At 31.3% G+C, this 115,343-nt stretch carries 119 protein-coding genes and 1 tRNA gene (1 of these 120 running past the window's edge); 44 read left to right on the top strand and 76 right to left on the bottom strand.

Going from position 1 to position 115,343, the window contains the following annotated elements:
- Window positions 1–850 carry the 5' portion of a M28 family peptidase gene (locus tag KO494_RS06060; protein WP_215966708.1) on the bottom strand. The gene continues 524 nt to the left of window position 1, outside the view, so the window shows 850 of its 1,374 coding nt (coding positions 1–850); its start codon is at window positions 848–850; its stop codon lies beyond the left edge, outside the window.
- Between the two features lie 119 nt (window positions 851–969).
- Here KO494_RS06060 and KO494_RS06055 point away from each other — a divergent pair, with 119 nt between their 5' ends.
- The 3 genes from KO494_RS06055 (at window position 970) to KO494_RS06045 (ending at window position 4,369) form a co-directional block, all read left to right on the top strand.
- Window positions 970–1,335 (top strand): BlaI/MecI/CopY family transcriptional regulator, encoded by a 366-nt coding sequence (locus tag KO494_RS06055; RefSeq protein WP_215966707.1) that lies wholly within the window; start codon window positions 970–972, stop codon window positions 1,333–1,335.
- A gap of 2 nt (window positions 1,336–1,337) precedes the next feature.
- Window positions 1,338–3,143, top strand: a complete 1,806-nt coding sequence (locus tag KO494_RS06050) for a M56 family metallopeptidase (protein WP_215966706.1) — start codon at window positions 1,338–1,340, stop codon at window positions 3,141–3,143.
- Between the two features lie 125 nt (window positions 3,144–3,268).
- Entirely contained in the window at window positions 3,269–4,369 is a 1,101-nt protein-coding gene (locus tag KO494_RS06045) for a DUF4407 domain-containing protein (RefSeq protein WP_215966705.1), read from the top strand.
- 59 nt (window positions 4,370–4,428) lie between these two features.
- Here the strand turns inward: KO494_RS06045 and KO494_RS06040 are convergent, their stop codons facing one another.
- The 11 genes from KO494_RS06040 to KO494_RS05990 all read right to left on the bottom strand — a co-directional run bounded on the left by KO494_RS06040 (window position 4,429) and on the right by KO494_RS05990 (window position 13,246).
- Window positions 4,429–5,646, bottom strand: a complete 1,218-nt coding sequence (locus KO494_RS06040) for a Xaa-Pro peptidase family protein (protein ID WP_215966704.1) — start codon at window positions 5,644–5,646, stop codon at window positions 4,429–4,431.
- Window position 5,647: 1 nt separating this feature from the next.
- Window positions 5,648–6,946 (bottom strand): aminopeptidase P family protein, encoded by a 1,299-nt coding sequence (locus KO494_RS06035; RefSeq protein WP_215966703.1) that lies wholly within the window; start codon window positions 6,944–6,946, stop codon window positions 5,648–5,650.
- Between the two features lie 426 nt (window positions 6,947–7,372).
- Window positions 7,373–7,951 (bottom strand): alkylphosphonate utilization protein, encoded by a 579-nt coding sequence (locus tag KO494_RS06030; RefSeq protein WP_215966702.1) that lies wholly within the window; start codon window positions 7,949–7,951, stop codon window positions 7,373–7,375.
- A 65-nt stretch (window positions 7,952–8,016) separates the two neighbouring features.
- Complete coding sequence (locus tag KO494_RS06025) at window positions 8,017–8,295, bottom strand: STAS domain-containing protein (RefSeq protein ID WP_215966701.1); 279 nt, start codon at window positions 8,293–8,295, stop codon at window positions 8,017–8,019.
- Window positions 8,296–8,346: 51 nt separating this feature from the next.
- Window positions 8,347–8,625 carry an STAS domain-containing protein gene (locus KO494_RS06020; protein WP_215966700.1) on the bottom strand — a complete coding sequence of 93 codons (279 nt, stop codon included), beginning with the start codon at window positions 8,623–8,625 and terminating at the stop codon, window positions 8,347–8,349.
- 141 nt (window positions 8,626–8,766) lie between these two features.
- Window positions 8,767–9,129 carry an MmcQ/YjbR family DNA-binding protein gene (locus KO494_RS06015; RefSeq protein ID WP_215966699.1) on the bottom strand — a complete coding sequence of 121 codons (363 nt, stop codon included), beginning with the start codon at window positions 9,127–9,129 and terminating at the stop codon, window positions 8,767–8,769.
- A 25-nt stretch (window positions 9,130–9,154) separates the two neighbouring features.
- The gene (locus KO494_RS06010) at window positions 9,155–9,766 is read right to left on the bottom strand and encodes a DUF4230 domain-containing protein (RefSeq protein WP_215966698.1); all 612 of its coding nucleotides are present in this window, start codon (window positions 9,764–9,766) and stop codon (window positions 9,155–9,157) included.
- Between the two features lie 46 nt (window positions 9,767–9,812).
- A complete protein-coding gene (locus tag KO494_RS06005; RefSeq protein WP_215966697.1) occupies window positions 9,813–10,571 on the bottom strand; it encodes a cyclase family protein in 759 nt (252 codons plus the stop codon).
- 132 nt (window positions 10,572–10,703) lie between these two features.
- On the bottom strand, window positions 10,704–11,852 hold the full coding sequence (hemW, locus tag KO494_RS06000) for a radical SAM family heme chaperone HemW (RefSeq protein WP_215967020.1): 1,149 nt from the start codon (window positions 11,850–11,852) through the stop codon (window positions 10,704–10,706).
- A gap of 204 nt (window positions 11,853–12,056) precedes the next feature.
- Window positions 12,057–12,611, bottom strand: coding sequence for a crossover junction endodeoxyribonuclease RuvC (gene ruvC / locus KO494_RS05995; RefSeq protein WP_215966696.1), 555 nt, complete (start codon window positions 12,609–12,611; stop codon window positions 12,057–12,059).
- Window positions 12,611–13,246, bottom strand: coding sequence for an outer membrane protein (locus KO494_RS05990; protein WP_215966695.1), 636 nt, complete (start codon window positions 13,244–13,246; stop codon window positions 12,611–12,613). The genes ruvC and KO494_RS05990 overlap by 1 nt, the downstream gene beginning before the upstream one ends.
- A 44-nt stretch (window positions 13,247–13,290) precedes the next feature.
- Between KO494_RS05990 and KO494_RS05985 the strand changes: the two genes are divergently transcribed.
- Genes KO494_RS05985 through KO494_RS05970 form a run of 4 tightly spaced genes read left to right on the top strand, consistent with a single transcriptional unit; the run spans window position 13,291 to window position 17,021 of the window.
- Complete coding sequence (locus tag KO494_RS05985; RefSeq protein WP_215966694.1) at window positions 13,291–14,262, top strand: lysylphosphatidylglycerol synthase domain-containing protein; 972 nt, start codon at window positions 13,291–13,293, stop codon at window positions 14,260–14,262.
- Window positions 14,259–15,401 (top strand): glycosyltransferase, encoded by a 1,143-nt coding sequence (locus tag KO494_RS05980; protein WP_215966693.1) that lies wholly within the window; start codon window positions 14,259–14,261, stop codon window positions 15,399–15,401. Before KO494_RS05985 ends, KO494_RS05980 begins: the two co-directional genes overlap by 4 nt.
- 55 nt (window positions 15,402–15,456) lie before the next feature.
- Window positions 15,457–16,293, top strand: coding sequence for a hypothetical protein (locus tag KO494_RS05975; protein ID WP_215966692.1), 837 nt, complete (start codon window positions 15,457–15,459; stop codon window positions 16,291–16,293).
- On the top strand, window positions 16,293–17,021 hold the full coding sequence (locus KO494_RS05970) for a Bax inhibitor-1/YccA family protein (protein ID WP_215966691.1): 729 nt from the start codon (window positions 16,293–16,295) through the stop codon (window positions 17,019–17,021). Before KO494_RS05975 ends, KO494_RS05970 begins: the two co-directional genes overlap by 1 nt.
- Window positions 17,022–17,064: 43 nt before the next feature.
- On the opposite strand, the gene KO494_RS05965 is transcribed toward KO494_RS05970, so the two are convergent.
- Window positions 17,065–17,481 carry a hypothetical protein gene (locus tag KO494_RS05965; protein ID WP_303427105.1) on the bottom strand — a complete coding sequence of 139 codons (417 nt, stop codon included), beginning with the start codon at window positions 17,479–17,481 and terminating at the stop codon, window positions 17,065–17,067.
- Window positions 17,482–18,002: 521 nt separating this feature from the next.
- Here KO494_RS05965 and KO494_RS05960 point away from each other — a divergent pair.
- Entirely contained in the window at window positions 18,003–18,512 is a 510-nt protein-coding gene (locus KO494_RS05960) for a DUF456 domain-containing protein (protein ID WP_215966689.1), read from the top strand.
- Between the two features lie 281 nt (window positions 18,513–18,793).
- Here the strand turns inward: KO494_RS05960 and KO494_RS05955 are convergent, their stop codons facing one another.
- The 8 genes from KO494_RS05955 to KO494_RS05920 all read right to left on the bottom strand — a co-directional run bounded on the left by KO494_RS05955 (window position 18,794) and on the right by KO494_RS05920 (window position 29,374).
- Window positions 18,794–19,468, bottom strand: coding sequence for a response regulator (locus tag KO494_RS05955; RefSeq protein WP_215966688.1), 675 nt, complete (start codon window positions 19,466–19,468; stop codon window positions 18,794–18,796).
- Window positions 19,469–19,485: 17 nt separating this feature from the next.
- Entirely contained in the window at window positions 19,486–21,507 is a 2,022-nt protein-coding gene (locus KO494_RS05950) for a tetratricopeptide repeat-containing sensor histidine kinase (RefSeq protein WP_215966687.1), read from the bottom strand.
- Window positions 21,508–21,623: 116 nt separating this feature from the next.
- Entirely contained in the window at window positions 21,624–21,791 is a 168-nt protein-coding gene (locus KO494_RS05945) for a hypothetical protein (RefSeq protein WP_215966686.1), read from the bottom strand.
- 465 nt (window positions 21,792–22,256) lie between these two features.
- Window positions 22,257–22,330, bottom strand: a tRNA-Asp gene (locus KO494_RS05940).
- A gap of 81 nt (window positions 22,331–22,411) precedes the next feature.
- Window positions 22,412–23,341: a DUF58 domain-containing protein gene (locus KO494_RS05935; protein ID WP_215966685.1), complete on the bottom strand. Its 930-nt coding sequence runs from the start codon at window positions 23,339–23,341 to the stop codon at window positions 22,412–22,414.
- 196 nt (window positions 23,342–23,537) lie between these two features.
- Window positions 23,538–23,855, bottom strand: coding sequence for a thioredoxin (gene trxA / locus KO494_RS05930; protein WP_215966684.1), 318 nt, complete (start codon window positions 23,853–23,855; stop codon window positions 23,538–23,540).
- Between the two features lie 121 nt (window positions 23,856–23,976).
- Window positions 23,977–28,362: a DNA polymerase III subunit alpha gene (gene dnaE / locus KO494_RS05925; RefSeq protein ID WP_215966683.1), complete on the bottom strand. Its 4,386-nt coding sequence runs from the start codon at window positions 28,360–28,362 to the stop codon at window positions 23,977–23,979.
- Window positions 28,363–28,501: 139 nt separating this feature from the next.
- Complete coding sequence (locus tag KO494_RS05920; protein WP_215966682.1) at window positions 28,502–29,374, bottom strand: DUF6252 family protein; 873 nt, start codon at window positions 29,372–29,374, stop codon at window positions 28,502–28,504.
- 136 nt (window positions 29,375–29,510) lie between these two features.
- On the opposite strand from KO494_RS05920, the gene KO494_RS05915 reads away from it, so the two are divergent.
- From KO494_RS05915 to KO494_RS05895, 5 genes are all read left to right on the top strand, one after another.
- Window positions 29,511–30,017: a 30S ribosomal protein S16 gene (locus tag KO494_RS05915; protein WP_215966681.1), complete on the top strand. Its 507-nt coding sequence runs from the start codon at window positions 29,511–29,513 to the stop codon at window positions 30,015–30,017.
- 142 nt (window positions 30,018–30,159) lie between these two features.
- Window positions 30,160–30,690: a ribosome maturation factor RimM gene (gene rimM / locus KO494_RS05910; RefSeq protein WP_215966680.1), complete on the top strand. Its 531-nt coding sequence runs from the start codon at window positions 30,160–30,162 to the stop codon at window positions 30,688–30,690.
- A 41-nt stretch (window positions 30,691–30,731) separates the two neighbouring features.
- Window positions 30,732–31,445: a tRNA1(Val) (adenine(37)-N6)-methyltransferase gene (locus tag KO494_RS05905; protein ID WP_215966679.1), complete on the top strand. Its 714-nt coding sequence runs from the start codon at window positions 30,732–30,734 to the stop codon at window positions 31,443–31,445.
- A gap of 112 nt (window positions 31,446–31,557) precedes the next feature.
- Window positions 31,558–32,736 carry an acyl-CoA dehydrogenase family protein gene (locus KO494_RS05900; protein WP_215967019.1) on the top strand — a complete coding sequence of 393 codons (1,179 nt, stop codon included), beginning with the start codon at window positions 31,558–31,560 and terminating at the stop codon, window positions 32,734–32,736.
- Window positions 32,737–32,864: 128 nt separating this feature from the next.
- The gene (locus tag KO494_RS05895) at window positions 32,865–33,764 is read left to right on the top strand and encodes a metallophosphoesterase family protein (protein ID WP_215966678.1); all 900 of its coding nucleotides are present in this window, start codon (window positions 32,865–32,867) and stop codon (window positions 33,762–33,764) included.
- A gap of 2 nt (window positions 33,765–33,766) precedes the next feature.
- On the opposite strand, the gene KO494_RS05890 is transcribed toward KO494_RS05895, so the two are convergent.
- From KO494_RS05890 to trmB, 10 genes are all read right to left on the bottom strand, one after another.
- Window positions 33,767–35,146, bottom strand: a complete 1,380-nt coding sequence (locus KO494_RS05890; RefSeq protein ID WP_215967018.1) for a di-heme oxidoredictase family protein — start codon at window positions 35,144–35,146, stop codon at window positions 33,767–33,769.
- 74 nt (window positions 35,147–35,220) lie between these two features.
- Window positions 35,221–36,300: an imelysin family protein gene (locus KO494_RS05885; RefSeq protein WP_215966677.1), complete on the bottom strand. Its 1,080-nt coding sequence runs from the start codon at window positions 36,298–36,300 to the stop codon at window positions 35,221–35,223.
- Between the two features lie 20 nt (window positions 36,301–36,320).
- A complete protein-coding gene (locus KO494_RS05880) occupies window positions 36,321–37,664 on the bottom strand; it encodes an autotransporter outer membrane beta-barrel domain-containing protein (protein WP_215966676.1) in 1,344 nt (447 codons plus the stop codon).
- Window positions 37,665–37,806: 142 nt separating this feature from the next.
- On the bottom strand, window positions 37,807–38,139 hold the full coding sequence (locus KO494_RS05875) for a 2Fe-2S iron-sulfur cluster-binding protein (RefSeq protein WP_215966675.1): 333 nt from the start codon (window positions 38,137–38,139) through the stop codon (window positions 37,807–37,809).
- A gap of 119 nt (window positions 38,140–38,258) precedes the next feature.
- On the bottom strand, window positions 38,259–39,320 hold the full coding sequence (locus KO494_RS05870) for an NAD(P)/FAD-dependent oxidoreductase (RefSeq protein WP_215966674.1): 1,062 nt from the start codon (window positions 39,318–39,320) through the stop codon (window positions 38,259–38,261).
- A gap of 216 nt (window positions 39,321–39,536) precedes the next feature.
- A complete protein-coding gene (locus KO494_RS05865; protein ID WP_215966673.1) occupies window positions 39,537–39,779 on the bottom strand; it encodes a NifU family protein in 243 nt (80 codons plus the stop codon).
- Window positions 39,780–39,782: 3 nt separating this feature from the next.
- Window positions 39,783–40,919 carry an Mrp/NBP35 family ATP-binding protein gene (locus tag KO494_RS05860; protein ID WP_215966672.1) on the bottom strand — a complete coding sequence of 379 codons (1,137 nt, stop codon included), beginning with the start codon at window positions 40,917–40,919 and terminating at the stop codon, window positions 39,783–39,785.
- A gap of 223 nt (window positions 40,920–41,142) precedes the next feature.
- On the bottom strand, window positions 41,143–41,472 hold the full coding sequence (locus tag KO494_RS05855; protein WP_215966671.1) for an MGMT family protein: 330 nt from the start codon (window positions 41,470–41,472) through the stop codon (window positions 41,143–41,145).
- The gene (locus KO494_RS05850) at window positions 41,472–42,101 is read right to left on the bottom strand and encodes a LysE family transporter (RefSeq protein WP_215966670.1); all 630 of its coding nucleotides are present in this window, start codon (window positions 42,099–42,101) and stop codon (window positions 41,472–41,474) included. Before KO494_RS05850 ends, KO494_RS05855 begins: the two co-directional genes overlap by 1 nt.
- Window positions 42,102–42,103: 2 nt before the next feature.
- A complete protein-coding gene (gene trmB, locus KO494_RS05845) occupies window positions 42,104–42,778 on the bottom strand; it encodes a tRNA (guanosine(46)-N7)-methyltransferase TrmB (protein WP_215966669.1) in 675 nt (224 codons plus the stop codon).
- Between the two features lie 68 nt (window positions 42,779–42,846).
- On the opposite strand from trmB, the gene KO494_RS05840 reads away from it, so the two are divergent.
- Window positions 42,847–43,899: a glycosyltransferase gene (locus KO494_RS05840; RefSeq protein ID WP_215966668.1), complete on the top strand. Its 1,053-nt coding sequence runs from the start codon at window positions 42,847–42,849 to the stop codon at window positions 43,897–43,899.
- Here KO494_RS05840 and KO494_RS05835 read toward each other — a convergent pair.
- Together KO494_RS05835 and KO494_RS05830 are read right to left on the bottom strand one after the other, a co-directional pair.
- Window positions 43,882–44,925 (bottom strand): cell wall metabolism sensor histidine kinase WalK, encoded by a 1,044-nt coding sequence (locus tag KO494_RS05835; RefSeq protein ID WP_215966667.1) that lies wholly within the window; start codon window positions 44,923–44,925, stop codon window positions 43,882–43,884. The genes KO494_RS05840 and KO494_RS05835 overlap by 18 nt on opposite strands.
- Window positions 44,925–45,608 carry a response regulator transcription factor gene (locus KO494_RS05830; RefSeq protein WP_215966666.1) on the bottom strand — a complete coding sequence of 228 codons (684 nt, stop codon included), beginning with the start codon at window positions 45,606–45,608 and terminating at the stop codon, window positions 44,925–44,927. Before KO494_RS05830 ends, KO494_RS05835 begins: the two co-directional genes overlap by 1 nt.
- Before the next feature lie 251 nt (window positions 45,609–45,859).
- On the opposite strand from KO494_RS05830, the gene KO494_RS05825 reads away from it, so the two are divergent.
- The 5 genes from KO494_RS05825 (at window position 45,860) to KO494_RS05805 (ending at window position 51,777) form a co-directional block, all read left to right on the top strand.
- Window positions 45,860–47,533: a T9SS type A sorting domain-containing protein gene (locus KO494_RS05825; protein WP_215966665.1), complete on the top strand. Its 1,674-nt coding sequence runs from the start codon at window positions 45,860–45,862 to the stop codon at window positions 47,531–47,533.
- Between the two features lie 198 nt (window positions 47,534–47,731).
- Window positions 47,732–49,297: a T9SS type A sorting domain-containing protein gene (locus KO494_RS05820; RefSeq protein WP_215966664.1), complete on the top strand. Its 1,566-nt coding sequence runs from the start codon at window positions 47,732–47,734 to the stop codon at window positions 49,295–49,297.
- Between the two features lie 142 nt (window positions 49,298–49,439).
- On the top strand, window positions 49,440–50,231 hold the full coding sequence (locus tag KO494_RS05815) for a T9SS type A sorting domain-containing protein (protein ID WP_215966663.1): 792 nt from the start codon (window positions 49,440–49,442) through the stop codon (window positions 50,229–50,231).
- 85 nt (window positions 50,232–50,316) lie between these two features.
- Complete coding sequence (locus KO494_RS05810) at window positions 50,317–51,297, top strand: acyl transferase (protein WP_215966662.1); 981 nt, start codon at window positions 50,317–50,319, stop codon at window positions 51,295–51,297.
- A 39-nt stretch (window positions 51,298–51,336) separates the two neighbouring features.
- On the top strand, window positions 51,337–51,777 hold the full coding sequence (locus KO494_RS05805) for a YHS domain-containing (seleno)protein (RefSeq protein ID WP_215966661.1): 441 nt from the start codon (window positions 51,337–51,339) through the stop codon (window positions 51,775–51,777).
- A gap of 204 nt (window positions 51,778–51,981) precedes the next feature.
- On the opposite strand, the gene tyrS is transcribed toward KO494_RS05805, so the two are convergent.
- Window positions 51,982–53,289, bottom strand: coding sequence for a tyrosine--tRNA ligase (tyrS, locus tag KO494_RS05800; RefSeq protein WP_215966660.1), 1,308 nt, complete (start codon window positions 53,287–53,289; stop codon window positions 51,982–51,984).
- 87 nt (window positions 53,290–53,376) lie between these two features.
- On the opposite strand from tyrS, the gene KO494_RS05795 reads away from it, so the two are divergent.
- A complete protein-coding gene (locus KO494_RS05795) occupies window positions 53,377–54,384 on the top strand; it encodes an NAD-dependent epimerase/dehydratase family protein (protein ID WP_215966659.1) in 1,008 nt (335 codons plus the stop codon).
- A 25-nt stretch (window positions 54,385–54,409) separates the two neighbouring features.
- On the opposite strand, the gene KO494_RS05790 is transcribed toward KO494_RS05795, so the two are convergent.
- From KO494_RS05790 to KO494_RS05780, 3 genes are read right to left on the bottom strand one after another with little or no spacing between them, the layout of a single operon-like run.
- Window positions 54,410–54,868, bottom strand: a complete 459-nt coding sequence (locus KO494_RS05790; protein ID WP_215966658.1) for a DUF4296 domain-containing protein — start codon at window positions 54,866–54,868, stop codon at window positions 54,410–54,412.
- Window positions 54,868–56,214 carry a dihydroorotase gene (locus KO494_RS05785; RefSeq protein WP_215966657.1) on the bottom strand — a complete coding sequence of 449 codons (1,347 nt, stop codon included), beginning with the start codon at window positions 56,212–56,214 and terminating at the stop codon, window positions 54,868–54,870. Before KO494_RS05785 ends, KO494_RS05790 begins: the two co-directional genes overlap by 1 nt.
- On the bottom strand, window positions 56,189–56,956 hold the full coding sequence (locus KO494_RS05780) for a polyprenol monophosphomannose synthase (protein WP_215966656.1): 768 nt from the start codon (window positions 56,954–56,956) through the stop codon (window positions 56,189–56,191). Before KO494_RS05780 ends, KO494_RS05785 begins: the two co-directional genes overlap by 26 nt.
- A 107-nt stretch (window positions 56,957–57,063) precedes the next feature.
- Here KO494_RS05780 and KO494_RS05775 point away from each other — a divergent pair, with 107 nt between their 5' ends.
- Together KO494_RS05775 and KO494_RS05770 are read left to right on the top strand one after the other, a co-directional pair.
- Window positions 57,064–57,714, top strand: coding sequence for a DUF4271 domain-containing protein (locus tag KO494_RS05775; protein WP_215966655.1), 651 nt, complete (start codon window positions 57,064–57,066; stop codon window positions 57,712–57,714).
- 21 nt (window positions 57,715–57,735) lie between these two features.
- A complete protein-coding gene (locus tag KO494_RS05770; RefSeq protein ID WP_215966654.1) occupies window positions 57,736–58,485 on the top strand; it encodes a uroporphyrinogen-III synthase in 750 nt (249 codons plus the stop codon).
- Window positions 58,486–58,554: 69 nt separating this feature from the next.
- On the opposite strand, the gene KO494_RS05765 is transcribed toward KO494_RS05770, so the two are convergent.
- From KO494_RS05765 to KO494_RS05755, 3 genes are all read right to left on the bottom strand, one after another.
- Complete coding sequence (locus tag KO494_RS05765) at window positions 58,555–59,448, bottom strand: T9SS type A sorting domain-containing protein (RefSeq protein WP_215966653.1); 894 nt, start codon at window positions 59,446–59,448, stop codon at window positions 58,555–58,557.
- A 93-nt stretch (window positions 59,449–59,541) separates the two neighbouring features.
- Entirely contained in the window at window positions 59,542–61,155 is a 1,614-nt protein-coding gene (gene pckA, locus KO494_RS05760; RefSeq protein WP_215966652.1) for a phosphoenolpyruvate carboxykinase (ATP), read from the bottom strand.
- A gap of 62 nt (window positions 61,156–61,217) precedes the next feature.
- Window positions 61,218–61,610 carry a DUF423 domain-containing protein gene (locus KO494_RS05755; protein ID WP_215966651.1) on the bottom strand — a complete coding sequence of 131 codons (393 nt, stop codon included), beginning with the start codon at window positions 61,608–61,610 and terminating at the stop codon, window positions 61,218–61,220.
- Between the two features lie 77 nt (window positions 61,611–61,687).
- Between KO494_RS05755 and KO494_RS05750 the strand changes: the two genes are divergently transcribed.
- A complete protein-coding gene (locus KO494_RS05750) occupies window positions 61,688–63,052 on the top strand; it encodes a saccharopine dehydrogenase family protein (RefSeq protein ID WP_215966650.1) in 1,365 nt (454 codons plus the stop codon).
- 220 nt (window positions 63,053–63,272) lie between these two features.
- Entirely contained in the window at window positions 63,273–63,743 is a 471-nt protein-coding gene (locus KO494_RS05745; protein ID WP_215966649.1) for an Lrp/AsnC ligand binding domain-containing protein, read from the top strand.
- Between the two features lie 54 nt (window positions 63,744–63,797).
- Here KO494_RS05745 and KO494_RS05740 read toward each other — a convergent pair whose 3' ends face one another.
- Genes KO494_RS05740 through KO494_RS05730 form a run of 3 tightly spaced genes read right to left on the bottom strand, consistent with a single transcriptional unit; the run spans window position 63,798 to window position 64,517 of the window.
- Window positions 63,798–63,953, bottom strand: coding sequence for a T9SS type A sorting domain-containing protein (locus KO494_RS05740; protein ID WP_256447829.1), 156 nt, complete (start codon window positions 63,951–63,953; stop codon window positions 63,798–63,800).
- Window positions 63,954–63,968: 15 nt separating this feature from the next.
- On the bottom strand, window positions 63,969–64,319 hold the full coding sequence (locus KO494_RS05735) for a hypothetical protein (RefSeq protein ID WP_215966647.1): 351 nt from the start codon (window positions 64,317–64,319) through the stop codon (window positions 63,969–63,971).
- Window positions 64,320–64,355: 36 nt separating this feature from the next.
- A complete protein-coding gene (locus KO494_RS05730) occupies window positions 64,356–64,517 on the bottom strand; it encodes a hypothetical protein (RefSeq protein ID WP_215966646.1) in 162 nt (53 codons plus the stop codon).
- Window positions 64,518–64,667: 150 nt separating this feature from the next.
- On the opposite strand from KO494_RS05730, the gene KO494_RS05725 reads away from it, so the two are divergent.
- The 4 genes from KO494_RS05725 to KO494_RS05710 are packed head-to-tail and all read left to right on the top strand — an operon-like array spanning window position 64,668 to window position 67,225.
- Window positions 64,668–65,123: a hypothetical protein gene (locus KO494_RS05725; protein WP_215966645.1), complete on the top strand. Its 456-nt coding sequence runs from the start codon at window positions 64,668–64,670 to the stop codon at window positions 65,121–65,123.
- Between the two features lie 8 nt (window positions 65,124–65,131).
- On the top strand, window positions 65,132–65,785 hold the full coding sequence (locus KO494_RS05720; RefSeq protein WP_215966644.1) for a hypothetical protein: 654 nt from the start codon (window positions 65,132–65,134) through the stop codon (window positions 65,783–65,785).
- The gene (locus tag KO494_RS05715) at window positions 65,752–66,561 is read left to right on the top strand and encodes a sensor histidine kinase (RefSeq protein ID WP_252730332.1); all 810 of its coding nucleotides are present in this window, start codon (window positions 65,752–65,754) and stop codon (window positions 66,559–66,561) included. The genes KO494_RS05720 and KO494_RS05715 overlap by 34 nt, the downstream gene beginning before the upstream one ends.
- Window positions 66,548–67,225, top strand: a complete 678-nt coding sequence (locus KO494_RS05710) for a response regulator transcription factor (RefSeq protein WP_252730331.1) — start codon at window positions 66,548–66,550, stop codon at window positions 67,223–67,225. Before KO494_RS05715 ends, KO494_RS05710 begins: the two co-directional genes overlap by 14 nt.
- Before the next feature lie 48 nt (window positions 67,226–67,273).
- Here KO494_RS05710 and KO494_RS05705 read toward each other — a convergent pair whose 3' ends face one another.
- The 4 genes from KO494_RS05705 to leuS form a co-directional block, all read right to left on the bottom strand.
- Window positions 67,274–67,999 carry a Bax inhibitor-1 family protein gene (locus KO494_RS05705; RefSeq protein ID WP_215966643.1) on the bottom strand — a complete coding sequence of 242 codons (726 nt, stop codon included), beginning with the start codon at window positions 67,997–67,999 and terminating at the stop codon, window positions 67,274–67,276.
- Between the two features lie 91 nt (window positions 68,000–68,090).
- A complete protein-coding gene (locus KO494_RS05700; RefSeq protein ID WP_215966642.1) occupies window positions 68,091–68,786 on the bottom strand; it encodes a zinc metallopeptidase in 696 nt (231 codons plus the stop codon).
- 114 nt (window positions 68,787–68,900) lie between these two features.
- Window positions 68,901–69,260 carry a hypothetical protein gene (locus KO494_RS05695; protein WP_215966641.1) on the bottom strand — a complete coding sequence of 120 codons (360 nt, stop codon included), beginning with the start codon at window positions 69,258–69,260 and terminating at the stop codon, window positions 68,901–68,903.
- A 4-nt stretch (window positions 69,261–69,264) separates the two neighbouring features.
- Window positions 69,265–72,093, bottom strand: coding sequence for a leucine--tRNA ligase (gene leuS, locus KO494_RS05690; RefSeq protein ID WP_215966640.1), 2,829 nt, complete (start codon window positions 72,091–72,093; stop codon window positions 69,265–69,267).
- 218 nt (window positions 72,094–72,311) lie between these two features.
- Here leuS and KO494_RS05685 point away from each other — a divergent pair, with 218 nt between their 5' ends.
- The 5 genes from KO494_RS05685 (at window position 72,312) to KO494_RS05665 (ending at window position 75,941) form a co-directional block, all read left to right on the top strand.
- Window positions 72,312–73,187: an ABC transporter permease gene (locus KO494_RS05685; RefSeq protein ID WP_215966639.1), complete on the top strand. Its 876-nt coding sequence runs from the start codon at window positions 72,312–72,314 to the stop codon at window positions 73,185–73,187.
- Between the two features lie 168 nt (window positions 73,188–73,355).
- Entirely contained in the window at window positions 73,356–73,625 is a 270-nt protein-coding gene (locus KO494_RS05680) for a DUF3098 domain-containing protein (protein ID WP_215966638.1), read from the top strand.
- A 59-nt stretch (window positions 73,626–73,684) separates the two neighbouring features.
- Window positions 73,685–74,479, top strand: coding sequence for an undecaprenyl-diphosphate phosphatase (locus KO494_RS05675; RefSeq protein WP_215966637.1), 795 nt, complete (start codon window positions 73,685–73,687; stop codon window positions 74,477–74,479).
- Window position 74,480: 1 nt separating this feature from the next.
- Window positions 74,481–75,173 carry a tRNA pseudouridine(55) synthase TruB gene (truB, locus tag KO494_RS05670; protein ID WP_215966636.1) on the top strand — a complete coding sequence of 231 codons (693 nt, stop codon included), beginning with the start codon at window positions 74,481–74,483 and terminating at the stop codon, window positions 75,171–75,173.
- Window positions 75,174–75,269: 96 nt separating this feature from the next.
- Window positions 75,270–75,941 (top strand): hypothetical protein, encoded by a 672-nt coding sequence (locus KO494_RS05665; RefSeq protein WP_252730330.1) that lies wholly within the window; start codon window positions 75,270–75,272, stop codon window positions 75,939–75,941.
- On the opposite strand, the gene KO494_RS05660 is transcribed toward KO494_RS05665, so the two are convergent.
- Window positions 75,938–76,621: a thioredoxin family protein gene (locus KO494_RS05660; protein WP_368496053.1), complete on the bottom strand. Its 684-nt coding sequence runs from the start codon at window positions 76,619–76,621 to the stop codon at window positions 75,938–75,940. The two genes, KO494_RS05665 and KO494_RS05660, sit on opposite strands and share 4 nt — an antisense overlap.
- 20 nt (window positions 76,622–76,641) lie before the next feature.
- Between KO494_RS05660 and KO494_RS05655 the strand changes: the two genes are divergently transcribed.
- Window positions 76,642–77,205 (top strand): DNA-3-methyladenine glycosylase I, encoded by a 564-nt coding sequence (locus KO494_RS05655; RefSeq protein WP_215966635.1) that lies wholly within the window; start codon window positions 76,642–76,644, stop codon window positions 77,203–77,205.
- A 149-nt stretch (window positions 77,206–77,354) separates the two neighbouring features.
- Here the strand turns inward: KO494_RS05655 and aat are convergent, their stop codons facing one another.
- The 3 genes from aat to KO494_RS05640 form a co-directional block, all read right to left on the bottom strand.
- Window positions 77,355–77,981, bottom strand: a complete 627-nt coding sequence (aat, locus tag KO494_RS05650; protein WP_215966634.1) for a leucyl/phenylalanyl-tRNA--protein transferase — start codon at window positions 77,979–77,981, stop codon at window positions 77,355–77,357.
- 95 nt (window positions 77,982–78,076) lie between these two features.
- Window positions 78,077–78,454: a DUF3127 domain-containing protein gene (locus tag KO494_RS05645; protein ID WP_215966633.1), complete on the bottom strand. Its 378-nt coding sequence runs from the start codon at window positions 78,452–78,454 to the stop codon at window positions 78,077–78,079.
- 43 nt (window positions 78,455–78,497) lie between these two features.
- Complete coding sequence (locus tag KO494_RS05640; protein ID WP_215966632.1) at window positions 78,498–79,367, bottom strand: flavin reductase family protein; 870 nt, start codon at window positions 79,365–79,367, stop codon at window positions 78,498–78,500.
- 161 nt (window positions 79,368–79,528) lie between these two features.
- On the opposite strand from KO494_RS05640, the gene KO494_RS05635 reads away from it, so the two are divergent.
- Both KO494_RS05635 and KO494_RS05630 read left to right on the top strand, forming a co-directional pair.
- Window positions 79,529–80,704, top strand: coding sequence for a PAS domain-containing sensor histidine kinase (locus KO494_RS05635; RefSeq protein ID WP_215966631.1), 1,176 nt, complete (start codon window positions 79,529–79,531; stop codon window positions 80,702–80,704).
- 2 nt (window positions 80,705–80,706) lie between these two features.
- Window positions 80,707–81,063, top strand: coding sequence for a hypothetical protein (locus tag KO494_RS05630; protein WP_215966630.1), 357 nt, complete (start codon window positions 80,707–80,709; stop codon window positions 81,061–81,063).
- Here the strand turns inward: KO494_RS05630 and KO494_RS05625 are convergent.
- Window positions 81,044–81,433 (bottom strand): HIT family protein, encoded by a 390-nt coding sequence (locus tag KO494_RS05625; protein WP_215966629.1) that lies wholly within the window; start codon window positions 81,431–81,433, stop codon window positions 81,044–81,046. The two genes, KO494_RS05630 and KO494_RS05625, sit on opposite strands and share 20 nt — an antisense overlap.
- A 124-nt stretch (window positions 81,434–81,557) precedes the next feature.
- Window positions 81,558–82,031 (bottom strand): transcription elongation factor GreA, encoded by a 474-nt coding sequence (gene greA, locus KO494_RS05620; protein WP_215966628.1) that lies wholly within the window; start codon window positions 82,029–82,031, stop codon window positions 81,558–81,560.
- Window positions 82,032–82,198: 167 nt separating this feature from the next.
- Here greA and KO494_RS05615 point away from each other — a divergent pair, with 167 nt between their 5' ends.
- The gene (locus KO494_RS05615; protein ID WP_215966627.1) at window positions 82,199–82,636 is read left to right on the top strand and encodes a hypothetical protein; all 438 of its coding nucleotides are present in this window, start codon (window positions 82,199–82,201) and stop codon (window positions 82,634–82,636) included.
- Window positions 82,637–82,764: 128 nt separating this feature from the next.
- Here the strand turns inward: KO494_RS05615 and KO494_RS05610 are convergent, their stop codons facing one another.
- From KO494_RS05610 to KO494_RS05575, 8 genes are all read right to left on the bottom strand, one after another.
- A complete protein-coding gene (locus tag KO494_RS05610; RefSeq protein WP_215966626.1) occupies window positions 82,765–84,978 on the bottom strand; it encodes a TonB-dependent receptor in 2,214 nt (737 codons plus the stop codon).
- Between the two features lie 382 nt (window positions 84,979–85,360).
- Window positions 85,361–85,768, bottom strand: a complete 408-nt coding sequence (gene arfB / locus KO494_RS05605; protein ID WP_215966625.1) for an alternative ribosome rescue aminoacyl-tRNA hydrolase ArfB — start codon at window positions 85,766–85,768, stop codon at window positions 85,361–85,363.
- Entirely contained in the window at window positions 85,768–87,324 is a 1,557-nt protein-coding gene (locus KO494_RS05600; protein ID WP_215966624.1) for a DUF4301 family protein, read from the bottom strand. The genes arfB and KO494_RS05600 overlap by 1 nt, the downstream gene beginning before the upstream one ends.
- Entirely contained in the window at window positions 87,321–87,890 is a 570-nt protein-coding gene (locus tag KO494_RS05595; RefSeq protein ID WP_215966623.1) for an AAA family ATPase, read from the bottom strand. The genes KO494_RS05600 and KO494_RS05595 overlap by 4 nt, the downstream gene beginning before the upstream one ends.
- The gene (pnuC, locus tag KO494_RS05590) at window positions 87,851–88,483 is read right to left on the bottom strand and encodes a nicotinamide riboside transporter PnuC (RefSeq protein WP_215966622.1); all 633 of its coding nucleotides are present in this window, start codon (window positions 88,481–88,483) and stop codon (window positions 87,851–87,853) included. The genes KO494_RS05595 and pnuC overlap by 40 nt, the downstream gene beginning before the upstream one ends.
- The gene (locus tag KO494_RS05585; protein ID WP_215966621.1) at window positions 88,467–88,727 is read right to left on the bottom strand and encodes a hypothetical protein; all 261 of its coding nucleotides are present in this window, start codon (window positions 88,725–88,727) and stop codon (window positions 88,467–88,469) included. Before KO494_RS05585 ends, pnuC begins: the two co-directional genes overlap by 17 nt.
- Window positions 88,728–88,811: 84 nt before the next feature.
- The gene (locus KO494_RS05580) at window positions 88,812–89,549 is read right to left on the bottom strand and encodes a geranylgeranylglyceryl/heptaprenylglyceryl phosphate synthase (protein ID WP_252730329.1); all 738 of its coding nucleotides are present in this window, start codon (window positions 89,547–89,549) and stop codon (window positions 88,812–88,814) included.
- Between the two features lie 60 nt (window positions 89,550–89,609).
- Window positions 89,610–90,239 (bottom strand): 4'-phosphopantetheinyl transferase superfamily protein, encoded by a 630-nt coding sequence (locus KO494_RS05575; protein ID WP_215966620.1) that lies wholly within the window; start codon window positions 90,237–90,239, stop codon window positions 89,610–89,612.
- Window positions 90,240–90,371: 132 nt separating this feature from the next.
- Here KO494_RS05575 and ahcY point away from each other — a divergent pair, with 132 nt between their 5' ends.
- Both ahcY and KO494_RS05565 read left to right on the top strand, forming a co-directional pair.
- On the top strand, window positions 90,372–91,688 hold the full coding sequence (gene ahcY / locus KO494_RS05570; RefSeq protein WP_215966619.1) for an adenosylhomocysteinase: 1,317 nt from the start codon (window positions 90,372–90,374) through the stop codon (window positions 91,686–91,688).
- Window positions 91,689–92,062: 374 nt separating this feature from the next.
- Entirely contained in the window at window positions 92,063–92,527 is a 465-nt protein-coding gene (locus KO494_RS05565) for a DinB family protein (protein ID WP_215966618.1), read from the top strand.
- Between the two features lie 215 nt (window positions 92,528–92,742).
- On the opposite strand, the gene KO494_RS05560 is transcribed toward KO494_RS05565, so the two are convergent.
- The 10 genes from KO494_RS05560 to KO494_RS05515 all read right to left on the bottom strand — a co-directional run bounded on the left by KO494_RS05560 (window position 92,743) and on the right by KO494_RS05515 (window position 104,073).
- Window positions 92,743–93,513 carry a 3-hydroxybutyrate dehydrogenase gene (locus KO494_RS05560; protein WP_215966617.1) on the bottom strand — a complete coding sequence of 257 codons (771 nt, stop codon included), beginning with the start codon at window positions 93,511–93,513 and terminating at the stop codon, window positions 92,743–92,745.
- Window positions 93,506–94,288, bottom strand: a complete 783-nt coding sequence (locus tag KO494_RS05555) for an alpha/beta fold hydrolase (RefSeq protein ID WP_215966616.1) — start codon at window positions 94,286–94,288, stop codon at window positions 93,506–93,508. Before KO494_RS05555 ends, KO494_RS05560 begins: the two co-directional genes overlap by 8 nt.
- Window positions 94,289–94,300: 12 nt before the next feature.
- The gene (locus KO494_RS05550; protein ID WP_215966615.1) at window positions 94,301–96,796 is read right to left on the bottom strand and encodes a TonB-dependent receptor; all 2,496 of its coding nucleotides are present in this window, start codon (window positions 96,794–96,796) and stop codon (window positions 94,301–94,303) included.
- A 159-nt stretch (window positions 96,797–96,955) separates the two neighbouring features.
- Entirely contained in the window at window positions 96,956–98,371 is a 1,416-nt protein-coding gene (locus KO494_RS05545; protein ID WP_215966614.1) for a hypothetical protein, read from the bottom strand.
- Between the two features lie 42 nt (window positions 98,372–98,413).
- On the bottom strand, window positions 98,414–99,358 hold the full coding sequence (locus KO494_RS05540) for an alpha/beta fold hydrolase (RefSeq protein WP_215966613.1): 945 nt from the start codon (window positions 99,356–99,358) through the stop codon (window positions 98,414–98,416).
- Window positions 99,355–100,860 (bottom strand): class I adenylate-forming enzyme family protein, encoded by a 1,506-nt coding sequence (locus KO494_RS05535; RefSeq protein ID WP_215966612.1) that lies wholly within the window; start codon window positions 100,858–100,860, stop codon window positions 99,355–99,357. The genes KO494_RS05540 and KO494_RS05535 overlap by 4 nt, the downstream gene beginning before the upstream one ends.
- On the bottom strand, window positions 100,835–102,346 hold the full coding sequence (locus KO494_RS05530; protein WP_215966611.1) for a sodium:solute symporter: 1,512 nt from the start codon (window positions 102,344–102,346) through the stop codon (window positions 100,835–100,837). Before KO494_RS05530 ends, KO494_RS05535 begins: the two co-directional genes overlap by 26 nt.
- 238 nt (window positions 102,347–102,584) lie before the next feature.
- Window positions 102,585–102,845, bottom strand: coding sequence for a 50S ribosomal protein L27 (gene rpmA, locus KO494_RS05525; protein ID WP_013869859.1), 261 nt, complete (start codon window positions 102,843–102,845; stop codon window positions 102,585–102,587).
- A 42-nt stretch (window positions 102,846–102,887) separates the two neighbouring features.
- A complete protein-coding gene (gene rplU, locus KO494_RS05520) occupies window positions 102,888–103,523 on the bottom strand; it encodes a 50S ribosomal protein L21 (RefSeq protein WP_215966610.1) in 636 nt (211 codons plus the stop codon).
- Window positions 103,524–103,620: 97 nt separating this feature from the next.
- Entirely contained in the window at window positions 103,621–104,073 is a 453-nt protein-coding gene (locus KO494_RS05515) for a DUF4199 domain-containing protein (RefSeq protein ID WP_215966609.1), read from the bottom strand.
- A gap of 183 nt (window positions 104,074–104,256) precedes the next feature.
- On the opposite strand from KO494_RS05515, the gene KO494_RS05510 reads away from it, so the two are divergent.
- Both KO494_RS05510 and KO494_RS05505 read left to right on the top strand, forming a co-directional pair.
- Window positions 104,257–105,576 (top strand): pitrilysin family protein, encoded by a 1,320-nt coding sequence (locus tag KO494_RS05510; RefSeq protein WP_215966608.1) that lies wholly within the window; start codon window positions 104,257–104,259, stop codon window positions 105,574–105,576.
- A 19-nt stretch (window positions 105,577–105,595) separates the two neighbouring features.
- Window positions 105,596–107,659 (top strand): pitrilysin family protein, encoded by a 2,064-nt coding sequence (locus KO494_RS05505; RefSeq protein WP_215966607.1) that lies wholly within the window; start codon window positions 105,596–105,598, stop codon window positions 107,657–107,659.
- A 47-nt stretch (window positions 107,660–107,706) separates the two neighbouring features.
- On the opposite strand, the gene KO494_RS05500 is transcribed toward KO494_RS05505, so the two are convergent.
- On the bottom strand, window positions 107,707–108,582 hold the full coding sequence (locus KO494_RS05500) for a DMT family transporter (RefSeq protein ID WP_215966606.1): 876 nt from the start codon (window positions 108,580–108,582) through the stop codon (window positions 107,707–107,709).
- A 98-nt stretch (window positions 108,583–108,680) separates the two neighbouring features.
- Here KO494_RS05500 and KO494_RS05495 point away from each other — a divergent pair, with 98 nt between their 5' ends.
- Window positions 108,681–109,190, top strand: a complete 510-nt coding sequence (locus KO494_RS05495; protein ID WP_215966605.1) for a cation transporter — start codon at window positions 108,681–108,683, stop codon at window positions 109,188–109,190.
- Between the two features lie 49 nt (window positions 109,191–109,239).
- On the opposite strand, the gene gldD is transcribed toward KO494_RS05495, so the two are convergent.
- The 4 genes from gldD to mutY form a co-directional block, all read right to left on the bottom strand.
- On the bottom strand, window positions 109,240–109,821 hold the full coding sequence (gene gldD / locus KO494_RS05490) for a gliding motility lipoprotein GldD (protein ID WP_215966604.1): 582 nt from the start codon (window positions 109,819–109,821) through the stop codon (window positions 109,240–109,242).
- A 72-nt stretch (window positions 109,822–109,893) separates the two neighbouring features.
- On the bottom strand, window positions 109,894–111,198 hold the full coding sequence (locus tag KO494_RS05485) for a gliding motility-associated protein GldE (RefSeq protein ID WP_215966603.1): 1,305 nt from the start codon (window positions 111,196–111,198) through the stop codon (window positions 109,894–109,896).
- Window positions 111,199–111,220: 22 nt separating this feature from the next.
- Window positions 111,221–111,670, bottom strand: a complete 450-nt coding sequence (locus KO494_RS05480) for a single-stranded DNA-binding protein (protein WP_215966602.1) — start codon at window positions 111,668–111,670, stop codon at window positions 111,221–111,223.
- 88 nt (window positions 111,671–111,758) lie between these two features.
- Window positions 111,759–112,799 (bottom strand): A/G-specific adenine glycosylase, encoded by a 1,041-nt coding sequence (gene mutY, locus KO494_RS05475; RefSeq protein ID WP_215966601.1) that lies wholly within the window; start codon window positions 112,797–112,799, stop codon window positions 111,759–111,761.
- Window positions 112,800–112,934: 135 nt separating this feature from the next.
- Between mutY and KO494_RS05470 the strand changes: the two genes are divergently transcribed.
- Both KO494_RS05470 and KO494_RS05465 read left to right on the top strand, forming a co-directional pair.
- Complete coding sequence (locus KO494_RS05470) at window positions 112,935–113,225, top strand: HU family DNA-binding protein (RefSeq protein ID WP_019386001.1); 291 nt, start codon at window positions 112,935–112,937, stop codon at window positions 113,223–113,225.
- Window positions 113,226–113,659: 434 nt separating this feature from the next.
- A complete protein-coding gene (locus KO494_RS05465; protein ID WP_215966600.1) occupies window positions 113,660–115,207 on the top strand; it encodes a ribonuclease E/G in 1,548 nt (515 codons plus the stop codon).
- Window positions 115,208–115,343: the final 136 nt, after the last annotated feature.

Here is a 115,343-nt window from a genome sequence, read left to right as displayed (position 1 = left end):
ACGGAAAATTTAGTGTATTATAGGTATCACTTGAGCTATGGTAAAAAGGTGTTTGGTCATTTGTTTCCCAAGACTCACCAACCAATACCGCAGAATAATCTTGATTCCAAAAGCGAGAATGATCACTAGCAGTAGTACCAGGATTTACAACGTTAACCTCTAAAGTAAAACCGTATTCGGGAGTATTTAAAATAGAGATAATATCATCTTTCATGGTTAAAGAATTAGCAACATCTCTAACATCAATATCAAAGTTATTATCATTATTTCCATCATAACCCATCATGTCAATATTTAAAACACCTAAAATATTGTCATTATTTGTAGCAGCTTGATTGGCATAGTATCCAGCACCTACTAAACCTATTTCCTCTTCATCCCAAAGAGCATAAACAATAGTATTATCTAAACATTGTGTAGATAAAATTCTTGCTATCTCTAAAACAGTAGCTGTTCCTGATGCGTTATCATCTGCGCAATAATCTGCAACAGTATCATAATGTGCACAAATTATGTAAATGTTATCCGGATTTGTTTTCCCTAACTGTGTAGCAATAATGTTTCTTCTTCCTGTTTCCCCATTAATTAATTGGTTGGTAACAGTTATATTATTTAAGTTATTTAATTTCTGATATAAATAATCTGCAGCAAGTTCATTATTAGAATACACCCTATTGGTTATTGTAACCTCGTCTCCATTAATTGTAGTAGGTTGCTCTCCAGAAAACTCTCTTAAGGTAAGTTGCAAAGAATCTAAATCCATTTTATTTATAATTTCTGAAATAGATTGCGCCTGCACCAAAGAGCTTGCAAACAATAAGAATACCAAAATAAACGATAACTTTTTCATAAAATAAATAGCATAATTTAAGTGTAAAGGTAATACAATTATACTGTTTTATCTCCTCTACATTTGTAGAATTGATATTTTTATTCTACATTTGTAGAGAACAATCTAAATATGTAGAGATGCAATTATCAAAAACAGAAGAAGATTTAATGAACCATCTTTGGAAACTAGAAAAAGCTTTTATGAAAGATTTACTAGAAGCCTACCCAGAGCCAAAACCAGCTAACACAACCGTTGCAACGCTATTAAAACGTATGACAGATAAAGGTTTTATTGCCTACACCTTGTTTGGCAATTCTCGTGAATATTATCCTTTAGTAAAGAAAAAAGATTATTTCTCTAAACATGTTAACGGATTAATAAAGAATTTTTTTGACAATAGCAGTTCACAATTCGCTTCCTTTTTTACCAAAGAAACCAATCTATCTAAAAAAGAATTAGAAGATTTAAGAAGTATTATAGACCAAGAAATAAAAAATAAATAGTCATGGAAATCGCTCTATTAAAATCCAGTCTATGTTTACTTGCCTTTCTTACTTTTTATAAAGTATTTTTAGAAAGAACCAGTAACCATATATTTAAACGTTTCTACCTATTAGCAGTTATTGTAATTTCTATAGGCATTCCGTTTATAACAGTTATAGAGTATATAGAGCCTCAAAATACCATAGCCAATTTTCAAGAACTAACAGATTTTTCTAAAACCAAAAAACCAACCATTAAAGAAACAACAAACTATACACCTATGGTTTTATGGAGTATTTATGGTATAGGAGTACTTTTATTTTTAACACGATTTATTTACAATCTTACTTCTATTCTATTAAAAATAAAAAGAAACCCAAAACAAAAATCTACCAATTACACACATGTATTATTAAAAGAACTTGTAATTCCGCATACTTTTTTTAGTTATATTTTTTTAAATAAAACAACATTTAAAAATAAGAAAATACCTGAAGAAGTTTTGCTTCATGAACAAACACATGCACAACAAAAGCACAGTGCAGATATACTATTTATAGAGTTACTACAAATTATATTTTGGTTTCATCCTCTGGTTTACCTCTTAAAAAAACACATAAAATTAAACCATGAATTTTTAGCAGATCAAGCCGTTTTAAATCATGGTATAGAAAGTACAAATTATCTAAAAACCTTGCTATCGTTCTCATCAAACCAGCAAGAACTCACTTTAGAACACGCAATCAATTATTCATCCATCAAAAAACGATTTACAATTATGAAAACACAAACATCTAAACAAACATTTTGGCTTCGTAGTTTACTACTACTGCCTCTTTTAGGAATCCTTATTTTTAGTTTTAGCACTAAAAAACAGGTTGAGAAAGAAAAAGAACCTCTATTTTCAGAAATAACCAAGAAAACATTACCAACCATTAATGATCATAAAATTGGTTGTAATAACTGTAAGATAGAACTTTCTGAAAAAGATTTTACACAGTTAAAACTTAACACAACTACTGAAGATGAAGTTATTTATTTTGAAGTAAAATTTCCTGGCCAGCCAACACTATCGGTTCATAGTAATTTTTTAAACAAAAAAGCGATTACTTTTCTTAATGAAAACAAGTCAAATGAAGACATTCAAATCTTGAATATCAAAACAAAAAAAGAAACTTTAGATGCTTACATTTTAATACAATTAAAAAAGGGAGATATAAAGCAAGAAACATTGCCAACTATTAACGGTATTACATGTGATGGTAGTACATTAAACCTATCTAAAAAAGGAATTGAAAATCTAATATTAGGAACAACTACCAATCAAAAAATAGAAAGCTTTCTTTTTAAAATAGCAGGTAAATCAACTGTAAAAATAATAGGAAACAGTTTAAATGAAGAAGCTAAAAACCAATTAAATAATTTAAAAATTGGAACGATGGTTCAGTTATTCAATTTAAAAACGGAAACCGATAAATTACCACCAATTCTAATTAATTTAGTAGCTAAAAACGATAAGAATTATTCACAATCCCCTATGGTTAAAAAAGGTGAGGTAAGTGATATTCCTCCTCCTCCTGCAGCACCTAAAGTATTACAAGGCGAAATTTCTAATATTCCGCCACCACCACCTCCAAAATCTCCTCTAGATCATGTTATTGATATGGAAAAAAAAGGCGCTATTTTTTATTTTGAAGGAAAAAAAATAACTTCAGATGAAGCAATAGCAATTTTAAAAGCGAATAAAGAATTAAACATTTCAACCAAAACAAACAATGATATTTCTGTAGTTAATATAACAACAAAAGGAATAACTATAGATGATTAAAATTTGTAAAAACTATAATTAAAAATTAAAGCCTCGAAATTCGGAGGCTTTTTTTTTATTAAAACTGTAACAAAAAACCGCTTTTCGCGTTCTAATAGTCTAATCATCAATCAAATCAATCAATCATGTTAAAACAATTTTTCATTATCTGCTCTGGGGCAGACACCAACATTCTCAAAGACTGCTCTAATGGCGAGCAAAACAAATATGCAGGAATTGGTGCTACCGTTTTCTTCACAGCTGTTATGGCTTTTATAGCCTCAAGCTATGCTCTTTTTACCGTTTTTGACTCCTTGTATTCGGCACTGTTTTTTGGTGTTATTTGGGGATTACTTATTTTTAATTTAGATAGGTTTATTGTTTCTACCATAAAGAAAAGAGAGCGTTTTAAAGATGAATTTATCCAAGCATCACCAAGAATCATATTGGCAATTATTATTGCAATAGTGATTTCTAAACCATTAGAATTAAAGCTTTTTGAAAAGGAAATAAACCAGGTACTCTTAGAACAAAAAAACGAACTTACACTAGCAAATCAAGATCAAATTGCATTACAGTTTACTCCAAAAATGGAAGCACTTGAAAACAACATTACAGCCTTACAAACCGAAATAGAAACCAAAGAAACCGAAGTGAATGCTTTGTACGCTATTTACATTAATGAAGCCGAAGGAACTGCTGGAACAAAACTTTTAGGCAAAGGACCTGTTTACAAAGAAAAACGCGATAAGCACGATGCTGCTTTAGCAGAATTGCAAGAACTAAAAAACACGAATAAAGAAAAAATTACTGCAACCGAAAAAGAAATTGTACAACTTAAATTAGATTACCAAACAGAAGTTGCAAGCACACAACCTATTATTGATGGATTTGATGGCTTAATGGCAAGAATAAATGCCTTAAATAAACTACCTTGGTTACCTAGTCTGTTTATCTTTTTATTGTTTTTAGCTATTGAAACTTCGCCAATTATAGCAAAGCTATTAGCAAGTAAAGGAGAGTACGATTTTAAGTATGAAAACCAAGAACACAAAGTAAAAACCTGGACTACACAACAAATATATCAGGAAAAAAGGATGCTTGAAGCAGATAATGCTCTTAATGATAAAGTGTATAAAGACCTTGCTCAAGAAGAAGCTCTTTATGCATATAAAAAGAAAATGGCTCGCGAGTTAATACAAAAACAACAAGAAGCTTTTTATGCAAAACAGACTAAAATATTGTAAGTTACAATAGCTTAGTCTGTTTATATATAAGTTATAAAAAATTGTAAAAAGCAAACACTTTATACATCTGTATATCCAAAAGGATTGTCTATACTATGCATAGGCTCTGTAAACCATTTAGGACCCTCTTTAGTCATATAAATATGATCTTCTAATCGAATTCCAAATTGATCTGGAACACAAATCATAGGTTCATTACTAAAGGTCATACCTTCTTTTAAAACGGTCTTATCATTGCTTACAATATATGGCCACTCATGAATACCTAAGCCAATACCATGTCCTGTTCTGTGTGGTAATCCTGGTAATGTATAATCTGGTCCTAATCCATGAGATTCAAGAACCACTCTAGAAGCATTATCTATATCTGCACAAGTGTTTCCTAATTGCGCTGCATCAAAAGCTGCTTGTTGGGTTTCTTTTTCTATATTCCAAAAACGTTTTTGTTCTTCATTTGCTTCCCCAAAAACATAAGTTCTAGTAATATCTGAAATATAATCGTGTACCATACAACCAGTATCTACCAATACCACATCGTTTTCTTCTAAATTTTTAGGCGATTTTACACCATGTGGAAAAGAAGAATCTACACCAAACAGTACAATACAGAAATACGACCCAGCGGTTGCTCCGTATTTTTTATGTGCTTCATGAATAAAATTGGTTACTTCTTGTGCAGAAATACCTACGTATAATATTCTTGCTACTGCCTTATGTACCTCTAAAGTAATATTCATAGCATGTTGCATGATAGCAATTTCTGCTTCCGACTTTATCATTCTACATCCTGCAGAAATGGGCTTGGCATTTACTAACTCATAATTGTTTTGACAGTTTTTAATACCATCTATAATAAAAAAAGGAGTTGCTTCATCCATTGCTACATTACCAGAAGTTACACCATTTTCTTTTAAAATAGATACGAATAATTGGTGTGGAGACTCATGCTCTTCCCAGCCTTTAATATCGCCATCTATAAGCATAAATTCATAAATAGTTCCTTTTTCAAATTCTGGAGCGATATAAATTAGTGTTCCGTTAGCAAATAACACAGCACCAACCATACGTTCGCTAGCACTCCATTTCATTCCTGTAAAGTAAAACAAATTGGTGCCTGCATTTAAATACATTGCTGGTATGTTTTGCTCTTGCATAAGTTTACATGCCTTATCCATTCTTTGCTGAAACTCTTCTTTTTGTATTGGTGGCACTAAATGTGCTATTGGTTTAATTGCCGCTAATTCGGCTTCTATTGTTGACCCTCCTATTCCTATCATATTATTTTTTATTTTGTATTAAAGCTTCAATGTCTTCTATTTCAATAGGCATTGCTGCTGTTAAATTAATATTTCCGTTTTCTGTGATTAGATAATCATTTTCTAATCTGCAACCTATACCTTCTTCTGGAATATAAATTCCAGGCTCGCAGGTAAGCACCATTCCTATTTCAAAAGGACGAGAATAAAGCCCTACATCATGCACATCTAAGCCCATATGGTGTGCTGTACCATGCATAAAGTATTTTTTGTATAATGGTTTTTCTGGGTCTTGATTTTTTACTGCCTCCGCATCTAATAAACCTAATTTTATTAATTCGGCTTCTACTAAACTTGCTATACTTTTTTCGTAATCTGCAGGAAACACACCAGGTTGTATTAGTTTGCTTCCTTCTTTTAAACAATGCAAAACAGCATTATAGACTTCTTTTTGTCTTGGGCTAAATGTACCGTTTACAGGAAAACAACGCGTGGTATCACTATTATAGTTTGCATAACAAACACCAAAATCCATAAGAACCATTTCGCCATCTTTGCAAACAGCATCATTAGCGTTATAATGTAATGCACAGGCATTTTTACCGGAAGCTACAATAGGTTTAAACGCATGTCTTGTTGCACCAGACTTTATTAAATTATAGGTTAATTCTGCTTCTAGCGCATACTCTTTAATATTTGGTGCTACTGTTTGCAGAACCCTTTTAAAACCAGCAACACTTATGTCTGCTGCTTTTTGTATAAGCGCAACTTCTTCTTTAGCTTTTATTGGCCTTAAATCTCTGGTTATTTTTGCCGCTCTATAATATTGATGTAAGGGATATTTTTGTTTACACCATTGTATCATTCTGTCTTGTTGTGTTTCTTGGTCTTTTGTAACCCGTTTAAGGTGTTCATTATGCCCAAGATAAAAGCCATCTGCTTCAAAAGCCATGTATTGTAGCAGCATTTCAAAATCTGAAGTTGAAGCTACACGTTCTATTCCTGAAATTTGTGTTGCTTGTTGTTTACTTAATTTTTCGCCATCATAAATTTTTTCTTGCTCGGTGCTTTCTTTTATAAATAAAATGGCTTTATTTTCTTTTTTATATGCATCTGGATATAATACCAAAATGGTTTCTTCTTGGTCTATTCCTGATAGGTAAAACAAATCATTGTTTTGTGTAAATGCCATAATATCATCGGCATTGTTATGCTTGACATCATTTGAGGTAAGAATAGCAATGGTATTGGGTTTCATTTTTGAAGTAAAGCGACTTCTGTTTTCTTGAAATAAAGTATTGGGAATTGTTTGGTATCTCATATTAGATGCTTCTGTATAGATAAAAAAATTAAGTAGTTTTTGTATTGATACGTCTTTTAAGTCTTATTTGGTAAGACTAAATATAGTGTGCGTATGTTTAAATGTGTTGTTGGTTTTTAAGTAAAACTAACAACATCATGTAGACCTGTTTTTTTTGAACCTTTTAATAAATATGTAGTGTAAAGGCTAAAACGAAAGAACGAATTATAATTTCATTGACCTAATGGTCAACGCATAGTTAGGCTACTATGTTTACAAGTGTGTTGGTTTTGCAATTGCTTGTTTACTATGATACAGCTGCGTTAAGGATAGCAACGGCATCCTTTTTTATTTTTCTTAAAAAAGATATAGTGAATAGCCTGACCTTTTATAATTTTTTAAGGTTTTTTTATTCCTTAAAAAATTACAAAAGGAAACGCCAAAATATTATATTTTCTTTACGTATTCTGTAATAATAACTATTTGTGTTGGGCCAACTTTACCTTCAATATAGGTTTCGTTATCACGGTCTAAACGAATGTTTCTTACTGCTGTACCTTGTTTAGCAACCATACTAGACCCTTTTACTTTAAGGTCTTTTATAAGCACTACAGAATCTCCGGTTTCTAGCACCACACCATTTACATCTCTATGTACTAATTTATCTGCCTCGTCTTCACCTTCACCTGTAGCTTTTGCCCACTCTAAGGTATCTTCTTCAAGGTACATCATGTCTAAAAGATCTTGTGGCCAGCCTTCTGCTCGTAAACGAGAAAGCATACGCCAAGCTACAACCTTTACAGCGTCATGCTCACTCCACATACTATCATTTAAACACCTCCAATGATTTGCGTCTGTAGTATCTGGATTTTCTATTTGGTCAATACAGGTTTTACAAGCCATAAGGCTTTCTTCTAACCCTCCTTTTTTTGTAGGAAGTACTGTATAAACGCTAATATTTTCTGGATTAGCACACAACTCACATTGTGAGCCACTACGTTTTTGTAAATCTCTTTCTAAACTCATTATAAATATATTTTTGAAAAAACAAAAATACATTTATTATAACAGTGCAACAAGAAGAAACAGTATTAAGCTACTTGATTAGAATTAAAATGGTTAGATAATTGACCATTACCTAAACCTATAATAGATAATTTTTTGTTTTTTGTGAGTGCCTCGTTATGTAATTGTACAATAGCAACAACTCCCTGGTTATCTATATTACCAAGTTCTTGCAGGTTTAGCACAACATCATCTGCTTTACTAAAAGCATCTTTTAATTGTTTTTTAAAAAGAGACACGTTAGTCTTAACCAGACTTCCTTTTACTTTGTATGTATTATTATTTTTTGTAACAATGAGTTTCATAATTTTTCTTTTATTAATAAATGAATTGGTGCTATAGCCAATTATTTACTTTTAAGCTGCGTCAATAGTCCTTAAGTGGTCAAACATTTCTTTACTTCCTATTCCTGTAATAAAAAAAGCTTTGTGTGTTTTTAAAGATTGTTTGTATAACATTTCAAAAGCACATACACCTTCTTGATCTATACTTTTTAATTCGTCAATATTTATAACCAACTCATTGGTTTGATTAAAAATATTTTTAAAATGGGATTGAAATTTTTCTACGTTTGTTTTATTAAGTATTCCTTTTACTTGAAACGTGTTTAGTGAATTTGTGATTTCTAGTGCCATATTTTATTAGTATTAAAATTATAAAATGGAATGCGCTATTAATCACTATAAAGATGTGACTTATTATTAAACAAGCCTAATATGTTCGATAAAATGCTTTATAAATTGTTGAATGCAAGAAAACGTAATACTATTCATTCATTAAATTAAAGAGTCTCGCTGTTTCTTGGTTAACCCTCTTACTACCAAATCATAAGAATGATCAATAAGTTGAAAAATAAATTTTGAAGACAAGTCTCTTTGATATAATTGTACGGTGTTCCAGTGTTTTTTATTCATGTGGTAGCCTGGCGCTATACTTTTATATGTTGCACGAAGTTCTTGTGCATAATCGGGATTGCATTTTAAATTAATAGAAGGCGTACCTGATTCCCAATTTTTTAAGGAAGTTAAGGCGTACATTTTACCAAGTACTTTAAATACTAGCGTGTTTTCATCAAAAGGAAAATGCTCTGTAACTCCTTTTTTATGTAAACAATATTCGCGAAGCTGTTCTATATCCATATTCAATTGCAACAAAAATGAAAACCTACTCTTTAATTAGCTTGACTTTTTTTTCTTCTAATTTTAAAGCCGAATAATCTAATTTCCAACCAATGGTTTCTACAATATTTTCCATAAGTAAAATTGTTTCTAGGGCTTCTTTTTGTGCTACTTCTATTAAACCACTTTCTGGAACTTTGTCTAAAATATGTTGTTTGGCTTCTTGGTTTAATCCTGTTAAATCTGAAGCTTCAAATTTATTAAAATACCCATCTTTTTTATCGTAATAATTTAAGTTGGTTTCTACGGTAAGGACTTCTGGTTGCGGAAAATATTTGATTATAATTTTCTTGTTTTCTTTATCTGACTCTAGTTCTATTTTACTTAAGTCATAACCTACATGTGCTTTGGCATTAATTACTACCAAGGCCTTTTTTTTGCTGGTAACTAGTTTTAAAAAACGTTCTTTTACATCTTCATAATGGTAAATTTCTGCAAAATCTCCTTCTACAGTTATAAATTTACAAACGGTTTTAATTTTATCTAAAAGCAATAAAGATTGTGTGTTTACTAATTGCTTTTTTTTAATTGATTTAACATAAGTAACTACTCCTAAACTAGCTAAAACTCCTATGATAATTCCTAAAAATGCTTCCATTTATTTACTTGGTTTATTTTTTATTGAGCAAATTATATACCAAAACTTAATCGCTTAATAGCGCATATAAAATAGGCTTACTTGGCGAAGCATCATTTTCAAAAGGTGCTATTTGTAAATTTAGAAAATAGGTACCATCTTCCACCGTATTTGGCACAAAAATAAGTTCTGTAATGGTTGCATTAAGGCGTGTTTTTCCTTTTCCTTTTGTGTTCCAAAAAGCATTGTGTGCTAAAAGCGCTCCTTCATCTTTTTCTTTATCAACACTTGGTAAATCTATTAATAAGTGGTCTACGCCTTTTGTTTTTAAATACGTAGCAGCTTCTTCTAACAAATAAGGAGGGTTGGTATGTGAATATTGCCTAGATAATTTTTCATTTGTATTTGGCAAAGTTCTTATAACTACTGCTTTTCTTTTTTTGTTTCCTAAAGCAAATTGTATTTGTTTTTTAGAAATCACAAAATCTTCTCCTAGCTTTTCTGGAGCAACCGTTATTACCTCTGCTAAAAAGAAAAACTTTTTTAAATTTTTATTTAAAGAGTGTACTTTTTCTGTAATATGACCAACACATTCTGTATGTGTACCATGTGCATGCGGATTAAAAAAGATATTATTAAAATTGATACATGCTCCTTCTTTTACACTTGCTGTCCAGCCCTGATCTTGAAATGGTTCTATCGTTGGTTCTTTTAAATACCAAGCATTTACGTTGTTTTTTGATGCTATTAAAGGAATAGAAATATCTAAAGGTTTAGATAAATCTATTTTATATTTTTGAGAATTGGTTTCTATAGTTGCTATCATTAATACTGAATTTTTTCAGAGATTTTCTAAAATTCTATTATTTCAAATATAAGTAAAAGAAGTTGTTTATATAAGGCCTTAAAGCTTCAATTGCATGTAAAGACTCTTTATACACTAAAAAAACCAAGTGTTTTAAACAATAAACATTTCGGAAGCTATTCCGTCTACCAAAAATTTTCCTTTTTGGGTTGCTATTATAAAAGTTTCTTCAATAAGACCAGAAGTACAACTAGTGGTTTTTAATAAACCGCTTTCTATATATTTTTGAGATACTTTTAATATATGAGATTTATAATCTATACCAAAATTTGTTTCTATTTTTTGTAATGAAACTCCCCAAATGGTTCGTAAGCCTGTCATTACATACTCGTTATATTGATCTTGCGGGCTTAAAGTTTCTATAGTATTTGGCAACAGCTTATTTTGTATACTTTGTATGTATTTGGTATTGTTAGCTACATTCCAACTACGTTGTGTTTTACTAAACGAATGTGCCGAAGGACCAATACCAATATAGCTTTTACCTTGCCAGTAGCTTGTATTGTGTTTAGAGAAAAAGTTAGGTTTACCAAAATTTGAAATTTCATAATGTACAAAACCTTGCTTTTGGGTTTCTGCTACCAAATGATTAAAATGTTGCAATGCCAAATCTTCATCTATTGGCGGATAGTTTCCTTTTGCAATAAAAGTAGCCAAGGCTGTTTTAGGTTCTACAGTTAAAGCGTAGCTTGAAATATGATTTACACCAAAAGAAAATGCTTTTTCTAGGTTAGCCTGCCATTTTTTAAGCGACATATTAGGAATACCATAAATAAGATCTATAGTAATATTATTGTAATATTGCGATGCATATTCAAGACATTTTTCTGCCTCTTCTGCATGATGCGCTCTGTTCATGCTTTGCAAATCATCTTCAAAAAAAGATTGCACACCAATACTCAATCTGTTGATTGGTGTTTTAGACAATTGAACAATCCTGTCTTTGGTTAAATCGTCTGGATTTGCCTCAAGTGTAATCTCTGTATTTTTAGATACATTATAGTTTTGGTGCACTGTGTTAATTAATAATAACAGTTCATTATTGGTAAGTAACGATGGTGTTCCTCCTCCAAAATAAATAGTTTCTACTACTTGATTTTTCAGCTCATTTTTACGGAGTGCAAGCTCTGTAATTAATGCGTGTACCAACTCGTCTTTCTTTTTCATGGAAGTAGAAAAATGAAAATCGCAATAATGACATGCTTGCTTGCAAAATGGTATGTGAATGTAGATGCCTGAGATAATTGTTTGTTTTATGAATTATTAAACTTTTAATTTTCTTTTAAATGAAGTGTACTATAACTGCCTTGAAAATTGCAAGAATTTCTAAGCTCAAAACTATAAGTGTTTTGCTAAAAGGTGTTATATCACATTTATATTTTTTTTGAATTTTACTTTTATATTATTTTAAAGTAGATTTCTGCTTTTACAGCAATGACAAAAACACTATTTCTTAACCCGATCTGCATTCTGTTTCACAAAACTATCCCAACCAGAATAGCTTTTACCAACAGTTACTTTACCAGAATTATAAAAATGACAAACTGCAGCTGCCAAGCCATCTGTAGCATCTAAATTTTTAGGTATGGTTTTTAAACCCAGTAAACTTTGTAGCATTTTTGCAACCTGCTCTTTGCTGGCGTTTCCATTACCTGTAATTGCCATTTTTATCTTTTTTGGCAGGTATTCTGTAATTGGTATTTCTCTTGAAAGTCCTGCTGCCATAGCAACTCCTTGTGCTCTACCAAGCTTTAACATACTTTGCACGTTTTTACCAAAAAAAGGTGCTTCAATAGCAATTTCGTCTGGATGGTGTGTATCTATTAACTCGATAGTACGCTCAAAAATAAGTTTTAGTTTAAGATAATGGTCTGTATATTTTTTTAAATCTAACTCATTCAATTGCAAGAATTCCATCTTTTTGTTCTTCACTCTAATGAGTCCAAACCCCATAATGGTTGTTCCTGGATCTATTCCTAAAATAATTCTTTCTTCGCTCATTATTGGCAATAGTAACAACCGCTTAAAGAAATAGAAACACCTATGGTTGCTGTTAAAAGGTTTCCGTTAAAAGTACCAAATCCGTCAAAAGTGGTATCATAATCGCTACTAAAAGCATAAATATAAGAGGTGTCTAAAAACACCGAAAGCCCTTGCGAAATTCCGTAATGAAACTCTAATCCTGCCATCGCGTTTAAAAAGGATGTATTATTATCTGTATAAATCCCTAAAGGTTTTACAAAGGTATATCCTGGCCCTGCATGTGCTATGATTGCATAACTATTTGGCACGCTAATTAAACCACCAAGATCATATACAGCCTGTAAATTAATTCTAGAATAATTGACTTTAAATTCTGGAGAATCACTATTTGTTGCATTAGAAATTCGGTTATAGCCATAATCTAATTTTGCTCCAAAATTTCTGCTAAACATACGTTGTAAGCCAATATGAACCGTTGGAAAATTAATAGGTTTTGCCTCAAAATTAGTTACAAATGCGCTTTGACTAGGACTATTAATTCCTACCGCAAATTGCGCTTTCCATGTGCTAGTTTCGGTTTGCGAAAAACCAGAAAAAGACATAAAACTTAGTAGTAAAAAGCATAAGGAATACTTATTTTTTTTTATTCGCATAATCATATAGCAATATTGTTTTAATTTGCGCATTTTAACGCAAAATGTTTAGAGCACTACCTTACAAAACTAATCAATTCTTTTTTGTACTTATTAAATTAAGCATTGTAATTGGTGCTTTTTATTTTATCTACAATAAACTAACTACAAATAGCGATTTAAATTTTAATGAATTCATTGTTTTTTTAACCAAAAACCATGTTTTTTCATTAAAAAATGCACTTTTTTTAGTTTTTTTAAGCCTATTTAACTGGTTATTTGAAATTAAAAAATGGCAAATTTTAGTTTCTTCTATAAAAACAATATCCTTTTATGAAGCCTCAAAACAAAGCTTAGGAGCCTTAACAGCTTCGCTTTTAACACCAAACAGAATAGGTGATTATGGTGCAAAAGCTTTATATTTTACTTCTATTTACAGAAAACGCATTGTACTATTAAACCTTTTAGGTAACCTAATGCAAATGAGTATTACAACCCTATTTGGTATGGTTGGTTGGTATTTTTTTGTTGTAGAATACAATGTAGATGTTGCTAATTTTAAAGCATCCAGGTTTTTATTTATTATGGTTATAATTTCTATTTTATCGTTTATAGGATTAAAGCAAAAACACTTTACCATAAAAGGTTTTTCTGTAGAAAAAGTAATCCATTTCATTAAAAATATGGCTATAAAAATCAAGGTTTCCTCCTTTTTATTATCACTTGTAAGATACCTGGTTTTTTCATTTCAGTTTTACTTTTTACTAGACATTTTTGGTGTTGAAGTTTCTTATTTTCATGCCATGGTTGCAATTACAAGCATGTATTTACTCGCTTCTGTAATTCCTTCTATTTTTATTTTTGATGTAATTATAAAAGGAAGCGTAGCTGTGTATATTTTTACAACTGTTCAAGTAAACGAATTCACTATTTTAAGTATTGTAATGCTCATGTGGATTTTAAATTTTGTGTTACCAAGCCTAGTAGGAAGCTATTATGTACTTACCTTTACACCACAAAAAAACAAAACGGCATGATCTTATTAGTTTTTGTTACTATAATTATTAGTTACCTGGTTTTAATAGGAAGTTTAGCCTTTGGTTTTGAAAAAGTAAAGTCCTTTACATTAGAAGATGTAGAAGCTAAAACTGGCTTTTCTGTTATAATTCCGTTTAGAAACGAAGCCGAAAATTTACCCGAACTTCTAGCATCTATAGAAACGTTACAATACCCAAAACATTTGTTTGAAATTATTTTAGTAGATGATGCTTCTGAAGACGCTTCGGTTGCAATTATAAAAGATTATATTTCAACAAAAAAAACGGCATCTGCCTCAAGTAATATACGTATTATTAAAAACATACGTAACAGCCTTTCTCCAAAAAAAGATGCCATAACCTCTGCTATACAAGTTGCAAACCACAATTGGATAGTTACTACAGATGCAGACTGTGTACTACCTAAATTTTGGCTAGACAGTTTTGATGCTTTTATTCAAAAAACCGAAACCCATTTTATAGTTGCTCCAGTTACTTACAGCAAGGTAAACTCTTTTTTAAAACGCTTTCAATTACTAGATATTTTAAGTCTTCAAGGAGCTACCATTGGCGGTTTTGGCATACAAAAACCCTTTTTATGCAATGGTGCTAATCTAGCTTATAAAAAGGACTTATTTAACACAGTTAAAGGCTTTAAAGGCAATACAAATATTGCTAGTGGTGACGATATTTTTTTATTAGAAAAAGCATTAAAACAAGACGCTAAGAAAGTACACTATTTAAAATGCCAACACACTATTGTAACTACAGAAGCAGAGAAAACAATAAGCAATTTAATTGCGCAACGCGTACGCTGGGCATCTAAATCTACTAATTACAAAAACAGCTTTGCTAAAGTGGTTGGCTTGTTAGTTTTACTTACCAATGCTTCTATAATTTGCGCATTAATTTTAAGTATTACTGGTATTATTAACTTTAATTTTTTTATCTATCTTTTTTTAATAAAATGTAGTATAGACTTTTTATTAGTGTTTAAAACCGTTCGTTTTTATAAACAAGAAGCTTTTTTATCTTCTTTTTTATTTAGCTGTATTTTGTATCCATTTTTTAGTATTTATGTGGTTTTTGTTTCGGTGTTTACTAATTATAAATGGAAAGGAAGAGCATTTAAAAAATAATGGTAATTCCGTTTTAAATTTTGTAGTTTTACAAGAACCTTCTTAAAAATATAACATGAAAAAACTATTACTTTTACTTTGTATTATTTTCATGAGCACTTCTGCTATAGCTCAAAATACCTACACGATAAACAATGAAGAACTAACGCTTAAAACAGAAATAGAGGGTGATTTAGATTTACTTTGGAACACCATTGACAGCCAATTCAGGTATTTTGTTAAAACTACAGACAATACAATTATAGAACTTGTAAATACTAAAGATAGCAACAACAAATACCAAGAAGAATATAAAACGGTTTTAAACACAGTAAGCAACAATAGCATACCTACCAAAAAGGTAAACCTAACACTACCTAGTTTAAGATCTTTTTTTGATTTATACAATGCTTCACAAGACGCTAATTACAAGCAAACAGAAAGAGTAAAAATAAAGACCAGAATTGGTGTTTTTGGAGGTGTAACCAACAACCCTTTTGTAGAAAACCCTGACAATAAAACTACTGCTTTATTTGGTGCAGAACTCGAGTTTTTTGGTTCTAAAATCATGCCAAGACACGCAGGTTTTATTGGCGTAAGACATGCAGCAGAGCATAAAGATTTTAAATATGCTGCTACACAAATAGCACTAGGTTATAGGTATAGATTTATTAACCAATCTAATTTTAATATATATGCCAATGTGAAATTTGCAACCTATACCATTACCAATACAGAAAATGATAGTGGTGGTGTTTTTGATGCTCCTTTTATTTTTGGCTTAGGTACTGATATTAAAGTTTGTGAAAACGGCTTTATAACTTTTGCTTACAATGAATTATTCTCTATTTTTATTGATAACCAAGGCAATTTTCCAATAGATTTTGCTGTTGGTTATAAGATGAATTTATAATGCGGTTAAACAAAACTTCAAACCCAGCTTTTACAGATTATTTTTGGAATGACAGAAAATCATCTGCCGCAAAAATGACAGTTACAGGCATCATTTTTAAATCGCTTTTATGCATTGCTATAATTGCTGCAATTACTGTAGGCATCTGGAAACTATATAGCGTAGGATACGACATAGAATGGTTTTTATATGGAGGCATCATTTCTTCTATACTAATTAGCATAGTTATCTCTTACAAAAACAATTGGGCTCCTTTTTTAGTACCTGTTTACGCTATTGCTAAGGGCTGTTTTTTAGGTGGAATAAGTAGTTTTGCGCATGCCAAATTCCCCAATATGCCATACCAAGCCATTGGCGTTACTATTATTACCTTTTTTACGATACTTTTTTTGTACCAAACCAGAATTATAGTAGTAACACAAAAACTAAAAAGCATTATTATTACTGCTGCTGCCAGTATATTTTTAGTTTATATTATTTCCTGGATTTTAAGCTTTTTTGGAATTCAATCTTTTATTGGTGGAACCTCACTTATAGCCATTGCTTTTAATATTATTGCTGCAATTGTAGCCTCACTTACACTTCTTTTAGATTTTCAATATATAGAAAGACAAAAAAACAAAGCAACTAAAAACAAAGAATGGTTAGCCACTTGGGGACTTTTAGTTTCTTTGGTTTGGCTGTACGTAGAAATTTTACGATTAATGAAAAAATTCGCGATTAGATAGACTATTTAATCACTTTAAAACAAGTTTAAAAAACTTAAACAGACTAATTTACTTCAATACGTATAGGTAAAGTAAATTGCGTTTTTACTTGTTGCCCTCTTTTAATAGCTGGATATATTTTGGGCAAAAAAATTAAACCTTGATGTAGTAAGATTTCAAGATTTGGTATTTCTGCCATGGTAACAGAATCTATTTCTGCATCTACTAGTTGTAGTTCTCCTTTTTCTGAGATTTGAAAACGCACCTTAACCGTATCTTGAATGTCTTGAGTTACTACTATTTTTTCTGAAGACAAGGTTTTATAAATAGTATTGGTTATTGTGGTTTGAAAACACTTTTTCTTACCAGCATTATCTAATAACAAATCACAAGTTTCAAAACTTGGGTAAACATCTACTTCATTCCAATTAAATGCTTGTAGCTCTTCTTCAAGAATAGCTTCTGAAGATGTTTTCTTCACATTAAAATAGCTACACGAAGTGAAACTTATAAGAATAAAAAAAATAAAAATTCTATGCATACTATTATTAAGAAACCGAAATGTACAATTTTATATTTAAAATCCTTACTTGTTTATAACAAACAGATTAGAATACCTCTTATAAACTTATTAATCTTTTAAAAGCAACACTACTTTTTATCAATTTTAAAAATGAATGGATAAAAAAAAGGACTATTTATGGTTTTGGCTTCAAAGTTAAAAAAATGAATTTGGTTTAAGTTAAATATATAAAAAAGTGCTGTTTTTATACTGATTTAATAAATTTTGTTTGAGTTTTTTTGAGGTTTTACAAAGACATATAAAAACGAACAAAACACTAATTTGCAACTATTTAAAACAAAAACATTCTATTTTTATTTCTATTCGTTGAAATATACTTATAAAGCATTCTAGTAAAATTTAATTATTTAACTTCTATAGCATTTTGCGTTAAAAAATGTAACATTATGAAATGAGTTTCGTCTTATATTAAAAAATGTATGGATATATTTTTAGCTCTTTTAGGCTTCCTTTTTATAATTATTGGACTTATAGGTAGTTTTCTCCCTATACTTCCTGGCCCACCAATGAGCTGGGTTGGGCTTTTACTTTTATATCTCACCAAAGCTGTACCTAATGACACCTGGTTTTTAGTTGTTACTTTAGTAGTTGCTCTATTGGTTTTTGCTTTAGATTATATAATACCAGCACTTGGTACTAAAAAATTTGGTGGTAGCAAAATGGGTATGATTGGTACTACTGTAGGTTTATTAATTTCTATATTTTTTCCAATATTTGGTGCTTTTGGTATAATAATATGGCCTTTTATTGGAGCGCTAGTAGGGGAGTTAATTAATAAAGCAGATTCTCAAACTGCTATTAAAGCTGCTTTTGGTTCTTTTTTAGGCTTTTTAACAGGAACCTTTTTAAAGTTTATTGTAGCCATAGTTTATTTAGGTTTCTTCATCATGACTTTTTGGGAATATAAAGCATCTATTTTTGCTTTTTAAATACTATATAAAACAGAAAAAGCCTTATAGTTTCATAAAAAATGAAATAATAAGGCTTAATACATGCTATAAATCAACTTATTTTAATTTGAGGGGATTAATTAACTATGCTTTTGTTGATACCTCTAATATAGTTATAATCTATAAAACTCACTTACGGTTTTTCCGTAAAGAAACTTCCATAAAACTGTACTATTCAAGCTATTCAAGGGTTTAAAAGCTGTAAAAAAAAATGATTTTTTTTAAATCTACTATTTATAAAAACATAGACCACTCTTATTTTATAGAAATCCTTTTTTTCTAGCCTCATTTAATAGAGTTTCATCTTGACTATCTAAAACAGAAAAAACCTCTTTCAAATTCTTTTTTCTTTTTTCAATAGAGCTAGTAGAAACACCCAAATGATTAGTTAAACTTTTTGTTTTTACACCTTGAGATAAGAGGTATAAAATTTTTCTGTCTATATCATCAATTTCAATTTCAGATTCTAAAGTTACTCTTAAAAACCTACTCACAGTAGTACTATAAAATGGTGGATTATTAACTACTGCCTGAAACGCACTAGCAAGTTCTCTTGATGTTAAATCACTTTTAACAACAAAACCTTCAGGTTTAATTTCTTTAATGATATTATGTATTCTATAAGGCTCATTAAACATGGTAAGAATAACTATTTTTGCTTCTGGTAAAATTTCTCTTGCATATTTAGAAAGATCTTCGCCAGAAGTTATTGTTTCATCTGCTGAAGGTGGCAAGCTTATATCCATAAATAGCACATCATAAGGATTTTCTTCCTCAATAGACTTTTGCATTAATTGCATAGATTGGTCACAGGTATTTGCAATATCAATTTGTAATTCTTGTGTTTCCTTTTTTGTAGCTAATAATGTGTTTTGATACCCTTCAATAATCATAGGATGATCATCTGTCATTAATATTCTAATTGTTTCTTGCATTTTGTTAGGTCTTTTGGCTAGATTGGAATTTTAATGGTAATGTTTGTTCCTTTATTTATTTGTGATTTAATTTTTAATTCTCCAAAAATTTCTTTTACTCTTGAGGTAATGTTTTTAATACCAATTCCTTTTTTAGATTTGTTAATTTCAAAACCAGAACCATCATCTGTAATCGTTAGACAAATTACATTTTTTTTAATACTAAAACTAATTTCTACTTTGGAAGCTTTAGCATGCTTATATATATTTTGAAGCGATTCTTGCAGAATTCTATAAATATGAATTTTGGTTTTATTGGTTATAGCATCCCAATGTATAGAATCGTCATTTTTAAGCTTATACTCTAATTGATATGCTTTTGTTTGTGTTTCTAATAATGTTTTTACAATATCTATAAATCTAGAATTTGAAATAAAATCGGTATTTAACTCATGAGACACCTTTCTAATTTCCTGCTCTATAGCTTGTAGCTCATCAATATAACTTTCTCTAGATTGAATAGCTTCTTCAGTATTACTATTGTTTAAACTATCTAAACTTAATCTGGTACCAAAAAGCCTTCCTAAAATACCATCATGAAGTTCTTCAGAAATTCTTCTTTTTTCTGTACTTCTAGCTTCATCTATTTTGTTTTGCTGAGATAGCATCAAATTATAGATTTCTTCATTTGTCTCTTGTTGTTGCTGTTTAAAGGTTAATTCTTTGTTTTTAGAGATTTGCGTAAAAATTATATATATTAATGCTAGTGTAACAAACAAACCTATAGAAAGCAATAAAAACAAGAACCTTTCTTTAGATACTTTTTCTTTTTCTGCCCTTATTTGGTCTGTTTCATAATCAATTCTAGCAAACTTATTTCGTATAGATCGTTCTGCTTTTTGTAAACTATCGCTTAATTTAATGTAAGCATTTAAACTACTTGTTGCTTGTTCTCCTGTCTCTATTTTAGACTTTAGCAAAAGAGCTTCTAATATGGTTTCATTGGCTACTAAATCCTTTCCTATTGCATATGCCTTATCTACATAATGCCTAGCGCTATCTTTATTTTTGGTTTCAAAATAAAAATCTGCCATATCCATACTAATAGACAAAAGCCCTACCTCATCGTCTTCTTTTTCACTTATTTGGTAGGCTTTATTAAATAGTGATTTAATTTCAGGTGCACTAGCTGTATTATTTTTAAATTTTGCATGTGCCAATCCGGATAAAATAATAGAATATGAAGTTGGGTCAAAATCTAGAATAGACGCATCTTCATAAAGTTTTTTATAAAGTCGCTCTGCAGTAACATAATCTCCTTTTCTTCTATATAATGCAGCTATATTTATATTAGAAAACAATGTTTTTTCATAAGAGTCTTCCATTCTATTACAAATGTCAAGCGTCTTATCATAATACTCTAAAGCTTTATCATATTGTTCTAATTCTGCAGAAACAATGGCAATTAAATTATTAGCGTTCCATAAAGTTTCAAGATTATAATCATTTTCTGGCAGCTGCTCTATTAGTGCAATAGATTTGATAGCATTACTTTCACAGCCTATATAATCTCTTTCGGTTTCTTGTATATCTGCCATATTAGCTAATACTTCACCTTGACTTTTTATGTTTTGTAATACTTCAAACAATTTAACTGCTTTAAAATAGTAGAAGTAAGCACTATCGTGTGCTTCATAAATATGATGATATAGCCCTAGTATGTTCTCTGCATTAGCAATAGCAAAAGTGTCTTTAACTTTTTTTGCCAATTTTACATTTTCATGGTTAATTTTAAATACCGAGTCATAGTCTCCCTGAATAAGAAACAAATAAGAAAGCACTCTTTTACTAGCTAACAAAGTAGAATCTTGAGATAGCTTAGTAGACATTTTAATAGCCTTTCTAGCGTATTCAAAACGTTGTGCTAACTGGGTGTTATTATCATTAGCAAGACTACGTAAAGTAAGGATACTATCTAACGCTTTATTTTGCGCAAACAAACTAGAGCTAATAAGACAGAGTATTACTAAAGGAAGTAATTTATTTAATGATTTTATCATATTATAAATCAAATTTATAATTTTTCATTAAATATAATTTAAAAAAACTTAGATAAGTAAAATAAAAAAAAAGCGTTTCAATATTCTTGGAAACGCTTTTTTTATTATGGTATTTTTTAACCTTGTTGTGGTATTTTTATTCCTTTCTTTTCTTTTTTAAAGGTAACTTTCACAATGGTTTGATCATTCTTATCTTTTTCTTCAGTTGGATTTTGTTGTGGTGTTAAAGATGCAAATATTGCACATACTACAGCTACTAATAAGGTAATTTTTAGGGATTTCATTTTATTTAAATTTATAGTTAATATTATTTTTAGTTAAACTATTTACACGTATTTATGTTTATAGTAGAATAAATAGAAAATTTGCTATAATAACAAAACAGACTTTTAGCCTATTTTGAATTTATTGAGGGAATAAATAAAATGGATTAAAACTACAACCAATTGATTATCAACAACATAAATCCGAATCAACATATTAAAAAACACGATTAAACACGTTTTTTACCGATTAAAGGTATAATTTAAATACATAACTACCAAATATAAAGCACATTAGCTGTAAGAATACACTTCAAAAAAGGTCTAAAAACAAAAAAGCTTCACAATTTTCTTCACAGAAAAAAGGAAAGCTTTCCATCGGTTTAACTACTTAAACCATTGATAGACTTTAACATCTATCAAACAACACAACTAAATTTTATTGCCAAAAAAAGCTCCAATCTCTCGGAGCTTTTGCAATTTTAGCGGTCTGGACGGGACTCGAACCCGCGACCCCCTGCGTGACAGGCAGGTATTCTAACCAGCTGAACTACCAGACCGTTGCGTTATTGCGAGTGCAAATATACACACCTTATTTAATATCTCACAAGTTTTTTTGAGTTTTTTTTAAAATATTTTTGTTAAATAAATTTTTGCCGCTCTATCATATACGTTGTCAGTATATTATCAAAATTTTTATTTATGTCTGCTGCAACATATTTAATTCGGTATTGGCCACATTTTAATCGTAGTTGTTTAAAATAATCTGAAACGGCCTTTTCATAATTGTCTTTTACGGTTTCAGAATAGAGGTTTATATGTTCTCCTGTTTCTACATCTACAAAACGTTTTGGTTTATTATCAAAATTAAAGTCTAGTTCTTTGTTCTTATCATACACATGAAACAACACTACCTCATGTTTATTGTGTTTTAAATGCCTAAGTGCCTCAAAGAGTTTTTCTGCATCTTCACTGGCCTGAAACATATCTGTAAAAAGGAATATTAATGAGCGTCTGTGAATTTTTTCTGCTATAAGATGTAAATAGTCGTAGGTTTCTGTTTTTTTGTTTAATGCTTTTGTAATTACGGCATCACTTAATTGATGCAGTAACATTTGGTGGTGCCGTTCGCTTCCTTTTTCTGGTGCATAAAAATCATAGTTATCACTATAAATACTTAATCCTACAGCATCGCGTTGCTTTTTTAACATATGCATTAAAGAAGCAGATGCTAAAGCAGAGAATGCTATTTTATTTAAATGATCTATAGAAAAATTTTGCATTTCTGGATAGTGCATAGAGCTACTATTATCTAAAATAAGATGACAACGTAAATTGGTTTCGTCATCATAGCGTTTCGTATATAGCTTGTCTGTTTTTGCAAAAAGTTTCCAGTCTATATGTCTGGTGCTCTCTCCTTGGTTATAGATTTTATGTTCTGCAAATTCTGCTGAAAAGCCATGAAACGGACTTTTATGCATACCAGAAATAAAGCCTTCAACCACTTGTTTGGCAAGCAATTCAAGGTTTTTAAATCCTCCAGCTTTATTTAGTTCATCTCTTAAATTCAATGTTTATGTTTTGCTTAGAAGTGCGTTAAGGATTGCAGCGATATCCTTTTTTGTTTTTTTCAAAAAAGATTTAGCGGAAAGCCTGGTTTTATTTTGCTTTTTCTGCAAAATAAAAAACGCCCCAATTATAATAGCTCTAAACTAAAAAAGGTTTGCCATTACAGCAAACCTTTTATCTTTTCTTTTAGGTTTTATTTTACAAAAGCGCGTCTATTGCATCTGAATATGCTTTTTTAGGAGCAACTCCTACTTGACGTCCTACAACTTCTCCGTTTTGAAAAACTAAAACAGTAGGTATGTTACGCACACCGTATTTTGCTGCAAATTCTTGGTTAGCATCTACATCTAACTTACCAACTACAGCTTTACCATCGTAATCTGTGCTAATTTCGTCAATGATTGGTCCTACCATTCTACATGGTCCACACCAAGCTGCCCAAAAGTCTACCATTACTGGCTTGTCGCTTTTTAATACTGTTTCTTCAAAGTTTGCATCTGTGATTTCTAATGCCATAATTTTATGTTTTAATTGAATTTTACTTCTTGTTTATATGCAATATTAGTCAAAAATTTTGCCAAAGCTTACAAACTGCCAATTTGTTCTGTTTATTGACGTATTGTTTTAGTCTATTATATTAATTTAATTTATAAAAAACTTGCTGGTTATCTAGTTCATTTAGTAGTTCTTGGCTAACTTTTATTTTTTGCCTTCTACTTATCATTGGTAATTTTATTTGTTCTGCGTTATCGTAAACGATAAAGTTTAAAGCCTGACTTCCTGGATGCATATTAAACAATTGTTTTAGAGCATGAATTTTTTCTGCTTCAATTTCTTTAATGTTTAATTGTATGGATAATTTTTTAGCATAGGTATCCATCACGTCATGCAAGAGCTGAAAATTATTAAATTGCATTCTGGGATCGCTTTTCTTTCCTGTATCTTTGTTTACCCAACCTTCACGAATAAATATTTTGGTATACACAAAATTGTTTTTCATTAAAAAGTGTCTGAATTTTAAATATTCTTCACCAAAAATTCGAAACTCAAAACTATCTGTATAATCTTCCATAGTAAACATAGCCCAACCTTTACCTTGTTTACTTACTCTATGTTGTACATCTGTTACTACACCACCAAAAGTAAGCTCTCTATTTACATAGGTTTCTAAATCATTAAATAATGCAAGGTTTGCATTGCAAAAGGTTTTCATTTCGGTTTTAAAATCATCTAAAGGATGCCCAGAAATATAAACACCAACTACTTCTCTTTCTTGTGCAAGTTTTTCCATGGTTCCCCATTCTTCACAAGGTGGCACTATTGGTTCTTCAATTTGAACATCACTAGCTTCGCCAAAGAGACTTACTTGTGCCGAGTTTTCATTTTCTTGGTGTTTTGCTCCATATTTAACTGCTTTTTCAAGAAAGGTAACCCCATCACCTTCATCATGAAAATATTGTGCTCTGTGTGTATCTCCAAAACCATCAAATCCTCCTGCAAGTGCTAAGTTTTCGAATGCTTTTTTATTGGCTGCACGTAAATCTATTCGTTTTGCTAAGTCAAAAATAGATTTATAAGGTCCGTCTTTTCTATTTTCAACAATGGTTTTTACAGCACCATGACCAACACCTTTAATGGCTCCCATACCAAAACGTACTGCATAATCTTGGTTTACCGAAAATTTGTAAAAACTTTCATTTACGTCTGGACCAAGCACATTAAGTTTCATACGTTTACATTCTTCCATAAAGAAGGTAACCGATTTAATATCGTTCATATTATTAGAAAGTACAGCTGCCATATATTCTGCAGGATAGTGTGCTTTTAAATATGCGGTTTGATAGGCAATCCATGCATAACAGGTAGAGTGCGATTTATTAAAGGCATAACTAGCAAAGGCTTCCCAGTCTTTCCAGATTTTCTCTAATTTTTTAGCATCATGACCTTTAGCTTCTGCTTGGGCTATAAATTTTGGTTTCATTTTATCTAAAACCGCAATTTGTTTTTTACCCATAGCCTTACGTAGTACATCGGCTTCACCTTTGGTAAAATCTGCTAGTTTTTGCGACAGAAGCATTACCTGCTCTTGGTATACTGTAATACCGTAGGTTTCTTTTAAATATTCTTCCATTGCAGGAAGGTCATATTCTATTTCTTCGTCTCCATGTTTTCTTCTAACAAAACTTGGAATATACTCCATTGGTCCAGGACGATAGAGTGCATTCATTGCAATTAAATCTTCAAAAACCGTTGGCTTTAAATCTTTAAGGTGCTTTTGCATTCCTGGAGATTCATATTGAAACACTCCCACTGTTTCTCCTCTTTGAAAGAGCTCATATGTTTTTTCGTCATCTAGTGGAAAACTATCTGGATCTAAAAGAATATCGTGTTTTGCTTTTACAATTTTAACGGTATCTTTTATTAGAGTTAATGTTTTTAACCCTAAAAAGTCCATTTTTAACAGCCCAGCATCTTCAACAACCGAGTTATCAAACTGTGTAACATATAAATCGGAATCTTTTGCTACAGAAACAGGTACAAACTTAGTGATATCATCTGGTGTAATAATAACACCACATGCGTGAATTCCTGTATTACGAACAGAGCCCTCTAATGTTCTTGCTAGGTTTACCGTTTCTGCTTGTAAATCATCACCATCAGAAATATTTAAAAGCTCATTTACTTTTTCTAAATCTTCGGCTCTAAACTTCTTTCCTAACTCTTTTTCATCTAAACCAAAAATCTTGTTTAGTTTAGACATATTTGGAATTAGCTTAGCAATTCTATCTGCATCAAATAATGGTAAATCTAGTACACGAGCAGTATCGCGAATAGAAGATTTGGCAGCCATGGTACCATAAGTAATAATCTGTGCTACTTGATTGCTTCCGTATTTATCAATTACATAATCCATTACACGACCACGACCTTCATCATCAAAATCGATATCAATATCTGGCATACTAACACGATCAGGATTCAAGAAACGCTCAAAAAGCAGGTTGTACTTTAAAGGATCTATATTGGTGATTTTTAAACAATATGCTGCTACAGAACCTGCTGCAGAACCACGACCAGGACCTACAGAAACATCCATATTTCTGGCTTCGCGAATAAAATCTTCTACAATTAGAAAGTATCCAGGATATCCTGTTTTTTCAATAACACTAAGTTCAAAATCTAAACGATCTACTACTTCTTCTGAAAGTTCTTGACCATAACGTTCTTTAGCTCCTTCATACACTAAATGTCTAAGAAATTTATTTTCCCCACGTTTACCATTATCAACTTTGTCTTCTTCAAAAACAAACTCTTCAGGAATATCAAAGGCTGGCAATAATACATCACGAGCTAGTTGAAATGCTTCTACTTTATCTACAACTTCTTGAATGTTTGAAATAGCTTCAGGAACATCTTTAAACAAGGCTTTCATTTCATCAGGAGACTTAAAGTAGTATTCCTGATTTGGTAAACCGTATCTGTAGCCTCTTCCTCTTCCTATTGGTGTTGCTTGCTTTTCACCATCTTTTACACAAAGTAAAATATCATGAGCATTTGCATCTTCTTTTTTACAATAATAAGTATTGTTAGTGGCAACCAGTTTTACATCATGCTTTTTAGCAAAATCAATAAGTACAGGATTTACACGATTTTCATCTTCTTGATTATGACGCATTATCTCTACATAGAGGTCATCACCAAACAAATTTTTCCACCATAATAGCGCTTCTTCTGCTTGCGTTTCTCCTACGTTTAGTACTTTACTTGGTACTTCTCCATACAAGTTTCCTGTTAAGCAAATTAAGTCTTCTTTATATTCTTCAATTAGTTTTTTATCAATTCTAGGCAAATAGTAAAACCCATTTACAAAGGCATGTGAGGATAGTTTAGCTAAATTGTGGTATCCGTTTTTATTTTTTGCAATAAGTATAATTTGATACCCATTATCTTTTCTTGTTTTATCTAAATGGTTTTCACAAACAAAAAACTCACAACCAATAATAGGTTTCATTTCGTTTAATGTAGCAGGCTCTCCTTTTTCAATTGCTTCTGCGTTTTTAGCCTGTACTGTTTTATTATGGTTATTTACCGCTTTTACAAAGTGAAAAGCCCCCATCATATTAGCATGATCGGTTAGCGCTACTGCAGACATGTTATATTCTGCTGCAGAAGCCACTAATTTAGGTATGCTTATAGTAGACTGTAACACCGAAAATTGCGAGTGGTTATGCAAATGGGTAAATTCTACTGTTTCAAGACTTGCAATATTTTGCTTTATTTCTTGTGAAGAAAGGTCACTAGTTTGCTCTTCTTGTATTCTTTTACTAATCTTAGCACTCTCTTGCTTTAAATTAATATGCTTTAACCCTATTAACTGAATAGGTTTCGGGTTCTCTTTAGTAAAATTCTGAAAATAATCTGGCGCTACATCTAACTGTTCTTGGGTGTATTGCTCTCTTCTAATCAGTTCAAAAAAGCAACGCGTTGTAGCCTCAACATCTGCTGTTGCATTATGCGCTTCGCCAAAAGGCACATCAAACAAAAACTGGTGTAATTCTGTTAAGGTTGGCAATTTAAACTTACCATATCTACCTCCTGGAATTTGGCATAAGTTTGCTGTATCTTCAGTACAAGTATCTAAAACAGGTAGTTCTTGTAGCACATTACCTAGAGCTTGACGTTCAAACTCTGCTCCCATAATATTAAGGTCAAACTTTACATTTTGCCCAACTACAAATTTGGTTTTACCTAAAGCTTCATTAAATTTTTCAAGAACTTCAGCTAAAGGCACACCTTGTTCTTGTGCTAATTCTGTAGAAATTCCATGAATTTTTTCTGCATCATAAGGTATATTAAACCCTTCTGGCTGCACCAAATAATCCTGATGCTCAATACAGTTACCCATAGCATCGTGCAATTGCCAAGCTATTTGTATACATCGAGGCCAATTATCTGTATCCGTAATTGGAGCATCCCAACGTTTAGGTAAACCAGTAGTTTCAGTATCAAAAATTAAGTACATAAAGGTGTTTTATTCAGAATAAATGAGAGGGTTAAAATTAAGAAAAAAAGAGGGTTCAGCGATGGAAAGTTATAAACAGTTTTAAACAAAAAAAAGCGCAACCTGTAAGATTGCGCTTTTTTTAAAAAGAATATTTTTTTTAATTGCAGGTCATACCTGAAGTTTCTAATCCAGAAATATAATCTTCAAAAGAAACACCTTGTAAATCTACTGTGTTAGACGGAAAACCAGTAACGGTAACAGTCATTGTTCCGTCTTGATTATCACAATATTCTGTTTCTGGAACAACACTACTTGAACAAGTTTGGCAAGTTCCTGTTACCACAGTACCATCTGCACAATTAAGTCCATCAATAATACCTTGTAAAACACCAGTATCATCACCACAACTAGTAATTTGTTGTGTTAAAGCCGCTTCATACGCGCTACAAACAGAAGCATAATCTGAACTAGTAACATCTGTTGCTTGATAAACTAACAGAGCAGCAGCAGATGCAGCAACAGCATCATCACAAGAAACAACCACAGCACTAGAGCCACCACTAGAGATAGGTACTTCATAAAAAACACCTTGACTAAAATTCACTTTATTTAAACCTGATTCTGAAAAAGCATTAAACCAAAACGTTCCTGAAACCGCATTACCAGACTCACTATAATCCGTTATTACAATTTCACCATCTGCAGGATATATTTGTATAATTGGATCTGGTTCATTATTGGTAGAATAAGCTATATCTTGCGTACTAACAAAAGTAGCTTCACTAGAGCTACCTTCACCAAGCAAATAAGACCCAACACTTGCAGATTGCGTTTTTAAAACAATACTCTCACTTCCTCTTCCTCCACTAATAATTAATTGTCCACTACCATTAATTTCAGCAGTGTAATAATCTGCTCTCCAGAAGGCACTATCTTTTTTACCTTGTAATGCTGGTGTATTAAATTCTAGGTCTTCACCACAACCTACCATAAATAAAGCCGAAACAATAAATAGAAATAACTTTTTCATAATTTTTTATATAATTTGAGAGCCTAAAAATAGCATAAAAAAATGATTAACAATAGAAGATGAATATAAATTATTTATAGTATCTTTGCACACTTATTAATAACCAGAGGTCGAGAACCTCAATGAATTAATTATTATGCCTGTAAAAATTAGATTACAAAGACACGGTAAAAAAGGAAAACCTTATTACTGGATCGTAGCAGCAGATGCTCGCGCGAAAAGAGATGGTAAATACCTAGAAAAATTAGGTGCTTACAATCCAAACACTAACCCAGCAACTATTGATTTAAACGTTGATGGCGCTGTAACATGGTTAGAAAATGGTGCTCAACCAACAGATACAGCTAGAGCTATTTTATCTTACAAAGGTGTTTTATTAAAAAAACATTTAAAAGGTGGAGTAACTAAAGGCGCTTTAACAGAAGAGCAAGCAGAAGCTAAATTTACTGCTTGGTTAGAAGAAAAAGCAAGTAAAGTTGGAGCAAAAACAGATGGTTTAGCTAAAGCTGAAGAAGAAGCTAAAGCAAAAGCTTTTGCAGCTGAAAAAGCAGCAAACGAAGCTAGAATTGCAGCAAACACTCCAGTTGTAGAAGAAACTACTGAAGATGCTCCTGCAGAAGAAGCATCTAACGAAGAAGAATAGAAAATTATTTTTTTATACTTTTAAACTCCAATACTTTTGTGTTGGAGTTTTTTTTATTCCTTTGCCAAAGGGAATCCCATTAGGCTTTAAATAATTACAAATAAATTTTCGTTGATACGGAAATGAAAAATTATATTTTTCAATGAAAAAAGAAGATTGTTTTTTTCTAGGTAAAATTGTAAAAAAGTACAGTTTTAAAGGTGAAATTCTAGTAAAACTAGATACAGATGAACCAGAAATTTATGATGGGTTAGATTCTGTTTTTGTAGATTTAAGAGGTAACTTGGTTCCTTTTTTTATTGAAAATGCACAATTACATAAATCAGAACTACTGCGCATTAAATTTGAAGATGTAGATACAGAAGATGATGCAGATGCTATACTAAAAAGCAATTTATATTTGCCATTATCCTTTTTGCCAAAACTAGAGGATGACAAATTTTACTTTCATGAAATCATTGGTTTTACAGTAAAAGATATAAACTTTGGTGATGTAGGTACTATAACAGGAGTCAACGATACTACTGCACAAGCTCTTTTTGAAATAGATAGAGATGGTATTGAAATTTTAATACCAATGAATGATCACTTTATTAAAAAAGTAGATAAAAAAAACAAGGTAATTCTTGTAGAAACGCCTGAAGGATTGATTGATTTATACTTAGAAGAATAAGCCCATCTAACTCCTTCACAAAAGGAAGGACTTTTACTCTTATGAACAAACCCTTTCAATTTAAAGAATTTGAAGTAAATCAAGATCAATGTGCCATGAAAATTGGTACAGATGCTGTATTACTTGGCGCTTGGACATCTATACAACAAAACCCTTTTGCAATTCTGGATATTGGTGCAGGAACTGGTGTTTTGTCTCTTATGCTAGCACAACGTTGTTTTGCCCAAGTAGTAGATGCTTTAGAAATTGACGATGCCGCTTATGAGCAATGTGTAGATAATTTTGAAAATGCACCATGGAGTGACAGACTCTTTTGTTACCACGCGTCTTTAGAAGAGTTCACCGAAGAAATTGAAGACAAATACGATCTTATTATTTCAAATCCTCCTTTTTATTCTGAAGACTTTAAAACAGAAAGTAACCAACGTGATTTAGCAAGGTTTCAAGATGCCATGCCTTTGCAACATTTAATAGAAAGTGTAGCTACATTATTAGCTGAAGATGGTATCTTTTCTGTTATTATACCGTTTAAAGAAGAACATAAACTTATTGAATTAGCTTCAAAAGTAAAATTATTTCCAAATAAAATTTTACACGTAAAAGGAACACCTACTTCAGAAATAAAACGAAGCCTATTAGAATTTTCTTTCCGCGAAAGCGAAATAAAAAAAGAGGCTCTTATTATTGAAACAACAAGACACCAATATACAGAAGACTACATAAATTTAACCAAAGATTTTTATCTTAAAATGTGATATTTAAATTTGGCAATGAAAACGATTTCGTTACTTTTGTTAAACTTATAAAATAACGCCTTCTATTTTGATTAATTCTCAAAATTTAGAAGCCTTAAATATCATAATTAGAATGAAACCAGATTTATTCGAAGCACCAGATTATTATAACCTTGACGAATTACTTACCGAAGAACACAGATTAGTACGTGATGCAGCAAGAGAATGGGTAAAACGTGATGTTTCACCAATTATTGAAGAGTATGCTCAAAAAGCAGAATTTCCTACACAAATAGTTAAAGGTTTAGCAGAAATAGGTGCTTTTGGACCTTATATTCCGGTTGAATATGGTGGTGCTGGTTTAGACCAAATTTCTTATGGTTTAATCATGCAAGAGATAGAGCGAGGAGACTCTGGAGTACGTAGTACAGCTTCTGTACAATCTTCTTTAGTGATGTACCCAATCTGGAAATATGGAAACGAAGAACAACGCAATAAATACTTACCTAAACTAGCGTCTGGAGAATGGATTGGTAGTTTTGGACTAACAGAACCAGACCATGGTAGTAATCCTGGTGGCATGGTTACCAATTTTAAAGATATGGGAGATCATTATCTTTTAAATGGTGCAAAAATGTGGATTTCAAATGCTCCTTTTTGTAATGTGGCTGTAGTTTGGGCTAAAAATGAAGAAGGACGTATTCACGGTTTAGTGGTAGAACGCGGTATGGAAGGCTTTACCACACCAGAAACTCATAACAAATGGTCCCTTAGAGCTTCTGCTACTGGAGAATTAATTTTTGATAATGTAAAAGTACCTAAAGAAAACCTACTACCTAACAAATCGGGTCTTGGAGCTCCTTTAGGATGTTTAGATTCTGCTCGTTTTGGTATTGCTTGGGGAGCTATTGGTGCTGCTATGGATTGTTATGATACAGCTTTACGTTACAGTAAGGAACGTTTACAATTTGGAAAACCTATTGGGCAGTTTCAATTACAACAAAAGAAATTAGCCGAAATGATTACCGAAATTACCAAAGCCCAATTATTAGCTTGGCGACTTGGTGTAATGCGTGAAAACGGAACCGCTACTTCTGCACAAATATCTATGGCTAAAAGAAATAATGTAGATATGGCTTTAAAAATTGCACGTGATGCCAGACAAATGTTAGGAGGAATGGGAATTAGTGGCGAATATAGTATTATGAGACACATGATGAACCTGGAAAGTGTGGTTACTTATGAAGGTACTCACGACATACATTTACTTATTACAGGATTAGATGTTACTGGCTTAAACGCCTTTAAATAGTAACCAAAATTACTAAACAACGTTTGATTATTACAGCAGCGTGTAACCTATTTAAAATTAAAATTCACAAAAATGCTTCTCAATTATTGGGAAGCATTTTTTATTAAAAATTTGTTTACATTTACTATATGTTTTCAGCAAAAAAACGATTAGACAAAGCGTATAAAGAAGCTAAAGTTGTAGCTTTTGATAATGATTCTAAATATATTTTTTTTAGTGATTGCCATCGTGGTGATAATAGTTTTGCAGATGATTTTGCAAACAACAGAAACATTTATTTTCACGCCTTAAAACATTACTATGCCGAAGGTTTTACCTATGCCGAAATTGGAGATGGTGATGAACTTTGGGAAAACTTATCATTTACACCTATTTTAGAAGCTCATAAAAATGTGTATGAACTCATGAAACTTTTTCATGAACAAAACAGATTGCATATGATTTGGGGAAACCATGACATGGTATATCGAGACCCTGAATATGTAAAAAGAAACCTATCTACTTATTTTGACCCTAAAATTGGCGAAGAAGTTGCCTTATTTTGTGATTTAACCTACCATGAAGGTATTATTTTAAAACATACCAAAACCCAACAAGAAGTCTTTTTAACACATGGTCACCAAGCAGATTGGTGGAATTATACCTTTTGGAAATGGAGTAGGTTTTTAGTTCGAGTACTTTGGAAACCCTTAAACGTGATGGGAATTGCAGACCCTACAAGTCCTGCAAAAAATTACAAAGAATTAATAAAAGTAGAACGAAAAACTAAAAATTGGATTTCAGAGAATAATAACTTAATTACTATTGTTGGCCATACCCATAGACCACGTTTTCCCGAACCTGGTGACATCCCTTTTTTTAACGATGGTAGCTGCGTACACCCAAGAAGTATTACAGGTATTGAAATTGAAAAAGGTAAGATTTCATTAATTAAATGGCAAATTGCCACAACTGAAGATGGCACACTAAAAATAGTTCGTGTGTTATTAGAAGGTCCAAAAAAATTATTAGATTATAAAACCCTTTAAAGTTAAAGGGAGTTTACAAAATTTAGCAAGTCTTCACGTTGGTCTGTTGTTAAATCTTTAAACATACTCTTAGCGTTTTCAGCTTCTCCTCCATGCCACAATATAGCTTCTGTTATATTTTTTGCTCTTCCGTCATGTAAAAAATCGGTATGTCCATTTACTACTTGTGTTAAACCAATACCCCAAAGTGGTCTTGTTTTCCACTCACTACCATTTGCTAAATAATCAGGTCTGTTATCTGCTAAACCTTCTCCCATATCATGTAAAAGCATATCTGAATACGCATAAATAGTTTGGTTAGATATTGCTGAAATTGTATTACTAGAAGTAGTCATACTTGGCACATGACAAGAAGCACATTGTAAGTCTTCAAAAAGTTGTGCTCCTCTTCTAACAGAATCATCTTCTATATCTCTTGGAGCAGGAACTGCAAGTGTTTGACAATAAAAAACAACTTGATTTAAAATTTCTTCGGTCAATTCAGGATCATCTGCTAACCCATCACTTCCGTTTGTTTGCCCAAAGCCTGTTTCTTGTGAAAACAAAGAGTTTGTAATTCCCATATCATGTAGATAAGCTCCAGCACATTGTTCTAAAATAGTTGCCGTATTTGCTTTCCATCCAAAACGACCAATTTGTGTAGTACCAGAAACAACATCAAACACATAATTAGCTTTTCCTGAAATTCCATCTTGATCGATATCATCAACATCCTGATACATTAAAATTTCAGATTCTGGAATTGCCTCTAATAAACCTAATCCAAAAACAGGAGGTGCGAGTCTTGGAGATAACAATATGTTACTTGGTGCAGCAACATAGGTATCTATTAATGTATAATCTGGTTTTTGAAGTGTTATTTCTGTTCCGTCTGCCAAAGTTTCAACAATTGTAGTATAATTAACCTGAAACTTTGCTTCTGGTTCATAACCAAAAATAGCTTGATTTTGTATTTGCAACCCAAAACCAGGAGCAGGAACAGGTCCTCCGTTTACATCTTGACCAGGAATACTGGATCTTAGAAAAAAACCACTTAAACTATTTAAATTGTCTGGAAAAGGAGCTCTTCCGTCTTTAGGATGACAGCTTATACAAGATGTATTATTAAAAATAGGACCTATACCTTCATTAACATCTGCTGGAGCTGTTACAAACGCAGCTTCAAACTGAAAATCACCATCTAGATGCATATCTAAATCACTTCCGTTTAAATTAGCTGCAGGAGTACTAAATGCATTGCTAGAGGTTAAAAATATAGTAGTATCACCTCCTGCTAGCAAACGATTTTCTAAATCAGGTAAATCTACATAATCTTCAGAAACATCCTCTGAGCAAGATGTAAACAACGCTAAAACAAAAACAAATAATCCTACTTTATTAATACAACTTTTCAAAACTGAAATTTATTTATAAAAGAAGCATGTATACACATGCTTCTTTTTAATTGATAATCACTCTATAAACCAGTGATAAATGGTGTTAAATCTGACTCTAAAACAACTAGTAATTCTGCTACTTTAGTTTGTGCATTTTCTACTGCTGTTCTATTATTAACAATAGCATCTGTAAACGTACCAGGAATGGCTTCAATTGCTAAAATAGCAGCAGAGATAGCTGTTGTTATTTCGGTATCTAATGTTGTGTTTGTTAATGCTACAACATTAGTTATACCATTTCCATTATTGCCATTATAGTCTCCTAAATAGATATTTTGAATACTTCTAATATTATTTGCAAAATCTAATTTAGAATTGTTGCTAAATCTAGATTCTTCTGCTTCTGGTTTTGGTCCTCCATTATTACCATTTAAAGGTTCTTCAATTTTACCATTTGCAACCTCATCTGCAATAATTACTAAACCTTCAACAATTTCTTCTAATGCACCTTTTTGAGAGGTATAAATAGATCCTGATTCTCCAGCATTAACAAAGTTTGAAGCAAAATCACCTTCAGAGCTTAACCAACCATAATATAATTCTTGAGTTTTACTTTTTAAATTTTGTGTTGCAGCTACCAAATATTCAAGCTCTCTTGTTGTTAATTCTGAAGCTGTTTTATTTCCTTCTAATCCCCAAACAAAATACTCAATAGTATGAAACCCTCTAGCTTCGTTATTACTTTCTAATAAAGTAGAAGTAATTTCATTGTTACTGCTTAAAATATTATCAATAGCATTAACGTCTACAGGCCAAGAATCAATAGCTGGATCAATTCCGTCTGTATCTACAGGACCATATAAAAATCCTTCTGATTTCTCCCAAGGAGCTCTAGTATTTTGCCATGCTGTTTTTACAGCATCTAAAGCAGATTCATCTCCAATAGTTAAATTGCCAGCTGCAGTTTCTAAAGCTACAGCGTTTGTGTATAAACTATTATATGTTTCTGTAATTACGTCTATAGATAAGTCTGTTAATACTTCGGAATATACACTTGCGTTAGGGTCTGTTGTTTCTGAACTTGCATCATTATCGCTACAGCTAGTAAAACCTGCTAATGATAAAGTTATTAAACTTAAAAATAAGGTGCTTTTTTTCATTTTTATTAATGTTTATTGTATTAAAATTTAAATCCTATTCCAGCAGAAAAGGTTTTGTCGTGTTGTTTTTCTCCTGTATATTCTAAGGTTGATAAGTCGTAGTTTTCTGAACCTAATTGTCTATCTGCATATTGTGCTTTTACTACAATTTGAGGATGCACAAACCAATTTATTCCTCCTGTAATAGTACTGCGTTCCCAACGCGGATTATCTACAATGCTACCTTCTACGTCTTGCATGGTATCATAATAGTCATAGCGTACAAAAGGGAATAATTGTTGTGTAGTATTTTCTGTAATTAACGGTAAGATGTTATATCCTATTTCGGCAGAGACACCTAGTGCATTTTTACCCACTGGAGTTCTTTTTACACCTAAATTATTAGATAAATTTGCGTTGCGAGTAGAAACAATATTAGAATTTTCAAGGTTTCCGTATAAAGCGATTGCATTAAATCTTAAGTTATTTTCGTTATAAGTTACATGCCCTTCTACAATGGTAACATAAGCGCTCTCACTCATATCATCTTTAGGTCTATTTGCTGCTGCATCATTAATATAAGCTGCAACACCAACATAAGTATCTTTATGTGTACCAAATTTATAATCTAATCGTGCTGAAAAAGCTAAAGATTCTGCATTTGCCATTTCGAAACGTTGTTGGTACCCTTCTTTAATCCATCCTCTTGAAGAAAAACCAGAGGCATCTAACCCGCTAACAATATAAGCTCTATAGTTAAATCTTTTTGCAAAAGTACCATAAACCTCAATTCCTGTTTCATACCAACCTAAAGGCAAAATGGCATTTTCCATTTCTTGACGTGTAGTAGTAAAATATTGTACAGGTGTATCTAAACTTTGGTGTAAACCAAAATACATTTTCATTTTACCTGCACGCACATTAAAATAAGGTTTAATTTTAAAATTAATATGCACTTGTTCTAGCTTAACACCACCACCTGTTTCAATTTCTTGTTCAAACTCACCAAACTCTTCTTGAGTATCTAAATCAACAGCAGAGGCTGTACCACCATGCTCGTACTCAATCTCTGTTTTTAAGCTTATTTTGTCTGTAAATTTATATTCTAAATATAGGTTTAAGCGTTCTGCATCAAACTTATCTTTTAGTGTAGGATCGGTATCATAATCGTTATTGTAGTAGTTAATAACTCCGTAACCTCGTAGACTAAAGTTACTCCATCTTAGCAATGGTTCTTTTTTAGATTCTTCCTGAATTTTAAACTCTTCTCTAAGCTCTTGCTTAATTTCTTCTTTAAGCTGACTTAAAGTTATAGAATCCTGTTTTACTTGCGCATGCATTCTAGCAGTAAAAAATACTAGAAGAATTATGATACTCTTTTTCATTTTATTCTAAATATGAGTGCAAATCTATACTTATTTAGAATAAATAAAAATAAAAAAGGATTTTTTTTAATGTGTCTGAATAAAACTAAAATGAGTTACCATAAAAATAGGTACATGAATACGTTATACTAGTAAAAACGTATTAACTCTCTGGTGCTAACTCAACCTCTAAGCCTTCCATTTCTGGGGTTATTTGAATTTGACAACCTAAACGCGAATTCTCTTTAACATCAAAAGCTTCACTAAGCATTGCCTCTTCGTCATCTTGCATTTCTGGAAGCGCTGTATCGCTTAACACATAACATTGACAAGAAGCACACATAGCCATACCACCACAAATACCAATAGTTCCTTCTGGAGCAAGCTCATAAGAACGAACCACTTCCATTAAATTCATAGCCATATCTGTTGGTGCTAACACATCATGTGTAACACCATCTCTATCTGTTATTTTTATATTTATGTCTTGTTCCATCTTTAGTTTCCGCGAAAGCGGGAATCTTTTTAATTTTAACACTGATATTTTCTTAATTTACAAAGAGACTCACAGTGTTTGAATCGTTTATTAATTGGAGTAAGGATAGCTTATGTAGCTTACTCTATTTTCTTCACTACTGCTTTTGGTGCTTCTTTTCTGGTTCCATCAAAACCATTAACACCACTTACAGTTGTGTACTTTAATACAAATCTTTTACCAGGATTTATAATTTGATATGCAGATTGGCACATTAATGTTGCTTCGTGAAATCCGCAAAGAATTAATTTTAATTTTCCTGGATACGTATTTACATCACCAATAGCATAAATACCAGGTATATTGGTTTGGTAATCTAATGCATTATTTACTTTAATGGCATTTTTTTCTATTTCTAATCCCCAATTTGCTATTGGACCTAATTTTGGTGAAAGCCCAAAAAGCGGTATAAAATGGTCACATTGTATTTCAAATTCTTTTTCAATATGCTGTGCTTGTTTTACAACTACGGCTTTTACATTTTTATCTCCTACTATACCAATTACTTCAGCTGGTGTGATTAAGTTTATTTTTCCTGCATTTTTAAGTTCTTGAACTTTTTCTACAGAATCTAAATGACCACGAAACTCATTTCTTCTATGAATTAAGGTTACCTCACTAGCTATATCACTTAAATAAATACTCCAATCAAGAGCAGAATCTCCTCCACCAGCAATTACCACTTTTTTATTTCGGTACATTTCTGGTTCTTTAATCATGTATTCTACACCTTTATCTTCAAAGTGAGCAATGTTGTGTATTAATGGTTTACGTGGTTCAAAGCTACCTAATCCTCCTGCTATTGCTACCACAGGAGCTTGATGTTTTGTTCCTTTGTTAGTGGTTACAATAAAAGACCCATCTTCTTGTTTTTCTATGGTTTCTGCACGTTCACCAAGGGTAAATCCAGGCTCAAATTGCTTACATTGTTCCATTAATTTATGGGTTAAATCTCCTGCAAGAATTTCTGGATATGCTGGAATATCATAAATAGGTTTTTTAGGGTAAAGCTCTGAGCATTGTCCTCCTTGTTGTGGTAAGGCGTCAATTAAATGGCATTTTAATTTTAGTAAGCCAGCTTCAAAAACAGTAAATAATCCTGTTGGACCAGCACCTATAATAAGTATATCTGTTTTAATCATAATAATGCCCACGAAAGTGGGAATTTGTTTTAAATATAAACCTACAAGGTTTTAAGGTCTTGCAGGTTTTTTTTCTTTATTTTATTTGTTCAAAATTACGCAATAGAATGCCTATATTTTATGACATTTATCAGTTTGCGTGAAGGATTGAACGGCCTGTTTGAGCTCCTCGCAGAGAGCGAGTAGTGAAAGACTGACCCTTGTGGTCACGCCCTACTAAGCTTCTATATTAATAACTTGTTCTATTTGTGGTGCGTATTTTTTTATAGTCATTTCTACGCCAGATTTTAGCGTCATTTGATTAACACTACAACCAACGCAAGCGCCTTGTAATTGTACTTTTACAAGCTTATCATCTTCTATGGATAGTAGTGAAATATCGCCTCCATCACTTTGTAAAAAAGGGCGAATTTCTTCTAGCGCTTTTTCTACATTTAGTCTTAGTTCTTCTGTGCTCATTTGCTATTTTTTTACTGCTGAACAACCAGCCATTGTTGTAATTTTAATTGCTTCGGTTGGAGGTAAATTATCATTTCTTTTTACTACTTCCTGTACCATATTTTGCGTGATTTTTTCAAATTCTTGCTCTAATGGTGTTGCGGTTTGTAGTGCTGCTGGATGCCCAACATCTCCTGCTTCACGAATGCTTTGTACTAAAGGAAGCTCTCCTAAAAATGGTACTTTTAAGTCTTCGGCAAGGTTTTTTGCTCCTTGTTTACCAAAGATATAATATTTGTTTTCTGGCAATTCTGCTGGTGTAAAGTACGCCATATTTTCAACGATTCCTAAAACAGGAACGCTAATGCTTTCTTGTTGAAACATTGCTACTCCTTTTTTAGCATCTGCCAAGGCAACGTTTTGTGGTGTACTTACTACTACTGCGCCAGTTATTGGCAGCGATTGCATGATGCTTAAATGAATATCTCCTGTTCCTGGAGGTAAATCTAAAAGCAGGAAATCTAATTCTCCCCAAGCGGCATCAAAAATCATTTGGTTTAGTGCTTTTGCAGCCATTGGTCCACGCCATACTACTGCTTGGTCTGGTTTTGTAAAAAAGCCAATAGATAATACTTTTACGCCGTAATTTTCTACTGGTTTCATTTTAGATTTTCCCTCTACATTTACCGCTAGAGGTTTTTCATTAACCACATCAAACATAATTGGTATAGAAGGACCATAAATATCTGCATCTAGAATACCTACTTTAAAACCCATTTTTGCAAGGGTTACTGCAATATTTGCGGTAACTGTAGATTTACCTACACCACCTTTACCAGAAGCTATTGCTACTATATTTTGAATGCCAGGAATATTTTTTCCTTTGATTACATTAGGAGCAGATTTTGTTGGTGCTTCTACTTTTACATTCACTTTTATTTTAGCTTTTTCATAGACTAATTTATGAATGGTTTGCAGGATTTCTACTTCGGTTTTCTTTTTTGCTTGTAAACTTGGGTTTGTAATAGTAATATCTACAACTACCTCATCACCAAAAGTGATTACATTGGTTACTGCGCCACTTTCTACCATGTTTTGTCCTTCGCCAGGAGCTGAAATAGTTTCTAGTGCTTTTAATATGTCTTGCTTGTTGAGTTTCATGTTTTATATCTATTGAAAATATAGTCTGAAAATACAGGCTAAACTTTCAGATTCTATTAAGATTAATTCTAAACAGCAAATATAATTAATATTGCTGTAAGTGAGAAGATTGAAGCTGGAAGTTTTTTTATAGTATTATTGATGAAAACTATTATAGTTAACTTACAATTATTTATAAATTTTATACCAATTAGGAAGTAATAAAAGAGTTGCCAAAAATGAATTATAATTCTTTTTGAGGATCCCAAAACAAGGTTTCAAAATTTTGAATTTGGTTCTCTACCACCACCACACCTTCACTTTCTAATAACTGCTGCATGAGGTTGGTACCATCAAAGTGCATTTTACCCGTAAGCAATCCTTTTCTGTTTACCACGCGGTGTGCAGGAACGTCTTTACCTGAAGAACCATTCATGGCATAGCCAACCATTCTAGCACTTTTTGCTGCTCCTAAATATTTTGCAATAGCACCATAACTAGTTACACGACCATAAGGAATTAGCTTTGCTACAGCATACACTTTATCGAAAAAATTTAATGTTTCTTGTTGCATTATATTTCTTTAATAATCTGAAATAAAGTAATCATAGAAATTATTCCTGTGACTGTACCAATAAGATAATTCATACTTTTTTGAGAGGTAAGTGTTTTGCTTTTAATTTTATCGAAAAAGAAAATATAAAAATAAAAAACCACAAAACTTCCGGTTACTGCTCCTGCTACGTATGAGAAAATAATTGATTTTTCAAAATTCATCCAACCAAAGGAAACAATAGTAATACTCATATATGCTTGGTATGGAATTGGAAATACGTTTAAAGCCGAAAGCAGCATACCTTGAAAAAACCTACTCTTTTTACTTTTAACTTTAATTTCTGCTTTAGGCTTGTCTTCGGTTTTTGCTATAGCCAAAAAATAAATTGTAATAAGCACAAATAAAACAAAAGCAACACGCTGTAAAACCTCTACAACATCTTGGTGGTTGCTTAAATAACGTGCAAACAAAACACCAATATAGGTTTGAAATAAAATGACCACACAAGCACCTATAGAAAAAGTAATACCTCTAGAGTATCCATCTTTTAAACTAATTTTAGCAGCTGTCATATTTAATAATCCTGGTGGAATAACACCAATTAGCGCAACTAAAGCTCCTAAAAAAAAGGTAATGGTTATGCTCAAAACTATTTGATTTTAAAACGAATATACGTAATTGCCTTATCTTGACTAAGGTACTGACTCTCGTAAAAAGTTTGAATACTAGTCACCTCTTCTGGGCTACCTTCTTGCTTATACACGTTATGGTTTGCGTATAACACCTCATGACCTTCACCATGTAACAAACCTAGAGTATAACCGTGCATAAACTCACTATCTGTTTTAAGATTCATGATTCCTTCTGGCTTTAAAATGGTTTTATAACGTTTTAAAAACTGAGAATTTGTCATTCTATGCTTAGTACGCTTGTATTTTATTTGTGGGTCTGGAAAAGTAATCCAGATTTCATCTACTTCATTTTCTGCAAAAACATATTCTACCAACTCTATTTGTGTACGAATAAAAGCTACGTTTGGTATGTTTTCTTCAATAGCTGTTTTTGCTCCTCTCCAAAAACGCGCACCTTTAATATCTATACCTATAAAGTTTTTGTTTGGATATTTTTTTGCTAAAGCAACGCTATACTCGCCTTTACCACAACCTAGCTCTAAAACTAAAGGATTGTTATTTTTAAAAAATGTAGTATTCCAATTTCCTTTTAATTTATATTCTGCATCTACAAGCGCTTCTCTTGTTGGTTGAAATACGTTTTTAAAAGTTTCGTTTTCTCTAAAGCGTTTAAGTTTATTTTTACTTCCCACAATTATTTAATGTTTTGGCAAAATTAAGGAAATATAATGAGCATAGTTTATGCTTATCTTTGTTTTTTATGAATACAAAAAAACGAATCTTAATTGCACCTCTAAATTGGGGACTTGGTCACGCTACACGATGCATACCAATTATTCATGCTTTGTTAAAAAATAATTTTGAAGTAATTATAGCTAGTGATGGTGTTGCATTAATGTTATTAAAAAAAGAATTTCCTAAACTAGAAGCTATAGAACTGCCAACGTATAACATTGAATATGCTAAAAATGCAAAGCTGTTTAAATGGAAATTATTAAAAGATTCTCCAAAAGTTTTGAAAGCAATTAAAGCCGAAAAAAAAGCAATTAAAACCATTATTGAAACCCATTTTATAGATGGAGTTATTAGTGATAATAGATTGGGGTTACATAGCAAAAAAGTACCTTGTGTGTTTATAAGCCATCAACTTCAAGTTTTAAGCGGAAACACTACTTGGCTAAGCACCAAAATGCATCAAAAAATAATGAAACAATTTGATGTATGTTGGGTTCCTGATAATTTAGGAGAACCTAATTTAAGCGGAAAACTAGGTCATATTGATATGACAGAACTACCAACACGCTATCTAGGACCTTTAAGTAGATTTCATAAAAAAGAAACGAAAATAACTACAGATTTACTGGTTTTATTATCTGGCCCAGAACCACAACGAACACTTTTAGAAAACAAACTTATTGAAGAACTAAAAGCTTTTAAAGGAAAAATTGTTTTTGTAAAAGGGGTTATGGAAGAAACACAAACAAAAGTACAAGAAGGAAACATGACTATTTATAATTTTATGACTAGTACTTTACTAGAACAAACTATAAATGAAAGCGCATTGGTTGTATCGCGTTCTGGCTATACTACTATAATGGATTTAGCAAAATTAGAAAAGAAAGCTTTTTTTATACCAACTCCTGGGCAATTTGAACAAGAATATTTAGCAAAAAGACTTGATAGCTTAGGTATTGTGCCTTGTTGCAAACAAGAAGACTTTACTATAAACAAACTAGAAGCCGTAACGTTAAGTACTGGTTTAAAACAATTTGATTACGAGGTAAACTATAAAAAATTATTTAGCCTTTTCTAGAGTAAAAGAAAACTCACTTCCTACTTCAAATTCACTTTCTATATAAATTTTTTCATCATGTGCTTCAATAATATGTTTTACTATTGCTAAACCTAATCCGGAACCACCTTCTTTTCGCGAACCACTTTTATCTACTCTGTAAAAACGTTCAAATAATCTTGGTATGTGTTTTTTTTCTATGCCTTCGCCATTATCTGTTACGCGAATAATAATTTTATTTTTAATAAGGTTTTCTATACTAACTTCTGTGGTACCCTGTTGTCTTCCGTATTTAATAGAATTCACTATAAGGTTAGTTAATACTTGTTGTATACGTTCTTTATCTGCTACAACATAAATAGGCTCTTTATATTCTATATCAAAAGTTAAGGTAATGTGCTTTTTTGTTGCTTTCATTTCAAAAAGCTCAAAAACACTTTTTATTAATTCTACAATATCAAAAGTCTCAATATTTAAACTTAAATCACCAATTTCTAATTTGGTAATCATATCTAAATCTCTAACAATATAAATAAGTCTATCTACACCTTTATTAGCATTATTTAAATATTTTTCACGTACATTTTTGTCTTTTATAGCACCATCTAATAGAGTTAAAATATAACCTTGCACAGTAAACAAAGGAGTTTTAAGCTCGTGAGATACATTACCAAGAAATTCTTTTCTGTATTCCTCACGTACTTTTAACATTTCTATTTCTAACTTACGGTCTTTAGCATACTTATCTATTTCTTTAGTAAGCGTTGCCATATCTGTAGTAATTCTTTCTTTTTTTAATGTAGAAGACTCTAAAAGCGTAAGTTCATCATATACTTTTTTTACTCTTTTATAAATAAATTGCTCTACTCGATATTGAATAATAATAAATGAAGATACAAAACAAGTGATTGCTATGTATATAAATTGCACCCAATCTAGAGTATAAAATTTATATAAAAAAACACCCATTAAGAGCGTTAAAAAACAAGTGATGTATAATGCTGTTTTAAAAGCAAACTTGTACGTTTTTTTTAATTTTCTTTGCATTATTCTACAAACTTATAGCCAACACCTTTAACGGTTTTAAAGTAATCATCGCCAATTTTTTCTCTTAGTTTTCTTATATGCACATCTATTGTTCTTCCGCCAACTACCACTTCATTTCCCCAAACTTTATCTAGAATATCTTCTCTTTTAAAAACTTTTCCGGGTTTAGATGCCAATAAAGACAATAACTCAAATTCTTTTCTTGGTAAAATAATTTCTTCTCCTTTAAGCTCTATTTTATATTCATCTCTATTAATAACAAGACTACCTATTTTAACAATATTTTCACTTAGTTCTTCATCTTTAAAGCGTCTTAATAAAGCTTTTACTTTACTTACTAAAACTTTTGGTTTTATAGGCTTTGTTATATAATCATCTGCTCCAGCATCAAACCCTGCTACTTGTGAATAATCTTCGCCTCTAGCAGTTAAAAAGGTAATTATAGTTTTATCTAAACTATCTATTTTTCTAATTTGTTCACATGCTTCAATACCATCCATTTCTGGCATCATTACATCTAAAATAATAAGTTGTGGTTTTTCTTTTTTAGCTTTTTTTACTGCTTGTATACCATTTTCTGCGGTAATAACCTGGTATCCTTCTGTGGTTAAATTATACCCAACAATTTCAAGAATGTCTGGTTCATCATCAACCAATAATATTTTAATATCTTTCTTCTTCATGTATTTAAAGTAAAGTTAATGTAAAGATAAAATTAATCACAAAGATGCACAGGTTTAAAGATACAAATAACATTATAATAACATAAGAATTCACCTAACAAGTTTATATCCTTTAAAATAGGTATTACAAAGTATAATTCTAATACATAAGCAGATAGATAATGTTATCTTACTGTGAATAAATATATTTTCCTATGGCTAATAGCCAAATTTCTCATTATATTTGTATATTATAAATAAACTATACTATTATGAGAAAAATTTACTTTTTATTATTTACTTTAATTGCTAGCGCATCTTTTGGGCAAAACATTGCTGTTAATGGCGATTTTGAAAGTTGGACAGCTGGTGTTGTAGACTCATGGACTTCTGAGTCAGGTACTACAATAACACAAGAAACAATTACGGTTGCTGAAGGAACTTCTGCTGTAAACTTTGAAGTTACAACAGGAACACAAGGGAATACAGATTTTAGACAAGCTGTACCAGTTGTAGCTGGTGTAGCGTACGATGTATCTGTACAGATTTATCAAGTGGATGCTTTAAGTCAAGCTAGATTATATGCAGATGGATACCAAGGATATTCTGATGAAACTCTAGTAGGTGAATGGCAAACATTAAGTTATGTGTATAATGCTACTACCACTGGAGACGCTGATTTTGGTTTACGTTTTTATGATGCTGCAGGATTTACAGACTCCTCTTTTATTATTGTAGACAATTTTCAAATTGTAGCACAATCTACTCCTGGAATTGCAGTTACTGCTCCTACAGATGGTTCTAATATTTATACCACAGATGTAGATGTGGAATTAAGTGTTCAAAATTTTGACATACCTGCAGATGGAAATATAAAATATTCTGTTGATGGAGGATCTGACATCATAAAATCAGACACAACACCTATTGCTTTAACAGGTCTTGCTGCCGGATCTCATACTGTAAATCTAGAATTAGTAGATACAAGTAATAACTCTCTTAGTACTCCTGTAACTACTTCGGTTACTTTTACTATTATTGAAGTACAAACACTTCCTTTTATAGATTCTTTTGATTATACAGCTTCTGAAACTTTAGGAGAACAAACACCTTGGACTAATTATTTTTCTGGTGATGATATATTAGTAGAAACAGGAAGTTTGTCTTACTCTACATTAAACGGTATTGGAAATTCTATTTCTTTTGATGGTAGTGGTGCAGACCCTGTTGTTGAGTATACACCAACTAGCACAGGAACTATTTATGCTTCTTTTATGCTTAAAGTAACTAGTTTAGACGCTAGTGCAACAGATGGATATTTTGCTGTATTAAGAACCGATGGAGGCGATTACGCATCTAGATTATGGATTTCACCAACTGGTGCTACAACCTACCAAATAGGTATTAGTAATGGTGGTACTTTAACAGAAATTACTTCTGGAACAGACTTTAATATTGATGATGAAATATTTGTAGTTTTTAATTACGATATCGACAACGATCAAGTTAGTGCATGGCTTAACCCAACTTTAGGAGCTGCAGAACCTACTGCAGATATTACAGAAGCTTCTTCTTCAACTGCAAATACATTTTCTCAGTTTTTAATCAGACAAGATTCTGCAACAGAAACTCCAGGAATTGTTATGGATGAATTAAGAATAGGTACTCTTTGGGCAGAGGTAACACCAACTACTTTATCTACTTCTAATTTTAACAAAAATACTTTTGCAGTATACCCTAACCCTGTTACTAATGGTTTAGTAAATATTTCTAGCACATCTAACCAAGCTATTTCTGTTGCTGTTTTTGATGTTCTTGGAAAACAAGTTATCAACCAAACAGTAACTAACAACACTTTAAACGTTGCTTCTTTAAATAGCGGAATTTATATTGTAAAATTATCTCAAAACGGAAATGTTTCTACTAAGAAATTAGTGATTAAATAATTCGGTATAGATATTTAATACCCTAAAGCGCTACTTAAAAAAGTAGCGCTTTTTTTATGCGCAATTTTAAGATTACATTAATTAATTGTCTCCTGAATTTTATCATTTAAAAAGGAAAGAAAATACATCTCTTTTAATGACTGTCAACTACTTAAAAAGTATATTTTTGCGTAACTTAAATTATATAAACAAATATTAATGAAAAAAATTTACTTATTGCTTATTGCAATGACTGCTTTAAGCGCTTCGGCACAAACCACTATTGACTTTGATGATGCAGCTAATTGGTTAAATGGAGGATCAGGTTATTCTGATAAAACTTATGAAGAAGGGTTATTCTCTTTCACAAGCGTAAACAACCTACGTGAATCAGGCTCAAATGCATATGGTGGTTCTGGATATGCTTCTAGACTACAAAACAATTCTAGTTCAGAATTAACTGCAACAATAGCATCTGGTGGTGTAGATGCTTTTTCAGTACAAGTTAGAGCTTGGGACAATAGTCCTTCTCCAGATTTCGCATTAGAATACTCTGTTAATGCAGGTACTTCATGGGTACAAGTTGCAACCATAAACAATACCTCTTTAAACAATGATAACGAGTATGTTAGCTTTGGGGCTACTATTGCTAATCCTAATGATAATATTTTGATTAGATTTAAATCTAACGGTACTACAGAAAGAATTATAATAGACAACTTTACTTGGTCAGGATTTAGCAGTAACTGTGGCATAACTTATGGCACAACTACTTATACTTGTAGTACAAATACTATTGGAGATAATAACGATAGCGTAATCATTAACATACCATATTCTGGAATAGATGCAGCCATAACAGATGTTACAACGACATCTACAGGTACTATTGGAGGTGATAATCCTGCAATTATTGAAAACGGTACAATTACTATTACAGGGTTATCTGAAGGAGATAGTTGGGACATCAACCTAACTGGTGGTGACTGTGCTGCAATTATTGCATCTGGTATTGTACCTGCTAACCAATGTGACCCTAGTTTAAACACTTGTTTTGATATAAGTAATGGTACAGAAAAATTTGAAATATTTAATGCTGAAACTAGTACTGTATGGGAAGAAAACAGCGGTGTATATTCTGCAAACGGTTACTGTGGTTCTGGTTGTGAAGAAGCTGTAAACGGATGGTTAGTTTTTGGACCTCTTGACATTTCTGCAGTTTCTGGATTACTATTACAGTTTGATGCTTATGAAAACTATAGCGATACTCCTTTAGCAATAAACTATACAAGTAATTATGATGGTTGTCCTTCTAACACTGCATGGACCAATGCTCAAACATTAACAGGTAGCGATGAAGGTGCCATTGAAGTGGACCTATCTGCAGCAACAGGAACAGCCTTTTATATTGGTATACAATACCTTGATGATGGTGCAGACGGATACTCTGATTGGCAAATATCGAATGTACAATTAGCAACTTATGGCGCTTGCCCTGTATTAGGTACTAGAACTGCAGCAGACTGCTCAACACTATCTACTACAGAAACAACTGCTGATGTGTTTTCAATATACCCTAACCCAACTACAAACGGTTTAGTAAATATTACAAGTAAATTTAACGAAGCTATTTCTGTTACTGTTTTTGATATTCTTGGAAAACAAGTATTTAACCAAACAGTAACTAACAACACTTTAAACGTTGCTTCTTTAAATAGCGGTGTATACATTTTAAAGATTTCTCAAAACGGAAACGTTTCTACTAAAAGATTAGTAATTAAATAACATAGATAATAAGTTATTGTTAAAAGGATTGGTTGTAATACACCAATCCTTTTTTTTATAATATATTTGATAAAACAACTTAAAAAGCTGCGTATTATTATTTATTAAATGGCATAACAATCACTAAATTCAATTATTTATTATGAAAAAAATCTACTTTTTATTATTAACACTATTAATTACAACAAGCCTAGCTGCTCAAAATGTTTTCATTAACGAATTGCATTATGACAATACTGGAAGCGATACAGGCGAAGGGTTTGAAATAGCAGGTCCTGCTGGAACAGATTTATCTGGGTGGGAAGTTGTCCTTTACAATGGTAGTAATTCAAGCGAGTATGACACTGTTACATTATCTGGAATAATTCCAAATGAAGGTATGGGTTATGGAACACTAGCTTTTTTTAAAGCTGGAATTCAAAATGGTGCACCTGATGGATTAGCTCTAGTAGATAATACAGATACTATAATTCAATTTTTAAGTTACGAAGGAGTAATAACAATTAATGAGGGGACTGCTGAAGAAATGACTTCTACAGATATAGGTGTTTCGGAAACAAGCTCAACCCCTGTTGGAAGCTCTTTACAACTTATTGGTTCTGGTACTACTTATGGAGACTTTACTTGGAGTTCCCCTTCAACTAGCTCATTTGGATCACTTAATTCAAATCAAGGTTTTACTTTAGGAACAAACCTATTAGAAAGAACGACATTCTTTGTATACCCAAACCCTGTAACAAACGGAACAGTTACTATTAAAACAAACAACAACCAAGCTCTTCAAGTTTCTGTTTTTGATGTTTTAGGTAAACAAGTATTGGCTCAAAACGTAGCAAACCAAACTTTAAATGTTTCTAATTTAACTGCTGGAGTTTACATTTTAAAATTAACACAAAACGGAAATAGCACTACTAAAAAATTAGTAATTAAATAATTTCCTTTTTTTAGTATATAAAAAGCGTTGCTCTATAGAGTAACGCTTTTTTATTTTACATACTTTTGTTCTTCATTAAAAAGTCATGATTAACACAGACAATATATTTAGTATTAAAACCCAATTAGATTTTAAAACTGTAGCATTACAAATTTTTAAATTTCAATTTGAAAACAATGCTATATATCGTTCTTTTTGCGATTTGTTATACATACACCCTAGTGATGTAAAACGTATTGAAGACATTCCGTTTTTACCTATTTCATTTTTTAAAACTCATGAAGTTTTAAGTACTAAGGATAAAATTCAAGAAACATTTACCAGTAGTGGCACCACAGGAAGCATTACAAGTAAACACCAAGTAACTAATGTTTCTATTTACGAAGAAAGCTTTTTAAAAGGCTTTAAACACTTTTATGGTAATATTGAAGACTATACCATTCTTGCTTTGTTACCTAACTATTTAGAACGTGAAGGCTCTTCATTAATCTATATGGTTAACGATTTAATTAATAAATCTAAAAAACCAGAAAGCGGTTTTTATTTAAATAACCTTTCCGATTTAAAAACCAAATTAGAAACTTTAGACAACCAAGGCGAAAAAGTACTACTAATTGGAGTTTCTTTTGCATTATTAGACCTAGTAGAAAGTCATACCTTTAAATTAAACAATACCATTATTATGGAAACTGGAGGCATGAAAGGAAGACGAAAAGAATTAATAAGAGAAGAATTACACGCTATTTTAAAACAAGGTTTTGGCGTACAAAACATACACAGCGAGTATGGTATGACCGAATTATTAAGCCAAGCATACTCTACTGGAAATGGTGTTTTTAAATGTCCAAATTGGATGCAAGTTGTAACTCGTGATATTGAAGACGCATTAACCATACAATCAGCAGGAAAAACAGGAGGAATAAATGTTATAGATTTAGCAAATGTTAATTCTTGCTCTTTTATTGCTACTCAAGATTTAGGAAAAGTAAGCAATGATGGTTCTTTTCAAATACTTGGTAGGTTTGACCATAGCGACATAAGAGGCTGTAATTTAATGGTATTGTAATTTTATATTGTTTTTTTCGACCTATCAAAAAAGCAACATATGAAAACACTTATCTTATTCTTTATAACAGTTTGTACTATTCACGCGCAAGAAATAGATTACAATACAGATAAAGGGGTTGCTGCTGAAGGCTATGATGTGGTAGCATATTTTAACAACCAAGCCTTAGAAGGAAACAACACATACACAACACAACATAATGGTGTAACCTATTTATTTTCTACTAAAGAAAATTTAAATACATTTATTAAAAACCCAGAAAAATACAGTCCTCAATTTGGTGGTTATTGTGCTTATGCCATTGCTTTAAAATCTAAAAAAGTGGGCATTAATCCTGAAGCATTTCAAGTTATAAACAACAAACTATATCTATTTTATAATGCTTGGGGAACCAATACACTAAAACTTTGGAACGATGAAAACCCAAACCTATTACTTGAAAAAGCAAATACAAACTGGGAAAAAATAAAATATAAATAATGTAAGTTTCTTGATAAACAAGCGACTAAAATAATGCTAGAAAAAGAAAGATTAATTTTTTAGTTAATTGGTTAGTTTTAAAGCCTGGTTATTTTTAACCAGGCTTTTTATTTTTTTACAAACTACAAATGCTATTATAAAAAGAAAAATGCTCCTTACTTTAATAAAAGTAAGGAGCATTTAAAACAAAAAGTAATATATAAACTAAACTGCTTTAATAATGTAGGTATTACGTTTACCTTTATTAATAACTACGTAAGTATCATTAATTAAATCTTGATTTGTAATTTTATAATCTTCTTTTACCTTTTCTTTATTTACAGAAACCGAGTTTTCTTTTAAAGCTCTTCTAGCTTCACCATTAGAAGCCAAAAAGTTAGTTTGCGCAGCAAGTGCAGCAATCATATCTAATCCTGCTTCTATATCTTGTTTAGAAACCTCAGCTTGTGGTACACCTTCAAAAACATCTAAAAAAGTATTTTCATCTAAAGTATTTATATCTTCTTTAAAAGACTTGCTAAATAAAATATTAGATGCTTTTTCAGCATTTTCAAAATCTGATTTTGAATGTACCAAAGTAGTAACTTCTTCTGCTAAACGTTTTTGTAATATACGTAGGTGAGGCATTTGTTTGTGTTCTACTATTAAAGCATCAATAGTATCTTTATCTAAAAAAGTAAAAATTTTAATATACTTTTCTGCATCTTCATCACTTGTATTTAACCAAAATTGGTAAAATTTATAAACCGAAGTTTTATCTGCATCTAACCAAACGTTTCCTCCTTCACTTTTTCCAAATTTAGACCCATCTGCTTTAGTTATTAAAGGACAAGTCATAGCATAGGCTTTTGCTTCTTCACCAACGTTCATTCTTCTTACCAATTCTGTTCCTGTGGTAATGTTTCCCCATTGGTCGCTTCCTCCCATTTGTAATAAACAGTTATGTTGTTTATACAAGTGATAAAAATCATACCCTTGAATTAATTGGTAGGTAAACTCTGTAAAAGACATCCCTACGTTTCCTTCTTCGCCAGACAAACGTTTTTTAACAGAATCTTTTGCCATCATATAGTTTACAGTAATTCGCTTACCAACATCACGAGCAAAGTCTATAAAACTAAAGGTTTTCATCCAATCATAGTTGTTTACTAAAATTGGAGCGTTTTTTTCTTCCGAAGAAAAATTAAGAAAACGCGATAACACACGCTTAATTCCTGCAACATTATGGTTTAAAGTTGCTTCATCTAGCAGGTTACGCTCATCGCTTTTACCAGAAGGATCACCAATCATACCTGTAGCACCACCAACCAAAGCAATTGGTTTATGTCCTGCTTTTTCTAAATGCATTAATAAAATAATAGGAACCAAACTACCAATATGTAAGGAGTCTGATGTTGGATCAAAACCAATATAAGCAGTGGTCATCTCTTTATTTAATTGTTCTTCTGTTCCTGGCATGATATCATGTACCATTCCTCTCCACGTTAATTCTTCTACTAAATTATAGTTCATTTCTTATTTATTATACTAAAGTCTAGCAAAGATATGTTTATCCTTCAAAAGAGGAAAGAGAATAACAAAAAAGACTATTTTTGTTTTATGATTTTAGTTACAGGAGGAACAGGTTTAGTAGGCTCACATTTGCTTTTTGAATTGGTTAAAAACAACCAAAACATTCGTGCTATTTACAGAAATAAAGAAAAGTTAGAATCTGTAAAAAAAGTGTTTTCTTACTTTTCAGATGAAGTTACTATTCTTTTTAATAAAATAGAATGGGTAGAAGCAGATATATTAAATATTCCACAATTAACCGAAGCTTTTAAAGGTATAACAAAAGTGTACCATTGCGCTGCGTTTATTTCATTTGACCCAAAAGATTACCATACACTTAGAAAAACAAATATTGAAGGCACAGCAAATATTGTAAATTTAAGTCTTGCAAATAGTATTGAAAAACTATGTTATGTAAGTTCTATTGCTACTTTAGGAAACAAGGAAGACGCTAGTTTAATTGACGAAGAAATCTTTTGGAACCCAGAAGCAGACAACAGCGTGTACAGTATTACTAAAAATGGTGCAGAAATGGAAGTTTGGCGAGGCACACAAGAAGGTTTAGATGCTGTAATAATTAATCCTGGAATTATTTTAGGTGCTGGCTTTTGGCATGCTGGCAGTGGTTTACTCTTTAAAAAAGTGTATAACAAATTACCTTATTATGTTACAGGAACCACAGGATATGTTGATGTTATAGACGTTGTGCAATGCATGTTACTATTAATGAAAAGCAATATAGTAAACCAACGCTTTGTTGTAGTTGCTAAAAACTTAAGCTTTAAACAATGTACAGAAATTATTGCTAAGTATTTAAATATAGAATCTCCTAAAAAACAAGCTACTTCTTTAATGCTTGCTATTGGCTGGAGAGCCGATTGGTTAAAAAGTTTGCTTACAGGTAAACCTAGAATGTTTACCAAACAAAATGCTACATCGGCTTTAACTATTACAGATTATAACAACCAAAAAATTACCAAAGCATTAAATTATAATTTTACACCTATTGAAAAAACGATAGAAAGGGTTGCTAATCAATTTTTAAAAGAGCAATAATTTAATTATTTTGTATAGTTTTTTATCAGTCTTTTTTAGAAACTGCTGCTTTTAGTGGTTTGTTTAAATAGTTTTTAGTTGTGACACTTTTTAATTTAGATCGTTTAATAGAATCTTGCACTTTCTTTTGCTTGCTTTCTACTACATCTATTGCCTTATACTTATTTTTAAGCTTTGTTAAGCTGTCTTTAACTTGTTTATATATCTCGTTGTAAAGCTCTGTATTATACGTGTAGTAATAATTACTATTAGCAAATTGCGCACTATCTATTTCATGTTTTGCATAAATTTGCTCTTGTAATTTTACACCACTATTTTCTATTACTTTTTTATTAACCCCTTTTGCAGAATTATATAAAGACATATCTACTAAAACAGTAACCATTTTGTCTTTAGCAATAAGATTATCTGGTTTTTTAGGCTTATTCTTGTTGTAACAAGAAACAAATAACAGCAAAAAAGATATATAAATAAGGTGTTTCATTATCTGTTAAATGTTAATTGTTTAGCAGCTTTAACATCATAAAACTTAAAATTTTTATACGCTAAACTTCCATTTACAAAGGTATGTGTTATTCTTGACTTAAAGGTTGTACCTTCAAAAGGAGACCAACCACATTTGTACAAAATATTATCTTTTTTAACTGTCCAAGGACTACTTAAATCTACCAATACTAAATCTGCAAAATATCCTTCTTTTATAAATCCGCGTTTTTCTACTTCAAATAATACAGCAGGATTATGGCACATTTTTTCTACTAACTTTTCTAAGGTAATTTTTCCTCTATGGTGCATTTCTAACATTGCAGGAAGTGCGTGTTGCACTAAAGGGCCACCAGAAGGAGCTTTTGTATATACATTTTTCTTTTCTTCTAAAGTATGTGGCGCATGATCTGTAGCTATAACATCTATTCTATCATCTAATAAAGCTTTCCATAAGCCATCTTTATCTTTTTGTGATTTTACAGCAGGATTCCATTTAATAAAGGTGCCTTTACTATCGTAATCTTTATCTGTAAACCATAAGTGGTGCACACAAACCTCAGCTGTTATTTTTTTATCTTTTAAAGGAATTTTATTAGTAAATAAACTTGTTTCTTTAGCAGTTGACAAATGAAAAACGTGTAACCTTGCTCCTGTTTTTTTAGCAAGTTCTATAGCTTTTGAAGAAGATAAGTAACAAGCTTCTTCGCTTCTAATATCTGGATGGTGTTTAATTGGTATATCATCACCAAATTTTTCTACATATTCTGCTAAGTTACTTTTAATAGTACCTTCATCTTCACAATGCACAGCAATAAGTAGTTTTGTACTAGAGAATATTTTTTCTAGTACTTCTGGGTTATCTACCAACATATTTCCGGTAGAAGAACCTAAAAACAACTTTAAAGCTGCTACCTGTTTCGGGTCTACTTTTAAAATTTCATCTAGGTTATCATTGGTTCCGCCAAACATAAAAGAATAGTTAGCCGAAGAGGTTTTTGCTGCTATTTCAAACTTTTCATTTAATTTCTCTATGGTTGTAGTTTGCGGATTGGTGTTTGGCATTTCAATAAAAGAGGTAATACCACCAGCTATTGCAGCCTTAGACTCTGTTTCTATATTTGCCTTGTGTGTTAATCCTGGTTCTCTAAAATGTACTTGATCATCAATAACACCTGGAAGCAAATAATTATCTTCTGCATCAAAAATATGTACATCAGCAGATTTTGCACTAATAGATTCGCTTATTTCTTTAATGTACTCTCCTTCAATAAGAATATCACCATGAAAGATGCTGCCTTCATTTACAATTCTTGCATTCTTAATTAGTGTTTGTTTGTGTTGCATTTTCTTTATTTACTTTATTTGCTTTTTTAAATATACTTTTAAACTTCATAGAAATCACTCCAAAAATTGCTTCAGAAATAATACCTGAACTTAATTTAGATTCTCCTTTGGTTCTATCTGTAAAAATAACTGGAATTTCTTTTATTATAAAATTTTTACAGTAGGCATTGAATTTCATTTCTATTTGAAAAGCATAGCCTTTAAATTTTATTTTATCTAAATTAAAAGATTCTAATACTTCTCTTTTATAACATACAAATCCTGCTGTAGTATCATGTATTTTCATACGTGTAATAAAACGCACATATTTAGATGCTAAATAAGAAAGTAAGACTCTACTCATGGGCCAATTTACAACATTTACTCCTTTTACATATCGTGATCCTATGGCTAAATCTGCTCCTTCTACATGACAGGTATGGTATAAACGTGTTAAATCTTTTGGATTATGAGAAAAATCTGCATCCATTTCAAAAATATAACGATAGTCTCTTTTTAAACACCATTTAAAACCGTGAATATAAGCAGTACCTAAACCAGATTTTTCTTTTCTAACTTCTAGATGTAAACGACCAGGAAACTGTTCTTGTAATTCTTTTACTTTTTGTGCTGTTAAATCTGGAGACGAGTCATCTACCACTAAAACATCAAACGCTTTTTCAAGAGAAAACACAGCTCTAATAATAGCCTCTATGTTTTCTATTTCGTTGTATGTTGGTATGATTATAATAGCGTCTTGCATAAAAAGCATTTAATTTTAGCAAATGTAAGCTATTTAAAAGTTTATTTTTTTTAAATATTCCTTAAAAAATAGAACTAGAATACGATTATTTATAATAATTTTACGCTATGCTTCGTGAAATAATATCTAATGAAATCTTTACTATATTACTATTGCTATGCTTAGCTATAGTTGCTACTGCAAAAATATTATTTACAAAACGATTTCATGACTTTACTAACCTATTAAGTAATTTTAGATATTTAAAAGTATACGCTAGAGATTTAAAAGTTATAGATGGTTTTAACATTTTACTCTTTATCAACTTATTAATTTCCGCTAGTATTTTCAGCGTATTTTTATACGAAAGCTTTGTTGGTGAAATAGTAGATATACCTACTTTTTTAATAAAAACTATTATAGGAATTGCTATAATCATTCTAGCAAAAACATCTACAGAGCATCTTTTAGGCAATTTATTTAATATAGATACTACTATAGATTTTTATGTTTTTCAAAAAATGAGTTATAAAAATTTTATAGGTTTATTATTGATTCCTATAAATTTTATATTATTGTTTAGCATAGTGCCCACACCACTTATATTGCAAATTCTTTTAATTGTTTTTGTGTTAATTAATTGTATTAGCATTATTACTTCTTATAAGACCTATCAAAGTTTAATAAAAGCCAATTTATTTTATTTTATTTTGTATCTTTGCACACTTGAAATTTCACCTTATCTAGTATTATATAAGTTGTTTATAGACTACAGTTAGGGTTTTAAATTTAGCTATTATATGAAAGTCAAAACCATTTTAGTATCTCAACCAGAACCTAAAATAGAAAACTCACCTTATTTTGATTTGCAAGAAAAGCAAAAAGTAAAAATTGATTTTCGCCCTTTTATTCACGTAGAAGGGGTTCCTGCAAAAGAAATAAGACTACAAAAAGTAGATTTAAGCAAGTATACTGCAATCATTTTAACGAGTAGAAATGCTGTAGACCATTTTTTTAGAGTTGCAGAAGAAATGCGTTTTAAAGTACCAGATACTTTAAAATACTTCTGCCAATCTGAAGCCGTTGCCTACTATCTACAAAAATATGTAGTATACCGAAAGCGTAAAATTTATGTTGGTAAAAGAACTTTTGCTGAGTTATCGCCAACTATTAAAAAATATAAAGACGAAACTTTTTTATTACCAACTACAGATAAACTAAAACCTGAGGTTCCTACCATACTTGACGGTTTAGGTGTTAATTGGAAACAAGCTGTTTTTTACAAAACAGTAATTAGTGACCTATCTGATTTAGCAAATGTATACTATGATATTTTAGTATTTTTCAGCCCTTCTGGAATAGACTCTTTATTTCACAATTTCCCAGATTTTAAACAAAATAACACTAGAATAGCTGTTTTTGGCAATACTACTATTAAAGCGGTTGAAGCACATGGATTACGTGTAGATATTGCTGCACCAACACCAGAAACACCTTCAATGACTATGGCTTTAGAAAAGTACATAAACAAAATAAATAAAGGAAAATAGTTTTTAAACTATACAAATAAAAAAAGCGCAACATAGTTGCGCTTTTTTTTGTTAGTTATTTTAATTGTTTTACTGAATCAGTATTTTTTTAGTTTGTGATTTACCATCTGCTAATATTCTTGCTAAATACACTCCAGGAGCCATAGCACTAACATCTATTGTATTTTCACCAAACTGCATTTGCTCTTTTAACACCAACTTACCTGTTATATCATAAACTTGAATCTTCGATTCTTGTAAACTAGACATAACATAAATACTGTTTTTAGCAGGATTAGGGTAAATATTAAAAGTAAACTCCGTTTCATTAGCTACAGAAAGTGTAGAACAACCTGCTTCATCATTCACAAAAACACCGCTATCCTTTAACCAAGAAGTTAAATAGGTGGCATCTTTATCATCAACAAAGATACATTCAAGACTTCCGTTAAAACGCGAATCAAATGATGTTACATTAGCGTTATTACCATTACGCATATCTAATGATGTTAAACTAGTTTGACGTACATCAACTATTGTTATACTCGGATTTCCAGATAAATCTACAGTACCAACTGGAGAACCAGGAATTCTAAATTCACTTAAAGTAGCGTTTGTTCCAGTTACAATATTACTTAATGAAGTACTTCCTTCAGTATTTAATAATGTTAAACTTGTATTAGCAGAAACATCTAAACTAGTTACTGCTGAGTTATAGGTAATAACCAAACCTGTAATACCTGTTAATGCTTCAATACCAGTAAAATCATCAATCGCATTGTAAGGTGCTGTTCCTCCTAAATTTAAAGTACCAGTAACCGAGGCTGCTTCACTATCTAATATATAACCATCTAATGGTCCATCAATAGTAGTATATGTGATTAGAAACTGTTCAAAATCCGCATTAGGCACAGCCGTTGACTGTGCCTGGGTTTTCATCTGCATGGCTATAACAATAGCCACAAAAAGTAGTGTTTTTTTCATAATTAATAGCTTTATAAATTTATACTTATAAAGTTAAACTATTATTAAAAATCCTACAAGGCAGTTCAACAAATATAACTGTATTTCAACTAGTTAAGACGGCGTATTTGGTGCTCCATCCATAATTTCCTGGTTTGCAAACTCTTCAAATTGCTTAAAATTGGTTCTAAATGAATTTGATAACTTATAAGCCGTTTTGTAATAACCTTCATCATCATTCCAAGTAGATCTCGGACTTAAAACTTCTGTAGGTACATTAGGACAGGTTCTAGGTTGGTTTAATCCAAACACAGAATGTATGTGATAATTATCTTTATTAGCAGCCTCTAAACTACCATCCATAGCAGCAGTAATCATAGCTCTAGTATATTTTAATTTCATTCTAGAACCAACGCCATAAGGTCCACCAGTCCAACCTGTATTCACCAACCAAACATTTACTCCTGCATCTTTCATTTTCTGACTTAGCATTTCGGCATATTTTGTTGGGTGTAAAGGCATAAAAGGCGCTCCAAAACAAGCAGAAAAACTTGGTAAAGGCTCATCTATTCCGTCTTCCGTTCCTGCTACTTTAGCAGTATAACCAGAAATAAAATGGTACGCTGCTTGACCAGGAGTTAATTTAGAAATTGGAGGCAATACACCAAAAGCATCTGCTGTTAAGAAAAATATATTTTTTGGGTTTTTACCAATAGAAGGTACTCTAATATTATCAATGTGATAAATTGGGTAACTCACTCTGGTATTTTGAGTAATAGAAGTATCTGCAAAATCTACCTCTCCCTTATCATTCATTATTACATTTTCTAAAATAGCTCCTTTTTTAATAGCTGCATAAATCTCTGGTTCTTGTTCTTTAGATAGGTTAATTACTTTAGCGTAACAACCACCTTCAAAATTAAAAACAGTGTTTTCTGCTGTCCAACCATGTTCATCATCACCTATTAAACTTCTTTCAGGATCTGTAGATAAAGTTGTTTTTCCTGTTCCAGAAAGTCCAAAGAAAATAGCAGTATCTCCATCTTTACCAACATTTGCACTACAATGCATTGGTAAGGTATTTTTAAATACAGGAAGTATAAAATTTAAGGCAGAAAATATTCCTTTTTTAATTTCACCAGTATAACCAGTACCACCAATTAAAATAATTTTTCTTGTAAAGTCTAATATAGCAAAGTTATGTTGACGTGTACCATCTACTTCTGGGTCTGCCATAAAACCTGGAGCATTTACAATAGTCCATTCTGGTGTAAAATCCTTTAACTCTTCTTCTGTAGGACGTAAAAACATATTATACGCAAACATGTTAGTCCAAGGATGTTCATTAATTACTCTAATATTTAATTTGTAATCTACATCTGCACAAGCATAGCTATCTCTAACAAAAACTTCTTTGTTAGATAAATAGTCTGTTACTTTATTATATAGTTTTTCAAATTTTTCAGAATCAAAAGGAATATTTATATTTCCCCACCATACTTTATCTTTAGTTATATCGTCTTTAACAATAAACCTATCTTTTGGCGACCTACCTGTAAACTCTCCCGTATTAACAGCTAATGCTCCAGAAGAAGAGGTTACACCTTGTTTTTTTTCAACAGTAATTTCGTGAAGTTTTTCTGGTGAAAGTTGATAATTAATTTTTGCATTTTTGATTCCATATTTTTCTAACGAAATCGATTTCGTTAATTGAGTATGATTAACCATATTTTTATGTGTTGTTTAAGCCACAAAATTAAAATTTTATTTGGAAGTAGCCATCTAAAATTTTAAATATCGTCATTTATTTTAAAAAAACTTACCAACAAGAACAACCAAGCAGCTATTAATAAAAGTCCTCCTAACGGCGTAATCAGGGCTATTTTAGTAAAGTTCACACTAGATAGTACATTAGTAGATAACCCATAAATAGAACCAGAAAAAAACAAAACACCAACAACTATAAGTATATAAATGGTCTTTTTATACTGAATCGTTTTTTTACCCATAGTCCCTAAAATTAAAAGTAAAATAGCGTGATACATTTGGTAACGTACACCGGTTTCAAAAGACTGTAATGAGGCTTCAGAAATTAAAGATTTTAAACCATGAGCTGCAAAAGCCCCTAGCATAATTGCTATTATTCCAAAAACAGACCCAGTAATTAATAATTTTTTATCCATAAAATTAAGTTTTTCATATAATTTACACTTAGTATTTATTACATTCGTAATTACAAAATTACTCAACAAATCTCATTATGCGAAAGATTTTAGTCATTGGTTCTGGAAAATCATCTTCTTACCTTATAAAATATTTACTAGATAAATCTACAACAGAAAATTTATTAATTATTGTTGGAGACATCAGTTTTACACACGCCAAAAACTTAATTGGTGATCATGAAAACGCACAAGCCATTTTATTAGATGTTTTTGATAAACACTCTCGTCAAGAGGCTATACAAAACGCAGATATTGTAGTCTCTATGTTACCTGCAAGATTTCATATAGAAGTAGCTAAAGACTGTATAACCTTTAATAAAAACATGGTGACAGCTTCTTACATTAGCCCAGAAATGCAAACGCTAGACAAAGCTGCAAAAGACAAAGGCCTCATTTTTATGAATGAAATTGGTGTTGACCCTGGTATTGACCACATGAGTGCTATGCAAGTTATAGACAAAATAAGAGCTAAAGGAGGAGAAATGATTTTATTTGAATCTTTTACAGGCGGACTAGTAGCACCAGAAAGCGATAACAACCTATGGAACTATAAATTTACCTGGAACCCAAGAAACGTTGTACTTGCAGGACAAGGTGGTGCTGGTAAATTTTTACAAGAAAACACCTATAAATACATACCTTACAACAGACTCTTTAGGCGTACCGAATTTTTAGAAGTAGAAGGTTATGGTAAATTTGAAGCATACGCAAACAGAGACTCCCTTAAATACCAAAGCGTTTATGGCTTAGATAAAATTAAAACACTATACAGAGGTACTATTAGACGTGTAGGTTTTTCTAGAGCATGGAACGTTTTTGTACAATTAGGCATGACCGATGATAGCTACACTATAGAAGACAGTGAAAATATGAGCTATCGCGATTTTGTAAACGCTTTTTTACCTTACAGCCCAACAGATTCTGTAGAACTTAAATTTAGACACGCATTAAAAATAGACCAAGACGACGTAGTTTGGGATAAGTTTTTAGAACTAGACCTTTTTAGCAAATCTAAAATGGTCGAATTAAAAAAAGCCACTCCAGCACAAATTTTGCAAAAAATATTAATGGATAGCTGGGTACTAGACCCAGAAGACAAAGACATGATTGTTATGTACCATAAATTTGGCTACCAGTTAAATGGTAAAACACACCAAATAGATGCAACCATGGTTACCATTGGCGAAGACCAAACCTATACTGCAATGGCAAAAACAGTAGGCCTACCAGTAGCAATTGCAACCCTTGCCATACTAAACGAAAAAATAACAACTCCTGGCGTACAAATGCCAATTAACAAAGAGGTTTACGATCCTATTTTAAAAGAACTAGAAGAAAACGGAATTATCTTTAACGAAACAGAAGTACCTTATCTAGGTTACAACCCCTTACACGTATAAAAGCATGATGGCGTTTCCCAACTTAGCCTTTTTGGCCTAAGTTGGGTCAGGCTTTCACTACTCGCTCTCTGCGAGGAGCTCAAACAAACCGTTCAATCCTTAACGCAGTTTATAGTTTCAATTTAAAACCAATGTATTACTTTTATGTTTCTAAATGAAACAGAATAGATTTCAGCCTAAGCAGAAATAAAAAAGATTCTCGCTTTTACGGGAAATAAATATGAAAAACATAAACAACAACATACAAATAGATGGTATAGACAAAAAAATACTTCGCGCCTTAATGGAAGATGCAAGAACACCAATTCTTGAAATAGCAAGAGGTGTTGGTATTTCTGGTGCAGCCATACACCAACGACTGCGTAAACTAGAAAAATCTGGTTTAATAGCAGGTTCTAAATTTGTAATAAACCCTAAAGTATTAGGCTATACTACTATGGCTTATATTGGTATTTATCTAGACAAAGCCATGAGTAATCCAGAAGCTGTAAAACAATTAAAACGCATTCCAGAAGTTTTAGAGTGCCATTACACCACAGGAAACTGGAGTATTTTCATAAAAATTCTCTGTAAAGACAACGAGCACCTCATGCATGTTTTAAACAAAGACATTCAATCTATTGAAGGCGTATCTAGAACAGAAACCTTTATTTCTTTAGACCAACAAATTGACCGACAAATAAAGATATAAAAAAAGCTCCTAAATTTCTTTAGGAGCTTTCTTTTAAAAGGTATTATGAATTAACTATTCCTTAATAACACGTATGGTTTTGGTTACATTACCAATAGTTACTTTAACAAAATAAGCACCATGTTGTAAAGTAGACATATCTAAAACACTGTTCATTGTATTAGGTTTTTCAAGTATAACTTCTTGACCTAACATGATATAAACAGACAACCCATTAATGCTATTCTACTCTTTAATAGTTAAACTACTAGTTACAGGATTAGGATAATACGAAAACATATGTTTAGTGTCCATATCTAAAATGGATAAAGTTCCATTTACAGAGAATTTAAATTCACCTTCAACTCTTCTAGATGTTCCAGATGCTACTCCATCACTCCACACTCTAACATAATAAGTTCCTGCATCCAGACTACCTAATGCTAAAGTTTCTCCTGATGCATTACCTGTATAACAAGCAATAGTGTTTACATCTAAGAAATTACACATTGGTGCAGGATAAACAGCTACACTAGCTTCAGTAGAATTACCTAGAACTGATGTTAAAACGGTTAAACCATTATATATATGTACCATCTAAAGTAAAAGCATAGGCACATCTGCATGAAATTGCTAACTATCACAAAAAGTGTCGTCATCCTCTCCTGTAAATTGGTCTGATACACCTGCTGTTGTTCCTGTTACTGCAGCCGCATTAACAACTAAAGTTTCTGGATTAGAGCAGTCATCGTTAGTAGGTATAGAAATAATGTTGTCGATACAAGTTATTGTCATCGTAAAGTCTGCATTTTCCGAATAAGTCCCATCAAATGTTGCATATCCTTAATATAAAACCAAGTAGAAATACGTGTTTTCATCTATTAATATGGTTTTGTTAAAAATTACTAGTAGCTTTAAAGTCTATTAATCAACATACCTTAAATTATGAGTTCAAATTCTAAATCAATACCTATAAAGATAGCTAAAGAAAGGGTTAAAAAATGGCAGTTAGAAAATAGTAATAAAAACGTAAATGACGATTTAATACATGCGAAAGCTTTTTTAATATCTGCAAATGACCTTATTGACTGTTTAATAGAAATGGAGGTTTTAAAAGATAAATCTTGTATCAACACTTCACTTGTAGCTAATGCTAGTGTAAGAGCATACATGGCTATTGATAGAGCTAAAGGCAAAATTGCAAGCGCAGATACAGAAAGATTAGTATTAGTATCTACTGTAAAAGAAGTAGTAAATAATAAAATAATTCATAGAGATATTATAGAAGGATACACCCTTAAAAACCCACCTCCTTATAAATTGGTAGGCACTGGCACTTTTGATTTTACAAAACCCTGCCCTAGTAATTGTGATACAGAAAGCCCTTTATATAATCCTTAAAAAAGGTCATGAATTTAATTGACGATGTGTTACATAAACTAAGTTTAATTTTACTTATTACAAACTCTGTTTTATTTACTTATAGCTCCTTCAAGCTAAAAATTAAAGCTATTAAATATTTTGCTATTTATTTAGTAATTGTTTTTTTTGTTTTAACTTCTAGTATTTTAATTATTTCGTTTTATAAAGAGTTACATATCAAACAAAACAATTTATTTCTATCTCACTTCTATTTTATTTTTCAGTTTGTCTTTCTTAGTTTATTTTACAGAGAATTATTTACTACCAAACAAAAAAATTGGGTAAACTTAACTTTTATACTTGTTGCTTTCGTTTTAGGCGTTCAGTACATTAACAACATATCATTATTTTATAAATTTAACTTATTAGAAATCCTTATTACCTCTTTTCCTCTAGTTATATATTCCATTATTCATTTGTATAATTCTTTAGGAAAAACAGGAAAATACATGTACATAAATGCTGCTATTTTAATTTACCTATCGGTTAGTACACTTATTTTTATATTAGGAAATTTAATTAACACAGTTGACAAATCATTATCTATTAATGTATGGCTACTAAATAAAGTACTTTATGTTGGCTATTTAACAGTAATTTTAATAGAATGGAAAAAGAGTTTATGGAAAACGAAAAACTAATAATACAAGCTTTAGTATACGGTATTATCTTTTTAGTTTTAATCACTACTGGATTAATTCTATTCTTTCATTACTCCAGGCAAAAAATAGTGCAAAAAGAACTTGAAAAAGCAGCGATGAAGATAGAGAATCAGCAAAAAATATTACAAACATCAATAGCTATTCAAGAAGCAGAACGCAAACGTATTGCGCAAGATTTACATGATGCTATTAGCTCTAAACTTAACATTGTTAGCTTATCTACTAATGTACTTTTAACAGATAAATCTATTAATGAAAAACAAAAGGCTTCGTTAAATCAAATACTTGAAATTACTACAACAACACTAGAGAGTTCAAGAAAAATTGCGCATGATTTAATGCCTCCTATTTTAGATGAATTTGGACTTAAAGTAGCTTTAGAAGAATTATTTGATGATTTTTCGGCAAATACCACATTAGAAATTGAACATAATATTGAAAACTTAAGTAAGCTTTCTAGAACCAATCAATTACATGTATTTAGAATAATTCAGGAATTAATGAATAATTCATTAAGACACGGAAAAGCTAATGAATTAGCAATATACATGGAGCAAAACCAAACAGGTTTTAAAATACGTTATCAAGACAATGGTATTGGTTTTAATGTTAAAGAAGTTTATAAAAAAAAGGGAATAGGTTTGCAAAACATAAATAGTCGTGTTAAAATTTTAAATGGAAACCTTAAAATGGAAAGCACAAAAAACAATGGAAGCTTATTTATAATACAATGCAAATATCATGAGCAAAATTAATATAGTATTAGCAGATGACGAACAATTATTTCTTCAGGGACTAAAAGCAATTTTAGGTAACGAAGAAAACATTAACATTCTATTTACCGCTCAAGATGGAGAGGATTTAGTACAACAATTACGCGAAGCGAAAACCCTACCTAAAATTGTAGTAACAGATCTTAAAATGCCCAATTTAAATGGTGTGGAAGTCACTAAAATAATTCATAAAGAGTTTCCAAATATAAAAGTAATAGCCCTTACCAGTTATTTTAGCAAACCTTTTATTTTAAATATGATTTCTATTGGTGCTGTTGCCTATTTGGCCAAGAATAGCACACCTGCTTTAATGATTAAAACTATTGAAGAGGTTTATGAAAAAGGCTTTTATTATGATGAAAAAATAATGCAATATGTGCATGAAAGTATTACAAATCCTAAAGATAAAAACACAAAATCTACATTTGACACGAACTATTTCACCAAACGAGAAATTGAAGTTCTAGAACTAATTTGTAAACAATTTACAACTAATGAAATTGGCGAAAAACTTTTTATTAGCCCAAGAACTGTTGAAGGGTATCGTAATAATTTACTTCTTAAAACAGAAGCAAAAAATGTAGCAGGTTTGGTTATATATGCACTAAAAAACAAACTAGTTTCTTTAGACAACAATAGCTTATAAAAAAAGCTCCTTAAAAAGGAGCTTTTTTTATAATTATGTATTTATGACTTAATCTCTTGACATAAAAATACTTAATATATACCAGAATAAAAGCATTAAAGATGCAAACAAGCCTAAAGCTGCAGGTATATAATCATCTTCTGTATATTTATTTACCAAGTTAGACGTTTGGTATAATATAGATCCACCTGCTAATAAGCACATGCCTACAGAAAACCACAAACCTAAGTTAAACCCAAATAGTGTTCCTGCTATAATTAATCCTATTGCAATAAAAAAGCCAATAGTTAATCCTGTCTTTAAAAAAGAAAAATCTTTTTTTGTTAAAAAAACTACAGCAGATAACCCAGAAAACAAGGCTAAGGTTACTATAGCTGCTTGATTTAATAATGCTAAACCAGAATCTGTATAATACATGGCTATATAAATCATTGGCACAAAAATAAATGCTTCTGCTAAAATATAAAGTCCGTACGCTAAATATTGTTTAGGCTTGTCTTGTGTTTTTAATGCTAAATTTTCGGCATAATTAGTTGCTAGCATAAAACCCCCTAACATTAACAGCCATTTAAAACCTTCGGTTAAGGATAAAGCAAAGTTTACAATAGTTTCGCTTTGTAACAATAAAAATTCAAAAAGTATAAATACTAAAACACCACCTGCTACATGTGCATAGGTTCTTTTGTAAAATGTAACACGATCTATTTGTTCTAATGTACCTATCAGCACTTTAGGTTCTTCCTCTTGAAAAGGGTTTACGTTTGCGTTTTCCATGAATATTGTTTTTTGATGCTGAAAAATAACCAAAAAAGAGACACTAAAATAAATTAATGCCTCTTTTTTCTTACTTAATATGTTTTTAACCTTAATCTCTTCCGCCAAATACTTGAAGCGCCCAATATAACAAAGATGCTAAAGCACCAATTGCAGCAACTAAATAAGTTCTAGCTGCCCATTTTAAAGCATCTTCAGAACCTGCGTACTCTTCTGGAGTCACCATATTTTTATTTTTTAACCATGCTAGTGCTCTATTACTTGCATCATATTCTACAGGTAAGGTGATAAAGCTAAATAAGGTAGCAAAACCCATAAACACTAAACCTGCAACTGCAACCCAATATCCTAAGCCTATTCCTGCTGCACCACTAAGTATTAAACCACCAATAACTAACCATTGTGACATACCAGAAGTAACACTCACAATAGGTACTAATGCAGAACGCATACCTAAAGCACTATAGGCTTTTGCATGTTGTACTGCATGACCACACTCATGTGCTGCAACAGCAGCAGCTGCTGCATTTGCATGACTATATACAGACTCACTTAAATTTACTGTTTTATTTTTTGGATTGTAATGGTCTGTTAATTGTCCTGGAGTAGAAATAACGGCAACATCATAAATACCATTATCTGCTAACATTTTTTCAGCAATTTCTCTACCAGTCATACCATTACGTAAATGTACCTGAGAGTATTTTTTAAATTTTTGTTTTAATTGATTACTTACCAACCAACTTACAAGCGCTATGGCTCCTATTAATATATAATATCCAATCATTCTTTTTTATTTTAGTTTTATAAATGTACCATATATATAGCAAAAAATAAGCCAAAAAATAGTTAAGAAATTTTGTCAGTTTTTATTATTTAACAGCATAACAATCACTTTGTTTTAATCTTGCTTATGTATTACCTTAACTACTAAATTGTTTTCAAAAACAACTACTAGTCTTTCTTTTTTTGGTTCAAAAAAACTTGGTGGTTTTCCTAAAGAATACATCAAATGCTCTTTTCCTTCTAAAGTAGAAGGAATTGCTTCTCCTAATAATAAGAATACAGCGTTCTTTGTTTTACCCAATAATATCTCACTTTCAATGATATCATCTACCATTTTATAGCGTGTTAAGGGTTGACTTTGCCATTGTTCTGGATTAAAACGTTCTTCAAAAAGCCAGATTAAGGATGTACTTAATACAAAAGCTAAAAAGAAGAATAAACCAATTTTATCATTTCTTTTTAGCTTTATATACATCTATTTATCCTACTATATTTACAATTTTACCAGGAACTACAATTACTTTTTTAGGGGTTCTACCATCTAATTGTGCAATTGTTTTTTCGTGTGCCATCACGGTTTTTTCAATTTCTTCTTTACTCATATCCATTGGTAACTCTAAGGTAAAACGCATTTTACCATTAAAAGAAATTGGATAGTTTTTAGAACTTTCTACCAAATGACTTGCTTCAAATTTTGGAAAAGGTGCTGTAGCTATAGAACCTTCATTTTCTAATTGGCTGTATAATTCTTCTGCAATATGTGGTGCATAAGGAGAAATTAAAACCAATAAAGGTTCTAACACCTCTTTACTAGTACATTTTTGCGTAGTAAGCTCATTAACAGCAATCATAAAAGTAGAAACCGAAGTATTAAAAGAAAAATTCTCGATATCTTCTTCTACTTTTTTTATGGTTTTATGCAGTGTTTTAAGGTTGTCTTTTGTTGGTGCAGTATCTGTAACGTTTAAACCATTTTCACCAACATATAGTTTCCATAATTTTTTCAAGAAACCGTGTACTCCTGTAATACCAGCAGTATTCCAAGGTTTTGCTTGCTCTAAAGGACCTAAAAACATTTCGTATAAACGTAAACTGTCTGCACCATATTGAGCACAAATGGCATCTGGATTTACCACGTTGTATTTAGATTTAGACATCTTTTCGACTTCGCGACCTACTTTATAAACACCATCTTCTAGAATGAATTCTGCATCTTTAAAGTCTTCACCAAACTCTCCATCGTTTTTTAACCCTTCGATATCTAATTCATCTGAAGCGTTAACATATTGCACTTTTACATGAATAGGTAATACTTTTTTTCCTTTTGTTAATCCTTGAGATAAATACGTATTTGTTCCATCTTCACGATACACAAAAGCACTAGTCCCAAGAATCATTCCTTGGTTAATTAGCTTTTTAAAAGGTTCTTCTACATTAACAAAGCCTCTATCTTTTAAAAATTTCACCCAAAAACGAGAGTATAATAAATGACCTGTTGCATGCTCGCTTCCTCCAATATACAAATCAACGTTTTCCCAATAGTTAAGTGCGTCTTTGCCTGCAAAATCCTCTCCTCTTTTGTTTTTTTCTTCCATATAACTAAAGAAATACCATGAGCTTCCTGCCCAACCTGGCATGGTGTTTAGCTCAAGAGGATGTATTGTTTTATTATCTATTTTATTATTGCTCACTACTGTATTTGTAGTAGTATCCCAAGCCCAAACATCTGCACGACCTAAAGGTGGCTCACCTGTTTCGGTTGGTAAATACTTTTCAACTTCTGGCAACGTAATTGGTAAATGTGCTTTATCAATCATTTGTGGCATGCCGTTTACGTAATATACAGGAAATGGTTCTCCCCAATAACGTTGTCTAGAGAATACTGCATCACGCAATCTGTAGTTTGTTTTTCCTTCTCCTTGGCCTAATTGCTCTAATTCATAAATAGCACGTTTAGAAGCTTTTTTGTAGTTCATTCCGTTTAAGAAATCACTGTTTGCAATCTTTACATTATCTTTTGAAGCATATGCTTCTTCAGAAATATCTACACCTTCAAAAATATTAGGAATAGCAATATTAAAATGTTTTGCAAAGTCATAATCACGTTGGTCACCACAAGGAACAGCCATTACAGCTCCTGTTCCATAACCTGCTAGCACATAATCTCCAATCCAGATAGGAATTGGTTCTTTACTAAAAGGGTGTTCTGCATAAGCGCCAGTAAACACACCAGAGATGGTTTTTACATCTGCCATACGCTCGCGTTCACTACGTTTAGCTGTTGCCTGAATATAAGCGTCTACTGCTTCTTTTTGTTCTGGAGTTGTTATTTTTTGTACCAATTCATGTTCTGGAGCAAGTGTCATAAAACTTACACCAAAAATAGTATCTGGTCTTGTGGTAAAAACAGCAATAACTTCGTCATGATCATTTACATTAAAAGTAACAGATGCTCCAACCGATTTGCCAATCCAGTTACGTTGGCTTTCTTTAAGAGAGTCCGTCCAATCAATAGTATCTAAACCTTGCAGTAAACGTTCTGCATAAGCAGAAATACGCATGCTCCATTGTGTCATTTTTTTACGTACAACAGGATGCCCTCCACGTTCAGAAACTCCGTTTACAATTTCATCATTTGCCAAAACGGTTCCTAAGGCAGGACACCAGTTTACTTCGGTTTCTGCTAAATAGGTTAGTCTGTATTTAAGTAGAATTTCTTCTTGTTCTTTTTGGGTAAAACTATTCCATGCTGCTGCAGAAAACACCTCAATATTATCATCACATGCTACATTAACATTTTCATTTCCTTCGGCTTCAAAAACAGAAATCAATTCGCTTATATGCTTTGATTTATTATCGTTATTGCAATAATACGATTCAAAAAGCTGAATAAATATCCATTGCGTCCATTTGTAATATTCAGGATTTGATGTACGTACCTCACGAGACCAATCAAAAGAAAATCCTATTTGATCTAACTGACGTCTGTAGGTTTTTATATTGGTTTCTGTGGTAATAGCAGGATGCTGTCCCGTTTGAATAGCATACTGTTCTGCAGGCAAACCAAAACTATCATATCCTTGAGGGTGCAATACATTAAACCCTTTATGGCGTTTGTAACGTGCATAAATATCACTTGCTATATAACCTAATGGATGCCCAACATGCAATCCTGCTCCTGAAGGATAAGGAAACATATCTAAAACATAATATTTTGGTTTATCACTATGGTTAGAGGCTTTAAACGTTTGGTTTTCTGCCCAATATTTTTGCCATTTGGCTTCTATGTCGTTAAAATGGTATTGCATTTTTGTGTTTTATCTCTTAATAAAGGCACAAATTTAAACTTATTATAACAGTATTAAAAGTTTAAACGTTATAATCATAGAAGTAAACAAAATGGCTTTTTAAATATTAATTTCAGTTGCCACTATATTAGATTTTGGCTATCACAGAAAAGACTTTGGTCTTTTAAAGTTTCTTTTGTTTTTCTTTATTATTTTTACATCGTTAACAAAATGATTATATGAGTGCATCTTTTGAAAAATACCAGAAACGTAAACTAATATCGTCTTACTTTTCTGTGGTATTAAGTATTGCGTTAGTCTTATTTTTATTGGGCTTATTAGGTATGCTTATACTTAATGCTAAAAAAGTTTCTGATCACTTTAAAGAACAAGTAGTGGTAACTATTTACTTAAAAGATTCTGCAAAAGAAGTAGAAACCAAGCAACTTGAAAAAAGCCTAGCTTTAGCAGATTACGTAAAATCTACTAATTATGTGACCAAAGAAGAAGCTGCAGCTTCTATGAAAGCCGAAAACGGTGAAGATTTTATGGAGTTTTTAGGCTACAACCCGTTACAAAACTCCATAGATGTTTACCTAAAAGCAGATTATGTAACCTCTGAACATTTAGAGGAAATAGCAAAAGAAGCTACCAATAAAAACTTTGTAGACGAGGTACGTTATGACAATGACTTGGTAACACTAATGAATAATAACGTAAAAAAAATAAGTTTTTGGGTTTTAATTCTTAGCGGAATTTTTACTCTAATAGCTGTATTACTTATTAATAGCTCTATACGTTTGGCTGTTTACGCCAAAAGATTTACCATAAAAACTATGCAAATGGTTGGAGCTACAAAACGCTTTATACGCAAACCATTTGTTTTTAAAAGTGTACAATTAGGTATTATTGGCGCCATTATAGCAATGCTAGGAATGGCTGTTGTTTTATATTATTTAAACCTTACTTTTCCAGAATTAGACTTATTACGCAACCCTATTTTAGTTGCTGCTTTATTTGTAGCTGTTTTTCTTTTAGGAATTATAATCACCTGGATTTCTACCTTTTTTGCTACACAGCGTTTCTTAAATTTAAAAACAGATCAACTTTATTAATTGGTGAAAGAGGATTACAAAACAGATTAATTTTAGATTCTCTTAACGCTAAAGTTTTAAATAAAAACGTTACTTTGCATCTAGCAAATTAATGGAAAGAGTTACTTTTTAGCATAAAATAGTAATTGGCACTAGGTAATGAAATCATGTATACAGAATTAAAATAAAATGGGAGAACAAAAACGAAAAGAACAGACTAAAAGCGAATTTATATTTGGTAAAAAAAATTATAAATTTATGTTTATTGGTTTAGCTTGTATTGCTCTAGGTTTTATATTAATGTCTGGTGGTGGAAGCGATGATCCTGCTGTATTTAATCCTGAAATATTTAGCTGGAGAAGAATACGTTTAGCACCAACTTTAGTGCTTATTGGCTTTGGAATTCAGATTTATGCCATTCTTTTAAATCCGAATAAAAGTAAAGATTCTAACGCGTAACTTTTAATTTACAGGTACAAAATAACATTTGGTAATAGTATTTTAATACTTTTGCCAACATGAATGTTATAGACTCCATCATTTTAGGAATAATACAAGGATTAACAGAGTTTCTTCCTGTATCTTCAAGTGGCCATTTAGAACTTGGTAAAGCCATACTTGGCGATAACTCGGTTCCAGAAGAAAGCCTACTTTTTACTGTTGTTTTACACTTTGCAACCGCTTTAAGCACTATTGTTGTTTTTAGAAAAGACATACTTTACTTACTTAAAGGCGTGTTTAAATTTGAGTGGAATGAAGATTTACAATTTGTAACTAAAATTGCTCTTTCTATGCTACCAGCAGTTGTTGTTGGTTTGTTTTTTGAAGCACAATTAGAAGCCTTATTTGGTGGTAATATATTACTTGTTGGTTGCATGTTAATTATAACAGCTGTTCTTTTATTTTTAGCAGATAAAGCCAAAGACACCAATAAAAAAGTGTCTTTTAAAAATGCATTTGTTATTGGTATTTCGCAAGCAATTGCAATGCTACCTGGAATTTCACGTTCTGGAGCCACTATTTCTACTTCGGTTTTATTAGGAAATGATAAAACAAAGGCTGCACGATTTTCGTTTTTAATGGTGATTCCGTTAATCTTCGGAAAAATTGCAAAAGACATTTTAAGTGGCGACTTAACTTATGATGCACAAAACTTTACTTCACTTTCGGTAGGATTTGTTGCTGCTTTTATTGCAGGACTTTTTGCTTGTACCTGGATGATTTCATTGGTAAAGAAAAGTAAACTTTCGTATTTTGCTTACTATTGTGCTATTGTTGGTGCAATAGCAATAATTTATTCCGCTTTAAGCTAACATGTTAACCGAAGAAGACTACAAAACAGGACAGGTTTTATTAATAGATAAACCTTTAAATTGGACCTCTTTTCAGGTAGTAAACAAACTACGTTGGAAAATAAGACAGACCTTTAACATAAAAAAAATAAAGGTAGGTCACGCAGGAACCTTAGACCCTTTAGCAACTGGCTTACTCGTTATTTGCACAGGAAAAATGACCAAGCAAATTAACACCTTTCAAGGTCAGGTTAAAGAATACACAGGAACTATTGTTTTAGGAAGCACAACGCCTTCTTACGATTTAGAAACCGAAATAAACGAAACTTTTTCTACAGAGCACATTACCAAAGACCTAGTAGAAGAAACAACCAAACAGTTTATTGGTGAGATTGATCAATTTCCTCCTGTTTTTTCGGCCTTAAAAAAAGACGGAAAACGTTTGTATGAGTACGCAAGAGCTGGTGAAGAAGTAGAAATAAAACCCAGAAAAATTGCTATTGAAGCTTTTGAAATTACACGTTTTGAAAATAACGAAGTAGACTTTAGAGTAGTTTGTAGCAAAGGAACTTACATACGTTCTTTAGCACATGACTTTGGAAAAGCACTACAATCTGGTGGACATCTTTCGGTATTAAGACGTACAAAAATTGGCGATTATCATGTAAACAACGCAGTTAGTATTGATGCTTTTATAGACCAACTAGATTCGTAAAAAATCTTTTTTAGCATTTTTAACGTATATTTAAGTGTCACAAATTATTAAAACACGTTATTAACCTACATGATTTTAAGTAATAAACATAAAGCAATGTGTATTACGTTTCTAATTTCTGGAACGATAATGCTTACTATGTTTAACTTCCATATTAAAAAGCACCAAGAAGAAATTGCCGAAACTTTTTATAACATTGAACCTGAAAAAGAAAGCACAGAAGAACAATTAGCTGCACAAGAAAAAGCTACAAAAGCCGAAACTAATAAAGCATATAATCAAAACCAAAAAAGCAAACGTTATGCATATGCGCAAAAAATAATTGCTCCTCCAAAAGATTATGTAAGACCAGATTTTAGTAAATCTGATTATGGTAATACCATTAAAAAAGATTTTTCTAAAAACAACGCTAATATTCAAGTAGAAGAAAAAAAATCTTTTATCAAGATAAATGATGTACTAAAAAAACAACTAGAAGAAAACAATAATGCTAAAAGTTCTGTTAGCTATTCTTTAGTAAACAGAAAACATAAATTCTTACCAACACCTATTTATTTATGTGAAACTGGCGGAAAAATAGTAGTAAATATTACTGTAAATGCTTCTGGAAAAGTTACCGAAGCATCTTATAACAACGCTTCAAATTCTTCAAACAACTGTTTAATTGAACACGCTTTAGAGTATGCAAAAAAAGCGAAATTTAATCGTAGTACTTTACCAAAATCGCAAATAGGAACCATTACTTTTCTGTTTGAAAGTAAAAGTTAAACATGTAACAAAGACACTAAGTCGTTAATAGCATTTTGGCCTTTATCTTTATTATACCAACGTTGTAAATCTTCTTTAAACTCTGGAGTTAGCATACCATACTTTTCTTTATAATCGTTAACTAACTGTGTTGCTTCGCTAGGTCTTGGCCCAAAAGTGTTTATCACTTTACCAGAAGCATCATCTACCATAATTAGTTTTGGTATAGATTTACCTCCATTGGTTAAATAGTTGTTCATTAACTCTTCGTTTTCATCTCGTAAAACTACTTGTACCTTAATATTCTCATTAATTTCTGCTACTTTTTGCATAACAGGAACAACATGAGCAGCATCACCACACCAACTTTCTGTTAATACCAACCAAGTAATTTTTTTATCTATTTTTTCAATTTGCTCTTTAACCGCGTCATTAACCTTTAAGGTTTTATCCCAACGCTTCATTCTTCTAGCATTAAGTTTTGTGTATTCTACAAGATTCTCTGCTTTATTTGTTCCTGTAGTATCGTTGTTTTTGGCTAAATCCTGCAGTAAAGCAGCATATTCTGGATAAGTGATACTTTTACTTAAACTTTCTTTTATTATATTTTCCATTGTATGTCTATCTTGTAGTAAAACTAGTGGTATATCTATTTTTAAATTATGATTTTTATCATAATCTATGTCTATCTTTATAACCAAAACTTACAGTTTATATTATTATGGAAAAACATAGATGTGGTTGGTGTGTTGGTGATGCCTTATACGAAGCGTATCATGACCAGGAATGGGGAAATCCTGTTTATGATGATGAAACCATTTTTGAATTTTTAATTTTAGAAACCTTTCAAGCAGGATTAAGTTGGATAACCGTTTTACGAAAACGTAAAAATTTTCAGGATGCTTTAGATCAATTTGACTATAAAAAAATAGCAAAATACAAGCAAGACAAAGTAGATTCGCTTTTAAAAGATGCTGGAATTATAAGAAATAAACTAAAAATAAATGCAACCATAACCAATGCACAAGAATTTATAAAAATTCAAGAAGAATTTGGTAGTTTCTCTAAATATATTTGGTCTTTTGTAGATGGAAAACCAATAAAAAACAAAATCAAAAACTACAAAGACGCTCCTGCAAATACAGCTATTAGCGATGCTTTGAGTAAAGATTTAAAAAAACGTGGTTTTAAATTCGTAGGCTCTACAGTTATGTATGCACACATGCAAGCAACAGGAATGGTAAATGACCATGAGGTTGGTTGTTTTAGGTATAATGAGGTTTAGAAAAAAAGTTCGTTTAATGCTTTAGATATAGTTTCGTTTCAATGAACTATATGGTACGTTAAACGAAGTTAGAGTGTTTTTTGAGAAAGTCAAAAAGTTACCTTGCCTTACTTAGCTTATTTTTAGAGAATTAAACAAAAAAACTAAATCTATTTAAAAAAAGCCATAAAATCCTCTCTAGAAATATCTTCGGCACCTAAACTGGCTAAATGGTTTGTGTAAACTTGGCAATCTATCAATTTATAATTGGTGTTTTGTATTAAAGTTATAAAACCAACTTTACTTGCATTACTTACTTTAGTAAACATGCTTTCGCCGCAAAAAACACCATTATTTAAATCTACACCATAAAGTCCGCCAACCAAAGTATTTCCTTGCCAAACCTCAACAGATTTTGCATAGCCTAATTCGTGTAACTTTAAATAAGCTTGTACCATAGTATCTGTAATCCATGTTCCAGATTGCCCTTCACGTTTTGCTTTGGCACATTCTTGAATAACACTTAAAAAATCTTGATTTATAGTGACTGTAAAATCTGTATTTCTAAGCACTTGTTTCATGCTTTTAGAAACTTTTAGTTTTTCTGGAAACAGCACAAACCTTGGGTCTGGAGACCACCACAAAATAGGATCATTTTCATTAAACCAAGGGAATATACCACTTTTATAAGCTAAGAGAAGTCTTTCTACACTTAAATCACCACCAATAGCAAGCAAGCCTTCGTCGTCTGCTTCTTGTACATTTGGAAATTCTATTTTTTGATTTAATAAATGCATATGCTAAAATAAAAAAACCTCAATGACATTTAGGCATTGAGGTTTTTTATTTAAAACCTTTAGTTTATACTTAAGGTTCTCCATTATTTATTTTACTAAAATGGTAAATCGTCGTGATCTTCTTCCTTAACATTTGAAGCTGGCTCAAAAGCATCTGCTGGTGGTACTGGAGGCATTTCACCTGCTGCACTTCCTGCTTGTAAAGCTTCAATTCTCCATCCTTGAATAGAGTTAAAGTATTTAGTTTCTCCTTGTGGATTAACCCATTCTCTTCCTCTTAAATTGATGTTTACTTTTACAGCTTGCCCTACATTATAGTTGTTTAAAAGATCTGTTTTGTCTTGCACAAACTCTACTAGTATATGTTGAGGGTATTGTTCATCTGTTGTTACTACTAATTCTCTTTTTCTAAACCCATTACTTCCAAAAGTTTGAGTTTCTCCAATCATTTTTACTTTTCCTTGTACTTCCATTGTATATAATTATTAAATATTCGTCTAATTTATAAATGCTATTTTACGATAATAGCAACTTTAAAGCACTATCTACATCGTTATTTTTTAAATAATCTTGTGCTTTTTTATGTTTATCAACAGTAGATGCTTTTAATATATGAGGACATTTTTCTTCAGCATCTTTAATAAACAAATCTATATCTTCTTGTCTTGGTAGTGCCGCAACATTTGCTAACATACCTAAATCATTTCCTGTTAAAACAGTACTATTTTTTATTTCTTTAGGTAAACCATCTACACCAATTCCTAATGTAGTTAAAGGTTTTGGTATTTCAAAAAAACCATTTTTTGCTCTGCTATAATAACTTCCACCTGCTCTAGCCACTAAATCTAAAAGCTCTTGGTTAATAGATTGGTCTTCATTTAGTACGCTTTCTACAATATGTAGTTTTACTACTTCGCAAATCACTAAATTTCCTGCTCCACCTTCAGTACCTAATTTTACAATTTCGTTTACTTTACACTCTAGTTGCACAGGAGATTCTGCTACACGAAAAGGTTTTACAAGGTCTGATTTTAACATGCTTAATCCTGCTTTTTCAAACTCATTTACTCCTTCAGCATATTCTGTACTACTTAAAGACATTTGCTGTACCAAATCATAATTTACCACATTAATCACTACCTCTTTTACAGCTTGTACATTTTCAAGGGTATGCTTTGTAGTATTATCTCTAACTCTTCGCGCTGGCGAAAATATTAAAATTGGCGGATTTGCACTAAACACATTAAAAAAACTAAAAGGCGATAAATTAGGATTGCCATTTGCATCTATAGTACTAGCAAAAGCAATAGGTCTAGGCGCAACAGCACTTAATAAATAAGCATGTAATTTTCCTGTTGAAAGCTCTTTTGGTGTAAATGATAACATGTGAAAAACAATTTATGCAAAACTACATCTTTTGATGCGCAACAAAAAACCTATTTACTAACAAGTAGACAATAATATTAACAGAATTGCATTATATTTAAAATTTATATCTGGAATTAAGTTCCTGAAGACCGTTAAAAAAATATTTTTCAATTTAAACTATGCTTTTTTTTAAAAACAGAAATCTTATTAGATGGATTATTGTAATAGCTTCTTTTGCTATTATTTCACTTATTTTATGGAACACCTATGTTTTCTTTCAAAAATTTAAAGCAGAAGAGCGCATAAAAATTGAAAACTGGACCTTTGCACAAAATGAGTTGTTTAAAGTAATAGACAATAACGAACTTAATGAAAACATTGATGTTAATACAGATTTAATATTTAAAATCTTATCTAGCAACAACACAACACCAATTATAGTTGTAAATAAAGATTCTTCTATTTATTCTTTTAGTAATATAGGTAAAGGCACAAAGGCAGATTCTATTTATGTAATAAAGAATTTAAAAAAATTAATCCATCAGTTTAGCCAAGAAAACACACCTATTAAAATTAAAGAAGTGAACCAAACACTGTATTATGCAAACTCTCCTTTATTAAACAAACTAAAATATTACCCTTTAGCGTTATTGCTTATCATTATTTTATTTGGAGCAGTAGTTTACTTTTTTTACCGAAGTAATAAAACAGCTATAGAAAATAAATTATGGTCAGGAATGGCAAAAGAAACTGCTCACCAAATTGGCACTCCATTATCATCATTAATTGGTTGGACAGAAATTTTAAAAACCGAAAACACCAACCCAGAATACATTAAAGAAATTGAAAAAGACATTAACAGATTACAAACTATTACAGAACGTTTTAGCAAAATAGGTTCTTTACCTAAGCTAGAAAAAACAGACATAGTTGCAGAAACAATAGCGTCTTATGACTATTTAAAAGCAAGATCTTCTAAGCTTATTGATTTTGAAATAATTGTTCCAAACCATAAAATTTTTGTAAATTTAAACAAGCAGTTATTTAGCTGGACCATTGAAAATTTAGTAAAAAATGGCATTGATGCCATGAAAGGAAAAGGAAAACTTAAAATTGAAATTATACAATTAGAAAACAATATAAGTATAAACATTACAGATTCTGGAAAAGGCCTAGCAAAACACCAATTTAAAACAGTGTTTGAACCAGGTTATACTACCAAAAAGAGAGGTTGGGGTTTAGGCTTATCATTAGCCAAACGAATAATTGAAGAATTTCATGATGGTAAAATTAAAGTTTTACATTCTGAAATAGACAAAGGTACAACCATGCAAATTGCATTAAAAAGCATTTAAATATGGACAAAAAATGGATAACAATAAAAGAAGTAGCGTTAAATAATAATTGTCCGGAATGCTACAACACCAACGGTTTACAATTAACTTTTAAACAACAATTTATAGAAACCTCTCTTTATAAATCTATTACCAACGAAACCACGCAAGAAATTTTTTGCAATACTTGTAATACCGATATTTTTCCTGTTATGTGGACCGACGATATTGAGCGAGTATTTGCTTACCAACAAAAAGCATTCACTCCTAAAAAAGCTTCTACCAAACTAAAAAAGAAAGCCTGGTTACTAATTAGTACTTTTAGCCTATTAATAATAATTGGAATTGTACTAGCTGTTTTTATAAATAAGACTGGATAGCCTTTGCTACCTCTTGAAATTCTTCTGTAGTTAATTTTGTTTTCTGCATAAAACTTGCATCTTGCATAGCATTTAAAGGTATTAAATGTACATGCACATGTGGCACCTCTAAACCAATTACAGAAATACCAACACGCTTACAAGGTATTGCTTTTTCTATAGCAATAGCCACCTTACGCGAAAACTGCATTAATCTAGTGTAGGTTTCTTCATCTAAATCAAAGATTTTATCTACTTCTTTTTTAGGTATACAAAGTGTATGTCCTTTAGCGTTAGGATTTACATCTAAAAAAGCTAAAAAATCATCGGTTTCTGCAACCTTATAACATGGTATTTCACCTTGAACAATTTTTGTAAATATAGAAGCCATAATAAAACGTTTATTTGTAAATATAAAAATTCCTATCTAAAACCGAATTGTTTTCAGTTAAAAACAGGAATCTTAAAATTGTATTTAAAGGTTTCCGTCTTCACGGAAATAAAAACCACAGCATTTATCTAGAAATTTCAATAATATCAAATTTCATGATACCACTAGGTACTTGAATTTCGGCAACATCACCAACAGACTTACCTAATAAACCTTTACCAATTGGTGAATTTACAGATATTTTACCAGAAGCTAAATCTGCTTCACCATCTGCTACCAAAGTATATAACATTTCCATACCGTTGGTTTGGTTTTTTATTTTCACCTTAGAAAGCACCAAAATTTTAGAGTTATCCATTTGGCTCTCATCTATAACACGAGCACCAGCAAGTTGATCTTCTAACTTAGATATACGCATTTCTAGCATCCCTTGAGCTTCTTTAGCTGCATCATACTCTGCATTTTCACTTAAATCTCCTTTATCTCTTGCTTCTGCAATTGCTTTAGATGCCTTTACGCGCTCAATGTCTTTAAGCTGTTTTAGCTCATCTCTTAATTTTTTTAATCCTTCTGCTGTATAATAAGATACTTTACTCATAATTTCTTCGTTTAAATACTAATTCTATAAAAGAAAAAATATGCTGGAACTCCCGAACCTTCGGGACAGCATAAAAAAAATCTCGCATATACGAGATTGTATTGCGAATATACAAAATATTTAATTCAATGTACATTTTTTGTACCTTGCTAAACAAAAAAAAATTAATGAAAAAAATACTTTTAACTGTATTAACTGGCTTTATACTAATTGCTTGTAACAATAGTGATAACAATTACGAAAACGAGTTTTTACCTAGTCAATCTTTTGATACAGGCACAACTATTAACACTAGTTTCCCGCAATACAACGACTTACTATATCCTGGAAATCATGTAGTGCTCTATAATTACGGCTTAAGCGGTATAGTGGTTTACTACTCTGGAAGTTCTTATGTTGCTTTTGAGTTAAGCGACCCAAATCACTATTACCAGTCTTGCTCTGCATTAACTGTAGATGGTGTAATAGCAACCTGTGGCTGTGATGATGAAAATACTTACGATATTTTAACAGGACAACCTAACGGAAGTACTTCTGGGTCCTACGGATTAACTCCATATTTTGTAGAAGTAAACGGAAGCATTATAAGAGTGTATAATAATTAAACAATACATAAATACGCTTTATAAAACAAAAACCTCATACCTAATAGGCATGAGGTTTTTTTTATATCCTTTTTATTTTTAGAAAAGTTTTATAAGCTTCCGTTTTCAAATGAAGCATTTATAAAAAATTAAAATTTCAACGAAGCACCAACTAAAAAGTTTCTTGTTGCTTGTGGATAATATCCTGTTCCTTCAATAGTAGTAGTTTCATTTGGCACAGACCACGTATCATCATAGGTATAATAATAACCATTAGAAATATATTTTTCATTAAAAATATTATTTACTAATGCAGATAATGTGATGGATTTAATAAATGGTTTCTTTTCTGAAGTGGATTCCTGCTTTTGCAGGAATGACAGTGTGTAATTAACATTAAAGTCATTCACAAAATAGCTATCTAATTTAGAAGCATCACTATCTGTGTTTCCCATATACTGCTCACCAACATATTTAGTTAATAAAGATAAATTAAGATTATTTACTGGATTAAACACTAATGCATTAGAAAGTACTACTTCTGGTGAATAAGAAATGTTTGTTTTTCCTAAATCGGCCAAAGCACCATCTCTAGATACAACAGTACTTTTGTTTTTATTAGAACTTACTGTAATTGCTGGTTGCACCATTAACCACTCTAAAGGTTTTACTACAGCCTCTACTTCTAAACCTAATCTATAACTATCACCACTATTGGTACGTATTGGGTTACCAACATTATCTCTATCTCCTGTTAAAACCAGCTGTTCATTATATAGCATATAATATAGGTTGGTGTTAATACTAAAGATTTCTGATTGATGTCTAAAGCCTAATTCAAAATCGTTTAACTGTTCTGGTTTTACCGTTTCGTTATTTTCAAAATCGTCTCTATTAGGTTCTCTATTTGCTCTAGCATAAGAAAAATAGATATTATTATTTGTATTCAACTCATAAGTAACACCTAATTTAGGGTTAAAAAAACTATAGTTTTCATCTATAAGCAAAGGCACTCTGTCTGAAGTTAAACCAGTAGTTTTATAATCTACAAAACGCATTTGTAAATCTCCAAAAAGCGAAATCTTATCATTTAACTTAACGGTTGCTTTGGTAAAGAAACTTGCGTCTTTTTTCTTTCCGTTACTATCATAGTACGTATCGTTAATTTCGCTGGAACTTGCATTTCTTGCCCAGATAATTTCGCCAAAATGATCACCATCATAAGCACTATAAGATCCTCCAAAAATCATATCTAGCTTATTATTTTTATAATTTGCATTGGCATTAACTACATAAAAATCATTATCTAACCAACGACGACGAATTAAATCTGTGGTATTTACAGTTTCACCACCAATAGTAATTTCTTCTAAATCATAATCTGCAAAATCTTCGTCTTCTTTATACTGCTCAAAATACCCTTTTCCATGCGTATAGTTTAAGCTTAAATTTGTAGACCAGTTATTATTTATACGCTCTGTATAATGCAATTGGTAATGATCTTGTTGGTAGTTGTCTTCTTCATTTTCATGAAAACGAATATTACCAGCTTCGTCGGTGTACATTCCAGCAGTATTAAAGGTTCTATCATTTTCTAATAGGTCTAGATCTTCTAAACCATTCCAAGATTGATAGGTAACTTCATGACCACTAAAAGTAATTGCTTTAATTAAACGATTATCATCTACATAAGCACCTTGTAAGAAATACGATTTTAAGTTAGAGCTTGCTCTATCTATATAACCATCAGATTTTATTTGCGATAAACGTCCAGCAATTTCAAAGTGGTTATTTAATTTTCCTGTACTGAATTTTACATTGTGTTTTCTGGTATTATAACTACCAAAAGAATTAGAAATTTCGGCATTAGCAATATCTGAAACTGCATCTGTAAGCACATTAATACTTGCGCCAAAAGCACCAGATCCATTGGTAGATGTACCAACACCACGCTGTAATTGTAAACTCTCTACAGAAGAAGCAAAGTCTCCAAGATTTACCCAAAAAGTACCTAAAGATTCTGCATCGTTATACGGAATACCATTTAGAGTAATGTTAGTAGATTGTGCATTAATACCACGAACACGAATATAGGTATAACCAACTCCTGCTCCAGCATCTGATGAAGTAACCACAGAAGGCAAAAAGTTTAATAACACAGGAATATCCTGCCCTAAATTGCGTTTTTCAAGATCTTCTTTACTTACATTGGTATGTGTAATTGGTGATGTTGCGTTTACACGAACGGCATTTACAAGAACCTCATCTAGCTGTTGTAGTTTTGTGGTGTCTTGTTGTTTTTCTTGTGCGTTTGCACAGACTGATAACACTAAAAGTGTTAAAAAAAGAAATAGGTTTTTCATTACGATTATGTTTATAATCGAATAAAAAGAGGTAATTATTCTTTTGTTATTAATTGTTTTTTTTTGAGCTTTAACTAATACGATATTGAAAATGATACTTTACATTTTAAATCCTTACATGTATAATTTTACACACATTCAAATTCAGAAGTATAAAATAGCATTGATAATCTTTATCGCACTTGCTAAAAATATCTACTAGACATTTTTAAGGCTCGATTTCCTAAACAGCATTACCTGTTCTAGGTTCAATGGGTATGATCTCAGCTTTTATAAGTTAAAAATCAAAATGATTACTAACTATAAATAGCACCCCTTTTTTGAGAACGCTGCAAATATATTGTAGATTTTTGATTTACGAATTACGATTTATGCTTTTTTTTTAATCGATTTTAGGTTTTTTTCTATTTGCTTTTTTTTCAGAATTAGAACGCTTTGATTTTAAGCGTTTTATTTTCACTGCTCGCGGTACTTTTGTAGGCTTACGTTTTTTAGGCACCAATAAACCTTCTTTTATTATTTGAAGAAACCGCTTTATGGCTATTTCTTTATTTTTATGTTGGCTTCTGCTTTCGCCACATTGTAGAATAAGTACATGTTCTTTGGTTAGCCTTGAATTAAGTTTTTGTTTTAAACGTTCTTTTTGAGTTTCATTAAAAACAAGAGTATCTTCTAAATAAAAAGTTATTTCTATTTTAGAAGATACTTTATTTACATGCTGTCCTCCTGCTCCAGAACTACGTATGGCTTTAAAGTTTAATTCGCTAATTAGCTTTTCTTCATTAAACATTAGTCTTTAGTTTGGTGGGCAGACTTTAACAAGTCTGTAACTGTTTTTACAGGATTAAAAGTTATTAATGGTACTTCTACAAAAATGGTATTCCAATTTGCCATAGCACCGTTCCATAGACCAGGAAGCTCCAGTGCTTTTAAGTCTTTTCCTGCCTTCGTTTTATTGGTAATAAAAGCTGTATTAGGATCTACGTACTTTTTCAGGTCAAATTTTTCGCCTTTATAATTTTTAATACCACATACCAGATCTACAGGATTAAAATGGGTTGCATTTTTTAATATCTTTTTTTGGCTTTTGTTCTTTTTGTCTATTTGTGCAGATTCTACAATTTGTAAAGAAACATTTCCGCTTTCATCTTTTATCCAAAATGGTCCACCTCCTGGTTCTCCTTCGTTTTTTACCATGCCACAAACACGAATAGGACGATTTAGCTTTTCTCTTAAATACTCAATTTGATAGGTTTTAGAATATTTTTCAAATTCTATATTAATTACAACATGTAGTTTATTTTTTAAAAATTCTGCAATGCTAATTAACTCTGCTTCGCTAATGGTTTCATCTTCTAGTCTTTCTAGGTAGGCAAATGCTTGCTCCTGTAATTCAATTAACAGACCTCCAAGAATTTTTTTGTTTTCTGCAACCTCATTCTTATATTTATAAACAACCGTATTATCAATATTTTTAATAAAAATAACATCAGCATCCAACTTATTTAAATTAGTTAAAAGCGCCCCATGACCAGAAGGTCTAAATAGTATTTCCCCATTATCTTCTCTAAAAGGTTCATTTTTTGGTGTTACCGCAATAGTGTCTGTAGTTTGACATTGAAAAGAAAACGTAACATTAAATTTGGTGTTGGTAGCCTCCTCAACAGCTTCTTTGGCATTTTTAAACTCTTCCTCAAAAATATCTAAGTGTTTTTCTGAAATTGTAAAATGTAAGTCTGATATATTATTGGAAGAGGCATACAATGCTGCTTCAAATAAATGTTCTCTAAAAGCTGTAGAAACATGATTTTTATACTCATGAAAAGGAAGTAGCCCTTTGGGGTAAGCTCCAAAATTAAGTTTATCCTTTGCTAATATGGTTTCCGTAAAAATTATTATTTTTTCTGTTTCTGATAAGGAGTGATAATTTGGGTAATCTACCTCAGCTCGTTCAATGACTTGCTTGTAAAAAGGAAACTTCTCTACACCTACTAAAAAAAGAGGCAATTCTACTGACTTCTTTCTATTAACATAAGAATTAACCGTTTCTTTAGAAGAGTCAAACTCATGTATAAACTGGAACAAAAACTTAAACATTCTAGTTGCTGCGCCTGATGCTGGAACAAATTTTAGAATGGTTTTCTGGTTTCTTTTGTCTTCAAAAACTTGAATTTTTTGATTTTTTTCTTCTTCAGAAAACTTTAAGATACCATTTCCTACATTAGCAGCAGCTTTTAAATTTACAAAAGGAATTCCTTTTGTAAAAATTTGTATTTGTGCTTTAACTTTATCTAGGGTTAAATTTTTTGCTTCAATTTGTTTTATATCTTTTTCTGTAAAGTTCACGGTTGTTTATTTAATAATTTATTTATTTGATTAATTGCTATTTTTAAACGAGTTTGTATATCTCCTTTTAGTAAAACATATGGTTTATTATATTTTATTAATGTTTCTTGAAAAGCTTGAAACATAGCTAAACGTTCTTCTGGTTTATCTCTTAAATCATCTGCTTCCCAAGGTGTGTCAATATACGTTAAAAAGTATAAATCATATTTATTTTCAAGAGCAAACTTTTCAATAATTGAATCACAAACTCCTGAATAATACGTTTCTGAATACACTTTGGTTTCTAACAAATTGGTATCACAAATTAACACAGAGTCTGTTTTTTTTGCCAGGCTATTTTCTAAATTCATTTGTCCAATAGCAATAGGCAACAAATCTTTAGGCTCACATGTTTTACGCTCGTTATTCCATTTGTTTTGCAGGTATTCTCTTGCGTATTCTGGTGCCCAAACCGAATTATAATGTCTTGCTAACTGTCTTGACAAGGTTGTTTTTCCAGTAGATTCTGGGCCAAACAAAACTACTTTTATGCAGTTGCTAGGTTCTTGCTTAAGCTTTTCTTCCATGCTAAATATCCTAATATTGCTATAATGGTAAATCCTAAATATTGAAAACTGGTAAAAGTAAATCCTTTATAAAAATATAAAGGAACAGAAATAATATCACCTATAATCCAATAAATCCAATTTTCTATTTTACGTTTTGCCATAAGCCACATACCAACAAAAAATATTGCTGTAGTTATAGTATCTACATAAGCAACCCAACTATTCCACTTACCAAAGGATGTATAGACAATAAAAACAAAAACTATAGTTGCTAAAAATATGGCAACACTTATTTTTTTTTCTTTTAAAGTAGTTTTAGAAATTGGTGTTTCTTTAGTAGCATCTACTTTACGAGTCCAGAAATACCAACCATAAACACTCATAATAAAGTAGTACGCATTGATCATCATGTCTCCTAAAAGCTCCCACTTTAGTAACAAATACACAAAAATGCAAGTGCTTATCATTCCTGTTGGAAAAACTAAAATATTATTTTTTTTAGAAAACCACACAGAAAGAAAACCAAAAACAACGGCAACAATTTCTAGCACTACATCTAATGTTTGGTAATTAGAATATTGACTAAATAAAAAATCAAAAATGTGGTTCATAGTCGCTTCTATTGGTTTTAACCACTTTCATGGTTAACACAGAAATATCTACATCTTGAAAAGAACGTTTTATTTCCTGTGTTAAAAAAGGCATTAATGTGTCATAATCTCCAAAAATTTGTGTGCTTAAAGGATTTTCTAAGACTTTAAACTCAGAATTCCTTAGTGCTTTTATAAAATTAATAACGTGTTTTTCATAATCATCCTGTAAAGGAGATAAGGTTAAGTCTACAGATATTTCCATAATTATTTTCCGTTCAAAGGGGTGTGTTTTTAATTAAACATTAGTATTTATATTGCCTGTAACTGTTTTAGTTTAACAATCTTTTTATTTTTTTATTTCGTTAAAAAACGATTCATCTTCTTCAAAAGCTGTACCAATAACTACCATATCTGCTCCTGCTTGATATGCTGCATCTAATTGTTGTTTGTTTCGTATACCACCACCAACAAGTACTGGAATTTTCAGTTCTTCTTTTACCGCCTTTATAATAGAGGAAGAAACGGCGTGTATTGCACCACTTCCCGCTTCTAAATATATTAGTTTCATACCTAGTAACTCACCTGCTTTTGCTGTATCTACAATGGCTTGTATATTATTTACTGGCATTGGTTGTGTTTGGGTTACTCGCTGTACAGCTGTTTCTTTTCCGCTTTCTATTAACAAATAACCTGTTGGTATTATTTCTAGATTCGAGTTTTTTAATTTAGAAACCGACGCTATATGTTGCCCAATTAAATATTCTGGATTCCTACCAGATAACAATGACAAATACAATATAGCATTTGCGTGATTGGTAATTTGCGATATATCTCCAGGAAACAACACAATAGGTAATTGAGTCTGTTTTTTTATTTCTAAAACCAAGCTTTCTGTTGCATCTGCCTCTACAGTACTACCACCAATAAAAACATGAGTTGCAATAGAACTATTTAGCTTATGCATAAAACCACTTAAGCCTTCTGGTTTGGTTTTATCAGGATCTATTAAAACGGCTAATCCTTTTTTATTTTTAGAAATAGACTCTAATATAGTTGAATATGTTACTTTTTCATTAACCACCAATGCACAAATGTTTTTCTCTTTTTAACTAAAAATTTTTATTTCATTTACTCCACACTACCTTTAAGCAGGTAAAGCATAAGCGCAAGTAAAGCCTTCAAACTCAAAAAAAGTGGTTTGGTATCTATGTTTTTTTTCTTGATAATCAATCCAAGCAATAGTTTCTGCCTCTTCAATAGTAAACGGAATCACTAAAGTATGTTGTAAAAAACTCAATCCTGGCGTTGCAAAAAGTTTATACAAAGACTCTTTTATACACCAAATAACCGTTAGCTTATTTATATAATCTTTTGCTTCTTTATCTAAATATACATTTTCATAATCTAAAAACTTATGCGCTATAACACCAATTTTTTCACGCTGCTTTTCAATATCAATACCAACAACAGCATCACTAACTACTACTGCAGAAAATGTAAAAGAATGTGTAATAGAAACATGCCTACCATCTTTTAAATGAGGTTTTCCGTGTTGATCATAAAACAAATCTTCATCTGTATAGCCAAAAGCTTTAAGCAAATGTCTTACACTTAAAAAACCACGTCTATGTAGTTCACTTTTCATTCCTAAAACGCGTTTCATATTTTCTGGTTTTAGTGTTATAGGCTCTAGTAAATCTTCATAAGACTCTGTAATCTTCCAGATTTTAACAGTAGTTTGTGAGTTTGGTGTAAGAGTTTTATAAATAGGCATTTAATATTCTAAAAGTTATTGGTTATCTTTGCAGCGCCTTAGGCTAATTTGGTTTATTTCAATATAGCGAATTTAGTTATTTAAGCCATAAACCCAAAGGCAAGTGCAATTTATAACAAGATAAAAAATAATATGAGTACAAAAACTGTTGCTTACGTACCAAATAAGGTAAAAGACATGTCGCTTGCGGCTTGGGGAAGAAAAGAAATTAATTTAGCCGAAGCAGAAATGCCAGGTCTAATGAGTTTACGTGAAGAATATAAAGACGAGCAACCTCTAAAAGGTGCACGTATTGCAGGATGTTTACACATGACTATTCAAACTGCTGTTTTAATTGAAACGTTACAAGCTTTAGGTGCTGAAGTTACTTGGAGTTCTTGTAACATTTTTTCTACACAAGATCAGGCTGCTGCTGCTATTGCTGCTGCAGGAACTGCTGTGTATGCATGGAAAGACATGACAGAAGAAGAGTTTGACTGGTGTATAGAACAAACACTTTTCTTTGGTGAAGACAGAAAACCATTAAATATGATTTTAGATGATGGTGGTGATTTAACCAATATGGTTTTAGACAAATATCCAGAATTAGCTGCTGGAATTAATGGTTTATCTGAAGAAACTACAACAGGTGTTCACCGTTTATACGAGCGTGTAAAAAACGGTACATTACCAATGCCAGCAATTAATGTTAACGACTCTGTTACAAAATCAAAATTTGATAATAAATACGGTTGTAAAGAATCTGCAGTAGATGCTATTCGTAGAGCAACAGATATTATGTTAGCAGGAAAACGTGTAACCGTTTGTGGTTATGGTGATGTTGGTAAAGGTACTGCTGCTTCTTTTAAAGGTGCAGGAAGTATTGTTACAGTAACAGAAATTGACCCAATTTGTGCCTTACAAGCTGCTATGGACGGTTTTGAAGTAAAAAAATTAGAAACTGTAGTTGGTAACTCTGATATTATTATTACAACAACAGGTAATAAAGACATTGTTCGCGCAGAGCATTTTGAAGCCATGAAAGACAAAACTATTGTTTGTAACATTGGGCATTTTGACAACGAAATTCAAATGGCTTGGTTAAATGAAAACCACGGAGACACTAAAGACACCATCAAACCACAAGTAGACAAGTACACGGTAAACGGAAAAGAAATTATCATTCTTGCCGAAGGTCGTTTAGTAAACCTAGGTTGTGCTACAGGACACCCAAGTTTTGTAATGAGTAACTCATTTACAAACCAAACCTTAGCACAAATTGAACTTTGGACAAACGCAGATGCTTACAAAAACGATGTATACATGTTACCAAAGCATTTAGATGAAAAAGTAGCAAAATTACACCTAGAAAAAATTGGCGTAGAGCTTACAGAACTTAAACCATACCAAGCAGAATACATTGGTGTAACGGTTGAAGGACCATACAAACCTGAACATTACAGATACTAAATTTGTCATTCAGAGCGTAAGCGAAGAATCTCAAAATCTAATTATACTAAAATCCCAAGCATTCGTGTTTGGGATTTTTTTTGTTTTTGGGCAATTTGTTTTTGGTAAAAAAAACCAAAAACAACCACGCTTTCCGCTATATTTTTTTTTCTTGCCTCAAAAAAGGATACCGCATCAATCCTTATTGCAGGCTAACCTTTTACAGTCATTACGAGGAACGAAGTAATTTTCTCCTTTGGTAAAAGAAAGCAAAATTCGCTTTACTTATTTTACTTCAAACCTTGCGAGTTTTATTAAAATCTTATGCAAGTAAGCTATTCGTTTTCTATTTTAGATTTTAAATAATTACCTTCACAGTTCAAATAAATTAGCACATGCCTTTAAAAAAACTAAATACTACTCTTAGCACATTAGAATCGCATATAGAAAACCATACTGTGTTAAATGCAGAAGTATCCAAAAGTAATATTGGATGGCATATAGACCACAGTTTAAAGGTTATTAATAATGTAATTATTGCACTTCAAAAATCAGATCCTGAAAGCTTTAAAAACAATTTTAGCTTTTTAGGAAAAATATTCTTTACTCTTGGCTTTTTCCCAAGAGGAAAAGCAAAAGCACCAGAATACGTACAACCACCAGAAGTTATTTTAAAAGAAGACTTAATATCACAATTGCAACAAGCAAAAACCAATATTAATAGTATCGCTAATTTAGATAAGAATGCTTATTTTAAACACCCAATATTTGGGTATATTAATAAAAAAAGAGTTGCTACTTTTTTAGCACTGCACACCAATCATCATTTAAAGATTATGGAGGATATTTTAAAGAAATAGTTTTTAATATTAGCCTAACTCAACAAAATGCGCTTCGCTATTTTATAACAAACCTTCCGAGTTTTTATTTCACAAAACCCCTTCTTTCTTTTGCTAAAAAAAGGTTGCTCTTGACGATAAGCTTTTCAGTAAAAACCTTATCACTTTAGTTATTTTAAAAACAAAAAAATGCCTTTCTGTTTCTAGAAAAGCATTTTTAAAAACTAACTCAATTATCACTGTGCACTCCAACCTCCATCTAACACAAAAGAAGATCCTGTAATAGTTGTAGAACTATCTTTTGCCAGTAGCACTGCCATATCTGCAATAGCCTCTAGAGGTACAAATTGTTTTACTGCTTGTTTTTTAAGCATCACTTTTTCAACAACCTCATCTTCTGTCATATCATGCGCTTTGGCTTGGTCTTTTATTTGCCCAACTACCAAAGGTGTTTTTACATAACCAGGACAAATTGCATTACAGGTGATATTAAAAGGAGCACCTTCTAAAGCCAGTACTTTGGTCATACCAATAACACCATGTTTTGCGGTTACGTAAGCCGATTTATATTCAGATGCACGAATACCATGCACCGAAGACACATTTATTATTCTACCAAATTGTTGTTTTTTCATTTGCGCCCAAACGGCTTTAGATGCATAAAAAACAGCATTCATATTTATTGCTATAATATTTTGGTATTTACTATTTGGAAAATCTTCAATTGGTGAAACAAATTGTATTCCTGCATTATTAACTAATACATGAAGTGCTCCAAAGATTTTTATAGTTTCTGCAACCAACCCATCAATAGCGTCTGCTTGCAGTAAATTAGCATTGGAAAACGCAACCTTTACTTGGTGTTTTTCTGCTACCTGATTTGCTATTTCTTGTCCGTTAGACCCCAAACCATGAAACATAATATTATATCCTTCTTTGGCAAATTGGTTAGCAATACCTAATCCTATACCACTTGTACTTCCTGTAATAAGAACGGTTTTATTCATGATTTAAAAATTTTTCTAGAGCAAGATTAAAAGCCTCTGGTTGATCAATAACTACACCATGCCTTGAGTTTTTTATTACTACTAAAGAAGCATTTTGTAGTTTATTAACATAGTCTTCTTTAAATGAAACAGGTGTATAATCCATATCTGATGCTACCACAAGCGTTTTGGTTTTAATATTTTTTATTTTCTCTCCCAATCCCCAAGCCATAAGTGTTGTAAAGGACTTGTAATAGGCGTTATAATCGTTATTTTTACAACGTGCTTCAAAATCATTTCGCAACTCTATTTGGTGTGCTTCTGGAAACATATTAAAAGAAATCTCTTTTGCTAAAGCCTCTATACCTTTTGTTTCAAGAAATTCAACTCTATTTTTTAAAAGGTCTTCACCAATTTTGCCCATATCATTAAAGTCTGGGCCACTATTTACAATCACTAGGTTTTCTACATATTCTGGGTGGCTTGAAGCCATTTCAAAGGCTACAGCTCCTCCCATAGAAAAGCCTACAACAGTAGCTTTTTTAATATGTAATTGGTCTAAAAATTGTTTTACATCTTCTGTCATTAAAGCTACACCATAATCATTTAATGGTTTTGTAGAACCTCCATGACCTCTTAAATCTAGTGTAATAACACGATACTTTTTAGAAAAGAAAGAAACTTGAGCGTCCCAGTCTTTTTTTGTGGATCCTAAACCATGAAGTAATAAAAGTACGTTTCCTTTTCCATAATCTTCATAGTCAAGTTCTATATCCTTAACTTGTATTTTTGGCATGGTTTTAAAGACTTAGTTAATAGTTGCAGTATTTTTATTAAAGAAATTTATTTTATACTTTAACTCAAAAGAAACAAGTGTTTCTACAATAGGAGAAGCAACAAATTCTCTGTTTTTAGCATTAAATAAGTTTGTTATACTTAAACCTAAAGACAGCCTATCATTAAAATTATAACCAGCATTAGCGTCTACCGAAAAACCACCTAGTTGTCCGTAATTCCAGGTTCTTCCTACTTGTGCATTTTCTACTATTTCATTAACCCCATCACCATCTTGGTCTTGTGTTTCTGCAGCTACATTTATACCAGAAAAGAAATCATATTTTTCAACAAATCTTCCGTAAAGAGCTCCATAAAATTTCCCTTTATTATAATGTACTCCTACACTAAATTTATGATTTGGCGTGTTAATAGGCAATTCACTTTCTAAAACCTGACCATCTAAATTACCGTCATTATCCATGTCATCTTTATCTAAACTTCTATCAAAATAAGAATAGTTTAAAGAGGTTCTAAAACTATCGGTAAAATAATAATTAAGTCCTACATCTAGTCCGTAAGTATCTACATGACCAAAGTTTAAATAGGTTAATATAAAAGAACCGTCTGAACCTTCAACAACATCACCTATTGGCTGGTCACCAATATGTGTTACATTATTACCATTAGCTGCATCTGCAATATTACGTAACGGACTAATAAAGTTATCAGACTGGTTGTAGTATGCATTAGTATCTATAAATAATTTTTCAGACAGTTGGCCTTTAAAACCAATTTCATAAGAATTAATATTTTCTACTTCTAGTTTCTGAATTTTAGTTCCATCTGTTAATGTAAATCCTTCACCATTACCTAAAACTAAACCACCAAATAAGTTTCCTTTAAGATTTAAAATAGAAGGTACTGCAATTCCTTTTCCGTAGGTTACTCTAAACGTTCCGTTTTTTACTTTTTTGGTAATTGCTGCTTTTGGTATAAAGTTAGAGCCATATAACTCGTGATTATCTATTCTTCCTCCTAACAAAAATCCCCATCCAGAATCTTCTAACTTATATTCTAATTGCGTATAAACACCTGTCTGGTCTAAATCAATTCCGCCTTCATCTAAAAGATAAGTACCTTTAGAGTCTGCCATATCTAATTGGTATTGTGCACCTAAGGTTACATAAAACCGATTCCAGTTATTATTGTATTGTGCTTCTGCATTAAAACGTCTGGAAGCATCTTTAAAAACAGCTCCTCTTTGCAATGCAATACCATCTCCTTGATTAGGTCCTGTTTGTAACCATTGCTCTGTAAAAGAGCGTTCACGAGCTTCTTCTTCTGAAAAACCATTATTTATAAATGACACATAGTTTTGTGTACGCTGGTTCATAGCATAAGTATCATCTGTATTACTCCAGGTATAATAGGTATTTGCAAAAAAGTTTTTAGATACAAATTTTAGTTGTGCCACATCTATACTCCAATCTTTAATTTGGTTACGTCCTGCATTTGTAACAGCAATATTATTACTATTGCTATGTCCATAATATCCTGATAACTCAGAGCTTTTTGTAGGTTTATAAAATAAAGAGGCTCCATATTTTTGCGAATCAAAATCACGATCTAGATCTAATTCTTTGTATGCTGTTGTACCAACATACACACTATCTACATAGTTAAATTCTGTACCTTGCGATCTTTCAAAATGAACCTTATAAGCAAACTTATCATTAATTACTTGTGCGTGTCTTAGTCTTGCTGTAAGCACATTTTGATTTCCTGCACCAACAGCAAATGTTGTACCTTCTGATTGTCTAGGATTTTTAGTTATAGTACTTACTAACCCATTATGTGCGTTTGGTCCATATAGCGTTCCGTTAGGACCTAGTAATATTTCTACACGAGAGATATCATCTTTTGTTACTGTAGAAAAAGACCCCATTGGTAATCCTGTAGCAATTAAAGTAGACAACCTATCATCTGTTACTTGCAAGTTTTTAGAATTAAAAGCAGAATTAAACCCTCTAATATTAATTCCTGTTCCTAAAACACCACTTCTTACAAAGTCTACCCCTTTCTGTCTTGCTGCCAATTCACCTATATTAAAACTAGGGAATTCTTCAATTTCTCTAGCTGTAATTACATTTACTGTAGCAGGTACGTCTGTAATTTTTTGTGGTTTTTTTCCGGCTGTTATAATTACTTCATCTAAAACACTATTAGATTCGCTTAACTGCGCTTGTAACTTTGTTACACTTCCAGAAGTAACAGAAACCGACTGTTCTTGGGTTTGAAAACCAATATAAGAGATAGATACATTATAAGTACCTACAGTTACATTTTCAATAGTAAAATTACCATCAAAATCGGTTACACCTCCTTTATCTAAAGTTTTAATATATACTGCTGCTCCAGCTAAAGGCATACCACTTGTTTCGGTAATAGTACCTTCGATGCTTCCTGTGTCTTGCGCATGAATAACCAATGAACTAATCAAGGTCATTAAGAAAAGTAGTTTTTTCATAATTAATAAAATTGTTTTAAGTTAGATTATAGTGGCAATCTATTATGAAAAAGAAAATAAACTAAAGCAAAAACCATCAATAATAAGTGTGACTTAACTTTTTAATTTTCAATTAATTTAACAAAACCACTGATAAAGGAATAACCTTAGGTTACTAAATTATATATGTGACTTTAGCTTTAAAAAAGCTTCTGGTAAGTTATTTGAAAGCGTATCAATAACCTTAATCATTAATTGTTTCTGATTTTTTGTAGGTTCTATTCCTTTAAGTGGCGTTTTAATTTCGTCTAATAAACGGGAAGAATTTATTTTACCTTCCATATATCTGGAAAGCGATATACTCCAGGATATATTAGGTACGTAGTTATTTTTCTTTTGCCTTTCGCTTTCTTTTTCTATTAAATTAAATTTAGAGGCCAACTTAAGCACTTCTTCATACTTTTCTTGAATTATTAAAACATTTATATAAGATGTAAAGAAATGATGCCAACGATGTTTTAAAACTTCTTTTTTATACTTTGTTAAAAATGTTTTAGCTGTTGCTTCTGCTAGCTTGTGATTTTGAAGCTCTGATAAAACTCGAACTTGATACGAACAATACCCTATTTTTTGATGGTAATTATGGGTTTGTTTATACAGTTCTTGATACCCATCTAATAACGCAAAAGCCTTTTTAGCACTATTGTTTCGCAATAAAATAGCCACTAAATTATTTAAATACATTAACGTATCGTTATTGTTTTGCCTGATAGATAAATAGCCATAGAATTCTGCTTCTACCAATTCATTTTCTTTAGAGTGCAGCAACACACGACTCGCATAATAATTAGACAACAAACGTCTGGAATACATTTGGCCTTGACTAAAATAATAGTCTATTTGGTCAAAAATAATTTTTAATTTATCACTCTCATTATAATTAGTGTATAAAAAAGCAAGTAAAACAAAGGCTTGATACCTATTTTTACCGTCTATTTTTTTATTATTAAAAACATCAAGAAGCCAAGATTCTAAATGTTTAGTCTCGTTATTATTAAGAGTATATTGATTTGTAATTTCTGTAGTAGCAGTATATAATTTTTCGTTAACATCTTTAACCTCCATATATTTTGCTTTGTAAGTTTCTATAAAATCTGCTACTATTTGATGGTCTTTATAGCGCATTCTAACTAGTAAATACGACTTGTATTCTTTTGCTAAATCATATAAGTTCTGAAAATTAAACTCAATGTTTTTATAGGTTGCAATATAATGTAGAAATGCTTTTTCTTCACTAGACGCTATAGCATCTGTAAGTATTTTTTGCTTAAGAGACATTAACCAGGCAATGGTTGCATCTACATCTATATTGGCTAATTTTTTTTCTACCCAATTTTTAATATATGAATATTTACGTTTATTAATATTGGTATCAAAATCTACAAAACCTTTTTGCGATAAAGCATTCGTTATTAACAACTCTATAATCTGAAGCTTTTCAGCATCTGTAAATTGATATCTATTTAGCAAATACTTAGCTTCATTTGGCAGAATGGTTTTACTAAATTCGGTAAATTTTTTAAGTTTAGTTTTCATTATATACCAAATAAAATTAGGTCGCTATTATATATTTTATTTTTAATTATTTACTACAAATTTTTCAATAAGAAGGTTTACTTCTGTAGGTTTTTCAAACTGAACAAAATGACCAGCATCTTCAACAAAAGCTACTTGTACTTCTTTAATTTTTTCTGAAGCTATTGCACCTACTTGCTTTGTTGTTAAATTTGGGTTTAGATAACGGTTAGGTATAAGCATGTCTTTTGTACCAAAAACAACTAATGTTTTGTGTGTTATTTGTGCTAAATCGTCATACACAGGATCGTTTAACATTCCAGAAATACTATTTACAATAGCATGACAATGCGCATCAAAATCTGTTGCTAATTTAATTTGTTTTCTATCGGCAATCATTTTGGAAGCTTCTTCTGGTAATTTATAAAAGTTTAACGCGTAATTTTTTTCTATTTGCTCATCGGTTGTATTTTTCACCATTTCTGGAGTAAAAAAACCTTTAAGAACATTAGCATTTACTTCTGAAAACTGCTCTAATCCTGCTGGTGCAACTAGTATTAACTGCTTTATATCTTCTTTGTATATCGTTGCTAATTTAATACTTGCTTGGCCTCCCATAGAATGACCAACAAGCACTACATTATCTAGCTTTAATTTGCAGATAAATTTGTGTAAAATTTCGGCAAAATAAGAAGGCGTATATGCTACATCTGGTTTTGAAGACTTACCAAAACCTGGTAAATCTAACGCTACACACGTATATTGATCTTTTAAAGCATGTATGTTCTTAGACCACGCATCAGAATTGCTACTTAAACCATGAACAAATAGCATTGTTTTTTCACCAGAACCTTCTTTAATATAGCTTATTTCTGTACTGTCAATTACCACAGAATGCGATTTGAAATCATATTGAGAAATTATTTCTTTCATAAGTTTATCTGATTTTTGCGATACTACAGTAGCACTAATAAAAGTAAAAATGTATAATAGAATAAGTCTTTTCATTGTTGCGATGTAACCGTATTAAAATATTTAAATAATTTTTTTCTAGACACTTTTCCTAAACTAGTTAACGGAATTTCATCTAAAACAAAAAGGTGTTTAGGATGTTTAAAATTCACTAAATTAGCTTTTAATTCTTCTCTAATTTGCACTACAGATAGCGTCTTATTTACTGTAGTTACAAACGCGATACCACACTCTCCCCATTTTTCATCTTTTACACTTAAAACTACAGCCTTTTTTATACCTTTTATTTGCTCTAAATGTTCTTCAATTTCTTGTGGATAAATATTTTCTCCGCCAGAGATATACATATCATTTTTACGACCTTTCATATACAAAAAGCCTTCTGCATCAGTAAATGCAAAATCTCCAGTAAACAACCATCCTTTTTTAATTTTACTACTAGTTTTAACTGAATTATTCCAATAACCAGGTGTTACAATGTTGCCTCTAATACAAAGTTCTCCCACCTCATGCACCTTAACTGGATCGCCTTTTTTATTTACAATTTTTAAATCTAAATAAAAGTTTGGTTTCCCTATAGAATTTGGCTTTAGCTCAGCCATTTTATGATGTAAAGACGTAATACTAGGTCCTGCTTCTGTTAGACCATAACCAGGTCTTATATAAATGTTTTTTTCATTTTTCCAGAAGGAAACCAATTCTGAGGATACTTTTTCGCCACCAGAAATAATATAACGTAATTTTTTAAGGCTTACATTTTTAAAAACAGGAGTTTTTTGCATCATTAACAACATAGTAGGTAAAGCCATAAATAATGTGGTTTTATTAAGCTCTAAAAGGCATAGTATTTTTTCTGCATCAAATTTTTCTAACATACCTATATGAGCACCTTTATGCAGTAATGGGGTAATAAAAACATTCCAACCAGAGGTGTGATAAGGAGGCAAGGTATTTATGGTAGAATCTCTAAACGTAATACCCAATTGCATAGATGTGTTTAGGCTATTCCAAAACAACATTTTATTAGTATATATAACACCTTTTGGAGCTCCTGTTGTTCCAGAAGTATAGAATATAAATAGCGGATTATCTTCTTTTATTACAAATGTTTTTGCAGGTATATTTACTTCTTTATAAAAAAACTGCTCTACTGCTTTTAAAGAAAGTTTTTTTATATTTTGAATGGGTAATTGTTCTGTTTTTTCTTGATGGTTTTCATTACATATAAACAGACTTGGTGTACAATCTACAATAAGCTTGGCTATTTCATTTATAGACAAACGATAGTTTAAAGGCACTAATATTAATCCCATACGTTGGCAAGCCACAAAAAGAACAATATACTCTAAGCTATGTTCTGCTAAAACAGCAACTCTATCTCCTTCTTCTAACTGAAGGTCAATAAAAGAATGAATTAATCGGTTGGCATAGATATGTAAATCACTATACGTATAATTTTTATTTGCGTCATACGATGTTATAGCAATTTTTTCTGGCGTATAATCTGCCCATTTAGCTGTCCAATCTAATGCTTCCACTTAGTTCTTTTTTTGAATCTAATTTATAAATAATATAACCAACAACAAGAGATGCAACAATACCCATTGCTGCAGAAACACCAGGATTATTTACAGGTTCTTGCATATAAGGTGTTATTCTTCCATAGTAAATACCAAAATGAACTACAATTGCAGTAATGCTAGCAATAGAGGCTGATCTTGTAGACACATTATTTAAAAATGTACCAAAAAGAACAGGAACAAATGCTGCAGCAAAGTAAGCATACACTCCATTTTGAGCAAAAATAGCCACACTCACATTTGGACTTTTTATTTGCTGCCAACTCAGTAAAAAGCTCACCACAGCAAGTATAACAATAACCATTTTATTTATTGTTATGGTTTTTTCGGTAAATTTATCTTTAAACAAAGGATTAATAATATCTGATGTAATGGTTATAGACAAAGACTGAATTAAACTCTCTAAAGTAGATAAACCTGCAGAAATTAAGCCAACTACAATTACTAAACCAACACCTACAGAAAACTTAGTCACTACATAGGTAGGTATAATTTCATCCATTCGTAAAGCCTCACCATTAACCATTAAATCTGGAAAACTTATACGTGCATACAAACCAACTACTACAACCAAAAAGAAAACAATCATAAAGGCAATACCACTAAAAAGGTAGCTATTAATTTTACTAGAATCTTTTAATAATAATGATTTGGTTATAATATGTGGCTGACAAACAATAGCAACACCAATAATAATTTGAGTTACAATTATTTCAAAATAATCACGAAAAAGAAAGCTTGAAGCATTTGTAGGTTTAGTTAAATTAGAATCAATGGTATTTAACTTATCAAAAAAGCCTGTAATCCCATCAGAAAAATATTCTGAACCAGAACTAATTAATATTATAGCTACAATAAACATAATAATAGCCTGGATAGTATTGGTATAAACCATAGAGTTAGCACCACCAAACATCATATACCCAAAAACAAATGCTGTTATTGCAAGAAGCACATAAAACGGATCTGCATTAAGCGATTTAGAAATTACTTGTGTAAGACCAACATTAATAAGCACAATAAATGTAATTAGCAAAAGCGCAATAACACCAAAAAAAAACGCATATGACTTGCTCTTATAGCGTTTACCAATCCATTGCGCCATAGTGGTTGCTTTAACAGCATTACCTTGCTTTACAAAGCCTTTTGTAAAAACAATTAACGATATAAAAGCAGCTATTGGTAAGACAAGTGCAAATGAAATTACACCAGAAATTCCGTAAAGTGCTATAAAGCCTGGGTTAATAATAAAAGTAGCAGCACTAGTCATAGAAGCTGCTAAAGACAGACCTACAACCCATGGTGAAAAACCAATATTACCAACAGCATAATCTTTTATGCTTGTATTTTTTTTTGCCCCTCGTATTACAAAATACAATATTACAGCTGCGTAAACAGCTAATAAAATCCACATATAAGTCACTAACTTTTCTGATGCTATCATTTGTATATTTCTTTAAAAACAAATAACAAACTTTATATTATTTTGGTTTTAAGTTTTTTACCTTTATAAGGTATGACTTATAAACCAAATAATAGCATTACAAAGCAATTAAGTTGCAAAACAGCCACTTACACAAACTATGACTTTTAATTTAAAATACCATTATAAGTAGGCGCAAAAAAAAACACCTTTACTTTTTTAAGTAAAGGTGTTTTAAAATTTTTAGGATTTAAAATTCCTAAGCCTCAAAAGGCTCAATAGAAACGTAAGACTTATTGTCTTTTTTCTTTGTGAATTTTACTAAACCATCAACTTTAGCATGTAAAGTATGATCTTTTCCTTGGTATACGTTTTCACCTGGATGGTGCGTATTACCTCTTTGTCTTATGATAATGTTACCAGCAATAGCAGCTTGTCCACCAAAAATCTTAACACCTAAGCGTTTTGATTCTGATTCTCTACCATTCTTCGAACTACCAACTCCTTTTTTATGAGCCATGATCTTAAGGTTTTATATAGTTATACTTAAGTGGTTTAGCAATTAAGCTTTTCCACCATCTAATTCGTCTTGCCATTTCTTTAGCTCATCCCACTTACCATCAGCAGCTAATTTAGCTTGTGCTGGCCAAGTATCTGTTACGTGATTACCACGAACACCTGCAATGATTTCAGAAATTTTTGCTGCATCAGTTTTTGCTAATTCAGCAAAAGTTGCAACACCTGCTTCCACTAAAGTTTCCGCAATTTTAGGTCCAATACCTTCAATTTTCTTTAAATCATCTGCTTTACCTGTTGCTTTTTTAGCAGCTGGCTTAGCTTTTTTTGCTGGAGCAGCTTTTTCAGCTTTAGCAGCTGGCTTAGCTCCTGAAGCTACAATGCTTTCAATAACGATTTCAGATAAAGCTTGTCTGTGTCCATTCTTAACACGGTAACCTTTTCTTCTTTTCTTTTTGAAAACAATAACTTTATCACCTTGAAGGTGCTTTAAGACTTTTGCACTTACTTGTGCTCCGCCTATAGCTGGGGCGCCTACAGTTACATTGCTACCATCTGCAACTAAAAGAACATTATCAAAAGATACATTCTTTCCTTCTTCTATTGCTAAACGGTTAACAAAAACTTTTTGGTCTTTTTCAACTTTAAATTGATGCCCTGCTATCTCTACAATTGCGTACATAGCGTAACGTTTTTATTAATTAATTTATATAAAATTGTCTCATTTTCCTTAGAAAACGGATGCAAATATACTTCTAATTAATTAAACTACAAACGTTTTATGCTTTTTGAACAATATTTCTGCTGTTTTTAAATAATTGCATGCAGGTTAAGGTAGCTACAACGGTTGTTGCAAACCCCATAATAGCTGTTACAAACGCTACTATACCTATATGTACGTCATAATCTCCTTTAAAAACAGTTAATAATTCATTTAAAAAACTCCTATTTACTTCCGTAGCATAAAAAGTAAAAAAAACAGTAAAGATTAGTGTAGCTATAAAACCTGCTGTAATACCAACAGTAAATCCTCCTGTGTAACTAAAACGTTCTGCTTGCTGTAATTTGTAATACTTAATAGTTTCATAAATACCAAACCCCGTAATAACCCCATTAAACAAACTAAAAAAAGGATTAGTATGTAAACGGAATAAGGATAAAAGTAAAAAGTAAGCGATTAAACAAGCACTTATAACTAAACCGAATCTAACAGGTAGCGATACATTTTTCATAACAAATTGGTTTTTAGATTATTACTCATTCTTAAATTTCGTAAAAATCAAATCAAATTACTACAATTTGATGTTAATTTTTAACAAAAATTGAGCTATAACAGCCTTCAATTCTTATTTTTGTTGTTATATGTTGTAACAAAAGACCCACAACTACATACTAATACTGAAAAATTAAACACAATGAAAAAACGCATTTTTGCCTTAGCTTCTTTTTGTTTAGCTGGTTTTACCTTAACAGCGCAAGAAGTCACCTATGAAGAGTATGATTTAGATAATGGCATGCACGTTATCTTACACCAAGACAACTCAGCTCCTGTAGTAACAACCTCTGTAATGTACCATGTTGGTGCAAAAGATGAAAACCCAGAGCGAACAGGTTTTGCTCACTTTTTTGAACACCTTTTATTTGAAGGAACAGAAAACATTAAAAGAGGAGATTGGTTTAACATAGTAACCTCTAACGGAGGAAGCAATAACGCAAACACAACAGACGACAGAACATACTACTATGAGGTTTTTCCTTCTAACAGTGTAGAGCTTGGCTTATGGATGGAATCGGAAAGATTAATGCACCCTATTATTAATCAAATTGGTGTTGACACACAAAATGAAGTTGTTAAAGAAGAAAAACGTTTACGTGTAGACAACTCTCCATACGGTAAGTTTTTTGAAAACGTGAAGAAAAACATGTTTAAAAAACACCCTTACAAATGGACAACCATTGGAAAAATGGAACATTTAGATGCTGCTACTTTAGAAGAGTTTCAAGCATTCAATAAAAAATTCTATGTACCAAACAACGCTGTATTAGTGGTTGCTGGAGATATTGATGTTTCTGCTGTAAAAAAAATGATTCAAGATTATTTTGGACCAATTCCTAGAGGAAAAGAAATTACCAGAAACTTCCCAAAAGAAGACCCTATTACTTCACCTATTAAAGCAACAGCCTATGATAGCAACATTCAAATTCCTGCTATAGTTGCTGCTTATAGAACACCTTCTATGAAAGAAAGAGATGCCTATGTTTTAGATATGCTTTCTAGCTATTTAAGTGACGGAAAATCTTCAAAACTGTATAAAAAACTAGTAGATGACAAAAAAATGGCTTTACAAGTAGGAGCCTTTAATAATAGCCAAGAAGATTATGGTACCTATATTTTATTTGGGCTACCGCTAGGAGACGTAAAACTTGATGACTTAATTAAAGAAATTGATGAAGAAATTGTAAAAGTTCAAAACGAATTAATTTCTGAAAGAGACTACCAAAAACTTCAAAATAAGTTTGAAAACCAATTTGTAAACTCTAATTCTAGTGTTCAAGGTATTGCTGGTTCTCTTGCCACATACTATATGCTATATGGTGACACTTCTTTAATTAATAAAGAAATAGAAATTTATAGATCTATTACCAGAGAAGACATTCAAGCAGTAGCTAAAAAATACTTAAATCCTAACCAACGTTTAGAGTTAAAGTATTTACCAAAAGAAAAAGATCAATAAAAAAATAAACGCATACAAAATGAAAACTAAAATATTTACAGTATTAACCTTGTTTTTTATGGCACTTGGCACACAAGCACAAGTAGACAGATCTAAACAACCTACACCAGGACCAGCTCCTAAAATAGCTTTAGAAGTTCCTGGAGAATTCACACTACCAAACGGATTAAAAGTTTTAGTAGTTGAAAACCACAAACTACCACGTGTTTCTTATAGCTTAACTATAGACAACAAACCCGTAATTGAAGGCGATATTGCTGGAGTTTCAGGTTTACTAGGAAGCATGCTTGGTAACGGAACCTCTACCATAAGTAAAGATGCTTTTAATGAAGAAATTGACTTTTTAGGCGCTAGAATGAGTTTTAGATACAATGGAGGCTATGCCAGTTCATTATCTAAATATGCGGATAGAATTTTAAAACTAATGGCAGATGCAGTAACAAATCCTTTATTAACAGAAGAAGAATTTCAAAAAGAAAAAGAAAAAGCTATTGAAGGTTTAAAATCTAACAAGAAAAGTGTAGATGCTGTTGCTAGTCGTGTTGGTAAAGCTTTAGCATACGGAACTACGCATCCTTACGGAGAATTTGTAACCGAAGAAACTATAAATAAGGTAACATTAAAAGATATTAAAACCTTTTACCAAAGATATTTTACACCTACAAATGCTTACCTAGTAGTTGTTGGTGATGTAGATTACAGTACTATAGAAAAACAAGTTAAAGACTACTTTTCTTCTTGGGAAAGCAACATAGAAGTAGCTTACACTGTACCAGAAGCAATGCCTAATGCGCAATACACACAAATTAATTTTGTAGACATGCCAAACGCTGTACAATCTAACATTTCTTTAACCAACAATGTTGATTTAAAAATGAGCGACCCAGATTATCACGCTGTTTTAATAGCTAATAAAATTCTTGGTGGCGGATTTAACAGTTACTTAAACATGAATCTTCGTGAAGAACATGGTTATACTTATGGAGCTCGATCTAATGTTGGAGCAGACAAATATGTATCTCGTTTTACCGCTGGAGCTGCAGTTAGAAATGCTGTAACAGATAGTGCTGTTGTGCAAACTTTAAAAGAAATTAAGCGTATAAAAACAGAACCTGTTACTGCAGAAGCACTAACAAATGCAAAAGCAAAATACGTTGGTGACTTTGTATTAGCATTAGAAAACCCACAAAACATAGCTAAATACGCCTTAAACATTAAACTAAACAACTTACCTAAAGATTTTTACACAACCTATTTACAAAAAATAAATGCCGTTACTGCAGAAGATGTAAGTAGAGTAGCTAACAAATACTTTAGTACAGAAAATGCTAAAATTATAGTTGTTGGTAAAGGTAGCGATGTATTAGAAAATTTAGAAAAAGTTACTTTTAACGGAAGCAATGTACCTATTAAATATTACGATGCTTACGCTAAACAAACAGCAAAACCTAACTACAACATAGAAATGCCAAGTGATGTAAATGCTAACACTGTACTTAATAAGTATATTGATGCTATTGGAGGAAAAGAAAACCTAAACAAAGTTAACTCTGTACTTATTACCGCAGAAGCAGAATTTCAGCCAGGAATGATGATGCTTTTAGAAATGAAAAAAACATCAAAAAATCAATTTGCTCAAGAAATTACAGCAATGGGACAATCTATTGTAAAAACAGTAATGAATGGAGAAACAGGCTACACTGTAATGCAAGGACAACATAAAGACATGACTACAGATGAAGTTAGTAAAACAAAAACTGAAGGAGCTCCTTTTCCTGAGCTTAACTATTTAGAAAATGAAGTAAGTTTAGAAAAAATTGAAGACGTTGATGGTGAAAAAGCCTACAGAATTAAAATATCTGAAGATCAAACAAATTTCTACAGTGTAGCAACAGGATTAAAAATAAAAGAAGAAAAAACATCACCAATGGGAACTTCAAACATATTTTTCACAAACTACCAAGAAATATCAGGAGTTCAATTTCCTTTTAAAATTAGCCAAACTATGGGGCCACAAAAATTTGATTTTAAAGTAACTGAAATCAAAGTAAATGAAGGTGTTACAGATGCTGACTTTAACTAAGTAAAACCACTATACAAACTAAAACCGAAGTTTATGCTTCGGTTTTTTTATGCTCTTTTTTGAGATAAATACACACCAATTAATATTATTCCAGAAGCAAAAGCTTGCAGTAAACTAAAATCTTCACCATCTAAAATGCCCCAACCTAAAGCTACAATAGGCATAACGTAAGTTACAGAAGAAGCAAAAACAGGCGTAGATATTTGCACCAGTTTATTAAAAAACACTTTAGCTAATGCAGTACCAAAAAAGGACAAAATAACAACATACATTATAGATGCTCCTAACGCTGGTTTATTAAACGTTTCTTTTGTAAAAAAGCCTGTAAACAACAAAACCAATACCGCAGGAATAAAAATAACCACATAATTTCCCGTAGCAATAGCCAACGGTCTTATATCTTGTAAATGTTTTTTTATAATATTTACATTTATTGCATACATAATAGTAGAAGCAATTATAAAACCTGCATACCAATAATTTTGTTCCGGATTTAATGCAGCTCCTTTTAAAATTAATATTGCAGTACCTACAAAACCAACCATAACACCAAAAACCTGTTTTCTTGTAGACGTTATTTTAAACACAGCAAGACCTATTAAAATAGTATTTAAAGGCACTAAAGAGTTTAAAACAGACACCACAGCACTATCTATTTCTGTTTCTGCTATGGCAAAGAAAAATGCAGGAATAAACGAACCAAAAAAACCAGAAACAGCGATCCATTTCCAGGCTTCCTTTTGAATAGTTTTTACTGTTTTATAACCAGCTATAAATAAAAACAAACCCGTTATTATTGTTCTTAAAGCACCTAATTGATAAGGATTTAAACCAATTAATGCTTTTTTTATAAGTATAAATGAAGTACCCCAAATTAGTGACAACACTATAAGGTAAATCCATTTTTTATTATCTTGAAACATACTTCTATTATTAATACTGCAAAAGTGCTACTTTTTAACACAATTAAAGGCAAATAATTATTAGATTTGCAAAGAATTGAATAACAAAAATTTATACCATGAAAATAATAAAAAATATTGCACTAATTGTAGTAATTACACTTACTGCTTATAGTTGTAAAAACGAACCTAAAGCCGAAGTGGTAACCGTAGAAACAGAAACCGCTGTTAAAACTGAAAAAGCAGCTTTAGACCCAAACGCAACATACGAAAAAGCAGAATTTACTATTGAAGGTATGACTTGTGCTATTGGTTGTGCTAGAACTATTGAAAAGAAATTAGCTAAAATGGAAGGTGTAAAATCTGCAAAAGTAGATTATGACAAAAAATTAGCTATGGTAGAGTATGATAATGCTAAAGTTACCACAACTTCTTTAGTAGAAACGGTAGGTAAAGTTGGTGACACCTATACTGTTAAAGACATGAAAACGGTTACAGATTTTTCAGATAAAAAAGCTTGTAGTGCAGATTGTAAAAAAGCATGTTGTGCAAACAAAACAGAAGCAGAAAAGAAAGCTTGCTCTAAAGATTGTAAAAAAGCTTGTTGCGCAGACAAAGCTAAAGCTTAATAATAAAAGTAAATAAAACAAAAAAGCTTCTCAAAATGAGAAGCTTTTTTTATTTCCAAGCAACAGACTCCATAATTCGCTGTATATCTTTTTGTAAATAATTTGCAGCCGGAAGTATAGAATCAAAATTAGGTTTTGTATAAAAATATAAAGAGCCTGTTAAAAAATGATCTGTACTATCTGTAACGTAAAACTGTGACTGTGAAGCCGCATTACCTCCTACTTCATAAAACATACCATACACTTTTCTTTTAGTATTTTCATAAGGTCTTTCTACAATTTCATCTGCTTTCTGCGTATGCTCTTGGGTAAAATTTTGTGCATCACGTAAATAGGATATTAATTTTTCTTCACTTTTATTTATTGCTTTATAAGTAAGATAAATGGTTCCTTTTAATGTAGGATACTCTAGGTTTACACCATAACTATCTTCCCCATTAAGTTTTCTTGTTTTTACATTTGTTGCCAAAGCATTTTTTTCAAAGGCAAAAGGCATATCTAAATTTGTTTCTTCATACTTAGGTTCTGCATACTCTAAACGAAGCTTTGCTGCTGGTTTAGGTGTTGTCTCACCTCCGCAAGAAGTAATTAATAAGCAAATTATTATAGGTAAAACTAAAAACTGTTTCATAAATATTTTTCAATAGGTTTTCAATACATTTCAATTAATAAATAGAAACTCTTGAATGGCCTTTTTTAATAATTAAGGCATGGTAACTTTTATGCGAATTATACGTTTTTTATCTAATGCTTCAATGGTAAAAACATAATTTTCAAATACTATTTTACTATTGATTTTAGGAAAACTACCAGAAATTTCTAAAACAAAACCCGCAATAGTTTCGGCTTCTCCTTTATTGTTTTCAAAACAATCTGAATCTTCTAATTTTATAATTTTATAAAAATCTTTTAATGCCGTTTTTCCTTCAAAAACATAATTTTTATCATCTAACTTAGAGTACACCAATCCTTCATCATCAAACTCATCACTTATATCACCAACAATTTCTTCAATAATATCTTCTAAAGAAATAAGCCCAGATGTACCTCCATACTCATCTACAACAACAGCTAAATGCACTTTCTTTTCTTGAAACTCAGCCATTAAATCGTCTAATTTTTTGTTTTCTGGTACAAAGAAAGGTTCGCGCAATAAAACTTTCCAATCTAATTGTTTTCTATCTATAAAAGGCAACAAGTCTTTAACGTACAAAACGCCAATAACAGTATCTATATTGTCTTTATAAACAGGAATTCTAGAATAGCCGTTTTTAATAATTTCAGGTAGTATTTCTGCATATTTCTGTTCTACATTTAAAGCAAAAATATCTATTCTTGGTCGCATTACCTGTTTGGTATCTGTATTACCAAAAGAGACAATACCTTGTAATATTTTCTGTTCTTCTTTAGTAGTATCCTCATCACTTGCTAGTTCTAACGCTTGTGAAAGCTGATCTACACTAATGTTAGATTTTTGCTTACCAAACCTATTATTTATTGCTAGTGTTATGCTTCGCATGGGTAAGCTTAAAGGTGAAAAAACAACATCTAAAAAACGCAAAGGATACGCCATAAACACGGCAAACTTCAATTTATTTCTAATAGCATATACTTTTGGTAAAATTTCGCCAAATAGCAAGATTAAAAAAGTAACTAAAACTACTTCTAAAATAAATTTTAAAACAGCAGAATGTATACTTGAAAACACAAAATTACCCAAATAAGCAAAGAGTATTACTATTGCTATATTTATAAAATTATTAGCTACAAGTATAGTTGCTAGTAGTTTTTTTGGTTTTTGTAATAGATTAGAGATTATCTGTATTGGTTTAGATTTTTGCTCTAAACCTTCTTCAATATCTAGTTCTGTTAAAGAAAACATGGCTACCTCTGCTCCAGATATTAGTGCAGAACAAAGTAATAGTACAAATAAGAGCACAAAACCAAGTACAACTGAAAATTCAATTGCTAAATTTATTATTAAAAAACTCGTGGGTTCGGGATCCAAGGATTATAATTTTGGTTAAACATTAAAAAGGTAGATCGTCATTATCATCTTCTACAACAGGAGCACTAGCTTTTGGCTGCGCTGCTTGTGGTTTTTGTGTTTGTTGTGGCGCATTATTAGCGTTTCCACTTTCGTTTTTAGTAGTTAAAAAGGTAAAATCATTACATTGAATTTCAGTAGAAAAACGATCATTTCCACTTTCATCTTGCCATTTTCTTGTTTTAATTCTTCCTTCTATATATACTTTATCCCCTTTGCTTAAATATTTTTCGCAAATTTCTGCACCTTTATTACGCACCACTATGTTATGCCATTCTGTATTGGTAACGCGCTCATTAGTTTGCTTATTAGTATAAGTTTCATTAGTTGCAATAGGAAAACGACCTACACAACCACCTCCTTCAAAATAATGCATTTTTACTTCATCACCTAAATGCCCAATTAGCATTACTTTATTTAACGTACCTGACATGTTATCTTATTTTTATTGTTAGGCAAAATTACGATTTTGCAATTGATAAACTTAAATTTAATAAAAAATTATGAAATAGTCTATTGCTTTAAAAATTAAATGTTTCCATAAAATTAGAAACCAATACAGGAACTGGGTAGTCTTTGGTTTTATCTATTAAAACCCCGTTAACAGGTAGTGTATCTACTTCTATAATCCAGAATTTAGTATGTAAATGCTGATGTGATAATTTATGTATAATAGCTTCTTCATTATATAAAGACAAAGTAAATAAGGTAGCTTGGGTTAGTTCATGCGTATTTAAATGCGATGCCATTTTATTAAAACTCAAACTCTCTGTACTTTCTATTAAAGGAAATTGATACAATTTTTGCCAAATACCCTTACCTTCTCTTTTTTGTAAAATTGTTTTTCTATCGGAAGAAACAAATACTAAAAAATTGAAATGTTTTTTTACTGGCTTAATACTTTTCTTTTTAACAGGCAGTTGTGTAATAGTATTATTAAGCAAAGCAACACAACCATTTTGCAACGGACAAACAGAACAATCTGGATTTTTAGGTTTACATTGCCTAGCACCAAACTCCATAATAGCTTGGTTAAACTCAGCAGGATCTTCTTTATCTATTAATTTTTGTGCTAATGCTTTAAATTCTTTTTGACCTTGAGTACTATTAATAGGAGTGTCAATACCAAAATATCTAGAAAACGCCCTATACACATTACCATCTACAACAGCACAAACTTCATTAAAACTAATAGATGCAATAGCGCTAGCAGTATAATCACCAATACCTTTAAGTTTTATTAAATCTTTATAATTATCAGGAAATATTCCATCAAGCGCTGTTACTACATATTTTGCTGTTGCATGCAAATTTCTAGCTCTAGAATAATACCCTAAACCTTGCCATAATTTTAAAACCTCACTTTCTTTTGCGGCTGCAAGACTAAAAATTGTTGGAAATTTGGTAACAAAAGCTTCATAATAAGGTAATCCTTGTTCAATTTTTGTTTGTTGTAAAATAATTTCTGATAACCAGATAAAGTATGGATTCTTTGTTCTACGCCAAGGCAAATCCCTTTTATTAACTGAATACCAATGTGTTAAAGTTTTGTTTAAAGTCATACTATATATATACTATATGCAAAAATAAACGTTTATTGGGTTAAATTTAAGTGAATTAGGTTTGAAATATTGAAATTTTAATTCCTATATTTGCATCCCTTAATAACTGATTACAATAATTTAAAATAATAGAAAATGACTAAGGCTGATTTAGTAGCAAAAATTTCTGAAAAATTAGGAATTGAAAAAGGAGATGTTCAAGCAACAGTTGAAACTTTTATGGAAGAAGTAAAAACATCTTTAGAAAGTGGAGATAATGTATACCTAAGAGGTTTTGGTAGCTTTATAATTAAAACAAGAGCTGAAAAAACTGGTAGAAACATTTCTAAAAACACAACAATAAAAATACCTGCTCATAATATTCCGGCATTTAAACCTGCTAAAGTATTTGTAGAAGGAGTGAAAACAAATGTAGACGTTAAGTAGGACGCTAAAATAATATTAATTTAAAAACAATCAAACTTATGCCAAGTGGTAAAAAACGCAAAAGACACAAGGTTGCAACGCATAAGCGTAAAAAAAGAAGACGCGCTAACCGTCACAAAAAGAAAAAATAAGTTAAAAAAGTAGTTAATAGCTACTTTTTTAGTTTATAACAAACGTTCTTTGAAATGAGTTCTATATAACACGTAATACCTTGCGATGTTAGAACTCCACGGATTTTAAAAAATCCTGTGAATTCTAATCATAGTTAATTGTATTAACTATGATTAGATTAAATAATGTATAATCCATCTGTACAACTTAGTTTATAGTTGTTTGTTGTTTGTTATTTCATTTGCTAAGCGTAACGCTTTTCAATTAATAACTTATAATTTTTCAATCATATAACGTTTAAAGTATGGATAAAAATTAACAAAATGGAAAAAGAATTGATCATTAGATCTAGTCCAAACCACGTTGATTTTGCCTTATTAAAAGATGGAAAACTTATTGAATTACATAAAGATGAAGATGGTAACAACTTTTCTGTTGGCGATGTGTTTATAGCCAAAATACGAAAAGCTGTTCCTGGTTTAAATGCTGCATTTGTTAATGTAGGTTATGAAAAAGATGCCTTTTTGCATTATCATGATTTAGGACCAAAACTACCTTCTCTTTTAAAATTCACAAAAAGTGTAAGCACAGGTAAACTAAATGATTTTTCATTAAAGAATTTCCCATTTGAAAAAGATATTGATAAAAACGGAAGCATAGCTAACGTTATAAAATCAAATCAATCGTTACTAGTACAAATAGTAAAAGAACCAATATCTACAAAAGGCCCTAGAATAAGCTCTGAGCTTTCTATTGCTGGTAGGTATATTGTTTTAGTCCCTTTTTCTGACAGAATTTCTATTTCTCAAAAAATAGAAAGCAAAGAAGAAAAAGAAAGATTAAAACGTTTGGTAAAAAGCATAACTCCAAAAGGATTTGGTGTTATTATACGTACAGTAGCAGAAGGCAAAAAAGTAGCAGAACTAGACAAAGATTTACAAAATTTGTTAGGTCGTTGGACCGCAATGTGTAAAAAGCTACACAAAGCACACCATCCCAGTAAAGTATTAGGAGAGATGAACAAAGCTTCTTCTATATTACGAGACATATTTAATGATTCCTTTACCGGAATTTATGTGGATGATGAAGCGCTTTACATTCAAATTAAAGAATATGTGCAAGAAATTGCACCTAAAAAAGAATCCATAGTTAAATTGTATCAGTCTAATGTTCCAATATTTGAAAAATATGGAGTAGAAAGACAAATTAAAACCTCTTTTGGAAAAACTGTTTCCATGCAAAAAGGAGCTTATTTGGTTATAGAACACACCGAAGCACTTCACGTTGTAGACGTAAATAGCGGAAACCGATCTAACAAAGCCAACTCTCAAGAGGATACAGCATTAGAAGTTAATTTAATTGCAGCAACAGAAATGGCCAGACAATTGCGTTTACGTGATATGGGCGGAATTATAGTTGTAGATTTTATTGATTTAAATACTGCTGAACACAGAAAAAAACTTTTTAATCACCTACGTGATGAAATGAAAGATGATAGAGCTAAACACAAAATACTACCTCCAAGTAAGTTTGGCTTGATACAAATTACTAGACAAAGAGTAAGACCAGAAATGAATATTAAAACTCGTGAGGAAAACCCTGATGAGATTGTAAATGGTTCTGAAGTTGAAGCTCCAATTAGTATTGTTCCAAAAATTAAATATGATATGGAACAACTATTTAAAAAAGACTATAAAAAGGTGACCTTAAACACACATCCCTTTATAGCAGCCTTTTTAACAAAGGGCTTTCCATCTATACGTTCAAAATGGTTTTTTGAACATAAAAAATGGGTGAAAATTTTACCAAGAGATGCTTACACGTATTTAGAATATCATTTTTTTGACAAAGATGGTAATCAAATTAAATAATTTAAAAAAAGCCTTACTTAAAAAGTAAGGCTTTTTTGTTTTATAGACTTTTGTTTCTTTAATAAAGGGAATTTATTATTAGCTATAATTAGACCATAAAAAAACCACCTCTTTTTTATTAAGAAAAGGTGGTTTT

The sequence above is a fragment of the Lacinutrix sp. C3R15 genome (genome assembly GCF_018860825.1).
Lineage (GTDB): Bacteria > Bacteroidota > Bacteroidia > Flavobacteriales > Flavobacteriaceae > Oceanihabitans.
This window is presented reverse-complemented; position numbering and strand designations above follow the sequence as displayed.

Coding starts and splice junctions, on each gene's coding strand:
- KO494_RS06055 (WP_215966707.1), top strand. CDS start 970: ATGCAATTATCAAAAACAGAAGAAGATTTAATGAACCATCTTTGGAAA.
- KO494_RS06050 (WP_215966706.1), top strand. CDS start 1,338: ATGGAAATCGCTCTATTAAAATCCAGTCTATGTTTACTTGCCTTTCTT.
- KO494_RS06045 (WP_215966705.1), top strand. CDS start 3,269: ATGTTAAAACAATTTTTCATTATCTGCTCTGGGGCAGACACCAACATT.
- KO494_RS06040 (WP_215966704.1), bottom strand. CDS start 5,646: ATGATAGGAATAGGAGGGTCAACAATAGAAGCCGAATTAGCGGCAATT.
- KO494_RS06035 (WP_215966703.1), bottom strand. CDS start 6,946: ATGAGATACCAAACAATTCCCAATACTTTATTTCAAGAAAACAGAAGT.
- KO494_RS06030 (WP_215966702.1), bottom strand. CDS start 7,951: ATGAGTTTAGAAAGAGATTTACAAAAACGTAGTGGCTCACAATGTGAG.
- KO494_RS06025 (WP_215966701.1), bottom strand. CDS start 8,295: ATGAAACTCATTGTTACAAAAAATAATAATACATACAAAGTAAAAGGA.
- KO494_RS06020 (WP_215966700.1), bottom strand. CDS start 8,625: ATGGCACTAGAAATCACAAATTCACTAAACACGTTTCAAGTAAAAGGA.
- KO494_RS06015 (WP_215966699.1), bottom strand. CDS start 9,129: ATGGATATAGAACAGCTTCGCGAATATTGTTTACATAAAAAAGGAGTT.
- KO494_RS06010 (WP_215966698.1), bottom strand. CDS start 9,766: ATGGAAGCATTTTTAGGAATTATCATAGGAGTTTTAGCTAGTTTAGGA.
- KO494_RS06005 (WP_215966697.1), bottom strand. CDS start 10,571: ATGATAGCAACTATAGAAACCAATTCTCAAAAATATAAAATAGATTTA.
- ruvC (WP_215966696.1), bottom strand. CDS start 12,611: ATGAGCGAAGAAAGAATTATTTTAGGAATAGATCCAGGAACAACCATT.
- KO494_RS05990 (WP_215966695.1), bottom strand. CDS start 13,246: ATGCGAATAAAAAAAAATAAGTATTCCTTATGCTTTTTACTACTAAGT.
- KO494_RS05985 (WP_215966694.1), top strand. CDS start 13,291: ATGTTTAGAGCACTACCTTACAAAACTAATCAATTCTTTTTTGTACTT.
- KO494_RS05980 (WP_215966693.1), top strand. CDS start 14,259: ATGATCTTATTAGTTTTTGTTACTATAATTATTAGTTACCTGGTTTTA.
- KO494_RS05975 (WP_215966692.1), top strand. CDS start 15,457: ATGAAAAAACTATTACTTTTACTTTGTATTATTTTCATGAGCACTTCT.
- KO494_RS05970 (WP_215966691.1), top strand. CDS start 16,293: ATGCGGTTAAACAAAACTTCAAACCCAGCTTTTACAGATTATTTTTGG.
- KO494_RS05960 (WP_215966689.1), top strand. CDS start 18,003: ATGGATATATTTTTAGCTCTTTTAGGCTTCCTTTTTATAATTATTGGA.
- KO494_RS05955 (WP_215966688.1), bottom strand. CDS start 19,468: ATGCAAGAAACAATTAGAATATTAATGACAGATGATCATCCTATGATT.
- KO494_RS05950 (WP_215966687.1), bottom strand. CDS start 21,507: ATGATAAAATCATTAAATAAATTACTTCCTTTAGTAATACTCTGTCTT.
- KO494_RS05945 (WP_215966686.1), bottom strand. CDS start 21,791: ATGAAATCCCTAAAAATTACCTTATTAGTAGCTGTAGTATGTGCAATA.
- trxA (WP_215966684.1), bottom strand. CDS start 23,855: ATGGCATTAGAAATCACAGATGCAAACTTTGAAGAAACAGTATTAAAA.
- dnaE (WP_215966683.1), bottom strand. CDS start 28,362: ATGTACTTAATTTTTGATACTGAAACTACTGGTTTACCTAAACGTTGG.
- KO494_RS05920 (WP_215966682.1), bottom strand. CDS start 29,374: ATGAAAAAGTTATTTCTATTTATTGTTTCGGCTTTATTTATGGTAGGT.
- KO494_RS05915 (WP_215966681.1), top strand. CDS start 29,511: ATGCCTGTAAAAATTAGATTACAAAGACACGGTAAAAAAGGAAAACCT.
- rimM (WP_215966680.1), top strand. CDS start 30,160: ATGAAAAAAGAAGATTGTTTTTTTCTAGGTAAAATTGTAAAAAAGTAC.
- KO494_RS05905 (WP_215966679.1), top strand. CDS start 30,732: ATGAACAAACCCTTTCAATTTAAAGAATTTGAAGTAAATCAAGATCAA.
- KO494_RS05900 (WP_215967019.1), top strand. CDS start 31,558: ATGAAACCAGATTTATTCGAAGCACCAGATTATTATAACCTTGACGAA.
- KO494_RS05895 (WP_215966678.1), top strand. CDS start 32,865: ATGTTTTCAGCAAAAAAACGATTAGACAAAGCGTATAAAGAAGCTAAA.
- KO494_RS05885 (WP_215966677.1), bottom strand. CDS start 36,300: ATGAAAAAAAGCACCTTATTTTTAAGTTTAATAACTTTATCATTAGCA.
- KO494_RS05880 (WP_215966676.1), bottom strand. CDS start 37,664: ATGAAAAAGAGTATCATAATTCTTCTAGTATTTTTTACTGCTAGAATG.
- KO494_RS05875 (WP_215966675.1), bottom strand. CDS start 38,139: ATGGAACAAGACATAAATATAAAAATAACAGATAGAGATGGTGTTACA.
- KO494_RS05870 (WP_215966674.1), bottom strand. CDS start 39,320: ATGATTAAAACAGATATACTTATTATAGGTGCTGGTCCAACAGGATTA.
- KO494_RS05865 (WP_215966673.1), bottom strand. CDS start 39,779: ATGAGCACAGAAGAACTAAGACTAAATGTAGAAAAAGCGCTAGAAGAA.
- KO494_RS05860 (WP_215966672.1), bottom strand. CDS start 40,919: ATGAAACTCAACAAGCAAGACATATTAAAAGCACTAGAAACTATTTCA.
- KO494_RS05855 (WP_215966671.1), bottom strand. CDS start 41,472: ATGCAACAAGAAACATTAAATTTTTTCGATAAAGTGTATGCTGTAGCA.
- KO494_RS05840 (WP_215966668.1), top strand. CDS start 42,847: ATGAATACAAAAAAACGAATCTTAATTGCACCTCTAAATTGGGGACTT.
- KO494_RS05835 (WP_215966667.1), bottom strand. CDS start 44,925: ATGCAAAGAAAATTAAAAAAAACGTACAAGTTTGCTTTTAAAACAGCA.
- KO494_RS05830 (WP_215966666.1), bottom strand. CDS start 45,608: ATGAAGAAGAAAGATATTAAAATATTATTGGTTGATGATGAACCAGAC.
- KO494_RS05825 (WP_215966665.1), top strand. CDS start 45,860: ATGAGAAAAATTTACTTTTTATTATTTACTTTAATTGCTAGCGCATCT.
- KO494_RS05820 (WP_215966664.1), top strand. CDS start 47,732: ATGAAAAAAATTTACTTATTGCTTATTGCAATGACTGCTTTAAGCGCT.
- KO494_RS05815 (WP_215966663.1), top strand. CDS start 49,440: ATGAAAAAAATCTACTTTTTATTATTAACACTATTAATTACAACAAGC.
- KO494_RS05810 (WP_215966662.1), top strand. CDS start 50,317: ATGATTAACACAGACAATATATTTAGTATTAAAACCCAATTAGATTTT.
- KO494_RS05805 (WP_215966661.1), top strand. CDS start 51,337: ATGAAAACACTTATCTTATTCTTTATAACAGTTTGTACTATTCACGCG.
- tyrS (WP_215966660.1), bottom strand. CDS start 53,289: ATGAACTATAATTTAGTAGAAGAATTAACGTGGAGAGGAATGGTACAT.
- KO494_RS05795 (WP_215966659.1), top strand. CDS start 53,377: ATGATTTTAGTTACAGGAGGAACAGGTTTAGTAGGCTCACATTTGCTT.
- KO494_RS05790 (WP_215966658.1), bottom strand. CDS start 54,868: ATGAAACACCTTATTTATATATCTTTTTTGCTGTTATTTGTTTCTTGT.
- KO494_RS05785 (WP_215966657.1), bottom strand. CDS start 56,214: ATGCAACACAAACAAACACTAATTAAGAATGCAAGAATTGTAAATGAA.
- KO494_RS05780 (WP_215966656.1), bottom strand. CDS start 56,956: ATGCAAGACGCTATTATAATCATACCAACATACAACGAAATAGAAAAC.
- KO494_RS05775 (WP_215966655.1), top strand. CDS start 57,064: ATGCTTCGTGAAATAATATCTAATGAAATCTTTACTATATTACTATTG.
- KO494_RS05770 (WP_215966654.1), top strand. CDS start 57,736: ATGAAAGTCAAAACCATTTTAGTATCTCAACCAGAACCTAAAATAGAA.
- KO494_RS05765 (WP_215966653.1), bottom strand. CDS start 59,448: ATGAAAAAAACACTACTTTTTGTGGCTATTGTTATAGCCATGCAGATG.
- pckA (WP_215966652.1), bottom strand. CDS start 61,155: ATGGTTAATCATACTCAATTAACGAAATCGATTTCGTTAGAAAAATAT.
- KO494_RS05755 (WP_215966651.1), bottom strand. CDS start 61,610: ATGGATAAAAAATTATTAATTACTGGGTCTGTTTTTGGAATAATAGCA.
- KO494_RS05750 (WP_215966650.1), top strand. CDS start 61,688: ATGCGAAAGATTTTAGTCATTGGTTCTGGAAAATCATCTTCTTACCTT.
- KO494_RS05745 (WP_215966649.1), top strand. CDS start 63,273: ATGAAAAACATAAACAACAACATACAAATAGATGGTATAGACAAAAAA.
- KO494_RS05735 (WP_215966647.1), bottom strand. CDS start 64,319: ATGGTACATATATATAATGGTTTAACCGTTTTAACATCAGTTCTAGGT.
- KO494_RS05730 (WP_215966646.1), bottom strand. CDS start 64,517: ATGACAATAACTTGTATCGACAACATTATTTCTATACCTACTAACGAT.
- KO494_RS05725 (WP_215966645.1), top strand. CDS start 64,668: ATGAGTTCAAATTCTAAATCAATACCTATAAAGATAGCTAAAGAAAGG.
- KO494_RS05720 (WP_215966644.1), top strand. CDS start 65,132: ATGAATTTAATTGACGATGTGTTACATAAACTAAGTTTAATTTTACTT.
- KO494_RS05715 (WP_252730332.1), top strand. CDS start 65,752: ATGGAAAAAGAGTTTATGGAAAACGAAAAACTAATAATACAAGCTTTA.
- KO494_RS05710 (WP_252730331.1), top strand. CDS start 66,548: ATGAGCAAAATTAATATAGTATTAGCAGATGACGAACAATTATTTCTT.
- KO494_RS05705 (WP_215966643.1), bottom strand. CDS start 67,999: ATGGAAAACGCAAACGTAAACCCTTTTCAAGAGGAAGAACCTAAAGTG.
- KO494_RS05700 (WP_215966642.1), bottom strand. CDS start 68,786: ATGATTGGATATTATATATTAATAGGAGCCATAGCGCTTGTAAGTTGG.
- KO494_RS05695 (WP_215966641.1), bottom strand. CDS start 69,260: ATGTATATAAAGCTAAAAAGAAATGATAAAATTGGTTTATTCTTCTTT.
- leuS (WP_215966640.1), bottom strand. CDS start 72,093: ATGCAATACCATTTTAACGACATAGAAGCCAAATGGCAAAAATATTGG.
- KO494_RS05685 (WP_215966639.1), top strand. CDS start 72,312: ATGAGTGCATCTTTTGAAAAATACCAGAAACGTAAACTAATATCGTCT.
- KO494_RS05680 (WP_215966638.1), top strand. CDS start 73,356: ATGGGAGAACAAAAACGAAAAGAACAGACTAAAAGCGAATTTATATTT.
- KO494_RS05675 (WP_215966637.1), top strand. CDS start 73,685: ATGAATGTTATAGACTCCATCATTTTAGGAATAATACAAGGATTAACA.
- truB (WP_215966636.1), top strand. CDS start 74,481: ATGTTAACCGAAGAAGACTACAAAACAGGACAGGTTTTATTAATAGAT.
- KO494_RS05665 (WP_252730330.1), top strand. CDS start 75,270: ATGTGTATTACGTTTCTAATTTCTGGAACGATAATGCTTACTATGTTT.
- KO494_RS05655 (WP_215966635.1), top strand. CDS start 76,642: ATGGAAAAACATAGATGTGGTTGGTGTGTTGGTGATGCCTTATACGAA.
- aat (WP_215966634.1), bottom strand. CDS start 77,981: ATGCATTTATTAAATCAAAAAATAGAATTTCCAAATGTACAAGAAGCA.
- KO494_RS05645 (WP_215966633.1), bottom strand. CDS start 78,454: ATGGAAGTACAAGGAAAAGTAAAAATGATTGGAGAAACTCAAACTTTT.
- KO494_RS05640 (WP_215966632.1), bottom strand. CDS start 79,367: ATGTTATCATTTACACCAAAAGAGCTTTCAACAGGAAAATTACATGCT.
- KO494_RS05635 (WP_215966631.1), top strand. CDS start 79,529: ATGCTTTTTTTTAAAAACAGAAATCTTATTAGATGGATTATTGTAATA.
- KO494_RS05630 (WP_215966630.1), top strand. CDS start 80,707: ATGGACAAAAAATGGATAACAATAAAAGAAGTAGCGTTAAATAATAAT.
- KO494_RS05625 (WP_215966629.1), bottom strand. CDS start 81,433: ATGGCTTCTATATTTACAAAAATTGTTCAAGGTGAAATACCATGTTAT.
- greA (WP_215966628.1), bottom strand. CDS start 82,031: ATGAGTAAAGTATCTTATTATACAGCAGAAGGATTAAAAAAATTAAGA.
- KO494_RS05615 (WP_215966627.1), top strand. CDS start 82,199: ATGAAAAAAATACTTTTAACTGTATTAACTGGCTTTATACTAATTGCT.
- KO494_RS05610 (WP_215966626.1), bottom strand. CDS start 84,978: ATGAAAAACCTATTTCTTTTTTTAACACTTTTAGTGTTATCAGTCTGT.
- arfB (WP_215966625.1), bottom strand. CDS start 85,768: ATGTTTAATGAAGAAAAGCTAATTAGCGAATTAAACTTTAAAGCCATA.
- KO494_RS05595 (WP_215966623.1), bottom strand. CDS start 87,890: ATGGAAGAAAAGCTTAAGCAAGAACCTAGCAACTGCATAAAAGTAGTT.
- pnuC (WP_215966622.1), bottom strand. CDS start 88,483: ATGAACCACATTTTTGATTTTTTATTTAGTCAATATTCTAATTACCAA.
- KO494_RS05585 (WP_215966621.1), bottom strand. CDS start 88,727: ATGGAAATATCTGTAGACTTAACCTTATCTCCTTTACAGGATGATTAT.
- KO494_RS05575 (WP_215966620.1), bottom strand. CDS start 90,239: ATGCCTATTTATAAAACTCTTACACCAAACTCACAAACTACTGTTAAA.
- ahcY (WP_215966619.1), top strand. CDS start 90,372: ATGAGTACAAAAACTGTTGCTTACGTACCAAATAAGGTAAAAGACATG.
- KO494_RS05565 (WP_215966618.1), top strand. CDS start 92,063: ATGCCTTTAAAAAAACTAAATACTACTCTTAGCACATTAGAATCGCAT.
- KO494_RS05560 (WP_215966617.1), bottom strand. CDS start 93,513: ATGAATAAAACCGTTCTTATTACAGGAAGTACAAGTGGTATAGGATTA.
- KO494_RS05555 (WP_215966616.1), bottom strand. CDS start 94,288: ATGCCAAAAATACAAGTTAAGGATATAGAACTTGACTATGAAGATTAT.
- KO494_RS05550 (WP_215966615.1), bottom strand. CDS start 96,796: ATGAAAAAACTACTTTTCTTAATGACCTTGATTAGTTCATTGGTTATT.
- KO494_RS05545 (WP_215966614.1), bottom strand. CDS start 98,371: ATGAAAACTAAACTTAAAAAATTTACCGAATTTAGTAAAACCATTCTG.
- KO494_RS05540 (WP_215966613.1), bottom strand. CDS start 99,358: ATGAAAAGACTTATTCTATTATACATTTTTACTTTTATTAGTGCTACT.
- KO494_RS05530 (WP_215966611.1), bottom strand. CDS start 102,346: ATGATAGCATCAGAAAAGTTAGTGACTTATATGTGGATTTTATTAGCT.
- rpmA (WP_013869859.1), bottom strand. CDS start 102,845: ATGGCTCATAAAAAAGGAGTTGGTAGTTCGAAGAATGGTAGAGAATCA.
- rplU (WP_215966610.1), bottom strand. CDS start 103,523: ATGTACGCAATTGTAGAGATAGCAGGGCATCAATTTAAAGTTGAAAAA.
- KO494_RS05515 (WP_215966609.1), bottom strand. CDS start 104,073: ATGAAAAATGTATCGCTACCTGTTAGATTCGGTTTAGTTATAAGTGCT.
- KO494_RS05510 (WP_215966608.1), top strand. CDS start 104,257: ATGAAAAAACGCATTTTTGCCTTAGCTTCTTTTTGTTTAGCTGGTTTT.
- KO494_RS05505 (WP_215966607.1), top strand. CDS start 105,596: ATGAAAACTAAAATATTTACAGTATTAACCTTGTTTTTTATGGCACTT.
- KO494_RS05500 (WP_215966606.1), bottom strand. CDS start 108,582: ATGTTTCAAGATAATAAAAAATGGATTTACCTTATAGTGTTGTCACTA.
- KO494_RS05495 (WP_215966605.1), top strand. CDS start 108,681: ATGAAAATAATAAAAAATATTGCACTAATTGTAGTAATTACACTTACT.
- gldD (WP_215966604.1), bottom strand. CDS start 109,821: ATGAAACAGTTTTTAGTTTTACCTATAATAATTTGCTTATTAATTACT.
- KO494_RS05480 (WP_215966602.1), bottom strand. CDS start 111,670: ATGTCAGGTACGTTAAATAAAGTAATGCTAATTGGGCATTTAGGTGAT.
- mutY (WP_215966601.1), bottom strand. CDS start 112,799: ATGACTTTAAACAAAACTTTAACACATTGGTATTCAGTTAATAAAAGG.
- KO494_RS05470 (WP_019386001.1), top strand. CDS start 112,935: ATGACTAAGGCTGATTTAGTAGCAAAAATTTCTGAAAAATTAGGAATT.
- KO494_RS05465 (WP_215966600.1), top strand. CDS start 113,660: ATGGAAAAAGAATTGATCATTAGATCTAGTCCAAACCACGTTGATTTT.